Genomic DNA, 113,723 nt, shown 5'->3' with positions numbered 1-113,723 from the left:
ATGAGGTGGCGTCGACGAGCAGGAGGACGGTGCGAGCGGTGACGGCTTGGGCGGTGGTGCCGTCGACCTGGAGGCCGTCGCGCCAGACCTTGGCCTCCTCTGCGGATGACAGGTCGTCGGTGAACCCGCTGCGGTCGACCGTCAGCTCTGCCTGGTCCAGGCGACCGACGGCGGCAACGTGCTCAGCGATCGCGACAGTCAGCTGACGGTGGCCTGCGGCGGGTAGCGCGACGACCACCTCCGGGCGACTTGACCACGAGCCGCGCCAGCGGGACAGGGCCGCGACGGCACCGGCCTTCAGCGCTTCGAGTGCTTCGGCGGGCGGTTCGGCGTCGGTGAAGGTGGCGCGGACGACCTCGCGCCATTCGGGAGCGTCGGCATAGATCAGGCTCCGGCCCGGCTCGGCGCCCAGCTCCGCGGGGATGCGGCCCTTCGCACCGAACGCGCCACCTGGCCACATCTTCCGCGGCTCCAGGACGTGCACCTCGCCGCGCAGCAACCGCGTGATCGTCGCCACGGTCTCCGCCTCCGGCCGCTCCCCCAGCGGATCGGGCAACTCCCCCAGGCACACCGAACACCGCCCGCACGCCTCGGCCGACGGATCGTCCAGTGACTCCTGCAGAAGTTGCATCAGGCAACGATCACCACGCGTGTACGCACGCATGATGTCCGCCTCTCGCCGCCGGACGGCAACGATCCCGTCGTAGTGGGCGGCGTCGAACGTCCACTCCGCCCCGGTCCGCACCCAGCCCCGCTCGACCCGGTCGACGACCCCGTCCACCGCCAACTGCTTCAGCATCAGCTCAACGCGAGTACGACGCAGTCCCGTCTCGGCCTCGAGCGCCGGAACGGTCGCCGGCTGATCCGGCCCGTATCCGTCCAAGCCGCGCAGCAGACGCTGCACGTTCTCCGGGATCGGAATCGTCGCCGTCGCGAAGTAGTCCCACACACCGGCATCCGCATCGGACGGCAGCAACGCCACCACCGCATGATCGATCCCCCGCCCCGCACGACCGACCTGCTGGTAATACGAGACTGGCGACGGCGGCGACCCGACGTGCACGACGAACCCAAGATCGGGCTTGTCGTATCCCATCCCCAATGCCGACGTAGCGATCAGGGCCTTCAACTGATTGGCGCGCAGCGCGTCCTCGAGGCTCTCGCGCTCTCCCGCCTCCAACCCACCCGTGTACGCCGCAACCGGTACGTCGCGACCGTGGACCTCCTGAATCACCGCGGCCAGCCGCTGCGCGTCGGCGACCGTCAGCGTGTAGACGATGCCCGAGCCCGGCAGCTTCGGCAGATATTCGACCACCCACGCGAACCGATCCAGCGGCGACAACGCATCGACCACCGCCAGTTGCAGACTCGATCGCGCCAACGGACCCCGCAGTACGAGCGTCGACTCGCCCAGCTGATGCGCGACGTCCTCGGTCACCCGGGCGTTCGCCGTCGCGGTGGTCGCGAGGACCGGAGTCTTCGGGTTCAGCTGCTGCAGTACGTCGGAGACCCGCCGATAGTCCGGCCGGAAGTCGTGGCCCCAGTCGGACACCGCGTGTGCCTCGTCGATCACCAACAGCCCGATCTGCCCGGCCAGCCCGTCGAGCACGCGCCGCCCGAAGCCGGGGTTGGCCAGCCGCTCCGGTGAGACCAGCAGGACGTCGATCGCCCCGGAGCGCAGATCGTTCTCGATACTGGACCACTCGTCGATGTTGTTCGAGTTCAACGTGGCGGCGCGCAGACCGGCCCGGCTCGCGGCCGCGACCTGATCGCGCATCAACGACAGCAACGGCGATACGACCAGTGTCGGACCGGCGCCCTCGGCCCGTCTGATCGCGGTCGCCGCCCAGTACACCGCCGACTTGCCCCAACCGGTCGCCTGCACTACGAGCACTCGCGCGGCCGGCTCGCAGAGGGCCGCGACCGCGGTCTCCTGATCCGCCCGCAGCCGCGCGCTCTCCCCCGCGATCGCCTGGATCACACCGCCGGCGATCTTGGCGCGCTCGTCGGTCAGAGTCAGCGTCGCGTTGGTCTCAGCCATGCCAAGACCCTAGACGCCTCCACCTACACTCCGCTGGCTCCAACCGTCGACCTGTGGAAAACCCGCCTCCCTGGACCCGCCGGCCGCGGCGACGGCGACCGCGACGGGCCTGTGCCCCCCGCCCGCACGTGGGACGGATATCCCCACGATTGGAGGGTTCTCCCCTGGTGTACCAACAGAGAACCCGCAACCCGAGGGGATATCCGGCTGGCTCTTCTGCTTGATGTGTGGGTGATGTGACGGGCCTTGAACTGGTGCACGCGGTGGCGTGGTGAGTTGTGTGGGCCGTCGAGGAAGGCGTCGCTGCTCGGGACAGCGGCGTGCCGGGCTGTGCTGCTGCCCGCCAGCCGGTTGTGTGGTGGCTGGCCGGTTGCGGTAGGTCATCGGTGAGAGCACCGGGCAGACCGACACCCGGCCGCTCAAGGCCCAGGGGACAGGTTCGCCGGACCAGCCGTCACGTTGCTTGTCCGGCGTTCGGCAACTCGCCCCGAGTGGTCGGCGACCCCAGCTTGCGCATCTGGTGGGCCGACGTCCCATGTGGTGGGTTGGCGTACGGGATTCCGGGGCGCCAACCCACGGCGGAGTCCAGTGTTCGAAGCAACGGTTCATGCTGCTGCCGGGTTGGCGAGCAGTTCGGCCAGCGCTTGGGCTGGGGTTTTCAGGTTGAGTGTAGGGCGGGGGCGTTGGTTGAGGGTGGCGGCGATCCGGTCGAGGTCGGCGGCGGTGTGGATGGACAGCTCGCTGCCCTTGGTGAGCCAGAACCGCAGGAGCCGGTTGGTGTTTTCGTTGGTGCCGCGTTGCCAAGGGGAGTGGGGGTCGCAGAAGTAGACCGGCATGTCGAGGTCGAGCTGGATGCGCCGGTAGGCGGCTAGTTCGGTGCCGCGGTCCCAGGTCAGCGAGCGGCGCAGGTGGTCGGGCAGGGTCCGCATCTGGGCGATCATGGCCTCGGCGACGCTGTCGGCGTCGTGCTGTCCGGGCAGGTGCAACAAGATGGTGAACCGGGTGCTGCGCTCGACCAGGGTGCCGACCGCGGATGTGTTGGCGGCGCCGATGATCAGATCGCCTTCCCAGTGCCCGGGCACGGCACGGTCGGCGGCCTCGGCGGGGCGCTGGCTGATCCGGAACGCCTCCCGGTACGGGCCTGTGGACTGGCGCCGGCCGCCGCGGGGCTTGCGCGCCGAGCGGCGCAGGCTCAGCTGCCGGTGCAGGTCCTGGCGCAACTGGCCACGGGTCTGCACATACAACGCCTGGTAGATGGTTTCGTGCGACACACGAGCCATCTTCTCCTCGGCGCTGGCGCCGGGGTGATCGCGGCGCAGAACCGTCGCGATCAGGCCCGGGGACCAGCCGGCGTCCATCCAGTCGGTGATCCGGGCGCACAGCCCCGGATCGGCGGCCAGCTTGAACTCCTTGGGCCGTCGCCGCCGCTCATGCGCGCCACGGTGAGCCACCGGCGCCCAGTACAACCCGTCCGGGCCACGATTGCGGGCCACCTCCCGCCAGATCACCGACCTGTCCCGCCCGATCGCCTCCCCGATCCCGGCATACGACAACCCCTGCCGCAGCAACACCGCGATCACCGCCCGGTCCTCACTGCTCAACGCCCGCCGGCGCCGCGGCCGCTCACCGGCCGCCGCACCCGGGAACGAGGCCGGCGCACTGCCTACCAATCCACCAGCCCTACCCCGCCGCATCGATGGCTCCACAAGCCCCGATGCTCGCCACCACAACCTCCCCGCCTCCCACGACACGCCGGCCCCCACCGCAGCCGCCTGCAACGACTCCCCACCACACACCAGCGCGAAGAACCGCTCACGCACCTCATACGGATACGCCTTCGGCATCAAACAACACCTTCCAGTAGTCGTTGCTTCGACCACTGGAGTCCGCCCACCATCTCGGACGTCAACCCACCAAAGGGGACGCTCGGGACAGGTCCGCGCCGACACACAGCACCGGGCGGGGACCGGAACCGGTGGGGTGGGGCCGGAAGCACCGGGGGTTGGGACAAGGAATTGCGGCTCTTGTGTCGTTTCCGTGGGTGAGCGGTCCTTGCGGTGTCGGTGTCGGTGTCGGTGTCGGTGTCGGTCTGGCGGGATCGTTGCTGGTGCGGACCTGAGGCACTCACCAACCTCACCGTCGGGTCATCACCGGCGCAGGTCTGAGCGTGATCGGCCAGGGCGGTGTCTGCGTGGTGAGTGACACAGATCCGCGCCACGGACCCGGCCAACCTCCGTGCCGTGGCCGGGTCCGTGCCATCCAGTCCGTTACCCCGCGCCGTCCTCGGCCCGGGGTGGATCGGAGCTGTGGACGACCAACGCACTGACCAGACCGAGCAACTCGTCGGCACCACTTGGTCCGCCGAGCGCCGAGCTGCAACTCGACAGCACCACTCGGTGCGGCGCCCGTTCGAGCCGTTCGACGGCGAGGATCGTCTTTGTGCACCAGATCCGTACGCCGAGGCCGGCGCCGTACGGATCTGGTGCACAAAGTGGCCGATCCCGGACCCCCAGTCCGCGTCGGACCAGGTCGGCGGACCAGGGCGGCGGACCAGGTCGGCGGACCAGGGCGGCGGAGCGGGTCGGCGGAGCGGGTCGGCGGACCGGGTCGGCGGAGGCGCGTGGCGCCGGGCTGTCGTGCAGCCGGCGGGGGTGGTGGTCCGCTGGGATGGGGTTGGGCCAGCCGCTGACCAACTGCCGGGGCCTGGGACACGTACTGGCGGGTTGGGACACGTTATTGCCTGTCGCGGCCCGCGACGACCTGTCCCAGGTCACCAGACGTGAACCGAACCGCGCACAACAAGTCCGCCGGAACCGCCCGGCCCGGCCTCGCCACACCCTCCACCCCGGCCCAACCTCGCCACACCCTCCACCCCGGCCCAACCTCGCCACACCCTCCACCCCGGCCCAGCCTCGCCACACCCTCCACCCCGGCCCAACCTCGCCACACCCTCCACCCCGGCCCAGCCTCGCCACACCCTCCACCCCGGCCCGCCCCGGACTTCCCCCCTATCCCCGAACCAGCACACCCCGCTGACGATCACCCCACACATCCAGCTGGAGAGCCGGATCCCCCTCGAACGGGAGTAGCGGCAGGCGGGCGGTGCGGCTGGGCTCAGGCGCACTTGCCGGGATGGCACGGTTCGCCCTGGGCGGTCACCAGTCGCTGCGGACCCGGACCCTTCGCGGCCAAGGCGTCGTACGGATTGGCGAGGGCGCAGCGGTCGAGGGAGAGGCAGCCGCAGCCGACGCAGTCCTTGAAGTCGTCGCGCAACTGTTCCAGGTGCAGGATCCGGCGATCGAGCTCGGCCTGCCAGCACTCGGAGATGCGCTCCCAGTCGGCGCGCGTCGGCGTCCGGTTGTCCGGCAGCAAGGCCAGGATCGCGGCCACCTCCGCGAGCGGGATCCCGACCCGCTGCGCGATCCGGATCAACGCCACGCGGCGGAGGGTGTCCCGCCGGTACCTGCGCTGGTTGCCCGACGTACGACGGCTCACGATCAGGTTCTGGCGCTCGTAGAAGTGCAGAGCCGAGATCGCCACGCCACTGCGCTGCGACAACTGCCCGACCGTCAGCTCACCCGGCTCGATGTCCATCGTCCATCCCTCCAACCTCAACCTAGATCGAGGCTAGCGGACAGACGGTCTCAAGCGGTCACGAGGCGGCGCCCGATGCTGGCGGACATCAGCGCCGCGGCAGCGCACAATCCGCCGGCCAGATACCAGGCCAGGTTGTAGCTGCCCTGGGCATCCCGGATCCAGCCGGCACCCGTCGCGGCCAGCGCGGCACCGATCTGGTGCGATGCAAACACCCAGCCGAACACGATCGGCCCGTCCACTCCGAACCACTCCCGGCACAGCGCCACGGTCGGCGGAACAGTCGCGACCCAGTCCAGCCCGTAGAAGATGATGAACACCCAGACACTCGGCTGAGCGGTCGGACCGAGCAGCGAGGGCAGCACCAGCAGCGAAAGCCCACGCAGCGAGTAGTAGGCGATGAGCAGGTACCGCGGATCCCACCGGTCGGTCAGCCACCCGGACGCGATCGTCCCCCCGACATCGAACACACCCACCAGCGCCAGCAACGACGCCGCGGTCGTGGCCGGCATGCCATGGTCATGCGCAGCCGTCACGAAGTGCGTGCCGATCAGTCCGTTGGTGGACGCACCACAGATCGCGAAGCCACCGGCAAGCAACCAGAACGCAGGCCGACGCATGGCCGTCTGCAACGCCTTGAGCGCCCGTACCGCACTACTGCCGGTCGACTCGACCCGCAGGCCGGCGGTGCTGCCCTCGGGAGCGCCGTACGCGCGCAGTCCGACATCGCTCGGGTAGTCCCGCAAGAAGAACAGCACCAGCGGTACGACGGCCAGCGCGGAGCCGGCCGCAACCAGCGCCGGGACACGCCAGCCGTAATGGCCCGCCAGGCTCGCGATGAGCGGCAGGAAGATGAGCTGCCCGGTCGCACCGGCAGCCGTAAGGACCCCGGTGACCAGACCGCGACGGCGGACGAACCAACGACCGGAGATCGTCGCGACGAACACCATGGACATCGACCCTGTGCCGATGCCAACCAGCAGACCCCAGCAGAGCAGCAGCTGCCAGGAGGCGGTCATGAAGACGGTCAACCCGCTGCCAAGCGCGATCAGTACAAGCGCCCCACTGACCACCTGACGCAGGCCCAGCCGGTCCATCAGCGCGGCCGCGAACGGTGACATCAGGCCGTAGAGCAGCAGGTTGATGGACACCGCCGACGAGATCGTCGCATGCGACCACCCGAACTCGTCGTGCAGCGGATCCAGCAGCACCCCGGGCACCGACCGGAAGCCGGCCGCACCGATCAGCGTCACGAACCCCACGGCGGCGACTGCCCAGGCCAGATGGACCCGGGCAGCCTTCTTCGTCTCCAGAATCTGCGTCACCCGGCCAAGTCTGCCGGTTCGACCGCCGTCGAACTAGTGGCCAGAATGCCAGCATGTGTCAAGATGTGGCCATGACTCCAGTTCGCGGCAAGCGGCACCTCTCCGCGGTCGGCCCGCACCGGATCGCCGTCCTGGCTCTTGCGCCGGTCGTCGGGTTCGACCTGACGATCCCGCCGACGGTCTTCGGGGCGGCCACGCAGGCGGACGGCACCCCGCTGTACGACGTCCGCATCTGCGGTCTGGAGATCGCGCCGATCCGGGCGAGCGCCGGCTTCAGCCTGATCCCGGACTACGGCCCCGAGGCACTGGCCGACGCGGACACCGTGATCATCCCGGGCACGTACATCGCGCAGCCGCGCTATGAGGGCACCCTGCCCGACGACCTGGCCGACGCGCTGGCGACCATCCGGCCGGGCACCCGGATCGCATCGATCTGCACCGGCGCGTTCGTCCTCGGTGCGGCCGGACTGCTCGACGATCGGCCCGCGACCACGCACTGGCAGCGGGCCGAGCTGTTCCGCAGCGTCTACCCGCAGGTGCAGCTCGACGAGGACCGGCTGTTCATCGACGACGGCGACATCCTCACGTCCGCCGGCCTCGCGGCGGGCGTGGACCTCTGCCTCCATCTGATCCGCCGCGACTTCGGCAGTGAGGTGGCGAACCGGGCCGCGCGGCATTGCGTCGTACCGCCGTGGCGGGACGGTGGTCAGTCGCAGTTCATCGAGCGCGTCGTACCGGAGGAAGGCAGCGAAGGGACCGCGCCGACGCGCGCGTGGGCGCTCGAGCGGCTCGGCCGGGCGCTCAGCCTGCCGGCGATGGCCGCTCATGCGCAGATGAGCGTGCGCACCTTCAGCCGGCGCTTCAAGGCCGAGACCGGGCAGTCCCCGGGCACCTGGCTGCTGCAGCAACGCGTGCGCCACGCATGCCACCTGCTGGAGACGACCGACCTGACCGTGGATCGCGTCGCCGAGTCGGCCGGCCTCGGTACCGCGGCTTCCCTGCGTCATCACCTGCGTTCCGAGCTCGGGGTGTCTCCCCTCACCTACCGCAAGACCTTCCGCGCGGGCTGAGCCTCAGAGCACGACCAGCTCGTGCGGCTGGTTGTTCATCGACTCGACGCCGTCCTCGGTGACCACCACGATGTCCTCGATCCGCGCACCCCAGCGCCCCGGCTGGTAGATGCCCGGCTCGATGCTGAACGCCATCCCCGGCTCCAGCGGCAACCCGTTCCCACTGACAATGTATGGCTCTTCGTGCACGTCGAGCCCGATCCCATGTCCCGTCCTGTGGATAAACAGGTCGCCGAATCCGGCCGCCACGATGACCTCCCGCGCCGCAGCATCGACCGACTCCGCCGACACACCGGGCCGCACCGCGTCCACCGCCGCCTGCTGCGCCTGCTGCAGTACGGCGTACGTCGCGGCGACATCCGCGTCCCGGGGTTCGCCGACGGCGTACGTCCGGGTCGAGTCCGAGTTGTAGCCCTCGGCAACTGGTCCACCGATGTCGACGACCACCACGTCGCCTGCCTCGATCACCCGGTCGGACACGGCGTGGTGCGGGCTGGCGCTGTTCTGTCCGCTGCCGACGATGACGAAGTCGGCCAGGATGTGGCCTTCCTCGACGATCGCAGCCGCGATGTCGGCGCCGACCTCCGCCTCGGTCCGGCCTGGTCGCAGCCACTCGCCGACCCGCGCGTGCACCCGGTCGATCGCCGCCCCGGCCTTCCGCAGCGCTTCGATCTCGGCCGCGTCCTTGCGCATCCTCAGCTCACGCACGATCGGCCCGGCCAGCACTTGCTCGGCCTTGGGCATCGCATCCCGTAGCGCGAGCACATGCAACGCCGGAGTGAAATCGCTGACCGCGACCAGATCCGCGCCGCGCAGCCGATCCGCGGCAACGCCGTACGGGTCGTCGCCGTCCACCCAGGTGACGACCTCGACGCCCAGCTCGTCCAGCGGCGAGCCGGCGAATCCAGGCGCCTCCAGCTTCGGTACGACGAGCGCGACCGGGCCGTCGGCCGGGATCACCAGCGCGGTCAGCCGCTCGAACGAGCCACCGGCCTGACCGATCAGGTAGCGCAGATCGGACCCCGGCGCGATCAGCAGACCGGTGCCGGCGGCCGCTTCGCGGGCGCGTTCCAGGCGGGCGTGAAGGATGGAAGCTTCGGGTGCGGGACCTTGAGGTGTGCGACTCGACATGAGGCGACTCTAAGACTGTCGGTGGCGGTTGCTACAACTTGTCCGCTCGCATCGGGCTCGGCGAAAGGTAACCACGATGACACTGCACCACGTGTCGTACGGCGACGGCGTTCCAGTCCTGGCGCTGCACGGCTGGACCCCTGACCACCGCTTGATGACCGGATGCCTGGAGCCGATCTTCGCCGAACTGCCCGGATACCGGCGGCTCTACCCCGACCTGCCCGGCATGGGCCAGAGCCCGGCCGGCGACATCGACAGCTCCGACGGCATCCAGGCCGCCGTCCGGGCGTTCATCGACGAGCAGATCGGCACCGAGCCGTTCATCGTGATCGGCGAGTCGTACGGCGGCTACCTCGCGCGCGGCCTGGTCGCGGAGCGACCGGAGCAGATCCTCGGCCTCGGCCTGGTCTGCCCGGTTGGCAAGCTGGTCCACAGCGAGCGGACCGTGCCCGAACACGTCGTCCTGCGCACCGAGCCGGGCGTCGTCGAGTCCCTGACCGAGGGCGAGGACTTCACCGATCTCGCCGTGGTCCAGACGGCGGCCGCCCTGGCGGCGTACCGCTCCGACGTGGCGCCCGGCCTCGCCGTCGCCGACACCGACGCGCTCGACCGCATCCAGCGGAATTGGGCGTTGTCTATCGAACCGGAGAGCGGACCTGTCTACACCGGACCGACGCTGATCGTCTGCGGCAGACAAGACGCCGTGACCGGGTACGCCGATCAGTTCGCGCTGCTCCCGCACTACCCTCGCGCCACCTTCGCGGCTCTCGACGTCGCCGGGCACAACCTGCAACTCGAGCAGCCCGAGTTGTTCGGCGCGCTGATCCGCGAATGGCTGCAGCGCCTGCCATCCGCGGCTACCAGCGGGTAATGTCAGCCGCATGGTGACTGGGAAGCGTCCGATCGGGTGGTCGTTGCTTGTCGCGTTGACCAATGGGCGGGCAGGGATCGCCGACGATCGGCTGGCCGCGGCCGTTCGCGACCAGGTGGTCCTGGTGACCGGCGCGTCGTACGGGATCGGCGAGGCGACCGCGCGGCGGCTTGCCCGGGCCGGGGCGACCGTGCTGCTCGTGGCGCGGACGGCGGATCAGTTGGAGGTTGTGGCGGGCGAGATCCGGGCCTCCGGCGGTACGGCGTTCGTCTACCCGGCGAACCTGGCCGATCCGGTGGCGGTCGAGGAGCTGGCTCGCACGGTGCTGGCCGAGCACGGCCGCGTCGACGTACTGGTCAGCAATGCGGGCAAGTCGATCCGCCGGTCGGTCGCGGACTCGTACCAGCGCTTCCACGACATCGAGCGGACGAACGCGGTCAACTACCTCGGCCCGGCCAAGCTCGTGCTGGAGTTGCTCCCGTCGATGCGCGAGCGCGGCTCCGGGCACATCGTCAACGTCTCAACCGCGGGCGTGCGGACCCCACCGATGGCGCGGTGGTCGGCGTACCTGGCGTCGAAGAGTGCGTTCGATGTCTGGCTGCGCTGTGTCGCGCAGGAGATCCGCGGCGACGGCGTGACCACGTCGACCGTCTACATGGGCCTCGTGCACACCCGGATGAGCGAGCCGACCCCGTTGCTGAACAAGATGCCCGGGCTCACCCCGGAACAGGCCGCCGATCAGGTCTGTACGGCGGTCGCGGAGCGGCCGCACAACATCACTCCCCCGATGGTCCGCCCGACCGATGCCCTGGGCAACCTGTTGCGCGTCCCGACGGACCGGTTGCTCGAGCAGTACTTCCGTCGTACCGGAGGCGGGACCAAGCGGGGTAAGCCATGAGGACGCCCCGCCCGATCGCGCCGATGCGTCCGCCGGAGTGGCTGATCCAGGGAGCGGCAGAGGTCGGCGGGCTGTCGGTTGCGCTGATCAAGTCCGGCCTGTGGCGCTCGGCCCGGCCGTCGCAGCTGATCGGCATCGAGCGAGCGCTGCGCGCCTGGGGTCAGTCGATGGCCGCGCTCGGCGCCATCGCGGCGATCCGCTATCCCGAGCGCGCCGCGGTCATCGACGAGGCCGGCGAGATCACCTACGCCGAGCTCGACCGGCGCTGTGAGCGGATCGCGGCCGGGCTGCACGACCGGCACGGAATCGTTGCCGGTGGCAAGGTCGCAGTGCTGTGCCGGAACCACCGCGGGTTCCTCGAGGCGACGCTGGCCGCCTCCCGGATCGGCGCGGACGTGCTCTTCGTGAACACCGAGTTCGCTCCCCCGCAACTGCAGGCGGTGCTCGAGCGACACCGGCCGGATCTGCTCATCCACGACGCCGAGTTCACACCGCCCGCGGGCGTCCCGGCGGTCCGCTCGGATCTCGACGACCTGGCTGGGTCGACGGCCGCCGCCGTACCGTCGCCGGACTCCCCGGGTCACATCACGATCCTGACCTCGGGCACCACGGGTACGCCGAAGGCCGCGCCGCGGGTGCCGACCGCACTGGGGCTTGCCGGGCTGACCGGGAGCGCGCTCAATCGGTTCGGTCTCCGGTCGGGTGAGCCGATCGTCATCTGTCCGCCGCTGTTCCACGGTCTCGGCCTGCTCACGTCGATGCTCGCGCTGTTTCTTGGCTCGCCGCTTGTGCTGCGGCCGCGGTTCGACCCGGCTGCGGTACTTGCGGATGCCGACCGGACCCGGGCCGGCACGATCCTCGCCGTACCGGTGATGCTGCGGCGGATGCTCGAACTCGGGCCGACGGAGATTGCGACGTACGACCTGCGGGCGCTGCGGGTTGTGATCTCCGGGGCGTCCGCGCTGGGCGCGCCGCTGGCGGAGCGGTTCATCGAGCGGTTCGGACCGGTGTTGTGCGATGCGTACGGGTCGAGCGAGGTTGGGATCGCCACCATCGCGACGTCGGCCGACCTGATCGCGGCGCCCGGGACCGTCGGGCGGCCGTGTCTCGGCAGTTCGATCCGGATCCTCGACGACCAGGACCGGCCGGTGCCGACCGGCGAGACCGGGCGGATCTTCGCGGGCGGCGGACTGGTGTTCGGCGGGTACTCCGACGGCTCGAGCAAGACCGTGGTCGACGGGCGGATGAGCACCGGTGATCTCGGCCACCTCGACCAGGCCGGGCGGCTGTTCGTCGACGGCCGCGAGGACGACATGATCGTCTCCGGCGGCGAGAACGTGTACCCGGTCGAGGTCGAGCAATGCCTGGCCGCCCACCCCGCGGTCGCCGAGGCGGTCGTCACGGGGGTCCCCGACGACGAATTCGGTCAGCGCCTGGTCGCGTACGTCGTACTCCACGAGCCGGTCACCGAGGACGACCTCGTCGCCCACGTTCGCGCCAACCTGGCCCGCTTCAAGACCCCCCGCCAGATCGTCATCCTCGACGACTTCCCCCGCAACGCCACCGGCAAGGTCCTCCGCAACAAACTCAGCCCGCCGTGAACAGGCTGCGGAAGCGGGTCATGCGGTCCAGGGTGTCGTGTTCATCGCCGAAGGAGACGGCCACGGTCTCCGCTCCGGCGTCGGTGAGCTCGTAGGCCAGCTCGACGACCGGGCCTGGATCTCCGCCGGACCAGTCCAGCCGAGTACCAACCCGCACGGGCCGCGCTGCGTCAACCCGGGCCGGCTCCACTCCGCCGCGCGCTGCGAACTCTTCGCTCGGAGTCGCGGACTCCTCGCGGAGCACGCGAAGCCGGGTTACGGCGGTGGCGAAGGCTGTGGCGTCCAGGCCGAGGCCCTGCCATTCGTCGCCGTAGCGGGCGGCTCGGCGGAGGGCGGCTTTCGTCGTACCGCCGATCATGATCGGAAGGGAGGCGCGGAGCTTCGGCTCGAAGACACCGCCGCGGTCCCTGCCGGCGAACAGGTCGCGGATGATCGCGAGGGACTCGTCCGTGCGGCGGCCGCGGTCCTCGAACGTGGCTCCGACGCTGGCGAACTCGGTCGCGTCCCAGCCGGCGCCGATGCCGAGGACGAGGCGCTCCCCGGACAGCCGGTGAAGCGTCGCGGCCTGCTTGGCGACGACGTACGGGCTGCGCATCGGCAGCACGAGTACGGACGTGCCGAAGCGGATCCGGGTCGTGCGCGCGGCCAGGTAGCCGATGGTCACGAGTGGCTCGTAGACCCCGCCGTACGTCGAGCCGAACTCGCCCGGCGGCAGCAGATGATCCGGCAACCACGCCGTGCCGTAGCCGAGTTCCTCCGCGGCTACGGCGAGCTCGACCAACCGTTCGGGAGCCATGGCCGCCGACTCGTCCGGCAGGACCACCTGCAGCTCCACCATGCACACGACCCTAAGCCAGGCGCACCTGCACGACGATCGCGGGACCGCCCAGCGGGGGACCACCGGGTGACGCGAGTGCGCTTTCTCGCCCGGCCGGACTTGTGCCACTCATCAACGCACGTGTCCGACCGCTGCCGACCGGTGGCCGAGCGTGAGCTGCCCGGCGCTCGGTTGTTTGGATGCTCCTATAGATGTCAAGCGGTGGCCGGTTGCTGGTTTGGTGTGGGCTGTGTTTGGCGGAGGGTGTAGTAGATCTCGCGGGCGATGAGTCGTTTGAGGCAGCGGATGGTGTCTTTCTTGGAGAGGCCGTCGGCGGTGCGTTTCGCGAGGTAGGTGTGGGTGCGGGGGTCCCAGCGGAGTCGGTTGATGACGATCATGTAGAGGGCTTTGTTGGCTTGGCGGTCGCCGCCGCGGTTGAGGCGGTGGCGCTGTGTTTGCCCTGAGGACGCGGGGATGGGTGCGGCGCCGCAGAGCATCGCGAAGGCGCCTTCGGAGTGGATCCGTTCGGGGTTGTGGCCGGCGGTGACCAGGAGTTGGCCGGCGGTGTCGGGGCCGACTCCGGTGAGCTGGAGAAGGGCGGGGTTGATCGTTTCGATCAGGGTGGTGATGAGTGTGTCGAGTTCGGCGATCTCTTCTTGGGCGGTTGTGTAGCGGCGTGCCAGTGAACGCAGCGCCGTTTTGACGGCTTGTTCCGGGGTGCCGATCTGGGTGGAATCGGGCCTTAGGTTGTGGCAGGTGTGGATCAGGCGGGCGGTGGTGAGACCGCGCAGCTGGTCGCGCAGGGCGTGGGGTGCGGTCACGATCAAGGCTTTGATCTGGCGCATGCAGCCGGCACGTTGGTCGACGGCGCTGGTGCGGGCGACTCGCAGGTTCCGCAGCGCCTCGACCTGGCTGTCGCGGGATTTGGGGGTTCCGGTGCGTACTTTGCCCAGGGCGGCGCGGGCGGCGGCCTCGGCGTCGATCGGGTCGGATTTGCCGGCCCGGCGGCGGGTCTTGCGGTTCGGCCGATCGATCTCGACGACCGTGATGCCTTGTTCGCTCAGGTAGGTCGTGAGGCCGGCCCCGTAGGCGCCCGTGCCCTCCACTCCGGCCAGGACCAGCAGTCCGAACGACTGCAGCCAGGCCAGCAGCGCGGCATAGCCGGCCCGGGTGGTGGGAAACGTGGCATGGCCGAGCATCCGGCCGGTCTGATCGACCGCGGCCGCGGTGTGAGTATCCCGGTGGGTGTCGACACCACCGGTGATCTCGAGCTGAGGTTGGGCGCCTGCTCGTGGCATCGTGGTACTGCCGTCCTTCCACTGGCTAGGGATGAGGGCGGCACGCACCAGCCGAGGCGAGCGGACAAGACAGTGATGGGTGCCTGCTGGCACAGGCTCCTATGAAGTCACAGACCCTCGTCCGGTGAGTGCACGTGACCCCCGCAGCGGTCGACCGACATATCCAATTCAAGACCCGAAGTCAGTGAGTGGTCGAGTCAGGACGACCACTGCAGGGGACCACACCCATCATCCTCACTGTGAGTGGTACAGGTCCGGCGTGGAGGAGTGAGTGGCTTGGAGACTGATGGGAGAGTGAGGGCGTGAAGATCCTGGTCGGTTACGTGCCAACTCCCGAGGGCGAGGCCGCGTTGACGGCCGCGGCCGCTGAGGCGGAAATGCGGGGGGCGTCCGTCCTGCTGCTCAACACCAGTCGCGGTGACTCGTACGTCGACACCCGCTACGCGAACGCCGACGAGCTGGCCGCCGCCGAGGCCAGGCTGCGCGAGCTGGGCGTCGAGGTGGCGATCCAGCAGGCCGTCACCAGTGGCGACGTAGCCGGCGAACTCCTCAAAGCGGCCGCCGCCGAGGACGTCGGCCTGATCGTCCTCGGCCTCCGTCGCCGCAGCCCCGTCGGCAAACTCATCCTCGGCAGCACCGCCCAAAGAGTCCTCCTGGAGTCCCCCGTCCCTGTCCTCGCAGTCAAGTCCTCGTCCCGGCACGACGACTGACGCAAACCGCGGTAATCGGCTCCGACCAGTGGGTAGAGAGGGCGCTGTCGGTGTGCCCTCGGTCGGAAGGATGCACAGATGGCCTACCCCCAGGTGGGAGTCGGACTGCCGATCATCGGGCCGGAGGCGAGTCCGGCGGCGATCGCAGAGATCGCAGTGACGGTGGAGCAACTGGGCTTCGCCGCGGTGTCGGTGTTCGAGCGGTTGCTGTTGCCGGCGGCGCCGGATTGGGTGAACCACGCCGGCTTGCCGGAGTATCCGGCGTACGACGCGTTGGAGACGTTGACGTACGTCGCGGCGCGGACCGAGCGGGTGCGATTGCATACGGCGGTGCTGATGCCGTTGTTCCAGCAGCCGGTGGTGCTGGCGCGGCGGGTCGCGACGATCGACCACTTCTCGGGCGGCCGGATGGATCTCGGCATCGGGCTCGGCTGGCTGCCGGAGGAGTTCGTCGCCACCGGCGTCCCCGATCACGGGCGGGTGGCGGCGTACGAGGAGGCGGTCGCGGTACTGCGGGCGTGCTGGGGACCTGATCCGGTCGAGTTCGCCGGTCAGCACTTCACCGTCCCGCCGGCGAAGATCGGGCCCAAACCACTGGCACCGCTCACCCTGTACGGCGGTGGTGTCGCGCGGCCCGCGATCGAACGGGCCGCCCGGATCGGCGACGGGCTCACACTGGCCCACCGCGACTGGGAGTCCACCCGCGTGGCCATCGGCTGGTACCACGACGCCGGCGGCTCCGGCCCGATCATCCTCCGCGCCGGCCCGCTGAAACCGCACCCGATGCTCAACGGCCCACTGACCTTCACCCCGGCGGCGGTCCTCGACGACCTCCAGCTGGCGGCCGAGTCCGGCATCGGCCGCGTCGACTGGGATCTGAACATCGTCGAGACCCCGATCGCCGACCAGCTCGCGGCCTTCAAGGCGCTGGCAGGGCGCCTTTGGTAATCCGGGTGAGTGGCTGTGCCCGGCCGCCTAAACTGGACGGGTTATGCCTGATGCCCGGACCGAGTCGTCGAGTCCTTCCCCAGCCACCGGTCCCGTCCAGGACCCCGCCGTACGTCGTCGGCCTCGTCGCCGGCGTGGTTCGAAGGCGGGTGCGCCGAGAGCCGGGCAGCCCGAAGCCACCGACAACCCGACTGCTGAGGACGGGCTGTCGCTGGCTGAGGTGGTGGCTCGGCTCGATCGGCTGACCACCTACGACCGCGAGCAGCTCGGGCGGCGGCTCGAGCGGGTGCGGACGACCAAGGACGCGCGGAAGCGGGCCGAGGCGCTCCAGGGTGTGATCGGCGCGGTCGAGCAGGCCGAGCGGCGGGTCGAGGTACGGCGGACGGCCGTGCCGGAGATCACGTATCCGCCGGAGTTGCCGGTCAGTCAGCTGAAGGACGAGATCGCGGCGGCGATCCGGGATCACCAGGTCGTGGTGGTCGCGGGTGAGACCGGGTCCGGAAAGACGACACAGATTCCGAAGATCTGTCTCGAGCTCGGGCGCGGTGTGCAGGGCATGATCGGGCACACGCAGCCGCGGCGGCTCGCGGCGCGGACGGTGGCGGAGCGGATCGCGGAGGAGCTCGGCACCGAGCTGGGCGAGACGATCGGCTTCGCGGTCCGGTTCACCGACAAGGTCAGCGACCGTTCGCTGGTCAAGCTGATGACCGACGGCATCCTGCTCAACGAGCTGCAGCGCGATCGCGACCTGACCCGCTACGACACGCTCATCATCGACGAGGCGCATGAGCGCAGCCTGAACATCGACTTCATCCTCGGTTACCTCAAGCGGCTCCTCCCCCGCCGCCCCGACCTCAAGGTGATCATCACCTCGGCGACCATCGACCCCGAGCGGTTCGCCGAGCACTTCGCGGACAGCCAGGGCACGCCGGCGCCGATCGTCGAGGTTTCCGGCCGGACCTACCCGGTCGAGGTGCGCTACCGCCCGATCAACGACCCGGACGACCCGAGCACGATCGACCGTGACCAGACCCAGGCGATCCTGGACGCCGTCGACGAACTCTCCGTCGAGGCGTCCGGCGACGTACTGGTCTTCCTGAGCGGTGAGCGGGAGATCCGCGACACTGCGGACGCGCTGAACGACAAGTTCGCCCACCAGCGCGGCCGACCGGGCGCGGTCGAGGTCCTGCCGCTGTACGCGCGGCTCTCGAACGCCGAACAGCACCGCGTCTTCCAATCGCACTCGAACCGCAGGATCGTCCTCGCCACCAACGTGGCCGAGACCTCGCTGACCGTGCCCGGTATCAAGTACGTGATCGACCCGGGTACGGCGCGGATCTCGCGCTACAGCCACCGCACCAAGGTCCAGCACCTGCCGATCGAGCCCGTCTCACAGGCCAGCGCCAACCAGCGCAAGGGCCGCAGCGGCCGGACCAGCGACGGTATCTGCATCCGGTTGTACTCCGAGGAGGACTTCGAGAACCGGCCGGAGTTCACCGATCCGGAGATCCTGCGCACCAACCTCGCGTCCGTCATCCTGCAGATGACCTCGATCGGCCTCGGCGACATCGCGGCGTTCCCGTTCATCGACGAGCCGGACAAGCGCAGCATCACCGACGGCCTGCAACTGCTCACCGAGCTCGGCGCGATCGAGCCCGCGAAGGCGTCCGAGCGGCACCGCCGGCTCACCCCGATCGGCCGCCAGCTCGCCCAGATCCCGCTCGACCCACGGCTCGCCCGGATGATCGTCGAAGCCGACAAGAACGGCTGCGTCCGCGAGGTGATGGTGATCGCCGCCGCGCTCTCCATCCAGGATCCGCGCGAACGCCCGACCGAGGCCGAGGCGCAGGCCCAGCAGGCACACGCACGGTTCCGCGACCCGAACAGCGACTTCCTCGGATTCCTGAACCTCTGGATCTACCTGAAGAAGCAGCAGAAGGAGCTCTCCGGCAACCAGTTCCGCCGGATGTGCCGCAGCGAGTACCTCAACTACCTCCGCGTCCGCGAGTGGCAGGACATCTTCGCCCAGCTCCGTCAGGTCGCCGCACAGATCGGCGTGACGCTCAACAGCGGTGAACCCGCCGACCCGCAGAGTGTGCACGTCTCGCTGATGTCCGGGCTGCTGAGTCACCTCGGCATGAAGGACCCGGCCAACCTGCACCAGTACATCGGTGCCCGCGGCACCAAGTTCGCGATCTTCCCCGGCTCCGGCCTGTTCAAGAAGCCGCCGCAGTTCGTGATGGCCGCCGAGCTGGTCGAGACGTCGCGGCTGTGGGCGCGGGTGAACGCGAAGATCGAGCCGGAGTGGGCCGAGGACCTCGCCCAGCACCTGATCAAACGCACGTACTCCGAGCCGCACTGGGAACGAAAGGCCGGCGCCGTCATGGCCTACGAGAAGGTCACGCTGTACGGCGTACCGATCGTGGCCCGGCGCAAGGTCAACTACGGCAAGGTCGACCCGGAGGTCTCGCGCGAGCTGTTCATCCGGCACGCGCTCGTCGAGGGCGACTGGGACACCCACCACAAGTTCTTCCACGAGAACCGCAAGCTGATCGAGGAAGTCGAGGAGCTCGAGGAACGGACCCGGCGCCGCGACCTGCTCGTCGACGACGAGACGCTCTTCGCCTTCTACGACGAACGCATCGGCGCCGAGGTCGTCACCGGCACGCACTTCGACACCTGGTGGAAGAAGGCCCGCCAGCGTGACCCGGACCTGCTCGACTTCGAGCGGTCGCTGGTGGTCCGCGAGGGCGCCGAGGTGAAGGCGGAGGAGTTCCCGCTGCACTGGACGCAGAACGGGATGACCTTCGACCTCACCTACGCCTTCGAGCCCGGCACCGACGCGGACGGCGTGACCGTGCACATTCCGCTGCTGGTGCTGAACCAGGTCACCGCGGACGGGTTCGAGTGGAGCGTGCCCGGATTCCGCGAGGAGCTCGTCACCACCCTGATCAAGTCCTTGCCGAAGGCAATCAGGCGGAACATCGTGCCCGCGCCGGACCATGCCCGGCAGGTCCTCCCCCACCTCGACCCGTCCTCCGGTCCGCTCACCGACGCGCTTGCCCGCGAGCTGCGGGAGCTGCGCGGTGTGGTGATCGAGACGGCCGACTGGGACTGGTCGCGGGTGCCGGAGCACCTGCGGATGACGTTCCGGGTGGTGGACGACAAGGGCAAGATCGTCGCCGAGAGCAAGGATCTCGCCAAGCTCAAGGAACGCCTCAAGCCGAAGACCACGGCCGCCATCTCCAAGGTCGCCTCAAAGGCCGTCAGCGGGCTGGAGAAGTCCGGGCTGACCGACTGGACCTTCGGCGACCTGCCGCGGAGCTTCTCCGAACACCGCAACGGCCTGACCGTGGCCGGCTACCCCGCCTTGGTCGACGAAGGCAAGAGCGTCGCGATCCGGCTGCAGGAGACCGAACGCGACCAGGCTGCCGCGATGTGGAACGGCACCCGCCGGCTTCTGCTGCTGACGATGCCGTCCGTGATCGACGTCGTCCAGCGGAATCTGACCAACCAGCAGAAGATGACGCTGATGGCAGGACCACACCGCAACGTCGGTGAACTGCTCGACGACGCGATCGCGGCGGCTGTCGACCAGTTGATGGCCGACGCACATGGCCCGGCGTGGAATCTGACCGCCTTCTCCGTGCTGCGCGACGCCGTACGGTCGGAGCTCGCGGACACGGTTCTGACGATCCTGCGCCAGGTCGAGCAGGTACTGGCACATGCGCGGACTGTGGACAAGCAGATCTCCCGCGCATCGAGCCCGGCCCTTCTCGCGGCGCTGTCCGATGTCCGCGGCCAACTCGAAGCGCTCGTCCACCCTGGCTTCATCACCGAGACCGGGGCCAAGCGCCTTCCGGATCTGGTCCGCTACCTGCGCGGCATCGAGCAACGCCTGGACAAGATCGGCGCCAACGCCATGCGCGACCGCTCCGGCATGGCCATCGTGCAGAACCTCACCGACGAGTACCAGAAGCATCTCCGAGCCGTCCCCACCGGCAAGTATCCGAGTCCCGAGCTCCTCGAAGTCCGCTGGATGCTCGAGGAGCTCCGCATCAGCCTGTTCGCCCAGACCCTCGGTACGCCGTACCCGGTCTCCGAGAAGCGGATCAGGAAGGCGCTCGCGGAGAGCTAGGAATCGAGCAAGCGCCGGCCGTGGTCGTGGACGGCGGCGCGTAGCTCGGGCGGGTCGAGGATCTCGAAAGGCCAGTAGATACGGGCGACCTGGGCAACCAAGGGGCCCAGCTCGTTGGCGGCGAAGCGGACTTCGCATGTGGTCGCGTCGATCGGCTCGACTACGCCCTGGTTCGGCGGAATCATCCTGGCCACCGTGGCGGCGTCCGCGTGGACGCGGATCCGGGCGACGATGTCCCACGGCGCCACTCCGGTGCCTTCGGCAACGAGTGCGACCGGATCGGGCGGGTCGTCGAAGTGGTAGCGCGAGCCGGTGAGCACGGGGGCAGCAATACGGTCGACGCGGAAGGTGCGCCAGGCCCGCCGATCGCGGTCGCGGGCGACGAGATACCAGCGCCGGCCGGTGTGCACGATCTGCAGCGGCTCGACGGTGCGCTCGGACTCGGTGCCGTCGTGGGTGCGGTAGCGGAACCGGATCCCTTCGACATCGCGGCACCCGGCGGCCAGCGTGACCAGCACCTCGCCGTCGACGGTCGGCAGGTCACCCTGCGGCAACTGGGTCGTGTGCGCGCCGATCGCGGCGACCTGCGCGCGCAAACGGGTGGGCAGCACCTGATGCAGTTTGGCCAGCGCGGAGATCGCCGCCTCCTCCACCCCCGACACGGTCGTGGTCGTCGCGACGCGCAGGCCGACCGCGATCGCCACCGCTTCCTCGTCGTCGAGCAGAAGCGGCGGCAGTCGGCCGCCGGGACCGAGGCGGTAGCCACCACCGATCCCGGCCTCGGCGTCGACGGGGTAGCCGAGTGATCTCAGCCGGGCGACATCACGCCGTACGGTGCGAGGCGTGACGTCGAGCCTGGCCGCCAGGTCGGCGCCGTCCCACTGCGGGCGCGACTGGAGTAGCGACAGCAGGCGGAGCAACCGGGCCGCGGTATCCATGGTCCGACCATTCTGCCTCGACCTGCGGACCGATCCTGTCCGCAGGTCGTTCTACGGTGACCTCATGACCACCACGCTGAAGCAGAACCTCCTGGACCTGTCCGACTTCGCCTGGCAACGGCTGCGCGACCGGGCGAAGGGCCTGACCGACGAGGAGTACTTCTGGGAGCCCTTCGACGGCTGCTGGACAGTCCGGAAGACCGACACGGGCTTGGCCGCGGACGAGGCCTGGATCGCGCCGGAACCGGCGCCGTTCACCACCCTCGCGTGGCGGATCACCCATATCGTCGACATCTTGCAGGAGGAGCGCACCGCCACGTGGCTCGGACACGAACCGGCGGCCGACGACGGCGAACCGCCGGTGCCGGAATCGGCCGAGGCCGCGCTGGCAGCGCTCGACCATGCGCACGACGTCTGGCGCCGACGTCTTGCTGCGGTCAGCCAGGACGATCTCGACCGCCCTATGGGCGAGATCGCGGGTCCGTGGGCCGAGCACGACGGCACCGCGTTCGTCCTGCACATCCTGGACGAACTCATCCACCACGGCGCTGAGGTCGGGGCTGTCCGGGACTTCTACCGCGGGCTGCGGGCCGAGGACCCCTTCGCCGCCGCCCTGGCCGGCGAGGTAACGTCGGCGGAGCGCCCGGCGCTGCTCGCCGAGGCCGCCGCCGCGCAGCGCTGGGAGATCATCCCGAAGCTCGCCGACCTGGGGTTCGGCGTCAACGAACGGACGGCGGACGGCAGAACCGCAGCGCACCTGGCCGCGGGGACCGGATCGCTGGACACACTGCGGTTCCTGGTGGAGCACGGCGCGGATCTGTCCGCGACCGATCCCCGGTTCGGTGCCGACGTCCTCGGCTGGGCGAAGTGGTTCAAGCAGCCCGAGGCCGTCGAGTTCCTCAGCAAGCTCTGATCAGGGCACGAAGGCGCGCTGGGAACGGCGGCGGAAGTCGCGGGGTGACAGTTGGTGGGCCGTGCTGAAGCAGCGGCTGAAATAGGACTGGCTGGTGAAGCCGCAGCGGGTGGCGATCGTCGCGACCGTGGCATTAGTTGCTGCTAGCAACGAAGCGGCGTGCTCCAGGCGGAGGTCGGTGACGAAGGCCGTCGGAGTCACGCCGTACGCCGACCGCAGCGAGCGCGACAGGTGGGCCGGGCTGACGCCGGCCAGCTGCAGGAGCCGCGGCACACCGCCGCGGAGGTTCTCCTCGGCGCGCATCGCCGTACATGCCTTCGCCAGCCAGGTGGGTGCGCCCGGGCGGGCTGCGCTCTCGACGGGAGAGATCAACGGCAGCAGGTCGATCCAGAAGCGCATCAGGTCGTACGGGCCGGGCTCGTCCTGGAATCGTCCGAGGGCATGCTCGAAGACAGCGGTCGCGGCCGGGGCGTGGAACGTGACCGGACCGGGTGACGCCGCCCAACTGCCGGCCGGGTCGGTCCTGGTCAGGTCGAGGAAGCCCCGCCAGGCCGAGCTGGGGAAGGCGACGTTGACGAACTCGAGTCCGTCCGGCGCCGAGCCGCGGACCGCGTGCCGATCGTGCGGCCGGACCAGCACCACGTCGCCGGCGACCAGGTCGTCGACCCCGCGGGTCAGCAGATGCTCACCACGGCCCGACACCACGCCCATGAACTCGTGGAAGTCAGCGTGCGTGTGCAACTCGGTGTCGCGGGTCCGCGCCGGGATCCGCACCCGGGCCGCATGGTACGGCCGGCCGAACGCGTGCGACTCGAACCGCAGCGCCTGCTCCACATCAACACGCTACAAGTTCTCGTCAGCTCGTTGCTAGTACCGAGCCGTGCCCCACCCGGAGCATGAAGACATGTTTGAGACCGACGGCTACGTCATCTTCCGCGACGTCATCGACCAAGAACTGATCAAGGAAGTGAATGATCATGTCGAGTGGCTGCAGGTCCGGCATCCCGACGTACGGCCCGAGCAGCTCGGGCACGTGTACCTGCGCGACGATCCGTTCTGGGTCCGGCTGATCAGTGACGACCGGCTCTTGGACATCGCGGAGCAGTTCGTCGGACCGAACCTCGCGCTGTTCGCGTCGCACTACATCTCCAAGCCGCCGTACTCGGGGCAGCCGGTGCTGTGGCACCAGGACGCGGCGTTCTGGCCACTCGAGCCGATGCAGGTCGTGACGCTGTGGCTGGCCGTCGACCACTCGACGCCGGAGAACGGCTGCGTGCGCGTGATCCCCGGCAGCCACCGGTCGGGAGTCGCCGGGATGCTGGACAACACCGAGGTCGAGAGCGTCCTCGGCAAGGAGATCGCGGTCGAGGTCGACGAGTCAGCGGCGGTCGACATGGTGTTGGCGCCCGGTGATGTCGAGGTACACCACCCGAACATCGTGCACGGGAGCAAAGCGAACACCTCGCCGAACCGGCGCTGCGGACTGACGATCCGCTACATCCCGACGTCGACCCGGATCACCGATCCGGAGGTGCCCTACCCGAGCGCCTTCCACCTGCGCGGCGAGCCCGGCGTCAACAGCTACCAGCCACGGCCCGCGTACGTCGAGGGCCGCCACTTCCCGTTCACCGGAAGCAGTGCGTGGTCCTGACACACGAAAGCCCGCCCCGGCGAGTCCGGGGCGGGCAGATGTCGATGCCTACTCGAGGCAGATTCTGAACGGGTGACCCGCGAGGTCGGCGTAGATGCGCCAGCCGCGATCGTTCTCGGCGGGCGGCGGGTCCAGGGGGTCGAGCGGTTCAGCCCCGAGCGCGACCACGGTGGCGTGGCCGCTGGAGAGGTCCTCGACGATCAGGTCGAGGTGGAGATCCTGCGCGTCGGTGCCGGGCCAGGTGGCCGGCACGTACTCCTCCGAGCGCCGGAAGGCCAGCGTCGAGAACTCGAGCAACGACCCGGCGCCGGTCAGGCTCCGCCAGTCGTCGTCACCGTTCTCGTCGATGTCCAGCCCCAGCAGCGCCGAGTAGAACTGGGCGAGCTCGAGTGGGTCCGGGCAGTCCAGCACCACCGAGCCGAGCCGCCCGGCAGTACTGCCCGGCTGCTCTGCCACCTGCGTCATCTGTCCTCCAGCTTCTGTTTCATGACTGCCTGCCCGTGTCGGGGCAGGACCGGCCAGGGCCCATCTGGTCGGAAGGCCCGGCCGCCTACGATGACAGGTCGAGTGGACACTTCGCATCTTTCGACACGCCTTCTTGGCCAGTCAGCCGGTCGCGGACAGTCAACAGCCGCTGTTGTTACCGCTGAACACCCTCGACGGTGGTAGCCCGGCGGCGCTCGCTCAGCTTCCGGATCTTGGCCTGGGTGCCGCAGTCCTCCATCGAGCACCAGCGCCGCGAACCGTTCCGGCTGCGGTCGAGGAACAGGAAGCCACAGCCTCCCTCCTCGATCGGACAGGCCCGCAACTGGCGCAGCTCGACCGTCCGCAGCAACTCGACCGCCGCCGCCACCAATCGGTCCGGAATCATCAGCGCCGGCGACGTACCGACCTGAAGCTCGGCGACAGCGCCGCCGGGCACAAGCACCGACCGAGCCGCGGCTGCCGACCATCGCAGCGTCAAAAGCTCAAGCGCAGCAGCCATTTCAGCGGATTCGTCCCGCCGGGCCAGCACGGTATAGACAGCCTCGCGGATCTCGATCGTCGCATGGAGTGCCTGCTCGGCCGTCCCAGCAGCACTGTCCCACGCCGCCGCGACCGCAGTCGCCTCACTGGCGTCGGTCAACCCGATCCGCCGGCTCCAGGCCAACAGTGCAGCAGGCGCCCGAAGGTAGTCGAGCTCGTCGGCCGTACCACCGGGCACGCGGGGCGCGACCGTATTCACCAAGTCGAGGGCCGGATGGCCACCGACGATCCGGAGTACGTCGTTGCGGTTGTCTGCCATGCATGACATGCTACCACCATAACCACTTTTACTGGAATCGCAGGTGACGTCATGTTCATCACGTCCCGCAAAGCCCGTGCCGCGCTGGTCATGCTCGGTGTCGGCACGTTCTCCTACGTGACCATCGAAGTGCTCCCGATCGGACTGCTGACGGTGATCGCCGCCGATCTGGGCCGCTCACGCTCCGACGTCGGTCTCCTCGTCACCGGGTACGCCGCCGTCGTCGTCCTGACTTCGATCCCGCTGGCCCGGCTGACCCTGCGGCTCCCGCGCCGACTCGTCCTCGGCACCACACTCGGCCTGATGGCCGTCGGAGCCGCTATCACCGCGCTGGCACCGACGTACGAGGTTCTCCTCGTCGCACGGCTGCTCACAGCGCTCTCACACGCGCTCTTCTGGTCGATCATCTTCCCGATCGCGACCGGACTGTTCCCGCCGGCTGTCCGCGGCCGGGTCGTCGCGAAGCTCTCGATAGGCTCGGCGCTCGCTCCCGTGATCGGCATACCGCTTGGTACCTGGCTCGGTGAGCAGTTCGGGTGGCGGATCCCCTTCGCGCTCATGGCAGTGCTCGGGACCGCGACCTGTCTGAGCATCGCGATCCTGCTGCCCCGGGTCAACGCCCAGGAGTCCGCGTCGGGTCGCGGCAGCGCTCCCGACGCTCGCCGGTACGCCGTGCTCGTCGCCGCCACGGCTCTCGGTGTAGCCGGCTTCCTGACCTTCAACACCTACGTCGCGCCGTTCCTGCTGGATGTCAGCGGCTTCACCTCCGGTGCACTCGGTCCAGTCCTCCTGGCGAGCGGACTGGGCGGACTGACCGGGACTCTGCTCGTCGGCCGGGTCCTCGACCAGCATCCGTGGGCTGCGATCGTCCTGCCGCTCGCCCTGATCAGTACGGCGCTGGTCGGCCTCTACACGCTCGGACACTGGCAGGTGCCGGCAGTCCTGCTCGTCGCCACTGCCGGAATGGCCTTCAGCGCGCTGGCGGTCGCCGTACTGAGCAGGACTATGCAGGTGGCTCCCGGCAACACAGATCTCGCGTCGGCGGGTACCAGCACGGCGTTCAACATTGGGATCGCGGGAGGTGCGTTCATCGGTGGTGGGCTGCTCGACACCACCGGCGTGCGGAGTGTCGCACTTGTCGGCGCCCTGCTCGCGGTCGTAGCTCTGGTGATCATGACTGCCGACCAACCGGTGCTGGCTCGGCGCGGCGTGGTGATGGGAGAGTGCGAGCATGACGGTCCTGGGCGACAGGTTCGTGAAGAGGCGGCTTGACGCGCCGGCGGGGTACTTCGAGGTCGAGGCGGCCGGACTGCGCTGGCTCGCCGTGCCTGGTGGAGTACCGGTCGCGGAGCCGCTCGACGTCTCCCCCGACCACCTGACCACCGTCAAGCTCGACCTGCGGCCGCCGACCGGTGCAGCCGCTGACGAGTTCGGTCGGCGGTTGGCTGTCACACATGACGCCGGCGCCCACCACTACGGCGTACCCCCTGACGGTTGGCAAGCAGATGGCTACATCGGCACGATCGGACTGCCGCATGCACTCGAGCCGCTGAAGTCGTGGGGTGAGTTCTACGCGAACCTGCGGCTGCGGCCGTATCTGCGGACGGCTTACAACCAGGGCACGATCGACGGCCACCAACTGCACTTCTTCGAGCAGGTGTGCACACGTCTGGAGGCAGGTGCGTACGACGACCCGTCCGACGAGCCGAGCCGGATCCACGGCGACCTGTGGTCGGGCAACGTCGTCTGGGCGACCGACGGCGTCCACCTGATCGACCCGGCCGCCCACGGCGGTCACCGGGAGACGGACCTCGCCATGCTCGGCCTCTTCGGCCTACCGCAGCTCGAGCGTGTGCTCCGCGCGTACGACGAGGCACACCGACTCGCGGACGGCTGGCGCGACCGGGTCGGACTGCACCGCTTGCACCCGTTGCTGACGCACGTGGTGATGTTCGGTGGGAGTTATGTGCCGCAGGCGATCGCCATGGCGCACAAATATGGATGAGACTCTTCCTAACAACTCACGCACCCACCGGAGCCCACCCTGATTCCGCAACCTGTCACCCAGAGCCCCCTGCCCGACCACACCTTCACGCTCCAGTCCTCTGCCACTGTCGGCGTGGTCGGTGACTCTGAAGCCGCCAACCGAGTGGCCGAGCAGTTCACCACCCAGCTACGCGTCTCCACCGGCTTCCCACTGCCTGTCGAGCCAGGCACCGGCACCATCACTCTCTCCACCGACGGACCGAGCTCGCTCGGGGAGGAGGGCTACGAGCTCCGCGTGGACGGCACGGCTGTGACCGTCACCGCCGCCTCCGCGGAAGGCCTCTTCCGCGGAGTGACCACACTCCGTCAGTTGCTCCCCGCCAAGGCCGAGGCCGGCACCGAGCAGGCAGGTCCGTGGGAGATCGACGGTGTAGAGATCTCCGACGCACCGCGCTACCCGTATCGCGGCGTCATGGTCGACGTGTCCCGGCACTTCCGCTCCGTCGCGGAGATCAAGCGGTGCATCGACCTCGCGTCGCTCTACAAGCTCAACCGGCTCCACCTGCACCTGTCGGACGACCAGGGCTGGCGCGTGCAGGTGGACTCGTGGCCGGACCTGACCAAGCACGGGGCCAGCTCGGAGGTCGGTGGCGGGCCGGGCGGCCACTACACGAAGGCGGACTACGCCGAGATCGTGATGTACGCCGCCGACCGGTTCATGACCGTGGTGCCGGAGATCGACACTCCGGGACACACCAACGCCGCGCTGTCGTCGTACGCGGAGCTCAACGCTCACGGTGAGGCGACGCCGCTCTACACCGGCACGGAGGTCGGGTTCAGCTCGCTCACCGTGGACAAGGACCTCACCTACGAGTTCCTGGACGACGTGTTCCGGGAGGTGGCCGAGCAGACCCCGGGTGACGTGATCCACCTCGGTGGGGACGAGGCGCACTCGACGCCGCACTCGGACTACCTCACGTTCGTGCCGAAGGCGGCCGCGTTGGTCGTCAAGCACGGCAAGCGGGTGATGGGCTGGCACGAGATCGCCGACGCCTCGTTGCCCGCCGGCAGCATCGTGCAGTACTGGGGCACCGACGAAGAACGGGACCAGGAGTTGGCTCGCAAGGCGGTAACCCAGGGCGCCGAAGTGGTGATGTCGCCGGCCAACCGCGCGTACCTGGACATGAAGTACGACCAGGACACGCCGTACGGGCTCGACTGGGCCGGTCTGATCAGCGTGGAGACGTCCTACCGCTGGGACCCCGCGACACTCATCCCAGGCCTCGCTGAGAGCGCCGTGATCGGGGTCGAGGGGCCACTGTGGTCGGAGACCCTCGACGACATGGCCAAGGTCGAGTTCATGGCCTTCCCGCGGCTGCCGGGGATCGCCGAGCTCGGCTGGTCGCCGGCGTCCGCGCTGGACTGGACGACGTACAAGGACCGTCTGGCCGGTCAGGCGGCGCGGTGGGACGTGCTCGGCGTCAACTTCTACCGCGCGCCGGAGATCGACTGGGCTTAGTGCCGCAGGACCCGGTCGAGTAACCACGCGGTGGTCTCGTCCAGGTCCTGTTCGGCGACGGTGTGGTGCGTGGCGTCCGCATCCGGGGCGTCACGCACCTCCAGCCGGTAGACGTAGCGGTCCGGCTGTGGACGGCCGGAGCCGAGGTCAGCCGAGCCCAGCGCCTGCACTGCGGCCTCGAGCCGATCCGTGTCCGGCTCTGCGCTGGTGTCCAGCTCGCCGTGAGCCTTCAGACCGGCGAAGCCGCCGCTGCGAGTTACTTTGACGATCAACCAACGTCTCCCTCGGCTTGTGGTGGCTCACGATTGCGCGCGGCGCAACGAATGTCCAGAGCCGCGCGACACGCCGGGAAATTCGATCAGTACAACGCGCCCATCACCCGGCGTACCGATGGATTGTCCTTCGTTGCCATCCCGCGAACCCCGCTCGCGGGCGCGAACCAGCAGGTCGGCGCGGGGTTTCCGGTCGGAGCGGCCCTTGCGGACCTGGATCCGACCGGCCACACAGCGTGGCGGGCGGCGACAATCAGCGACACGTGTTCCTGGTCACCCCTTCCACGCGGCCGCAGATCGGCTACAGTTATCGCGTTGCACTTTTGGACTCCCACTGACTTTCGCTGTGCTGCATGGCCGGTTCTGTCTTCTGGGGCCTTTCGGCGACACGTGGCTCATGAGGTGTGGGTCGCGGTTTGTTACAAGCCATCAAGGAGATAGACACAAATGGCTGTCGGTACTGTCAAGTGGTTCAACGCTGACAAGGGCTTCGGCTTCATCACCCCGGATGACGGTGGCGCGGACGTGTTCGCGCACTACTCGGCCATCCAGACCTCGGGCTTCCGTTCCCTGGACGAGAACCAGCGCGTCGAGTTCGAGATCACCCAGGGCCAGAAGGGCCTGCAGGCGGAGAACATCCGTCCGATCTGATCCTGGATCACCCTTCTCGCAACTGCTGGAGGGGCCGCACACCACACCGGTGTGCGGCCCCTTCGCCGTTTCCGCGACCGGGTGACGAACAATGGGACCGTGACCGACAGCGAGCGGTACAGCCGACCGGACGAGGACGCCGGCGAACGGCTGGACCGGCAGTGGAACGAACTGCTCCAGGAGCTCCGTCTGGCGCAGACGGGCACGCAGATCCTGTTCGCGTTCCTGCTCAGCATCGCCTTCCAGAACAGGTTCCAGGATGCCGACGCCTTCACCCACGGCGTGTACGCCGTCACCCTGATCGCATCCGCGCTCGCGGTCGGCCTGTTCCTGGCACCGGTGTCGTTCCACCGGATCGTCTACCGGCACAAGATCCGCGACCGGATGCTGCCAGTGGCGAACCGGATGGCGATCGGCGGCCTCGTCTTCCTCGTCCTCGCGATGGCCGGCGGCGTCCTGCTCGCCCTCGACGTCGTCCTCCCCCGCGCGATCGCGATCCTGACCGTCGTGCTCGTCCTACTCTGGTTCGCCGTCTTCTGGTACGCCGTCCCCGCCTGGGTCCGCCGTACTAGCGCAAGCGGGGAATCAGGTCGGTGACGATCTTCTCCAGAGTGTCCTCGGAGCCGGCGTAGACGCCTTCGGGGCGGGGCCAGTGGGTGATGACGTCGGTGAAGCCGAGGGCGGCGGCGCGGCTCACGACGTCCTCAAAGGCAGCGGGGCTGGAGAGCGAGTAGCGGGCCGAGTCGAGGGCGAGGTAGCGGTCGAACGGGCGGCCTTCCAGTACGTCGTCCAGGCGATGGCTGAGGTCAGTGACCGCGGCGAACCAGGTCTCGAAGTCCGGCGACTTCGGCCCGGTCGTCACCCAGCCGGCGCCGAACTTCACCGCCAGCCGGAGTGAACGCGGCCCGTTGGCGGCCATGATGAACGGCACCCGCGGCTGCTGCACACACCCGGGCAACGTCCGGCCGTTGCGGGTCTCGAAGTACTCGCCCTGGAAGTCGACGCCGTCCGTGGTCAGCAGCTTGTCCAGCAGTACGACGAACTCCTCGAAGCGATCCACCTTCTGCCGCGGCGTCAGGTCCGGACCACCCTGGATGGTCGCGTCGAGGCTGCCGCCCGAGCCGACGCCACAGAGGAACCGTCCGTCGGACACGTCGTCGAGCGCGAGGATGTCGCGGGTCAGCGCCAGCGGATGACGGAAGTTCGGCGAGGTCACGAAGGTGCCGAGCTTGATCGTGGTCGTCACCAGCGCCGCCGCCGTCAGGGTCGGCGTCGTCCCGTACCAGGGCGAGTCCTGCAGGCCACTCCAGGTCAGGTGGTCGTACGTCCAGGCATGGTCGAAGCCGAGCTCCTCCGCCCGCCGCCACAACCGCGCGGCGTCCTTCCACCGGTACTCCGGCAGGATCGTGATCCCGAATCGCATGCCCGCACCCTAACGAATGGGCTTGCAGGCAGCCGGCTAGCGCGTCGGGGTCTGGAAGGTGGCCAGGGAACTGGTTCCGATGCTGCCGAGCCAGACCCTGCCGTCGCGCTCCCGCACGCCGGTGGGCATGTGGAAGTCGGGGTGCTTGGCCCGGAGGTCGTGCACCAGCGTGCCGGCGTCGTCGTACGCCTGGATCTCGATGATGTCGGCGGCCTTCGGCTTCAGGGCGTCGGGCAGGCTCCAGACGACTTTGCGCAGGGCCGGTTGTTTGGGGAGCAGGAAGTCGAGCACCGCGTTGCGCGGCGAGCCGACGGCCACCCAGATCAGGCCGTCCGAGCCGCGAGCGATGTTGTCCGGCAGCCCAGGGATCGCGGCCACCTGCACGGGCTCAGCGCCCTCCACCGTGAGATCGAGCTTGTACAGCGCGTACGTCGCTGTCTCGGCCCAGAAGAGGGTACGGCGATCGCCGCTGAGCGCAACGCCGTTCGGGAAGGCACGGCCGGTGGTCAGCCGCGTCACCTCGCCGTCCGGAGTCAGGCGGTAGACGCTGCCGGTTGTGGAGTGCTCGAGCAGATCCGCCATCCACTCGTCGACGCCGAACCGCGTGGACGAGTCGGTGAAGTAGATCGTGCCGTCCGGCGTCACATCCGCGTTGTTGCAGAAGCGCATCGGGCGGCCGTCGATCTCGGACAGCAGGGTCGTCACCCGGCCGTCCTTGTCGAGCGTCAGCAGACCGCGGTTCGCGTCGCAGATCAGCACCTTGCCGTCAGGCAGCCACTCCAGCCCGAGCGGCCTGCCGCCGGTGTCGGCGACGGTGGTGATCGTCTTGCCGTCCGCACTCACGCGCAGGATCCGCCCGTCCAGCAGACCGGTCAACACGCTGCCGTCATCGTCGATCAGCGCGTCTTCCGGGCCTGGCCCCGGCATCGCGATCACTTCCACGTCGACGGTCTTCGGGTGCCGCACCGGCGGCGCGGGCGGCGGTGTCCAGCGGACGGGCGCGATCGACGACTTCATGCCGCAGACCTTAGCGCGCTGCAACCGCTCACCTCCGGTGGGTCAGCCCACGGCGTGGTGGGTCAGCCCACGGCATGCAGTGGGCCAACCCACCGTCTGATGGGTCAGCCCACAAGAGGGGTGGGATAGCGACAGCCCGGGACGATTCACGATCCGTCCCGGGCTGTTGCGCCGTACGTCAGAAGATGACCTCGCCGCGGGCACGCCGGGCGCGGAGCTTCTCCAGGGCCTCCTCGAGGATCTCGGCCGCCTCCTGCTCGGAGCGCCGTTCCTTCACGTAGGCCAGGTGCGTCTTGTAGGGCTCGATCTTCGGCGGCGGAGGCGGGTTGTTCACATCGGTGCTGGTCGGCAGACCGCACCGCGGACAGTCCCACGCCTCCGGGATGGCCGCCTCGACCGCGAACACCGTCGCGGTCTCGTGCCCGTTGGCACAGAAGAACACGATGCGCTGCCGGGGCGCGGTCTCACCACGCTCCTCCTCGCCCATCGGCCCGGCACCGACCCGGCTGCCACGAATAGCACTGCCACCACCAGCCACGGGAACCCGCCCCTCAGCCGAGCTTGTAGAGCAGGCCGAGCGCGACGATGGCGGCGAACCAGACCAGACCGATGCCGATCGTGATCCGGTCCAGGTTCCGCTCGGCGACCGACGAGCCGCCCAGGCTGGACGACACACCGCCACCGAACAGGTCTGACAGACCGCCACCGCGGCCTTTGTGCAGCAGCACCAGCAGGGTGAGCATCAGGCTGCAGATGATGACGACGATCGAGAAAGCGAGAATCACGAGGAGTAGCCTAACTGAAGGTCCAGATAACGGCAGATACCGGCGAACTCGTCGGCCTGGAGGCTCGCGCCTCCGACCAGACAGCCGTCGACATCCGGTTGGGCCATGATGCCACTTGCGCTGGCCATCTTCACCGATCCACCGTAAAGAATGCGTACCGAGTCGGCCACCGAGGGTGAGATCGTCTCCTCCAGCCGCCCGCGGATCGCCGCGCAGACCTCCTGTGCGTCTTCCGGAGTGGCCACCTCGCCGGTGCCGATCGCCCACACCGGCTCGTACGCGAACACGAGCTTCCGTACGTCGTCCTGCTTCAGCCCGGCCAGCGCGCCGTCCACCTGGGCCAGTGTGTACTCGACCTGCTCGCCGGCCTTACGGACCTCCAGGCCCTCGCCGACACAGACGATCGGGATCAGCCCGGCCTCGAGCGCCTTGGCCGTCTTGGCGTTGACCAGCGCGTCGTCCTCGTTGTGGTACTGCCGGCGCTCGGAGTGACCGGTCAGCACGTAGGTGCAGCCGAGCTTGCTCAGCATCGCCGCCGAGATCTCGCCGGTATAGGCGCCCGCGTCGTGCGTCGACACGTCCTGGGCGCCGTACTTGATCTTCATCCGGTCACCGTCGACCAGCGTCTGCACGCTGCGGATGTCGGTGAACGGCGGCAGCACCGCGACCTCGACCCGGTCGTAGTCGTGCTTCTTGTCCTGCAGCGTCCACGACAGCTTCTGCAGCAGGTGCACGGCCTCGACGTGGTTGAGGTTCATCTTCCAGTTGCCCGCCATCAACGGCGTACGGGCAGCTGTGCTGTCGGCCATGTGTCTCAGTCCTCTTCCAGTACGGCGAGACCAGGGAGCTCCTTGCCCTCCAGGTATTCGAGCGACGCCCCACCACCGGTGGAGATGTGCCCGAACGCGTCGTCCGCGAAGCCTAGCTGGCGCACCGCCGCGGCCGAGTCACCGCCACCGACGACGCTCAGCCCGTCCACCTCGGTCAACGCCTGCGCGACGGCCTTGGTTCCGCCGGCGAACGCGGCCATCTCGAAGACACCCATCGGCCCGTTCCAGAACACCGTCTTCGCGCCGGCGATCTCGGCGGCGAACGCCTTGCCGGACTCCGGGCCGATGTCCAGACCGAGCTGGTCGGCCGGGATCGCGTCCGCGGCGACCACGGTGGCCGGCGAGTCCGCCTTGAACTCGGGCGCGACCACGATGTCGGTCGGCAGCACGATCTCGACACCCTTCGACTTCGCGGTCTCCAGGTAGCCCTTGACCGCGTCCAGCTGGTCGTCCTCGAGCAGGCTCTTGCCGACCTCGTGGCCCTGCGCCTTCAGGAAGGTGAAGACCATGCCGCCGCCGATCAGCAGCTTGTCGGCCTTGGCCAGCAGGTTGTCGATCACCGCGAGCTTGTCCGACACCTTCGCGCCGCCGAGCACGACGACGTACGGGCGGGCCGGGTCCTCGGTCAGCTTCTTCAGTACGCCGACCTCGGCCAGCACCAGGCCACCGGCGGCGTGCGGCAGCTTGCGGGCGACGTCGTACACGCTGGCCTGCTTGCGGTGCACGACACCGAAGCCGTCGCTGACGAACACGTCCGCGAGCGCCGCCAGTTCGTCGGCCAGAGCACCCCGCTCGGCCTCGTCCTTGCTCTCCTCGCGCGGGTCGTACCGCACGTTCTCGAGCAGCAGGACCTCACCCTCGTCCAGGTTCTGTACGGCGGTCTGCGCGCTGTCACCGGTGACGTCGGTGGCGAAGTGCACGGTGATGCCCTCGGGCTGCAGCAGCTCGCCGAGCCGCTTGGCCACCGGGGCCAGGGTGAACTCCGGGTTGGGCTTGCCCTTGGGGCGGCCCAGGTGCGCGGTGACGATCACCTTCGCGCTCGCCCTGGCCAGCCTGATCAGCGTCGGCAGCGACGCGCGGATGCGGCCGTCGTCGCCGATCGTCTCGCCCTTGATCGGCACGTTCAGGTCGGAGCGGACCAGCACTCGCAGCCCGCCCAGGTCGCCGAGGTCTTCGATGGTCTTCACGGTTCAGCTTTCCTCAGGCTCGGGCACGAGCCTGCGTCCGGGTGAGCACCAGGCTGTCCGGACGCAGGCTGTGGATGTGAAGGGTCAGAGCGAAGCGCCGACGTGGTTGACCAGGTCGACGAGGCGGTTCGAGTAGCCCCACTCGTTGTCGTACCAGCCGACGACCTTGACCTGGTTGCCGATCACCTTGGTCAGGCCCGCGTCGAAGATGCAGGACGCCGGGTCGGTGACGATGTCGGTGGAGACGATCTCGTCCTCGGTGTACGTCAGGTAGCCCTTCAGCGTGCCCTCGGCGGCGGCCGCCTTGTACGCGTCCTTGACCTCGTCGACGCTGACCTCGCGGCCGACGGTGACGGTCAGGTCGGTGGCCGAGCCGGTCGGGACCGGGACCCGCAGCGCGTAGCCGTCCAGCTTGCCCTTGAGCTCCGGCAGCACCAGGCCGATCGCCTTCGCGGCGCCGGTCGAGGTCGGCACGATGTTCAGCGCGGCGGCGCGGGCGCGGCGCAGGTCCTTGTGCGGACCGTCCTGCAGGTTCTGGTCCTGGGTGTACGCGTGGATCGTGGTCATCAGACCCCGCTCGATCGTGAACGCGTCGTGCAGGACCTTGGCCAGCGGGGCGATGCAGTTCGTGGTGCAGGACGCGTTCGAGATCACGGTGTGCTTCTCGGCGTCGTACAGCTCGTGGTTCACGCCCATCACCACGGTCAGGTCCTCGTTCTTCGCCGGGGCGGAGATGATGACCTTCTTGGCGCCGTTGTCGGCGTGTGTCTTGGCCTTGGTGGCATCGGTGAAGAAGCCGGTCGACTCGATCACCACGTCGGCGCCGACGTCGGACCACTTCAGGTTCGCGGGGTCGCGCTCGGCGAACGCCTTGAAGCTCTTGCCCGCAACGGTGATGTCGTCGTCGGTGGCGGAGACCTCGCCCGGGAAGCGGCCCAGGATCGAGTCGTACTTCAGCAGGTGAGCGAGGGTCTGATTGTCGGTCAAGTCATTGACGGCGACGACCTCGATGTCGGCACCGGACGCCTGCGCGGCGCGGAAGAAGTTACGGCCGATCCGGCCGAAGCCGTTGATACCTACGCGTACGGTCACGGGACTGCGTCTCCTCAGAACTAGCTTTCGAGCACTGCCGCTACAGCCCGAACATTAGCCCAACAGCCCAGTGAGCCAACTGGTAGTGTCCACAGCAGACCACCAACGCCTCGTCCACGGTTCAGACCAGACCACCGGCTGGTACGCGCTCCTCCTGCGTGAAGTCGGTCGCTGTCCGCGTTCCGGACTCTGCGGCAACGAGTAACGCGCCTTCCGGACATGCTCACCGCGAGACGGGCGCATGGGTGGAGCCATGGCGATTTGAGGGGTTGACCACCGAGATGGTGGGTTGCCCCCTCGAATTCTGAGTGGGCAACCCACCATCTGGATGGTTGACCCCTAGTGCGGTGCCCGCATCGTGGACGGTGTCGTCCGCGTCTCGCAGGCAGTGCGGAGCGTCCTCGGAGACGGCCGTACGGCGGGCTGATCCCGACGGACCGCGGTCGGCGTCCTTGGTTTGTCAGCGTCCGAAGGCCTGAGCCGCCCGGGTGTTCACGGTGGCGCCGCGGCGTTCCTTGGCGCCGTCGGTCTGAACACCCGCCGTGTCCGCCACGGCATCGGTCGCCGGGGGCCGACCGTCGTTCAGGAGTCGGCCGGCGAACGCCGCGTCGCCGGGCGCACCAACGCCGAGTGCACCCTTCACCGCGTCCAGCCGGCTGGGCGGGGCCTGGACCTCGTTGTCCGGCCAGCCGATCGCCGCCGGCCCGTCGGCGACCATCTTGTTCTGGTTCTGCTGCTCCTGGAGCTTGCGGAGCTCCTCCTGGCGCTGCATCTCCTTGATCGCGTTCTCGGTGCGGACGCGCTCAAGCTCGGCCAGCGCCCTGGCTTCTTCTTCCTGGGTACCCATCTGTCCTCATCTGTTCATCGGATGGAACCCCCGTAGGGCAATCCAACCAACGCGACAAGTTCGGCGTGGGCTGCCGCAGATAACGATCCGGTCAGGCCGGGTCGAGCATCTCCGGGGTCAGGTTCGCCTCGGTGTTCGGGATGCCGAGGTCGGCGGCGCGCTTGTCGGCCATCGCCAGCAGGCGGCGGATCCGGCCGGCCACCGCGTCCTTGGTGAGGGCCGGGTCGTGCAGCTGACCGAGCTCCTCGAGGCTGGCCTGCTTGTGCTCCAGCCGCAGCTTGCCGGCCACCTGCAGGTGATCGGGTACGTCGTCGCCGAGGATCTCCAGCGCGCGTTCGACCCGGGCGCCCGCCGCGACCGCCGCGCGGGCGGAGCGGCGCAGGTTCGCGTCGTCGAAGTTGGCCAGCCGGTTCGCGGTCGCGCGGACCTCGCGCCGCATCCGCCGCTCCTCCCACGCGAGCACCGACTCGTGCGCGCCGAGCCGGGTCAGCAGGGCGCCGATCGCGTCGCCGTCGCGGATCACGACGCGGTCGACGTTGCGCACCTCGCGGGCTTTGGAGCCGATGCCGAGCCGGCGGGCCGCACCGACCAGCGCGAGCGCCGCTTCCGGACCGGGGCAGGTCACTTCGAGCGAGGACGACCGGCCGGGCTCGGTCAGCGAGCCGTGCGCCAGGAAGGCTCCGCGCCACGCCGCTACCGCGTCACAGGACGCGCCGGAGACGACCGCGGGCGGGAGACCCCGCACGGGCCGGCCGCGGTTGTCCACGAGGCCGGTCTGCCGCGCCAGCGCGTCGCCGTCGCGCACGACGCGGACGACGTACTTGGTCTGCTTCCGGATTCCGGAGGGGGAGATCACGACCACGTCCGACGGGTGCCCGAAGATCTCGGCGATGTCCTTGCGCAGCCGCCGGGCCGCGGCACCGCTGTCCAGCTCCGCCTCCACGACGATCCGGCCGGACACCAGATGCAGCCCGCCCGCGAATCGCAGCACGGACGACACCTCGGCCTTGCGGCAACAGGGTTTTGTGACCTGAATACTGGTCAACTCGGACTTCACCTGTGCTGTCATCGCCATGAAGGCATCCTCCCACCGCTGTCAAAGACCCTCGGGAGTCGTACCAGGACCAACGGGCCGATCGGGGACCTGTTACGGGGGCTGCAACCTTTCCTGTGGTTGGTCGCGTTCCTTCCGCGAGAGTACGAGGAGGGGCATGAAAGCACGGGACGAAGCCGAGTTCACCGAGTTCGCGGCGATCACGATCCGGCGGCTGCGGCGTACGGCGTACCTGATGTGCGGAGATTGGCACCGGGCCGAGGACGCGGCGCAGGACGCTCTGGTGAAGGTCTACCGGCACTGGAACCGCATCAACCGCACCGACAGCCTGATCGGCTACGCGCATCGCTGCGTCGTCACCGCGGTCCTCGACCAGTCCAGGAAGCCGTGGCGCCGCGAGCGTCTCGACGACACCGGCGAGGACCTCAGACCGCTACCGGACGCAGTCGGATCGGTCGATGACCGCCTGCTCGTCATCGAGGCATTGCACCACCTGTCGCCCAGCCAGCGCGCGTGCGTCGTGCTGCGGCACTACGCCGACCTCAGCCTCGAACAGACCGCCGACATCCTCGGCATCAGTGTCGGCGGCGTGAAGAGCCAGACCTCCCGCGGCCTCGGCCGCCTGCGCGAAGTACTACTCGACCAGACCGAAAGGAGCGCTTCGTGAGCACCGACCTCGAACGCCTGCTGGCTGCCGCGGCCGACGACTCGGACCAGCCGCTGCACACCGACGTCGGGGACGTTCTCGTCCGTGCCCGGCGTTCGGTCCGCAAGAGCCGGATCGCCGCCGCGTCCACAGCGATCGTCACCACCGCCGCGATCCTCGGCGGCGTCGCCGCCTGGTCCGCGACGCGTTCCGAGAGCGCGGGTCCGGCGGGCACGCCGAAGAACCAGACCATCACGATCGACGCGAAGACCGGCCGGATCGTCGACAACGAGACCGGCAAGACGGTCACGCCGGCACCTCCGGTGAGCCCGTTGTCCGATGCCGAGGTCCTACGCCGTTGCAAGCCGTACGACCCCGCGTACCGGCACCAGGCCCAGACGCACAAGACGATGGACAAGGCCGGTCCGGTCGACGCCCGGTGGAAGATCGTGGTGAAGAGTGGCGACCAGTCCGTGCTGAACGCGCTGTTCCTCTCACCGGACCAGTCGGTCGTCTCGACATGCATCATGAACAGTCCGGAGAAGCCCGCGAGCGTGGGGCGCACCATGACGGCAGACGTCTCGTCCAGGAGTCGGACCCAGCAGCCGCTGACCGTGCACGACGGCCTCCTGCTTCCGGTCACCGGTGTCACCCGGGTGCTGGTGGACCTTGCCGGCGAAAGCAGTCCGCGTGAGGCCCTGGTCGGCACTGACGGATTCGTCACCTTCGGCCACCCCGGCAAGAACGACAAGCTGATCACGCTGACCCGGATCCGGGGCTACGACGCCGGCGGCACGAGGGTGTACGACCAGATCGTCAAGCCGATCACTCCCCCGGCGCAGCCGGCCGTCGATCCGAAGGTGACCGTCAAGACCGCCGACCCGATCACACCCCAGGTCGTGCTCACGAAGGATCCGCAAACCGGGAAGGCCCTCGCTCCCGCACCGCCGGTCAGTCCGCTCAGTGATGACCAGATCCGCGATCGCTGCCGCCTCTGGGAGCAGGAGATCGCCACCAACCCCGCCTACGCTGGGCAGGGGCCGCAGGATCCGCGCGCGAAGGCAGCCGGTCCGATCACGAAGTCGTGGGACGTGGCGCTGAAGACCGGCACCGGCGACAAGTTCACCGCCGTGCTCATCTCCGCGGACCAGCGGGTCGCCGTGTGGTGCCATATGACGACTCCCACCACGAAGGGCGGCGAGTCCGACTACACCCGGCACGCGGTGGACGCGGACGGCAAGGTCGCGGACAACCTCGGGTTCGCGATGGTGCCCGCGGGCGTTGCGCAGATGATCATCGATCTGCCGGCCGGACCGACCCGGGTGTTGATGGCCAACGGCTTCTACACCTGGGGACTGACCGGCGGAAACTCCGACGTCAAGACAGTCCAGGTCCGCGGGTACGACGCCCAGGGCAAGCAGGTGTACGACGCGAAGAAGCCGGTCGACGCCGGCTGAGTCAGCTGAAGATCTCCCGGTAGACCTTGGCCAGCTTGTCCGGGGCGTGGTGGAGGTGACGGTCATCGTCGGCGATGTCGGCGATGACCACCTCCGCTCCGAGGGATTCCGCCGTACGGCGCAACGACGCGGGATCCGGGACATGGTCGGTATCGGCCAGCACGACGTCGATGCGGAGGTCGGGAGCATGCGCGGCCAGCACCTCGAGGTGGGTCTCGGGTGAGAAGCCGTCGGTCTCGCCCTTCTGCTCGCCCAGGTTGAGCGTCACCAGGCGACGCGCGCTGGTCTGCTCGAGAGCCCGGGACAACGCCGGGACCAGCAGGTTCGGGATCACCGACGTGAACCAGGACCCCGGTCCGACCACGACCCAGTCGGCCTCCGCGATCGCCACCAGCGCCTCGGGGCAGGCCGGCGGGTCGGCCGGGTCGAGCGCGACGTCGACGACCTGCCCCTCGGTCGTCGCCACCTCGGCCTGGCCGCGGATCTCGGTGATCGCCTCCGGATGATCCGGGTCCAGTCCGAGCACCCGCGCGGTGATGTCCAGCGGTACGGCGGACATCGGCAGTACGCGCCCTTGTGCGCCGAGCAATCGCGCCACCCAGTCGAGTCCGTCGACGGCCTCGCCGAGGAGCTCCCACAACGCAACGATCAGCAGGTTGCCGACCGCGTGATCGTGCAGCTCACCGTTGCTGCGGAACCGGTGCTGCAGCACGTCCGCCCAGGTCCGGCCCCACTCGTCGTCGCGGCACAGCGCGGCCAGCGCCATCCGCAGATCCCCGGGTGGCAGGACACCGAGCTCACGCCGCAGCCGACCGGACGAGCCGCCGTTGTCGGCGACCGTCACGACCGCGGTCAGCTGGTCGGTGACGTGACGAAGTGCGGACAGGGAGGCGGCCAAGCCATGTCCCCCACCCAGTGCGACGACCCGGGGAGCTCGCGTCACTCCCGCCCCAGATCCCGGTGTACGACCAACGTCGGTGACCCTCTCTCACGCAGCCGCCGGGCGATCTCCTCGGCCATCGCGACGCTGCGGTGCTTTCCCCCGGTGCAGCCGATCGCGACGGTGACGAAGCGCTTGCCCTCGTTCAGGTAGCCGGTCCGCAGGGTGTCCAGCACGTCGACGTAGTTCTGCAGGAACTGCTGGGCCAGCGGATGGCCGAGCACGAAGTCTGACACAGGCTTGTCCTGCCCGGTCATCGGGCGCAGGTCGGGCTGCCAGTACGGGTTCGGGATGAAGCGCATGTCGGCGACCACGTCGGCGTCCACCGGGATGCCGTACTTGAACCCGAACGACACCACGGTCGCCCGGAGCTCGGCGTTCTCCTCGTCGCCGAAGGCGTTCACGATCTTCGCGGCGAGCTGGTGGATGTTCAGGTTCGAGGTGTCGATGACCAGGTCGGCGCCGGCCCGGATGTCGCCGAGCAGCGCGCGCTCGCGCTGGATCCCGTCCAGCAACCGGCCCTCGCCCTGCAGCGGGTGCGGCCGGCGGACGCTCTCCTGCCGGCGCACGATCACGTCGTCGGAGGCCTCCAGGAACAGCGTCAGCGGCCGGTACCCCTTCAGCCGCAGGTCGTGGATGGCCGAGCTCAGCTCCTCGAAGAACAACCCGGTCCGGACGTCGACGACGACCGCGAGCCGTGGCGCCGCGCCGGTACCGATGACCTGCTCGACGAGGGTGGTCAGGAACATCGGCGGCAGGTTGTCGACGACGAACCAGCCCAGGTCTTCCAGTACGTCGGCGACCGAACTCCGTCCCGCGCCGGACATCCCGGACACAATGATCAGGTTGCCGCCTGTGTCGTCCATCAGCTCTCAGTTCTCCCTGGGTCCCCGTCGGGCGCCCCGGCCGGCGCCGGGACGTCGTCGCCCAGTATCTCGCCCGTGGCGGTGTTCACCGACGGCGCCCGGCCGGTTTCGGCCGTCGTTGCGGCAGCGTTCACCGCCAGTACGACGGACTCCGCCGTCCGGCGGCCGAATCCGGGCAGCTCGGCCACCTCGTCGATCGTCGCCTGCCGCAACTTCTTCAGCGAGCCGAAATGCCGCAGGAGCGTCTTCCGGCGGACCTCGCCGAGCCCCGGGACCTCGTCCAGGACGCTCTCGACCATCGACTTCGAGCGCCGGTTGCGGTGGTGGGTGATCGCGAACCGGTGGGCCTCGTCACGCAGGCGCTGGAGCAGGTACAGCCCCTCGGACGTGCGGGAGAAGATGACCGGGTCCTCCTCGTCCGGGACCCAGACCTCCTCCAGCCGCTTGGCCAGGCCGACGACCGGGATGTCGCCCAGGCCGAGCTCGTCCATCGCCTGGCGCGCGGCCGCGACCTGCGGCGGACCGCCGTCGACGACGACCAGTCCGGGAGCATAGGAGAACTTGCGGGCGCGTCCGGTCTCCGGATCGATCAGCGCCGCCGACGGGTCCTCGTCCTCCTGCAGCGTGGCCCGCTCGTCGAGCAGCCGCTTGAACCTTCGCGTCAGCACTTCCGCGATCGAGGCGACGTCGTTCTGCCCGTCGACGCCCTTGATCACGAACCGCCGGTACTCGCTCTTGCGGGGCAGACCGTCCTCGAAGACGACCATCGACGCGACCACCTCGGTGCCCTGCAGGTTCGAGACGTCGTAGCACTCCAGCCGCAGCGGCGCCTCGGGCAGGTCGAGCGCGGCCTGGATCTCCTCCAGCGCCTGGTTGCGAGTGGTCAGATCACTGGCCCGCTTGGTCTTGTGCATGGTCAGCGTCTGCAGCGCGTTCCGCTCGACCGTCTCCATCAGCGCCTTCTTGTCACCGCGCTGCGGGACCCTGATCTCCACCTTCGCGCCGCGGATCCCCTCGAGCCACTCGGTCAGCGCGTCCGCGTCTTCCGGCTTGGTCGGGACCAGGATCTCCCGCGGGATCGCGTCGCCCGAGTCACCGGCGTACGTCTGCTGGATGAACCGGGAGACCAGGTCGCCGGTGGTCGCCGTACCGTCGGCCTTGTCGGCGATGAAGCCGCGCTCACCGCGGATCCGGCCGCCGCGGACGTAGAAGATCTGCACCGCGACCTCGAGCGGGTCCTCGCTCAGCGCGATCACGTCGGTGTCGGTCCCGTCGCCGAGGACGACCGCGTTCTTGGCCAGGGCCTTCTCCAGCGCGGCCAGGTCGTCGCGGATCTTCGCCGCCCGCTCGTACTCGAGCTCGGCCGCGGCCGCCTTCATCTCCTTCTCCAGCCGGCGCACGTACGTCGCGGTCTGGCCGGACAGGAACGCGGCGAAGTCGTCGACGATCTTGCGGTGCTCCTCCTGGCTCACCTGACCGGTGCAGGGGGCGGCGCACTTGCCGATGTAGCCGAGCAGGCAGGGCCGGCCGATCTGGCGATGCCGGTTGAACACGCCCTTGCTGCACGAGCGCATCGGGAAGACCCGCAGCAGCAGGTCGACGGTCTCCCGGATCGCCCAGGCGTGACTGTACGGACCGAAGTACTTCACGCCCTTCTTCTTCTGGCCCCGGCCGACCATCACTCGCGGGTAGTCCTCGTTGAGGGTGATGGCGAGCCACGGGTACGACTTGTCGTCGCGGTACTTCACGTTGAAGCGCGGGTCGTACTCCTTGATCCAGGAGTACTCCAGCTGCAGCGACTCGACCTCGCTGGCGACGACGGTCCACTCGACCTTCGCGGCTGTCGTCACCATCGCCTGGGTGCGCGGATGCAGGTTGACCAGATCCTGGAAATACGACGACAACCGGGCGCGCAGGTTCTTCGCCTTGCCGACGTAGATCACCCGCCCGGCGGCATCGCTGAAGCGGTAGACACCAGGCGAGTCGGGGATCGACCCTGGAGCGGGACGGTACGAGGACGGATCAGCCACTCAACCACCCTAGTTCGGGTCGCCGACAAATCCGGAATCCCGCCAAAGTCTCAACTGCAACTTCAATGACACACTTGAAGGCATGACAGTTGAAGAGATGGATCGGGTGATCCGCGCGTACGACGGCATCCGGGTGCTCGAGGCACAGGGCGATCTGTTCTACCTGTTCGACCCGGCCGCGGACCTGCCGCCGGAACGGCAGCAGCCGTTCGCCACCATCGTCACCGGCGACCACTACGAGAAGGTGTCCCGGCTCGACGACCCCGGCGCCTGGCGCCTCAACATCGGCCTGACCAAGGCGACGTACACCTCGTTGTTCGGTGCGGTGCCGACCGAGCGCGACGCCGACTGGGTGCTCGACTCCGGCCACGACTACACCGCCCGCGACACCCTGATGCCGCACCCCTTCTACGCCTCGCAGCACTGGGTCTGCATCGTCTCGCCATCCGACGCCACTCCCCTGCTGCCGCTGCTGCAGGAGGCCTACGACTTCGCCATCCGCAAGCACGCCAACTTCCAGGCACGCCGCAGTAACCCCCTATTGGGCAAGTGAACGTTGCGGTCGTGTTGCGGGTTGTCCCATAAGGCTGGTTTGACCCCCGGTTGGGATGAGCGCGAGTTCTAGCGTGTGACCCAGGGTAGACGTGCAGGACCTTTGCGTGAGGCAACCGGGCCTTGCGCTGACTCGAGGGAGTTCCGCCCATGTCCCCCAGAATTCGCAGACCGCGTGCCGTGTTCGGAGCGGTCGCCGCATCCGCGCTCGCCGTGACCGGGATCGTCGCCACCGCGGCCGGCAGTGACGCGTCGCAGACGACGACCGCGGTCACCATCCGCGGCGCCGGCACCCCGGACGCCATCCCGGGCAGCTACATCGTCGTCCTGGCCGGCCAGCGTTCGCAGGCCGAGACCCGGGCCACCAACGCCAGTCTCGCGACCAGCTACGACGTCAAGGTGCGCGACCAGTACGACGCCTCGATCAAGGGCTTCTCCGCGAGCATGAGTGCGGACCAGGCGAAGAAGCTGGCCGGCGACAAGCGGGTGGCCTACGTCCAGCAGAACCAGAAGATCACCGTCGCGCAGGACGACCCGCCGTGGGGCCTGGACCGGGCCGACCAACGTGACCTGCCACTGGACAAGAAGTACGAGGCGTCCACCACCGCGGACAACGTGAACGTCTACGTGATCGACACCGGCATCTACGCCGCGCACAAGGACTTCGGCGACCGCGCCTCGGTCGGCACCGACACCGTCGGCGACGGCCAGAACGGCGTCGACTGCATGGGGCACGGCAGCCACGTGGCCGGCACCATCGCCGGAACGACGTACGGCCTGGCCAAGGGCGCGCATGTGTACGGCGTCCGGGTGCTCGACTGCTCGGGCTCCGGCTCGACCGAGTCCGTGGTGGCCGGCATCGAGTGGGTCACCAAGAACGCGAAGAAGCCCGCCGTGGCGAACATGAGCCTGGGCGGCGGCGCCGACGACGCGCTGGACGCGGCGGTGAAGGCCTCGGTCGGCTCCGGCGTCACCTACGCCGTTGCCGCTGGCAACGAAAGCGCGGACGCCTGCCAGGGCTCGCCGGCCCGGGAGCCCTCGGCGATCACCGTCGGCGCGACCGACGACCAGGACAAGAAGGCGACGTTCTCCAACTTCGGCAAGTGTGTCGACCTGTTCGCGCCGGGCGTCGACATCACGTCGGTCGGCATCACCGACCCCGAGGCGACCGCCAAGATGAGCGGTACGTCGATGGCCACGCCGCACGTGGCCGGTGGGGTCGCGCTCTACCTGGCCGACCACCCGGACGCCACGCCGGCCGATGTCGCAACGGCCCTGGTCGGTGCCTCAACGCCGGACAAGGTAGGTCACCCCGGCACCGGCTCCCCCAACCAACTCCTCTACGTCGGCAAGCTCGACCCAGCCACCCACAGCTGACAAACCGCTAACGTCCGAAGAAGTGAGGGCTATCGGCCTCACTTCTTCGGACGTTACGGTTGTCAGGCGGACTGGACGATGTTGCTGCCCTGAACCGCGACGTTTACCGCGGGGAGGGGCGACTGCGCGGGGCCGCTGACCGGGCTGCCGTCGGTGATGTTGAAGTGGCTGTTGTGGAACGGGCAGACGATCTGCCCGCCCTGCACCGACCCGACCGGGTTGCCCTGGTGGGTACAGATCGCGGAGAAGCCCTTGAACTGACCCGCGGTCGGCTGTGTCACCACGACCTTGGCGTCGGAGAACACCTTGCCGCCACCGACCGGTACGTCGGACACCGGGCCGAGGACCGTGCCGCCGCTGGTGCTCGCCGGCGCGCTCGAGGACGGCGCCGTACTGGTCGGTGCACTGGTCGGAGCCGAGCTCGTGCCGGTCGCGGGTGCGGAACTGGAGCCGCTGCTCCCGCTCGCGTTGTCGCTGCCGCCGCAGGCCGCAAGGATCGGTGCGCTGGCACCCGCGAGGGCGGCGATTGCCGCGCAGCGGAGCACCGACCTCCGGTCGCGCAGGTTGTCCCCCGCCGGGGTCTGCTGCGGGGTGGTTGGTGCCATCGTGTCATCGCTCATGAATCTGGACCTCCAGGAGCCTGCCGGTCGAAGTGGTTGAACGCTTTGCTTCTGTGTAGCCGACCCTGCCAAACCGGGCCGATACCGGGTCAAACGACTGGATCATCGGATCGGTTCAACCAGCGCCGGATTCAACCGGCGTTTGAGAGTTGCTGTGAATCAGCTGGTAGTGCGGGCGCCTGATCCGGACTGCCACTAAGGTGTGGCCCGCTGACCAGCCCGCGGACGCCGGGGGGCTTCGTACTTCTGGAACGGATGCGCGAGACACTTCAGTGGTGGCGGAGGTCAAGACATGACGGACACGAGCGAAAGTTTCGCTGTCGTCGAGGTGATCGCGGATCTCGCGCCGATGTGGTTGCCGGGCTGTGTGGTGGACACCGAGGAGCGGACGGTCGAAGTCGGCTGGGGACGCGGCGCGCTGCAGATGTCCGCGGTCGTCGGCGTCGGCGAGATCGTCGACCGTTGTCTGCACCTCCCACAGCAACGCTGGCCGGAACAGATCGAGGCCTGGCTGCTGGCCGTCGTCGCCGAAGGTGAGCTGGCCACGGAGGAACACCGGTACGGCGACGTCGCGGAGCGGCAACGTGCTCTGCTCGTGCAGCGCGGATGGTCTGCGCGAACGGCCGGACCGGTCGCGGACGCCCTGATCCCGTTCGGCGAACACTTCGAGGTCGTGGTGTTCGTCCGGACCGGCAAGGAACTCCGGCGACTGACCGTCGTACGGCGATCGATGCTCGGGCTGGGTGATCCCGGCGTGCCGTCGCCGGTGCGGTTGAGTCTGGCGGAGGTCGCGGACCTGGAGCCGGTCGAGCACGACGGGTTCGCCGTCCTCAGCCGGGACGGCGATCCGCTGGTGTCGATGGCGATCGTCGACCGGGAGACCTTGTTGCCGCAGGCATCTCTGGGCGCGGGGGTGCTGGTCGGGGTGCCGCGGTTGAGCACAGTTGCCTACTGCCCGGCCGATGCGGGCCAGGATCGGGCCGACGCGTTGGCGCGGTTCGTCACCGAGACGTACCGCGACGCACCGGACCAGTGCTGCCCGGATCTCTTTTGGTTACAGGGCGATCGGATAGTTCAGGTGCCGGTCACGCTGGCCACGCCACCGACCGTCGTACTGCCCTCTGTGTTGACGCCGCATCCGCGCCGTACGTGGTTGCGACAACTGTTCGGACAGCTCTTCGGCCGGTGATACTCGCGGGCTGATCAGCTGGCGACGCGTTTCCGGGCCGGTGCCTTCTTCGCCGGGGCCTTCTTGGCAACGGCTTTCTTGGCGACCGTCTTCTTCGCCGCGGTCTTCTTGACCGGCGCCTTCTTCGCGGCGGCGGCCTGCTGCTTCGCGCTCGGCTTGGCGGCGCGACCCTCGAGAATCTCCGCCAGGAACTCACCCGTGTACGACGCAGGGTTCGCCGCGACCTCTTCCGGCGTACCTTCCGCGACCAGCGTGCCACCGCGGCGACCGCCGTCCGGCCCGAGGTCGATGATCCAGTCGGCGGTCTTGATCACGTCGAGGTTGTGCTCGATCACCAGCACCGAGTTGCCCTTGTCCACCAGGCCGCCGAGCACGCCGAGCAGCTTGCGGATGTCCTCGAAGTGCAGACCGGTCGTCGGCTCGTCGAGCACGTAGACCGTCCGCCCGGTCGACCGCCGCTGCAGCTCGGACGCCAGCTTCACGCGCTGCGCCTCACCACCGGACAGCGTCGGCGCGGGCTGCCCGAGACGGACGTACCCGAGGCCGACCTCGACCAGCGTGGTCAGATGCCGCGAGATCGCCGGGATCGCCGCGAAGAACTCCGACGCCTCCTCGATCGGCATGTCCAGCACATCCGCGACGGTCTTGCCCTTGTAGTGCACCTCGAGCGTCTCGCGGTTGTACCGGGCGCCGTGGCACACCTCGCACGGCACGTACACATCCGGGAGGAAGTTCATCTCGATCTTCAGCGTGCCGTCACCCGAACAGGCCTCGCACCGGCCGCCCTTGACGTTGAAGGAGAACCGGCCCTGCTGGTACCCGCGGACCTTGGCCTCGGGCGTGTCCGCGAACAGCTTGCGGACGTGGTCCCAGACACCGGTGTACGTCGCCGGGTTGGACCGCGGCGTCCGGCCGATCGGCGACTGGTCGACGTGGATGACCTTGTCGACCAGCTCCATCCCGGAGATCTTCGTGTGCCGGCCCGGCACCGCCCGAGCACCGTAGATCTGCCGCGCCAGCGAGGTGTAGAGAATGTCGTTGACCAGCGTCGACTTGCCAGACCCCGACACCCCGGTCACCGCGACGAACACCCCGAGCGGAATCGTCACGTCGATGTCCTGGAGGTTGTTCTGCCGGGCGCCGTACACGGTCAGCTCGCGGCCCTCGGTCAGCGGTCGCCGGACCGGCGGGATCGGGATCTCGCGGCGGCCGGAGATGTACTGGCCGGTGATCGAGTCCGGGTGGTTGCGCAGGTCCTCGACCGTGCCGGAGACGACGACCTGGCCGCCGTGCTCACCGGCACCCGGGCCGATGTCGACCACCCAGTCGGCGTGGTCGATGGTGTCCTCGTCGTGCTCGACGACGATCAGCGTGTTGCCCAGCTCCTTCAGCCGGACCAGCGTCTCGATCAACCGCCGGTTGTCCCGCTGGTGCAGGCCGATCGACGGCTCGTCGAGGACGTACAGAACGCCGACCAGCCCCGAGCCGATCTGGGTCGCCAGCCGGATCCGCTGCGCCTCGCCACCGGACAGCGAACCCGCCGGCCGGCTCAGCGCCAGATAGTCCAGGCCGACGTCGAGCAGGAACCGCAGCCGCTCGCCGATCTCCTTGACCACCCGCTCGGCGATCTGCTTCTCCCGCGGCGACAGCTCCATCTGCGCGAGGAAGCCGTGCACCTCGTCGATCGACATCGCGCTGATCTCCGCGATGTTCTTACCGCCGAGCGTGACCGCGAGCGAGATCGGCTTCAGCCGGGCGCCGTTGCAGGCCAGACACGGCACCTCGCGCATGTACTCCTCGAAGCGCTCCCGGCCGGTGTCGCTCGACGCCTCCGCATGCCGTCGCTCGACGTACGGGATCACACCCTCGAAGGTGGTGTAGTACGAGCGCTCGCGGCCGTAGCGGTTCTGGTACGAGACGTGGACCTGCTTGTCGTGGCCGGTCAGCAGCGACTTCTTCGCCTTCGCCGGCAGCTCGCCGAACGGCGTGCTCGTCTTGATCTTCAGGTCCCTCGCCAGCGCCGCCAGCAGACGCTCGAAGTACTGCGAGACGTTCTGCCCGGACCACGGCTGGATCGCGCCCTCGTCGAGTGACTTGGACGGGTCCGGGATCAGCAGCTCCGGGTCGACCTCCATCCGGGTGCCGAGACCGGTGCACACCGGGCAGGCGCCGTACGGCGAGTTGAACGAGAACGACCGTGGCTCGAGCTCGTCGATGGCGAGGGGGTGGTCGTTCGGGCAGGCGAGCTTCTCGGAGAACCGGCGCTCGCGGTGCGGGTCGTCCTCCGGCAGGTCGACGAAGTCCAGCACGAGCAGACCACTGGCCAGACCGAGCGCGGTCTCGACCGAGTCGGTCAGCCGCTGCTTGGCCGAGCTCTTCACCGCGAGCCGGTCGACGACCACATCGATGTCGTGCTTCTTCTGCTTGTCGAGCTTCGGCGGGTCGGTGAGCTGGATCGTCTCACCGTCCACCCGGGCCCGGGACAACCCCTGACCGCTCAGCTGGCGGAACAGGTCGAGGTACTCCCCCTTGCGGCCGCGGACGACCGGGGCCAGCACCTGGAAGCGAGTGCCCTCCTCGAGCTCCAGCACCCGGTCGACGATCTGCTGCGGGGTCTGGCGCGCGATCGGCTCGCCGCACTCCGGGCAGTGCGGGCGGCCGGCCCGGGCGAACAGCAGGCGGAGGTAGTCGTACACCTCGGTGATCGTGCCGACGGTGGAGCGCGGGTTCCGCGAGGTGGACTTCTGGTCGATCGAGACGGCCGGGGACAGACCCTCGATGAAGTCGACGTCGGGCTTGTCCATCTGACCGAGGAACTGCCGCGCGTACGCCGACAGTGACTCGACGTACCGGCGCTGGCCCTCGGCGAAGATCGTGTCGAAGGCCAGGCTGGACTTGCCGGACCCGGACAGCCCGGTGAAGACGATCATGGCGTCCCGGGGCAGGTCGACCGAGACGTCCTTCAGGTTGTGCTCACGCGCTCCACGCACGATCAGACGGTCAGACACAAGCTCACTCTCAGCCGTTCTCGAGGGTATCCAGGGCATGCCCGGTCATGCTAACGAGGCCCACCGACAAAAACTTCCGGCGGCGGATCGAGGTACCCGGAGGACGCCCGACCGCACCGGCCGCTTCGAAAGTATATTCGATCGCGGGCGGTAGTTCATGCAAGTCGGCCCCGAGATGACCGGACGGTCGCCGGAGTGCAAGGATCGGGGCTGTCACGACTTCCAGGGAGGGCGCATGCCGGAGTACCACGGGAACGTCAAGGTCGGCGGACCGGCTCAGACACACGAGCTGGCCCGGTTGATGATCACCAAGGTCGCGGTCGGCCCGATGGACAACAACGCCTATCTCCTGCGCTGCCGGCAGACCGACGAGCAGGTGCTGATCGACGCCGCCAACGACGCGGACACGCTGCTCAAGCTGATCGGCGACGGTGGGCTCGCCCGCGTCGTCACCACTCACCGCCACCAGGACCACTGGGAGGCGCTCGCCGAGGTCGTCGCCCGGACCAGCGCCACCACGGTCGCCGGCCGGTACGACGCCGAGGGCATCCCGGTCCCCACCGACCAACTCGTCGACGAGGGCGACCACATCGCCGTCGGCCAGTGCAGCCTGCGCGTCATCCATCTGGTCGGCCACACACCGGGCTCGATCGCCCTCGTGTACGACGACCCGGACGGCGCACCTCACCTCTTCACCGGTGACTCACTGTTCCCGGGCGGCGTCGGCAACACCCAGGGTGACGCAGAGCGCTTCACGTCCCTGATCAACGACGTCGAGACCAAACTCTTCGCCGACCTCCCCGACGAGACCTGGGTGTACCCCGGTCACGGCTCCGACACCACCCTCGGCACCGAACGCCCCCACCTGAAGGAATGGCGCGAACGCGGCTGGTGAGTCGTTAGATCCGCGAGCGGGCTGCTTCGATCTGGGCGCTGATCATCACGGCTCCCACCGAAGCGGCCAGGGCAGCCGCCTCATCAGCCAGTGCCTGCGCGTCGTCGGAGCGCCCTTGTGCGGCGGCCAGGTAGATGAGACCGACCAAGTTGGCCGCCACACCTGCCGTGAAGCCGAGGGTACGGCGGAGAGCGGTGGACTCCTCGAGCAAGGCGCGGGCCCGGTCGAGGTCGCCGGCCGTGTGGGCCGCTATACCCAAGTGGCGGAGGGCGTAGGACAGGGTCAGCTGGTCCCCGGTCTTCCTGGCCAACTCGCTCGCGGCAGTCAAGGGTGGGAGGGCGGACGCGTTGTCGTCGCGGACGACCTGGTGGAAGCAGCCGATCCAGAACTGGGCTTCGGCCTCGCCGCGCTCGTCGCCCAGGGCGCGGTAGAGGTCGGCCGCTCGCTCGAAGGCCGGCAACTCCTCGGGGACCTCGATCCGTGTGTCCAGGTAGCGGCCGTGCATGACCCGGCCACGACCGATCAACAACGCGGCCTCGACCGCGTCGAGCTCACGATCGGCCTGCGACAGGGCGTCGTATGCCCCGTTGAAGATCGCCCGCTCGTACAAGTCCTTCGCCCACGCCAAATGTTCGTCCACCCGCCAGAGCCTAGGCTGCCGTCGTGAGCAACTTCGCCGAATACGAGCCGGACGCCGGCCGTCAGGTCCCGGACACTCCGATCGAGATCCGCCCGATGGGCGCCGACGACCTCGACGCCTGCGCCGAACTGATCGTCTCGCGCACCGGCGGACCTGTCGCCGAGCGCCGAAGCCGTCTGCTGTCCGACCTTCAGGATCCGACGCGCTACTCCGTCGTCGCGTGCGTCGAGACTGAGGTGGTCGGCTACGCCGCCGTGATCCACCACGAGGTCTCCCCCGACGACCCGCCAACCACGGCCCCCACCGGCTACTACCTTGTCGGCCTGATCGTGTCCCCGGACTGGCGCCGCCACGGCATCGGGGAACTCCTCACCACCGCTCGCATTCGCTGGACGGCCGAGCGCGCCAACGCCGTCTACTACTTCGCGAACCTCGCGAACAGCCCGATCCTCGACCTGCACCAGAGCTTCGGCTTCACCGAAGTCACCCGCGACTTCACCTTCCCCCGCGCCCCTCTCAAACCCGGCAGCGGCGTCCTCCTCCGGGCCGAACTGAGCTAGCGGTCGGTCAGTTCGGTGGGATGGGCTATGACATCCACGAGGGCGTTGTTGCGGATGGCGGTGATTTCGGTGCGGCGGGAGATGGCGTCGGCGAACAGGAGTCGTTGGAGGGACTGAGCGTCGCGGAGCGGGGCGCCGTCGACAGCCAGGACCAGGTCGCCGGGGCGAAGGCCGGCGTCGGCGGCGGGGCTGTTCGCGATCACCTCTACGACGCGGAGAGCCGTGCGCTGGTCGAAGCGTTCGGCCAGGGCGGGCCGCAGCGGCGCGGGGGTCGTGACGAGACCGAGGTACGCGCGGCGGACGCGACCGTCATGCAGGAGCGAGTAGATGATCCGGCGCGTGGTCTGGTTCATCGGGACGGCCAGCCCGAGGCCGATGCCGGCCACCGCCGTGTTGATGCCGACGACCCGGCCGTTGCCGTCGGCAAGTGCTCCGCCGGAGTTGCCCGGGTTCAGCGCCGCGTCGGTCTGGATCACGTCCTCGATGATCCGCTGCGCCGACCCGCTCCGCACCGGCAGCGACCGGCCGAGCGCACTCACCACGCCCGCGGTCACACTCCCGGCCAGCCCCAACGGGTTGCCCACGGCAACCACCAGGTTCCCCACCTTGAGGTGATCCGCGTCGCCGTACTCCGGCGGATCCGGGATCTCCCGGTCGGCTCGCAGTACGGCGAGATCGGACAGCCGGTCGACCCCGACCACTCGGGCCTGCGCCGTCGTACCGTCCGCGAACTCGGCGTTCGCCTGCTCGCCCTCGCCGACGACATGCGCGTTGGTCAGCAGGTGGCCATCGCCGGTCAGCACGACCGCCGATCCCGACGAGTCGCCGCGCCGGCTGTGGATCCGCAGGCTTGCCACCCGCGGGATGAGGTGTTCCGCCACGCCCGAGACCACTCGGGAGTAGGCATCCAGTACGTCGTCGCCGGCAATCTCATCAGCCATGGTTCTGCCTCCCGAATTACATCATTACACCGCAAGCAAGCCGCGGCCATCGCGTGAACCAAGCCACAATCCTGACCGATCGGTTGAAAACTGGCCGATCGGTCAGGATGATGGCTGACATGGCAGTCACCACCCCCGCCCGGGAGCGGACCCGGCACGAGATCGTGCGGCAGGCGATGGACCTGTTCCAGGCCAAGGGCTACAACGCGACGTCACTGCAGGACATCGCGAGCGCGGCCGGCTGCTCGAAGGCGACGGTGCTCTACCACTTCAGCGGCAAGCCCGCCGTCCTGGCCGCGGTCCTCGAGCCGGCCGCCGCCGACCTGGCCGAGCTCCTCGCCGCGGCCGGCGCGCTGCCGCAGACGGAGGCGCAGGAGTTCGCGATCCAGCGCTTCATCGACCTCGCCGTGGTGCACCGCGGCGTCATCGACGTCATCCAGGACGTCATCCCGGTGATGGTGGAGATGCCCGAGATCGCCGGACTGGTCGCCGACGGCATGAAGATGACCGACTACCTGGCCGGCTCGGACGACCCGCTCGAGCACGACCTGGCCAAGTTCGCCGTCAACGGCCTGCTCGGCGAGTGCCGGCGTCCCGGCGAACGCACCGACGACGAACTCCGGAGACTCTGCGACATCGCCCTCCGTCGACTGCTCGGACGCAGCTGAACCCATCCCGACCGCCGGCGGACGGTCTCCCCTGCTCGCACGTACCGACTTGAAACGGACGCACTCCCGATGGCCAATCTGCTGTACCGGCTCGGCCGGTTCTCCTACCAGCGCCGGCGCCTCGTCGCCGCCGTCTGGGCGTTGTTCCTCGTCCTGCTCGGTGTCGGCGCGTTGACGCTGGGCGGCAAGACTGCGAACACCTTCTCCATCCCGGGCACCGAGTCGCAGCGCGCGCTCGACGCCCTGAAGCAGGAACTGCCCGCGGCGAGCGGTGCCTCGGCCGCGGTCGTGGTGAAGGCACCCGACGGCAAGACGCTCGCGGATCCGGCGGTGAAGGCGGCCGTCGGCGCGACCGTCGGCAAGGTCGCGAAGGTGCCGGAGGTGATCGTCGCGATCGATCCGTTCACCAGCAAGGCGATCAGCCCCGACGGCACGACCGGCCTGATCAGCGTCCAGTTCGACAAGCCTGCCGACGAGCTCTCCAAGGACAGCACCACGGCGTACGACGGACTCAGCGGACTGAGCACCGGGGATCTTCAGGTGGTCCCGGGCGGCCAGGTGGCCGGCGGCGTACCCGAGATCGGAGCCACCGAGGTGATCGGGGTCGCGGTGGCGGCCGTCGTACTCGTTGTCACGTTCGGTTCGCTGGTTGCGGCCGGGATGACGTTGCTGACCGCGCTGCTCGGCGTGCTGGCGGGGATGGCAGGGCTGTTCCTGGTCACCGCGTTCGTTGATGTGTCGTCGACCGCGCCGATCCTTGCGTTGATGCTGGGACTCGCTGTGGGTATCGACTATGCGTTGTTCATCAGCTCGCGGCATCGGACACAGCTTGCTCAGGGCATGGATCCGGAGGAGTCGGTCGGGCGGGCGACAGCGACCGCGGGGTCGGCGGTGTTGTTCGCCGGCGCGACGGTGGTGATCGCGCTGGCCGGGTTGAGTGTGGTCGGCGTACCGTTCCTGACCGCGATGGGGCTGGCGGCCGCGGCGACCGTGCTCACCGCGGTGCTGGTCGCGCTCACGCTGCTGCCGGCCATGCTCGGGTTCGTCGGGAACCGGGTGCTCCCCCGCAAGATCCGCAAGGCGCCGACGGCCGCTCCGGTCAAGGAAGGTTTCGGCTTCCGTTGGGGCCGGCTCGTGACCAGGTTCCGCGTCCCGATCGTTGCCGTCGGCATCCTCGGGCTCGGGTTGCTGGCGATCCCGGTCAAGGACATGCAGCTCGCGCTGCCGGACGGTGCCTCGGCCGCGGCCGGCACGAACCAGCGGGTCGCCTACGACCTGACCGCGGCCGCCTTCGGGCCGGGCGCGAACGGTCCACTCGTCGTCGTTGTGAAGAGCAACGACCCGGCGACGTCCGATGCGCTGGTCAAGCAGGTACTCGCGAAGTCGCGAGAGCTGAAGGATGTCGTGGCGGCCCAGGCCGGGCCGGCCAGTGCGGACGGATCGACACGGTTGTTGCAGGTGATCCCCAAGAGCGGCCCGGCGAGTCAGGACACCGCAGAGCTGGTGAAGAACCTGCGGTCGGCGGTGCAGCCGTTGGTCGCCGGTGACGCGAGCATCTCGGTGACGGGCAATACCGCGGTCGGGGTCGACGTGTCGAACAAGCTGTCCAACGCGTTGCCGATCTACCTGCTGGTTGTCATCGGGCTGTCGTTCCTGCTGTTGTTGCTGGCGTTCCGGTCGGTGCTCGTGCCGCTCAAGGCGACACTGGGCTTTGTGCTCACGGTCGGGGCGACCTTCGGCATCACGGTCGCGGTGTTCCAGCTCGGATGGGGTGCGGACCTGCTCGGCGTGGACTCCCCCGGGCCGCTGGTCAGCTTCCTGCCGATCATCATGCTGGGCGTGCTGTTCGGGCTGGCGATGGACTACGAGGTGTTCATCGTCTCCCGGGTCCGCGAGGAGTTCGTGCACGGCAAACACGCGACCGAGGCAACCATCGAGGGTCTCGGCCACGGCGCCCGCGTGGTCACTGCGGCCGCCCTGATCATGGCGTCGGTCTTCGCCGGCTTCATCATGGTCCACGACCCGATCATCAAGGCGATCGGCTTCGGCCTCACCATCGGCGTCCTCATCGACGCCTTCGTAGTCCGCATGACCCTCGTGCCCGCGGTGCTGTCTCTCCTAGGCGACCGCGCCTGGTGGTTCCCACGCTGGCTCGACCGCATCACCCCCAAGGTCGACATCGAAGGCGAATCCCTCCACATCGACGAGCCCAAACAACTCGCCGACATCCACTGAACTGTGGTGAGGCGCACCCGCGCGTGGCCGGTGCTCCTCAGCGCAACAGTCCCGACGCATCACCCACCCGGTACGGCGCGTAGGTCTCTGCATAGATGCGGATTCGTCCTGCCAGCACCGAACTGGGGATCACATACATGCTGCCGTCGCCCAGCACGATGAAGAACAGATCGATATCGTCCGGGTCGTACGGCATCTTGCCTGCCGACTTTGTCCAGTGCGTACGGCCGCCGTCCGATCTCGACACCCCAGCGCCCCTTGGCATCGGGGCGAGCGCTGCTCTTGACCTGCACGCGCTGCACGCCCTTCCTCGTAGTCACCAGCAGGTCATACACCTCGGGCTCGATCGGCAACGCCACCGAGCAGCCCCGCAAGGTGAACCATGCCATCGCCATCGCAGGCGCCGCAGTTCGCAGCAGCTCAGGACGCACAGGCTGATCGAACACCTCACCTGACAGTGACCGCGGCTCGGACGGCCTCAGATTGGTGCAGTCCAGGCCGAGCCGAACCGCATGCCCCTTGATCCGAACCCGGGTCTCGATGCCGTCGCTGACGCCCAGCCCGGCGAATACATCCGCCCAGCAGGTGGCGTCGCGCATCACTGCACGCAGCTCTCGGTCAGACCACCGACGTTGGCCCGTGAAGTGGGCGGTGTCCAATTCAAGCCGGTCCGCGTGTCGTTTGAGCACACGGATTGTGCCTGCGGACGTGCCGTTCAATCCCAGTGCGCGAGCGACCGCGCGCCACGAGTGGTTCTCCTCTACTGCCTGACGCAGCTGCAGATCGTCCCAGGTACGCCTGTCCCCCGATGTCTTCATGGAAGAAACCTAAAGAGGGGCACCGACAGAATCGGTGCCCCTCTTGGGTCGGGCTGACAGGATTTGAACCTGCGGTCTTCTGGCCCCCAGCCAGACGCGTTACCAAACTACGCCACAGCCCGATGCCCGCCTCCGAAGAGCCGAGCGGGGTAAACCTTACCGCATCTTGTGGAGTGGTCTTAACCGGGTTCCAGGTCGGCGGGTCAGCGCTTCTTGTTCTTTTGGCGGGCTCGGATCTGGACGTGGACGGGGCTGCCGACGAAGCCGAAGTCCTCGCGGAGGCGGCGTTCGATGAAGCGCTGGTACGACGCCTCGATCTGGCCGGAGGTGAAGATCGCGAACGTCGGCGGCATCGTCGTCGCCTGGGTGCCGAACAGGATCTTCGGCTGTTTGCCGGACCGGACCGGGTGCGGGTGCGCCGCGACCAGGCGGCCGAGGAACGCGTTCAGCTGGCCGGTCGGGACGCGGGTCTGCCAGCCGTCGAGCGCCGCCTCGATGGCCGGGACCAGCTTCTCCATGTGCCGGCCGGTGAGGGCGCTGATGTTCACCCGTGGCGCCCAGCGGAACTGCACCAGGTCGCGGTCGATCTCGCGCTCCAGGTAGTACCGCCGGTCCTCGTCGACCAGGTCCCATTTGTTGTAGGCGATCACGAGCGCCTTGCCGGCCTCCTCGACCGCGCTCATGATCCGCAGATCCTGCTCGGCCATCGGCTCGGACGCGTCGATCACGACCACGACGACCTCGGCCCGCTCGATCGCCGCGTTGGTCCGCAGCGAGGCGTAGTACTCGTGCCCCTGGGCGCTCTTCACCTTGCGGCGGATGCCGGCGGTGTCGATGAACCGCCACTCCTTGCCGGCCAGCGTGATCAGTTCGTCCACCGGGTCGACCGTCGTACCGGCGACGTCGCTGACGACGACGCGGTCCTCCTTGGCGACCTTGTTCAGCAGGGAGGACTTGCCGACGTTCGGCTTGCCGACGATCGCGACCCGGCGCGGGCCGCCGGTCTCGGGGTCGCGCTCCGGCGGCGCCTCGGGCAGGGCGGCCAGTACGGCGTCGAGCATGTCACCGGTGCCGCGGCCGTGCATCGCCGAGACCGGGAACGGCTCACCGATGCCGAGGCTCCACAGGTTCATCGCCTCGGCCTCGACCCGCTGGTCGTCGACCTTGTTCGCCGCGAGCACGACCGGCTTCCCGGACTTCCGCAGTACCCGTACGACGGCCTCGTCCGCATCCGTGATCCCGACCGTCGCGTCGACCACGAACAGCACCGCGTCGGCCGCGTTGATCGCGACCTCGGCCTGCGCCGCGACCAGGGCCGCCATCCCGACCGCGTCCGGGTCCCAGCCGCCGGTGTCGACGACCGTGAAGCCGCGGCCGGCCCAGTTGGCGTCGTACGAGACACGGTCCCGGGTCACGCCCGGGGTGTCCTCGACGACGGCCTCGCGGCGGCCGATGATGCGGTTGACCAGCGTGGACTTGCCCACGTTCGGCCGGCCGACGATCGCGAGCACGGGCAGCGGCCCGGTGTCCTCACGGTCGTGCGTAGGCTCGGCGAAGTCGTAGCCGGTGGGCAGGTCAGTCATCAGGGTCCTTCTTGTCTGGCGCGCCCGGGAGGGGGTGGCCGGTGGCTTCGACGGCCGCCCTCACATGGGCTCGCAGCACGTCGCCGATCTGGTCGGCAACCGCGCGTACGTCGGAATGCCTCCTGGGAAAGGGTACGCGCTCCACCGTGAACGGCTCGCCATAGACCACATCGACCCGGCTCCCGGCCGGTGGGAAACCCTCCACGTCGCCGCGCGGCAGCCTGGTCCCGAGCAGGGCCACCGGCAGGATCGGCGCACCCGTCACCATGGCCAGATACGCCACGCCGGTCCGGATCCGGCTGAAGTCGCCCGGACCGCGGGTGCCCTCGGGGTAGATGTTCAGCACCCGGCCGTCGCGGAGCACCTTGATCGACTGCCGGACCGCGAGGACGTCGTACGCCGATCGGTCGACCGGGATCTGCCCGATCCGCCGGAGAATCCTCCCCTGGAGCCCGCCGAACACCTCGATCTTGCCGAGCTGGTGCAGCATCCGGGGCGCGATCGCCCCGAGCAGCGGCCCGTCGAGCAGGCTCAGATGGTTCGGAGTCATCAGCACCGGACCGGTTCGCGGGAACCGGTCCTCGTGGTGAATGGTCAGCTTGTACTTGCGCCGGAAGTACGGCTTGGCGACCGTGCGCATCGGCAGCGCGAGCCGGTACGGCAGCCGAGGCAGATCGTCGGTGCGTGGCAACTCCAGGTGCCCGGTCAGCTCCGCGGTCATGCGGCGATGCGCTCTGTCATGACTTCGGCCCTCTCGGGGCGGCCTCGGCCTCCTTCGCGAGACGGCTGATCACGTCGATGACCTCCTCCAGGGACAGATGCGTCGAATCGATGGTGACCGCGCCGTCGGACGCGACCAGGAACTCCGACACGGTCGCGTCGTCGGCGTCCCGGCGGACGATCTGGTCGCGGAGCTGCTCGGCGGTCACCGCCCCGGCCGCCAGCTCGGCGCCGCGGCGCGCCATCCGGGCGTCCTGGTCGGCGGTGAGCAGCACCTTGAGCTCGGAGTCGGTCGCGACCACGGTGGCGATGTCGCGGCCCTCGACCACGATCCCGCCGGTCGGCTGGGCGTCGTCGATGATCTCCCGCTGGCGCCGGATCAGCTCCTTGCGGACGTCCAGGTTGGTGGCGATCTTGGAGACCGTCTCGCTGATCCGCGGCTCCCGGATCGCGGTCGTCACGTCGGTCCCGTCGGCGATCACGAACTGGTTCGCCGGGTCGATGCTGACCTCGAGGCGCAGCTCCCGGGACCGCTGCGCGACCGCCGCGGTGTCGTCCAGATCGAGTCCGTGCTCCAGCGCCGACCAGGTCACCGCCCGGTACGTCGCTCCGGTGTCCAGGTAGCGCAGCCCCAGCCGGCTGGCGACGCCTCGCGCGGTGCTCGACTTACCGGAGCCGCTCGGGCCGTCCACAGCGATGATCATGCCCCGAAGATTACCTGTGGCGGGGGACATTCCACCGATCAGGACCGGCTACCGGTGGACGACCCAGCCACGCTCGGTCAGTACGTCGACCAACTGGTCGACCGAACCGGGTTTGACCGCCAGCTCGACCTCACCGACCGGACGGCCCGGACTGTGGTCGATCCGCAGGTCCTCGACGTTCGCGCCGGACTCGGCCGCGTCCGCGAACAACCGGGCCAGCTGCCCCGGCCGGTCGGGGATGGTCACCAAAACGGTCACCAGGTCGATGTGCGGCGCACCGTGCTTGCCCGGCACCCGGACCGCACCCGAGACGCCGAGCCCGAGGATCGAGGTCAGCTCCTCGGCAGCCTCTTCCTTGCCCAAGGCAACGAGTAGGCGATCCAGCTCGCCACGGATCTGCTCCAGCAGGCCGGTCAGGGCGGTCGAGTTCGCGGACACGATCTGGGTCCACAGCTTGGGGTCGCCGGCCGCGATCCGGGTCACGTCCCGGACGCCCTGGCCGGACAGCTGCAGGTGCGAGGTCGGCGCGTCGGCGAGCGTGCCCGCGGCGAGCGCAGACATCAGGTGCGGTAGGTGTGACACCCGGGCGACGCCGAGATCGTGGTCCTCGACAGACAGCTCGACGGTCCGGGCTCCGGCCGCCTCGGCCAGCCGCCGTACCAGCTCGATCGCCTCGGGCGAGCTGGTGTCGTGCGGAGTGATCGCCCAGGTCGCGCCGTCGAAAAGGTCCGCGCGGGCGGCGAGTGGCCCGTTCCGCTCGGAGCCGGCCATCGGGTGGCTGCCGACGTACCGGCTGAGGTCACCGGTGAGCTTGCCCGCGTCGGCGAGGGGCTTCGACTTCACGCTGGCGGCATCGGTGACGACCGCGTCGGTCTGCTCCAGCTGCTCGGCGATCACCGCGCCGACGTGATCCGGCGGTACGGCGACCACCACGAGCTGCGGCTCGATCTGGACCAGCCGCGAACCCGCGCCGATCCGCTCCGCCATCAGCGCGTTGTCCGGATCGGCGTCGACGAGCTCCACCACGACACCCAACCGCGCCAGCGCCAGGCCGATCGACGTACCGATGAGTCCGGTGCCGACGATCCGAACCGGACCGCGCAGCTCGGTCATGGGGCCTCCCGCCCTGGACTGAGGAGCGTAGGGAGCGAAGCGACTGAAGCGACGAGGGAAGGGCGGGAGTCACAGCCCCATGCCCCCGCCGGCGCCGGAGGCCCGGCCAAAAGCACGGTCACTGGGCGCCCGTCAGGTCTGGACGGAGAGCTACCGCGCCGTGCAGGTAGACGTGCTGGATCTTCTCCCGGGAACGCGGGGTCTCGGTGTGCACCATCAGCCGGACCACGCGCGGCAGGGCGTGCGGGACGGCGATCTCCTGCATGCACATCAGCGGTACGTCGGTCAGCCCGATCTGGCGCCCGGCCACGGCGGGAAACTCCGAGTGCAGGTCAGGCGTGACGGTGAACAGGATGCTGATCAGATCCTCGTTCTCCAGATCGTTCGCCTCCAGGACCGCCCGCACCAGCTCCGCGGACCGCTCGAGCAGATGCTCGCGCTCGTCCACGTCGAGCTGGGTGGCACCCCGGATCGCCCGTACCGCCACGTCTTCGCCTCCTTGGTCGTCTGTCTCCAACCCTAGAGCAGAGTGGTCAGAGGGTGGACAGCCGTCTCGGATAGTGCCGCCTCGAGCAGCCTCCGGGCCACCGGAAGCAGCCCGGCCTCCCGGACCGGTGCGAGCGGATCGGTCAGTTGCCGACGACGCCGGAACGATCCCGGCGGTTGGCCGTACGCGAGGGAGAAGCGGCGGGAGAAGTGGTACGGATTGCTGTAGCCGCAGTCGGACGCGATCTCGGCGATCGTCGCGTTGGTGCGCAGGAGCGCGGTCGCGGCCCGGGCCAGCCGGATCAGATCCAGGGCGTACGCCGGTCCGCAGGCGTACCGCTCCCGGAAGAGCCGGTGCAGGTGCCCTGCCGACAGGTTCGCCGCAGCGGCCAACTCCGGGACGGAGATGATTCGCGGGCCGCTCCTCGCCCACACGGTCGCAACATGGTCGACCAGGCGGCGGACAGCATCCGGCATCTCCTCGCGCGACTGACCGGCCGGAGCGCTGAGGAAGACCTCCAGCATCGTCGCCACCAGCCGGTCACTGTGTCCCCGGACCGACGATGACGGTACGCCGGCAAGGTCCAGCAGGTAGGTGCACAGCCCGTCCAGCAGGCTCGGATCGGACTGGGATCGCACCGACGGCCAACTCGACGCATCGCCGAGTCCGCCGAAGTCCTCGATCTGGAAGTGCACGTACGCATGTCGCGAAGGGCGATCGCAGTCCCAGATATAAGCATCCCGGTTCCCGCGCCGAGCCAAGGCCACGATGCCCGGGCGAAGGTCCTCCTCCACGGTCGCCTGCCGGACGCCGGCATCGTCGTACACCTCGGTCCGCCACCGCGCCGAACCGCTCAGGATCCACAGCAGTTCGTAGTTCGGCAGCGTGCGTGGGCCATAGGTTGCCCCGGGCGGATAGTCCGCGACCTGGACCACGGAGTTCACGCTGATCACCGGGGGTCGCGAGGTCACGAACAGATAGTAATGCGCACGCCCGCGACATTGGCCGGGCCTGGTGTGCTCTGAGACCGTGAAGCCGGTCATCGCCCCCGAAGGCCGGATGGAGCATCAGATGCAGTCTGTTACCGCCGTACACAGCTTCGCCGAGGTCACCGACGAGTTGGTCGAGTCGTTCCGGCGGGACGGCTTCGTCGTCCTCGATCAGGCCGTGTCGCCCGACCAGGTCACCGCGCTCCATGCCGCGGCCGAGGCTCTGTGCCGCGGTGACCTGGGCGTCATCGACGGAGGTCCAGCCGCCGAGCCGACAGCGGATGTCCTGCGCAAGTACCTGTGCATCCACCAACCACACAAGGTGTCCGACGTGGCACTCGCGGCGTTACGGGCGCCACGGGTGGTCGCGGCGCTGACCGCGGTGATCGGGCCGAACGTCAAGGCCATGCAATCGATGCTGTTCATCAAGCCCGAGGGGAAGCCGGGCCAGGCATGGCACCAGGACGAGTTCTTCATTCCGACCAGGGACCGCTCACTGACCGCGGTGTGGATCGCGCTCGACGATGCCACCGTGGAGAACGGCTGCCTGTGGGTTCTGCCGGGCTCCCACCGCCGCGGTGTCATCTACCCCGACCGGGAGCAGGACGATCTCCGCTTCGACTGCACAGTGGAGGCGTTCGACTTCCCGTACACCGACGACGATGCCGTCCCGGTCGAGGTGCCCGCGGGTTCAGCGGTGATCTTCAACGGTTATCTGCTGCACCGATCACTGCCGAACACCGGCCGGCACGGACTCCGCCGGGCGCTCGCCAACCACTACATGAGCGCGGAGTCGCTGCTCCCCTGGCAGTCCGTGCCACCTGGAGTCCACGTCGGCAAGCACGACTACCGCGACATCGTGATGGTGGCCGGGACCGATCCGTACGCCTACAAGGGCATCGACGATCTCGCTCGCCCGCACTCCCGGCGGGACAAGGACGGCGGGTGCGACCGCTGACTCAGCCCGCCTGAGCCTCGGCGGCGTCGACGGCCTGCTCCAGCAGGAGGGCGATCGTCATCGGTCCGACGCCGCCCGGGACCGGCGTGATCAGGCGGGCGACCTGGGCCGCCTCCTCGAAGTGCACGTCGCCGATGTTGCCCTCGTTGTACCCGGCGTCGACCACGACCGCTCCCGGCTTCAGCCAGTCGCCGCGGACGAAGTCGGGTTTGCCGACCGCCGCCACCACGATGTCCGCCGTCCGGACGATCTCCGGCAGGCCGACGGTCCGCGAGTGCGTGTAGGTGACGGTCGCGTTCGATGCCAGCAGCAACATCCCGACCGGCTTGCCGAGAATCGGGCTGCGGCCGATCACGACCGCGTGCGCCCCGGCGATCGGTACGTCGTACGCCTCCAGCAGGCGCATGATCCCGCCGGGTGTCGCGGACCGGAACCCGGGATCGCCGAACGCCATCGCGGCGAACGACCGCATCGTCACGCCGTCGACATCCTTGGCCGGGTCGATCGCCTCGAACGCGGCCCGCTCGTCGATCTGCGCCGGCACCGGATGCTGCAGCAGGATCCCGTGCACCGCCGGGTCGCTGGAGAGCTTGTGAATCTCGGTGACCAGTTCGTCGGTGGTCGTGTCCGCGGGCAGTACGACGCTCCGCGACGCGATGCCGGCCTTCTTCGACCGGTTCTGCTTCATCCGCACGTACGTCGCCGACGCGGGGTCATCGCCCACCAGCACCGTCGCCAGACACGGCTGCACGCCGGTCTTCTCCCGCAGGGCCTTCGCCCTGGCGGCCGCCTGAGCCACGATCTCCGCGGCGAGGTCGGTCCCGGTCATCAGTTCGGCGGTGGTCATGCGCGCGCTCCTTCGGGCGTCGACAACAGGTCAGATGCCCAGGCGCGCGGCGCAGCCGGATCTCCGGCAGGCCGTTTCCCGGTGGTTACCCACCTCAACGCCAGTCGCGGCCCACCGGTCAGGATACCCGGGCGGTCACCTCGGCGATGAACGTGTCGGCGACACCGTCGCCGATGCGGGGGTAGGTCTGGGAGTGCGGGAGGCGGATGTCACGGATCTCCTCGGCCTGGGTGACCAGGTGGTTGATCTGGGCCTGGCTGGTGGCGACGTCCGAGCTGTTGCCCTCGGCTCCTGCTTCGAGGACGCGGAGGGCCTCGCGGAGCGCCTGACCCCAGTAGAAGCTCGCGTCGAGCCAGGCATCGGTCTCGTCGGCGAAGGACGGGTCGGACACACCGGCGCGGATCTGCGCCGGAGCGTTCTCGATCGCCTCGAAGTACGGCTCGAGCTCCGCGATCGCGCCGGCCAGGTCGCCGCCCTCCCAGGTCGCCCAGAATTCGGCGATCTTCGCGGCCAGCACCGGCGCGTTCGCCAGGTGCAGCTTCCCGTCGTAGGTCGTCAGGTCGGCGAAGACCTCGAGCGCCGCGATCGTCTCCGGGTCGCCGGAGGCCCGCTCGGCGATCGCGCGACGCCACGACGCCTGCTGGTCGTACGTCGCCGGGTTCCAGCCGAACTCCGCGAACGAGTAGAGCGCGAGCTTGCTGGCCCCGGCCTGGTTCATCGGGTTCGAGATCACGCCGACGACCTGGTCGGCCAGGCCAGGCTCGCGGTTGCTGTAGTCCGCGAGCAGGATCCGGCCGTGCGCGTAGTCGTTGACCGGATAGTTGTCCCAGATCAGGATGTCGTGCCCGAACACCGCCTTCGCTTCGGCCGCTTGTGCGCTCGTGATCGAGTGCGGGACGACACCGATCCCGGTCCAGTGCACGACGACCGCGCTATCCAGCTGTTCCCGGAGCGCCTGCTTGTACGGCGACTCGGTCACGTCGTAGTACTCGGTCGGCACCATCTGCAGCGGGGCGAGATCCGGCTTGGTCGCCACCCACTCGCGCTGGATCCGGTTCAGCAGGTCGCTCTGCGCCCGCCCGGCCCCGCCACCACCGGCGCCGTACTTCTCCTCGTCCTCGGCGCAGTGCCACTTCTCGTACTCGATGTCGTCCAGCGGCACGTTGAACGCCCGCGCGCCGAGCTCGTAGAGCGCCTCGAACTTGGCGATCAGCGCCTGGAATTCGGTGTCGTCGGTGTAGCGGATCGACAGGCCGGGCGAGAGCGCGAAGGTGAAGTCGACCTTGTTCCGCAGCGAGCGCTCGATCAGCTCGCCGAGCTCGGCCAGCTTGTCGGCCGGGTACGGGTCGCGCCACTGCTCGCGGTGGTACAGGTCGTCCTTCGGGGCGTACTGGTACGTGTTCATCCGGTGCGCGCCGAGGTAGTCCAGGTGGTCGAGCCGGTCCGCGTGCGACCACGGCGTACCGTAGAAGCCTTCGATCGAGCCGCGGTACCGCATCGTCGGCCAGTCGCGGATCTCCACGCCGTCCAGGTGGTTGCCCTGGACAAGTTGTGCGAAGGTCTGCGCGGCATAGAAAGTACCGCGCCCGTCGACGCCCTCGAGCACGACCTGATTGCCCCCGACGGCAACGACGTACCCCTCGGCCGGCAGCCCTTCAGCGGGTTGCACGTCGAGGCCGCCTCCGCCCAACCGGATCGTGACGGCCGCTTCTCCGTCGATGATCGTCTGTACGCCGGCGCGCGTCAGGGTCTCTCGGACGACGCGCTCGGCGTCAGGGTCAGTGGTCGGACCGTGCACCAGCCCGATCGTGTCGCCGAGGTCGATGCCGTCGTCGCGGCGGGTGGTCTGCTGCGGTTCTGGAGTCACGATCCCAAGCTTTCAGAGAAGTCCGGCGTGGTCGAGAGCGAGGTACGCGGCATCGATTCCCGTCATCGCGCCAGGGGTGCGGAGCTCGGTGCGGAACGCGTCCACTGTCAGCTCGACCGGGACACAGTCCTCCGTCTCGTCCAGCGCCTGCTTCCCGTCGGGACGGCAGCCGCGCGCGATCGCGACGTACTTGCGATAGATCGAGGACGCGGACGACCACTGCCAGCCGACCAGGTCGAGCGACTCACAGGTGTACCCGGTCTCTTCCTCGAGCTCCCGCGCGCCGGCCAGCGCCGGGTCCTCCCCCGGCTCGACCAGCCCGCCGGGAAGGTTCGTGACGATTCGATCCGGTCCGGCCCGGAACATCCGGACGGTCACGATCCGGCCCTCAGAGGTCAGCGGCAGGACAGTGATGCCGGCCGTGATGCCCTCCGCGGACTTCGGGCCGAACACGTCCCACTCCACCTCGCGCCCGTCCGGCAGCCGGTAGCGCCGAAGGTTCACGGTCAGGAACCGGTGGAATCCCGGCTCCTCGCCGAGCAACTCCCACGGCTGCGGATCGCCGGGACGAGACAGGTCAGCCGCCGCGGAGTCCGCGGCGGCTGAACCTTCAGCTGACTCGCTCACAGCGGCCGGTTGTCGTCCGGCTCCTCAGGTGGCGCGATAGGTACGTCGTCGGCCGAGGATGCCGGCGTGGCGTCCTCAGCGGGCTTCGCCTCGACGGGCTCAGTGGGAGTCTCGTCCGGGCTGGACTCGGACAGGATGCGCGCCAGCGTCTCCTCGGAGATCCGCTTGAACTTGCGCACCTGGGTCCGGGTCCGGTCCAGGACGGCGACCTCGATCTGATCCGGGGTCAACTGGCGGACCTCGGTGCCGTCGTGGCCGAGCGCATCCACGGCCAGCCGGAGCGCGCCGGCCAGCGAGATGCCCTCCTTGAAGTGCTCGCCGACGTAGTCCGCGACCTGCTCGGCCGGTCCACCCATCACGGCGTACCCGCGGACGTCCGCGATCGAGCCGTCGTAGGTGAGCCGGTAGATCTGGTCCTCGGCCGTGCTGGTGCCGACCTCGGCGACCAGGATCTCCACCTCGAGCGGCTTCTCACCGCCGGAGGAGAAGATCGCGCCGAGGGTCTGCGCGTACGCGTTGGCCAGCGCCCGGCCGGTGACGTCGCGCCGGTCGTAGGAGTACCCGCGCATGTCGGCCAGCCGGACGCCGGCGATCCGCAGGTTCTCGAACTCGTTGTACCGGCCGACGGCGGCGAACGCCATCCGGTCGTAGATCTCGGCCACCTTGTGCAGCGCGGGCGAGCGGTTCTCCGCGACGAACAGGATGCCGTCGGCGTACTGCAGGGCGATCGCGCTGCGGCCCTTGGCGATGCCCTTGCGGGCGAAGTCGGCCCGGTCCCGCATCAGCTGTTCGGGCGAGACGTAGAACGGAACGCTCATCGAAGGTGTCGTCCTCTATCAGTCGATCGGGATCAAGGTCAGGTCAGGGATGCCGAAGCCGGGCCGTCGGGACGATTGTGGCGCTCGGCCCAGGCCGCGTCGACGATCGCGGCGACCTCGTCCTCCGGCATCCGCCGGTAGCCGTCCGCGGTGACCACACCGACCACCGGGAAGATCCGCCGCAGCATGTCCGGACCGCCGGTCGCCGAGTCGTCGTCGGCGGCGTCGATCAGGGACTGGATCACGGCCGTGACGCAGTCGGTCACCGAGCTGTCCTCGCGGTAGAGCTTCTTCAGCGCGCCGCGGGCGAACACCGAGCCCGAGCCGACGCTGTGGAAGTGGTGCTCCTCGTAGCGCCCGCCGGTCGGGTCGTAGGAGAAGATCCGGCCGCCCTTGATGTCCGGGTCGTAGCCCGCGAACAGCGGCACCACGGTCAGGCCCTGCAGCGCCATCGAGAGGTTGCCCCGGATCAGCGCGCTCAGCCGGTTGGCCTTGCCGTCCAGGCTGAGGGTCGCGCCCTCGAGCTTCTCGTAGTGCTCCAGCTCCACCTGGAACAGCCGGACCATCTCGATCCCGAAGCCGGCGGTGCCCGCGAACGCGACCGCGGAGTACTCGTCGGCGGGGAACACCTTCTCGATGTCACGCTGGGCGATGATGTTGCCCATCGTGGCCCGCCGGTCGCCGGCCATCACCACGCCGCCGGGGAAGGTGGCCGCGACGATCGTCGTACCATGCGGGACGTCGGCGGAAAAGTCGGCCGATCCCAGGCTGCGCCGTCCCGGCAACAGGTCGGGCGCGTGCCCGGCCAGGAAGTCCATGAACGACGAGCCACCTGGGATCAGGAAGGCTTCCGGCAACCGGCCGGAGGCATCAAAAGTCATCGAGCGGTTCACTCCCCACCCTTTTGCACGAATCCGCGGACGAACTCCTCGGCGTTCTCCTCGAGGACCTCGTCGATCTCGTCCAGGATCGAGTCGACGTCGTCGTCGAGCCGCTCCTTGCGCTCCTGGGCGTCCTCCGACGCCTCGACCTGCTCGACCTCTTCCTCGGTCGACGAACGCTTCGGCTGCTTGTGCTGCTGACCGCCGTCCTTCGCCATGGCCACACACCTCCTAGAACCGCTGGAAAGGCCGCCCAACCGACCCTTCTACAGCGACCCTACCCGGCAGCACCCCCAGTGATGGTGCGAACCAGGTCACTCGCGGTGTCGCATTGGTCGAGAAGTGCCCCGACATGCGCTTTCGTGCCCCGCAGCGGGTCCAGCGTCGGGATCCGCTGCAGCGACTCCTTGCCGGGCAGATCGAAGATCACCGAGTCCCAGGAGGCGGCCGCCACCTGCGGCGCGTACTGCTGCATGCAGCGGCCGCGGAAGTACGCCCGGGTATCGGTCGGCGGGTGCGAGACCGCCATCCGGATCTCCTCGTCGGACACCAGCCGCTGCATCCGGCCGGCCTTCACCAACTTGTAGTAAAGACCCTTGTCCGGGCGCAGGTCTGCGTACTGCAGGTCGACGAGATGGAGCTTCGAGTCGTCCCAGTCCAGGCCGTCGCGGTCGCGGTACGACTGGAGCAGTTTGTACTTCGCCACCCAGTCGAGCTGGTCGGCCAGCTTCATCGGGTCGGTGGCGAGCTGGTCGAGCACCTGCTCCCAGCGGTGCAGCACGTCCTTGGTCTGCCGGTCCGCGTCGTCGCCGTACTTGTCCTCGACGTACTTGCGGGCCTGCTCGAGGTACTCCGTCTGCAACTGGACCGCGGTCAGCTTGCGGCCGTCCTTGAGCGTCAACAGGTGTGTGCAGGTCGGGTCGTGGCTGACCTCGTGCAGCGTGCTGACCGGGCGGTCGACGCCGAGGTCGTCGGTCAGCCAGCCGTCCTCGATCATCGACAGCACGAGCGACGTCGTCCCGACCTTCAGGTACGTCGAGATCTCGGACAGGTTCGCGTCGCCGATGATCACGTGCAGGCGGCGGTAGCGGTCGGGATTCGCGTGCGGCTCGTCGCGGGTGTTGATGATCGGCCGCTTCAGCGTCGTCTCCAGCCCGACCTCGACCTCGAAGTAGTCGGCGCGCTGGCTGATCTGGAAACCGTGGGCGGCGCCGTCCTGGCCGATGCCGACACGGCCGGCGCCGGTGACCACCTGACGGCTCACGAAGAACGGCGTCAGGTGCCGCACGATCGACGCGAACGGCGTGGACCGGCGCATCAGGTAGTTCTCGTGCGAGCCGTACGACGCGCCCTTGTTGTCGGTGTTGTTCTTGTACAGGTTCAGCGGCGGGGCGCCGGGGATCTGGCGCGCCTGCCGGGCGCCTTCCATGATCACCAGCTCGCCGGCCTTGTCCCACACCACGACGTCGCGCGGGTTGGTGCACTCGGGGGCGGAGTACTCCGGGTGGGCGTGGTCGACGTACAGCCGGGCGCCGTTGGTGAGGATCACGTTCGCCAGGCCGGTCTCCTCGTCGGTGAGCTGGCTGGAATCAGCCACCTCCCGGCTGAGGTCGAAGCCGCGCGCGTCCCGCAGCGGGTGCTCCTCGTCGAAGTCCCACCGGGTCTTCCGCGCGAGCGGCTGCGTCTGGGCGTAACCGTTCACCACCTGGCTCGAGGTCAGCATCGGGTTGGCCCCGGGCTGGCCGGGCACCGAGATGCCGAACTCGGTCTCGGTTCCCATGATCCGCCGAACACTCATGCGAACGAGCCTACGCGGTGCGGCCGACTAAAGGTGTTGCCGTGTCCACAGGGTTACGTGTGAAACTGCGCCCGTGGACGAAATGGTGGCGATCCTGGACGAAGACAACCGTGTCGCCGGATCGGCGCCCCGCTCGGTCATGCGCCGGGACAACCTGCGCCACGCGGCCACCGGCGTACTCGTCCGGAATCCGGCCGGCGACATCTACGTGCACCGTCGTACGCCGACCAAGGACGTCTACCCGGGCCGGTACGACTTCGCCGCCGGAGGCGTCGTCGCGGCCGGCGAGGACCCGTACGACGCCGTGGTCCGAGAGCTGGCCGAGGAGCTCGGGATCACCGGTGCCGAGCTGGTGCGGTTGCCGGAGGGCGACTATGCCGACGAGCACACCCGCTACCGCGCGTACCTGTACAGCTGCGTCTGGGACGGCCCGGTGAAGCACCAGCCGGAGGAGGTCGACTGGGGCGCGTGGATGTCCCCGGCCGACCTCGTCGCCAAGCTGGACGACCCCACCTGGTCCTTCATGCCCGACACCGCCGCCCTGCTCGGCCCGCTGGTCAGGAGTCTGGTGTGACGATCACGCACGGCTGGGACAGCCACGCCTGGATCGAGGGCCCGTGGTTCGCGGACTCAGCGACATCTTGGCCGCGCTCTGATGCAACCATCGGGTTGGTGTCCGGTCATTACCCGGTGTGAAGATCATCCTGACTGACGATACGGAGCCGGTCATGGCTACGGGATCCGATCCGGAGCTTTGGGAGCGGTTGCGCACCGGCGACCACTTCGCGCTGGGCGAGCTCTTCGACCGCTACGCGGACGACGTGCACGCCTTCGCGTTCCGGCGGACCGCTTCCTGGAGTACTGCCGAGGACGTGGTCCAGGCGACGTTCCTGAGCACCTGGCGGCGATTCCAGCGCAACCCACCAGGCCCGCTGACCGGGCCCAGCGCCCGCGGCTGGCTGCTGATGGTAGCCAGCAACGAGTGCCGGACCCTCTTCCGTACAGCGAGCCGGCTGCGCAAATTGCTGGATCGTCTGCCCGACCCGGCGCCCGAGGGCGATCACGCCCCCGAGGTCGCTCGCCGGCTGGACGACGAGCGCCGCATGTCGGCGATCCGTCGCGCCGTGGCCCAACTTCCCCGGCACGAACGGGAGACCCTCGAGCTCGTTGTCTGGTCCGGTCTCACGATGGCCGAGGCCGCGGACGCGCTCGGCGTACCGGTCGGAACGGTCAAGGCCCGGCTCCACCGCACCCGTCGCCGTTTCCCGGATCTGCTGACGCGGGTCGCGCTCACCGAGGAGCTCTCATGAACATCCGTCTCGACCCGCCACCCGTCCCTCCGTTGACCTCGTCCCAGCGGTCCCAGCTGCGCAACCGGGTCATGGACAAGTCCAGGCCCACGCGCGACCACTCAACCCGGCGTTGGATCGCCCCGATGGTGGCCGTCGGATCCGTGGCAGCCGTGGTCGCCGGCACGCTCGTCATCACCAACAAGCCTTCCAGCGATCCCGGAGTCGCCGGCACACCGGCCCAAACCCCGACCCAGGCGCAGGCGCCCGCCAGGATCGGCGTCGATCTCGGAGCGGTGCCGCGGGCCGACGTGTCCAAACTCCTCGGCGACTGCACGTTCCCGCGGGCGGACGAGGGCGGCGTCGTCAAGATCCTCTGGAGCCGCCACGTACGGGGCATCACCACGGACAGCACCACATCGGTGGCGGTGGCCCTGAACTCAACGGGCAGTCATCCCGCATCCGCCATGCTGGGGTACAGGTTCTGCATGACACGCGTGCCGCCGTCCGCCAAGCTCGGCGCCGTCGGCAGCGTCGGTATCGTCGCCGATCAGGCCTGGACCGCCCGCCCGACGGCCGAGCGAGGCCTGGTGGCGCTCGGCGGGTCGGACACCGACTTCACGAACGACCTCGGCACCCTGCAGGCGTGGACGATCTACCGGGCCCGGCCGGATATCGCCAGAGTCGAAGCCCGGTACGTGTTGAACGGCAAAGCCGGTGAGTGGACCAAGGGGGTCGTCGACGGCGGCTTCGCCTACACGGAGGTCCAGGCGCACGGGAAGTTCACGGTGGGCCAGCGCCTCAAGGCGGAGGTCCGCGCGTTCGACGCCGCCGGCAAACCGGTACCGGTCAAGGGGTAGCCGGGCCGGGCTCGGGTCAGCGCCGGCGGTAGTCCGGCCTGCCCGCGATCCGCGAGATCGAGCGAGCCAGGTTGATCCCGACCAGACCACCCCAGCAGACGATCACCGCGATCGTGCCCTCCTGAGTGGCCGCGATCGCGGTGATCGGAATACCCATGACCACGGACACGATGGCGAGCGCGAGACCGCCCGGATCGTTCTCCCGGCTCTCCTTGACCGGCTTGGCCGGCGCGGCGACGGGGACCTGGGCGGCGCGTGCATCCAGCTTCTCCAGGAAGCTGTCGATCAGCTCCGCCTCGTACTCCGGTCCCAGCTCCTGCCGCGCGGCCACCGCCGCACGCAGGTCCTTCCGCACCTCATCCGTCGCCATACCAGCAAGCTAAACCCGCCCCCACCTCCCCGTAATCAGGGGAAACCCCGGTCGCACCCTTCAGCTGGGCGCGGACATCCGGTGGGCGATCGCGGCGGCCTCGATCCGGTTGGCCGCGCCGAGTTTCTGCAGGATGTGCGACACGTGGACGCCGACCGTCCGAACGCTGATCACCAGCGCCACCGCGATCTCACGGTCGGTGCAGCCGCGGGACAGCAGGGTCAACACCTCGGCCTCGCGTCCTGTCAGCCCGAGAACCTCGTCAAGACCTTCGGTGGGCTCAGTCCCGGCCGACGGGTTTGCCAGCCGCAGGCGGGCCAGTTCGGCGAGCAATTCGAGCTCGCGCCGCAACGGCTGCGCACCGATCCGGACCGCGATCTCGTACGCCGAACGGGCAGGAATGCTCGCCTCGGCCCGGGACGCTCCGGCCGTGACCAAGGCCTCCGCCTGGCGCCACCGGCAGTAGGCGGTGAGCGGTACACGGTCGAGGTCTGCCCAGCGGCCCGCGACGTCGGCCCACAGCTCAGGACCGACGACGCCCCGGGCGCGCTGGTACTCAGCGTCGGCCAGCCCGAACCAGGCGCTGCCGACCGGCGTCACCGATGCGGCGTCCTCGGCAGCACGGCGGGCGACCGCGATCAGTTGATCAGCGTGGTCGAGCACGCTCCGCTCCGCGGCGGCATCGCGTCGGGTCCTGGCGACCGCGGCAAGCTCTGCCTGTGCCCGCAAACCCTTTGCACAGAACCAAACCCGAAGCTGCGCGGCCCCGACGGAGCCGATCCGTTCCAAGGCCCCGTTCGTGTGATCCGCGGCGTCGGCCCAACGCCGCTCCCACAGCGCGAGTTCGGCCAGGTAAACGTCGTAGATGCCGAGCCCTCGATCCGGACGCAGGGTCTCGAGCGCGGCGTCGAGGTGCTCCCGGGCCGCGACGAAGTCGCCGCGGCCGACCTCGAGATCGGCTCGAAGCATCAGCAGCATGTACGGGAAGCTCGCCATGGTCGATCGCAACGCGGCCGTGCTCAGTGCATCGGCCTCGTCCCACTCGCCCAGCGCGAGCAGCGCCTCGATCACATTCGAGACCAGTACGGCGCTGTCGATGCCGTACCGGTGGACCGCCTCCAGACCCTGGCGGCCGACCTGGACGGACTCCCGTAGCCGACCGAGCATCGTCAGGGAATCGGTCAGATTGGTGTACACCCGATCCAGCCCGATCCGGTCACCGATCTCCTCGGCCAGCCGCAGCGCCTCGCCAAGGTCGGACAGACCCTCCTCCGTCCTGCCCAGATAGACGTGGCTGGCGCCGCGCACAGTCAGCGCCCGCACCAGTGCCTCGCCGGCCCCGGCGTCACGCGCGAGCACCAACGCCTCCTCGGCCAGCCGTGCGGATGCCGCGTGGCGCCAGGCCACCATCAGGCCGCCGGCGAGCGAGGCGAGTACGTACGCCCGATCCGGCAGCGGCTCGGCCGGTGCGAGCTCGACGGCCCGCTCGAGCGCCGCGAGCCCGGACAGGTCGCTGCCGACCCCGTGGAGGTATTCACCCAGCCGTACCTGCAGCAGCGCCGCCCGGCGCCGATCGCGGAGTCCGGCCAGGTCGATCGCGCGCCGCGTGAGCTCGACCGCCCGCGGCGCCTCGCCGGTCTCGCCGGCGAGCTCTGCTGCCCACGTACAGACGCCGGCCAGATCGGACCCGGCGAGCTCGGCCGCGTTCGCCACCGCCGGCCACAGCGAGATCGCCCTTTCCAGATGGGTGCGCGCCTCGGCGAGACCGGCGACGGCCACCGCCTCGCGAGCGGCGGCGACCGACGCCGCCAGCGCCTCCGCCGCGCGCCCCGCGGCCGCCCAGTGCGGTGCCAGCTCAGCCGGCGCGGCCGCGTCAGTGCGCGACAACTCCTCAGCGAGGCGTTCGTGGATCTCCTCGCGCTCGCCCGGCAGCAGAGTCGCGTAGACCGCCTCCGCCAAGAGTGCATGCCGGAATCGAAAGCTGCTCGCCGTCGGCTCGGCGACCAGCACGCCGTACTCGACCGCCTGCCGCAGCGCTGCGCGAACGTCCTGCTCGGGCATCAGCGCGACCGCTCGCAGCAGCGCGTATCCGACCTCCCGGCCGGCGGCCGAGGCGATCCGGACGACCGCCCGGGCCTGCTGATCGAGCCGGTCGACCCGTTGCAGCAAGAGCTCACGCAGGCCTCGGGGCAGACCGCCGTCGCCGGCCGCGGCGATCAGTTCCTGCGCGAAGAACGGATTGCCCTCGGACCGGACCACGATCGCATCAGCGTTGGCGGTGGCCCGTGGCGGAACGTCGTACGCCGCGACGAGTGCGGCCAGCTCGTCACGGTCGAGCGGTCCGAGATCCACGAGCACTGCCGATCCCGAACGGCGTACTCCGTTGGCGAGCCGGAGCATGCGCTCACTCGACGACGGCTCGTCCGCCCGGTACGTCGCCACCAGCAGCACCGGCCGGTCGTCGAAGTACTGCGCGAGGTACACCACGAGATCGAGCGTGGACGTGTCCGCCCAGTGCAGGTCTTCGAGCACGAGCAGCACCGGTGCAAACTCCGCCCGGCCCGTGAGCAGACCCAGGATGTTCTCGAAGACGCGGAACTGCTGGCCGTCGGCCTGAGGGAGGTCACCGACCGGACGCAGCGCCTGCGCGAACGGCTGGTACGGCAGCTCGGTGCCGACCAGATCGATCGAGCGCCCGAGCAGGACTTCGAAGCCGGCGTCCCGGGCGCGTGCGGACAGCTCGGCGGTCAACCGGGTCTTGCCTATGCCGGCGTCACCCGCGATCAGGACGGTCCCGCCACGGCCAGTCCGGGCGGCGTCCAGTACGCCCTCGAGCGCCTCGAGTTCACGGGCGCGGCCGACGAACACATCGCTCGCGCGAGCCTTCATCTGGTCAGTATCACGCCGCATCGGCTACGTAGGCGGCGGACCAGGGATACGTAGCCCGTTCCGGATGCCGTTCTTGCCGCCGCACGGTCACGATCGAGTCGACCGAACGAGCCGAGGAGGGGCCATGACAGCAGTCATCGAGCAGCCGACAATCCATACCGTGCCGGGCGGTGGCGGTCTGCGCCTGCACGTGCGCGAATGGGGCCGGACGGACGGGCCGCCGATCGTGTTCATCCACGGTCTGTCGCAGAGCCATCTGTGCTGGCGCAAGCAGTACGAGAGTGCGCTGGCCGGCGAGTTCCGGCTCGTCGCGTACGACCTGCGCGGGCACGGCATGTCAGAGGCACCGCTGGAGCAGGAGCAGTACACCGACGCCCGCCTATGGGCCGACGACCTGGCCGCGGTCATCGAGCGGCTGCAGCTCGACCGGCCGGTCCTGGTCGGTTGGTCGTACGGCGCGTTCGTCATCTGCGACTATGTGCGAGCGTACGGCGAGGACCGGATCGGCGGGATCGACTTCGTCGGCGGCGCGGTCCGGCTCGGTCCGGCGGCGTACGGCACCCTGATCGGCCCCGGCTTCCTGGACAACTTCCCCGACCTGATCGCCGAGGACCTGCCGGCCAACATCCGCGGTGCGCGCGGTCTGATCCAGGCCTTCCCGGCCAGCCCGTTCACGGCCGACGACACAGAGCTGCTGCTCGCGGCGAGCATGACAGTCCCGGCCCGGATCCGGGCCAACCTGGCGGCCCGCGAGATCGACGAGGACGACGTACTGCGGACGCTCACGGTGCCGCTCGTGGTCACCCACGGCCGCGCCGACACGGTGGTGCTCCCGGCGATGGCCGAACACGTGCTGGCGACCTGCCCGACCGCTGAGGCCGCCTGGTACGACGGAGTCGGCCACACCGTGCACCTGGAGCAACCCGAGCACTTCAACCGCGAACTGGCCGCGCTCAGCCGTCGGGTCGCCGGGTAGTCCTGGAATGCCGAACGGCCGCCGGTCAGCTCAGGGGCTGATCGGCGGCCGTTCGCGGTGTTCTTACAGGTACTGACCGGTGTTGGTGGCGGTGTCGATGGAACGGCCGGGCTCGGTGCCCTGCTTGCCGGAGATGAGGGTACGGATGTAGACGATCCGTTCGCCCTTCTTGCCGGAGATGCGGGCCCAGTCGTCCGGGTTGGTGGTGTTCGGGAGGTCTTCGTTCTCCTTGAACTCGTCCACGCACGCCTGCAGCAGGTGCTGCACCCGCAGGCCCTTCTGGTTCTCGTCCAGGTAGGCCTTGATCGCCATCTTCTTGGCCCGGTCGACGATGTTCTGGATCATCGCGCCCGAGTTGAAGTCCTTGAAGTACAGGACCTCCTTGTCACCGTTGGCGTAGGTGACCTCGAGGAACCGGTTCTCGTCGGCCTCGGTGTACATCCGCTCGACGGTGCGCTGGATCATCCCGTTCACGCACTCCGCCTTGTCGCCGCCGAACTCGCTCAGGTCGTCGGCGTGCAGCGGCAGGGTGGTGGTCAGGTACTTCGAGAAGATGTCCCGGGCCGCCTCGGCGTCGGGGCGCTCGATCTTGATCTTCACGTCCAGCCGGCCCGGCCGCAGGATCGCCGGGTCGATCATGTCCTCGCGGTTGGAGGCACCGATGACCAGGACGTTCTCCAGGCCCTCGACACCGTCGATCTCGCTCAGCAACTGCGGGACGATGGTGTTCTCGACATCGGAGGAGACCCCGCTTCCGCGGGTGCGGAACAGCGAGTCCATCTCGTCGAAGAACACGATCACCGGCATACCCTCGGAGGCCTTCTCCCGGGCCCGCTGGAAGACCAGCCGGATGTGCCGCTCGGTCTCACCGACGTACTTGTTCAGCAGCTCGGGGCCCTTGATGTTCAGGAAGAAGGACTTCTGCCCGTCCACCCCGGTCCGCTCGGCGACCTTCTTGGCCAGCGAGTTCGCCACCGCCTTCGCGATCAGCGTCTTGCCACAGCCCGGCGGGCCGTACAGCAGGACGCCCTTCGGCGGCTTCAGCTCGTGCTCCAGGAACAGGTCCTTGTGCAGGTACGGCAGCTCGACCGCGTCCCGGATCTGCTCGATCTGACCGCTCAGACCGCCGATCTGGGTGTAGTCGATATCGGGGACCTCTTCGAGGATCAGCTCCTCGACCTCGGACTTCGGGATCTTCTCGTAGACGTAGCCGGAGCGGGGCTCCAGCAACAGCGAGTCACCGGCCCGCAGGGCCTGGTCCATCAGCGGTGAGGCGAGCCGGACGACGCGTTCCTCGTCTGCCTGCGCGATCACCAGCGCCCGCTCGCCGTCGGCCAGCAGCTCCTTCAGCATCACCACGTCGCCGACGACCTCGAAGTCACAGGCCTCGACCACGTTGAGTGCTTCGTTCAGCATCAGCTCCTGGCCGAGCTTGAGCGCGTCCAGGTCGACCGACGGGCTGGCCGCGACCCGGAGCTTGCGGCCACCGGTGAACACGTCCAGCGTGTCGTCTTCGTTGCGTCCGAGGAAGGTGCCGAATCCGGACGGCGGTTGGGCCAGCCGGTCGACTTCCTCCTTCAGGGCGATGATCTTCTCTCGCGCCTCCCGCAGCGTGTCGGCCAGCCGCTCGTTCTGAGCGGTGACACTCGCCAAGGAGGCCTGGGTTTCGGACAGTCTGCTTTCGAGCGACCGGCTGTCCGCCGGGTGCTCGAGCAGCCGACGTCGCAACGCCGCGACCTCGGCTTCCAGGTACCGGACCTGGTTACGCAGCTCTGCCGCGGTAGGACTCTCGTCTCCAGCCACGATCATCACCTCACCATGTGGGGCTCGACCCTATGGACCTTACCCAGAAAACCTCGCCGGGCAAGCTGTATCCCATCACGTGTCGGTTGCGGATGAATCAGTTGCCTTCGGCATGTCGTCGGATGTCTCGGCACGGCGCGGCCCCACGTAGTCGTCGCCGTATGCGCCTGGTGCGGGCCGGCGCTTCTTGCGGGGTGCCTGCACCCCGTGCGCCATCCGCCTAGCGGTGACCAGAAAAGCTGTGTGACCTTGCATTCGGTGTCCCGGGCGGACCGCGAGACCCTCTACATGCCAGTCTCGCACGAGCGACTCCCAGGCGCGCGGCTCCGTGAACTCACCGTGTGCCCTCAGCGTCTCCACAAACCGGCTCAGCTGCGTCGTGGTGGCCACATAGGCACACAGCACGCCACCGGGTGAAAGCGCCTCAGCGGCGGCGTCAACGCACTCCCAGGGCGCCAGCATGTCCAGGACGATGCGGTCCACGTCCTGCTCGTTCAGCTTCTCGACCAGGTCGCCGACCTCGAGCCGCCAGGCCGGGTGCTCGCCGCCGAAGAAACCGGTCACGTTCTTCCGGGCGACCTCGGCGAAGTCCTCCCGCCGCTCGAACGAGACGACCTGCCCGTGGATCCCGACCGCCCGCAGCAGCGCCGTGGTCAGCGCGCCGGAGCCGGCCCCGGCCTCGACCACCTTCGCGCCCGGGAAGATGTCGGCCATCGTCACGATCTGCGCGGTGTCCTTCGGATAGATCACCGCCGCGCCCCGGGGCATCGACACCGAGTAGTCGGCCATCAACGGCCGCAACGCCAGGTACTCGACGCCGCCCTTGGACCTGATCACCACCGCGTCCGGCCCGTCGATCAGGTCGTCGTGCGCGATCCCGCCCTTGGTGGTGTGGAAGATCTTCCCGCGCTCCAGGAACACCGAGTGCCGCCGGTTCTTGGAGTCCTGCAGGGTGATCCACTCCCCCGCCTGCAAGGGGCCGTGATGGACCCCGGAGAACGCCTGGTCGGGAAAGTCGCGCAAGTCAGCCATAAGGCGCTCACCTTAACTTTGAGTCACCCCGATCCCCGAATCCCACCACCACCCACGCCGCCCCTCGCCACAACCCTCCGCCTCGGTGGATATCCACTGACTTGGAGGGTTGCCCACTCAGATTCTCAGGGGGCAACCCTCCACCTCGGTGGTTATCCCCTGAGCTAGAGGGTTCGCCGAGCGGACGGGGTGGGCGCGGCGAGGTGGAGTGGAGGCGGCGGGGTAGGCCGGGGTCGGGTGGGGAATTCAGCGGCCGCGGAACGCGCGTTCGATGTCGGCGGTCGCGAGTACGCCGTACACGGCGCCGGTGGCGTCCAGGACCAGGTACTCCGAGGCGGGGTGCTCGCGGACAGTGGCGAGGATCTCCTCGCCGGTGTCGTTGATGCCGATGATGTGGCCCGCGCCGATGCGCGTCGCGACCTCGCTCACGGTGGTCCACGGGCGCTGGTTCGGTGCCACGGCGGTCACCGCGGACTCGGACACCAGCGCGTGCGGCTTGCCGTCGCCGTCGATGACCACGACCGCTCCGGCCTGCGACGCCCCGGCCAACCGGACCGCTTCGGAGATCGGCGTACCGGAGTGGACCGCGATCGCGCGGCGGGCCAGCGTGCGGACCTGCAGGGCGGGCAGCTTGCGCCGGAGCCGGGCCTGCATCAGCGACGCTGTGGACCCCATCCACAGGAACCATCCGACCAGGGCCGCGATGATGAAGTCGATGAACGACGGCTGCCGGTTCCAGATCTCCTCGATCAGGACGGGGGCCGACAGCACCAGCAACGCGAGCACCCGGCCGGCCCACGCGGCCACGACGGTGCCGGTGTGCATGTTGCCGGTCAACTTCCAGACCGCCGCCCGCAGCACCCAGCCGCCGTCCAGCGGCAGCCCGGGGAGCAGGTTGGTGACGCCGACGATCAGGTTCGCGATGCCGAGCTCCCAGAGCGCGACGTACCCGACGCCCTCGTCGAAAGCGCGGGAGCCGAGGTAGGCGAGCCCGCCGACGATCAGCGAGGCGACCGGGCCGACCACCGAGACGGCGAATTCCTCGAATGGTGACTTCCGCTCGCCCTCGATATGTGTGCCGGCCGCGAAGAAGCCGAGGTTGATCTCGGACACCGGGATGCCGAACCGCATCGCCATCAAGGCGTGCGCCAGCTCGTGCACCAGGATCGACAGTGTGAACGCGACCACGAACGCGAACGCGGCCAGATAGCGCCAGCCGCCCAGATCCGGGAACTGCTGCCCGATGATGGCGGCGAACCCGATCGCCAGCAGCATCGCCACCGGCAGCCAGGTGAACCGCATGGTCAGCCGGATGCCGCGGACACGACCGATCACCCAGGTTCCCGGTGGTGGGCCGGCCGGCTGGGCGGGGTTCTGGGGATCGCGCGGTTCTGGCATCGACCCAACGCTACTTGTCCGGCGGTAACACCACGCTACATACCCACCTCACACGCCGACGCCGAGCGTGGCGACGTACCCCTCGGTCGCGTTTCCGGTGACCGTCGCGAGCTGATGTGCGCCGCCGTCGTCGCCGAACACGTTGTCGTTCTCCAGGGATGTCCGGGCCAGGTTCTGGGCGCTGCCGTCGTAGCCGTCGGTGGCGTAGACCGTGTCGCACGCGTCCTTGGGCAGGGCGAGTTGGGAGGTCCTGGTGATCTTCCCGGCCGCGGTCGTGTCGTTCAGGCTCGAGTAGACCTCGAAGTGGATGTGCGGCCAGCGGCCCATGTACGCCGCCGGGAAGATCGTGGTGAAGGTGACCTTGCCGGTGGAGTCCGCGGCCTGGACGCCGCGGAGATAGTTCTCGTCGGTGGCGCCGTCGGAGTAGAGCGAGTAGCGGCCCTGGGCGTCGCAGTGCCAGAGGTAGACGGCCGCGCCGTTCAGCGGGGTGTCCTTGTCCGCGTCGAGGATGGTGAGCTCGACAGTCAGGGGTACGCCGCTCGCCACACCGGATGCGGATCCGAAGGACTTGGTGATGTCGCTGCGGACGATGCCGGACTCGGTCAGCACGTCCGGTCCGTTGGAGCCGTCAGCCGGGTACGGCCCACCGGTCTCTTGCGGGATCTCGTCGATGTCCGTCGCACCGGAGGTGGTGGAGGCGGTCGGCGAGCTCGAGGTGGTGGACGCCGTCGGCGAGGTCGAGGCAGTGGTCGGATCGGCTGTGACCGAGCCGGTGTCGTCCGCCGAGCAGCCGGCCACCGCGGCAAGGCCGGCCCCGGCGAAGAGGCCGAGGAAGCGTCGGCGATGCAGCGTGCCCAGGTCGTACTCCAGGCCCAGGTCGTGTTCACGGGGTGGCTTCGGTGGCGGCGTCATGGGACCAGCCTGGCAACTGGAGCCGATGGTCGGCCGAAAGTCCGCTGGGAGTTCGCTGTGAACAGGTTTTCCACAGACCCGGGCGGTGTGCACGCGAAGTGTCCATGGACTCGCCTAGGGTCTTGGGTATGAGCGTTGCAGGTGAGGTCGATGTGCATGGGCATCCCCGTGGGGCGTTGTCGCCGTCCCGGGCCGCGGACTTCATGAGCTGCCCGCTGAAGTATCGCTTCCGCGTCATCGACCGGCTGCCCGAGAAGCCGTCGTCCGCCGCGGTCCGGGGCACCGTCGTGCACGGTGTGCTGGAGCGTTTGTTCGACCTGCCGCGCGGTCAGCGGACGCTGGAGCACGCGGCCGAGATGCTCGAGCCGCAGTGGCAGCACGTCCTGGAGATGGAGCCGGAGGTCGCGGAGCTGTTCGCCGAGGACGCGAGCGGCGAGGAGCTGGCCAAGTGGCTGGCCGAGGCGCACCAGCTGCTCGGGAAGTACTTCACCCTCGAGGACCCGAACGCTCTCGAGCCGGCCGAGCGGGAGCTGTACGTCGAGACCGCGCTGGAGTCGGGCCTGGTCCTGCGCGGGTACGTCGACCGCCTGGACGTCGCCCCGACCGGTGAGATCCGCGTGGTCGACTACAAGACCGGCCGGTCGCCGTCGGAGTTCTTCGAGGCCAAGGCCCTGTTCCAGATGAAGTTCTACGCGCTGGTGCTGTGGCGGCTGCGCGGCGTGGTGCCCGCGATGCTCCAGCTCGTCTACCTCGGCAACGGCGAGATCGTCCGCTACGTCCCCGACGAGGCCGACCTCCGCGCCTGCGAACGCAAGATCTCGGCCCTGTGGACGGCGATCACCCGGGCCCTCGAGTCCGGTGACTGGCGCCCGAGCCCCGGCCCGCTCTGCGACTGGTGCGACCACAAGGCCCTCTGCCCCGCCTGGGGCGGCACACCCCCTCCCCTCCCGACCCGCTCGGTGGAGGAGGTGGCGGCCGAATCCGCCGGGGTGGATCTGGTCGGCGTCGACGGCTGAGGCCAGCCACCCGCCCCTGGAGGAACCCTGGGTGGATAGCGTTCGTCGCATGAGTGTGCTTGACACGGCTGCGGTGCGTGCTGTCGGAGTGTGGAAGCGGTACGGCGGCGGCCAGACGCAGGTCGACGCGCTCGCGGACGTGAGTGCCGACTTCGGGAAGGGCCGGTTCACCGCGATCATGGGCCCCTCCGGGTCCGGGAAGTCGACCCTGCTGCACTGCCTCGCCGGCCTGGACAAGCCGACCGACGGACAGATCTTCCTCGGCGACGTCGACCTCACCCGGATGCCCGAAAAGCAGCTCACCCACCTGCGCCGGGACCGGATCGGATTCGTGTTCCAGGCGTTCAACCTGGTCCCGACCCTGACCGCGCTCGAGAACATCACGCTCCCCGTCGACCTGGCCGGCCGCAAGCCGGACCAGGACTGGCTCACCACCGTGATCGACACCATCGGCCTGACCGACCGCCTCGGGCACAAACCGTCCGAGCTGTCCGGCGGCCAGCAGCAGAGGGTGGCGTGTGCTCGGGCGCTCGTCTCCCGGCCGGACGTGGTGTTCGCCGACGAGCCGACCGGGAACCTCGATTCGCGCTCGTCGGCCGACGTACTCGGCTTCCTGCATCGCTCCGTCCGTGACTTCGGTCAGACCGTCGTCATGGTCACCCACGACCCGACCGCGGCCTCCTACGCCGACCGCGTGCTGTTCCTGGCCGACGGCAGGCTCGAGTCCGAGCTGCTCGACCCGACCGCCGAAACCGTGCTCGACACGATGAAGAAGCTCGACCCCGCGGTGGCCGGCTGATGCTCAAGCTCGGCCTGCGCTCGGTCCTCGCGCACCGGCTCCGCTTCGTGCTGTGCACGGTCGCGGTCCTGCTCGGCGTCGCGTTCGCCGGCGGTGCGATGGTCTTCACCGACACCCTCTCCGCCGCTCTGAAGAAGAACTTCACCACCAGTACGGCGGACATCACCGTCACGCCCGTCACGCCGATCGAGGCCGGGACCGGCCGGCCCGCGACCTTCCTCTCCACACTGGTCGAGCGCGTCGCCGCCGTACCCGGTGTCGCGAGTGCGAACCCGCAGCTCCTGGTCAGCGACGTACAGATCCTCGGCCCGGACGGGAAGCCGATGGAGACGTACGGCCTGCCCAGCTTCGGCTCCGCGTGGCCGCGGGACTCCCGGACCGCACAGTTCAAACTCCTCGAAGGCGACCTGCCCTGGGGCGTGGGCCAACTCGGCCTCGACCGGTCGACCGCGACCCGCCTGGGCTACGACCTGGGCGACCAGGTCCGGATCGTCACCCCGACCAGGGCCGTGACCGCCAAGCTCACCGCGATCACCACGCCCGGTCTGGCCGGGATCTCGGCCGGCGCACCGCTCGTCACCTTCGATGCCGTCACCGCGCAGCTGTTCCTGCTCGGCAAGCCGGGCTGGACGTCGATCAGCGTGGCCGTCCAATCCGTCGCCGATCCCGGCACCGTGCGCAACGCGATCGCGCAGACCACCGGCGACTCGGTCAAGGTCCGCACCGCCGCCCAGGTCACCGTCGATGGCCAGAACGACCTGGACAACACGTTCGGCGGCCTCAGCACCGTGCTGATGCTGTTCGCCGGCCTCGCACTGTTCGTGGGGACGTTCCTGATCGTCAACACGTTCGCGATGGTGGTCGCGCAGCGATCCCGCGAGCTGGCGATGCTCCGGGCGATCGGCGCGTCCCGCGGCCAGGTCACCGGTACGGTCCTGGCCGAGGCGCTCGTCATCGGCGTGATCGGTTCGACCCTCGGTCTGCTCGTCGGCATCGGCGTGGCGGCAGGCATCCGGTTCTTCTACCAGCACCTCGACATCCAGATCCCGACCGCGCCGATGCAGGTCAGTGCCGCCACCGTGATCACGTGCTACCTGATCGGCATCGGTGTCACGATCGCGTCGGCGTACCCGGCGGCGCGCCGGGCAGGCAAGCTCCCGCCGGTCGCCGCGATGCGTGACGACGTGGCGCTGCCGGAGCGCTCGCTGCTGGTGCGCGTCCTCATCGGCGCGTTCATGCTGCTGATGGCCGTGACGCTGTACCTGATCGGGCTGAGCGCCGGTGCTCTCCCCGGCGCCGTCCTGATCGGGTTCGGGGCCGCGATCACCGTGCTCGGCGTCGTCATGGTGAGCCCGCTGATCAGCAGGTACGTCGTTCGCGCCCTGATGTGGCCGTTCGGGCGCAAGGCCCCGGTGACCCTGGGGCGCCGCAACGCCGAGCGGAACCCACGGCGGACCTCGGCCACGGCGTCCGCCCTGATGATCTCGGTCGCGCTGATCAGCGGCCTGCTGGTGATCGCCGCGTCGGCGAAGGCGTCGATCGACAAGAACATCGCCGACGAGCTCGGTACGGCGGAGCTCCTCATCACCTCCGACGGCCCGGCCAGCTTCAGCCCGCAGGTCGCCGACCGGGTCTCGAAGGTCTCCGGCGTCCAGTCGGTGCATCAGCTCCGGCAGCAGGCCGGACAGGTCGGTGACTCCGCGGTGCAGGTCAGCGGTGTCAGCGACGGCACCCTCGACGGGTCGATCACCACGAAGTTCGACGCGGGCTCGGCGGCCGGACTGCACGACGGCCAGGCTGTCCTCCCCCGGAATCTGGCGAAGACCCTCGGCCTGAGCGTCGGCAAGAGGTTCGACCTCACCACGACCACGGGCAAGCACCGCCTCACCGTCGCCGGCATCCTGGCCCCGAACCGTCAACTGAACGCGATCGTCCTGTCGCTCCCGGCGTACGAATCCGTCGGCGGCACCGCGAGCGACTCCGTCCTGTACGTCGAAGTTGCCCAGGGCACCCAAGTGGCGCCGGTCGCCGCCCTGATCCTCGGGCAGCTGAAGGACTACCCGTCGATCCAGGTCCGCGATCAGCAGGCGTACGCGGCCGGGGCGCGCGGACCGGTCAACAGCGCGCTCGCCGCGGTCGGCATGCTGCTCGCGCTCGCGATCCTGATCGCGATCCTCGGCATCATCAACACGCTCGCACTCGGCGTGGTCGAGCGGACCCGCGAGATCGGCCTGCTCCGCGCGATCGGCATGGACCGCCCGCAGCTGCGCCGGATGCTCCGGGTCGAGTCGATCGCGATCTCGTTGCTCGGCGCCCTGCTGGGGCTGGCGATCGGAGTGCTGTTCGCGGCGTCCATCCAGTCCGCGATGGTCGACAACGGCCTGAACGTCCGCGACATCCCGGTGCTCCAGCTGGTGGTCGCCGCGCTGGCGGCCGCGGTCGTCGGCGTACTCGCTGCGGTCTGGCCGTCACGGCGTGCAGCGCGTCTGGACGTCCTGCAGGCGATCGCCACGGAGTAGAGGCGACCTACAGCCATACCACTGCCATCGCAGGTAGCCTGCGATTGTGCCGGGCACAGTGCAGTCGATCGAGCGGGCTGCGGCCGTGCTGCGACTGCTCGCCGCCGCGCCCAACGGGCTCGGAGTGGCCGACCTCGGCAACGCGCTCGGGCTGGCGAAGACAACCGTGCACGGCATTCTGCGCACCCTGCACCAGGTCGGCTTCGTCGAACAGGACCACACCGGCGCGCACTACCACCTGAGCGACGCCTTCGGCCGGCTCGGCGAGAGCTACCTGGATCCGAACGAGCTCCGCAGCCGTGCGATCAACTGGGCCGACTCGCTGGCCTCCCGCAGCGGCGAGGTGGTCCGCGTCGGCCGCCTGGTCGAAGGCAAGGTCGTGGTCGTCCATCACGTCTTCCGGCCGGACGACAGCGACCAGGACCTCGACGTCGGTACGACGCTCCCGCCGCATGCGACCGCCCTCGGCAAGGCGGTGCTGGCGTTCGACACCAGCGGCGCCGCCCGGCCGCACAAGCTGGAGGCGTACACGACCCGGACGATCATCGACCGGGCCCGGCTCGCCGACGAACTGGCCGCGGTCCGGGCCAAGGGCTGGGCCAGCGAGTTCGAGGAATACACCGTCGAGCTGGCCGGCATCGCCGCTCCGATCCGGGGCCTCGGCGGCCTGGTGGTCGGCGCGGTCGGGCTGGCGGGGCGGGTCGAGCGGATCTGCGACAGCCGTCTGCGGCACCGCGCCGACCTGGTCAGCATGGTTCGTGCCACCGCGGAGGCCATCGGTCGTGACCTCCGGGAGGACACTTGACGGGTGGGCCGAGTCGGTCGCGGAGAACCGGCCGGCGGGTGATCGGGGGTTGGGCAGATGGCTGAGCAATACGTGGCCGCGGTGGATCAGGGGACGAACTCGACGCGGTGCATCCTCTTCGATCGGCGCGGGCGGCTGGTGTCGGTGGCGCAACGGGAGCACCACCAGCTCTTCCCCCGCCCGGGCTGGGTCGAGCACGACGCCGGCGAGATCTGGAACAACGTCACCCGCGTGGTGCCCGCCGCGATCCGGCAGATCGGCGCCTCGCCGGCCCAAATTGTTGCCATCGGCATCGCCAACCAGCGGGAGACCAGCCTGCTCTGGGACCGGATCACCGGCCGGCCGATCGGCCACGCGGTGACCTGGCAGGACACCCGGACGGACCGGCTCGTCACCGAACTGGCCGGCACCGAAGGCCCGGACCGGTTCGCGGATCTGTGTGGTCTCCCGTTGACGACGTACTTCTCCGCGCCGCGGATCAAGTGGATGCTCGACCACACACCCGGTCTACGGCAACGCGCCGAGCGCGGCGAGATCCTCTTCGGCACGATGGAAAGCTGGCTGATCTGGAACTTCACCGGCGGCGCTGCCGGTGGACTGCATGCCACCGACGTGACGAACGCGAGCCGTACGATGCTGATGAACATCGAGACGCTCGAATGGGACGACCGGCTGCTGCAGGCGTTCGATGTACCGCGCGCGATCCTGCCGGAGATCCGCCCGTCGTCCGGGGTCTTCGCGACCGCGACCGAGGTGTTGCCCGGAGTCCGGATCGGCGCGGCCCTCGGTGATCAGCAGGCCGCACTGTTCGGGCAGACCTGCTTCAGTGCCGGTGAGGCGAAGTGCACCTACGGCACCGGCTCGTTCCTGCTGCTGCACACCGGGCAGGAGATCGTCCGGTCCAAGCACGGCATGCTGACCACGGTCGCGTACCAGATCGGTGACCACCCGGCGTCGTACGCGCTGGAAGGGTCGATGGCGGTGACCGGCTCACTGGTGCAGTGGTTCCGGGACGGGCTCGGGATGATCCACACCGCGGCCGAGATCGAGACGCTGGCCCGGACGGTCGAGGACAACGGCGGGGCGTACATCGTGCCGGCGTTCTCCGGCCTGTTCGCGCCACACTGGCGGAGCGAGGCGCGCGGGGTGATCGCCGGACTGACCGGCTACATCACCAAGGGCCATCTCGCCCGCGCGGTGCTGGAGGCGACCGCGTTCCAGACCCTCGAGGTGGTCGACGCGATGAACGCCGACTCCGGGATCGCGCTCACCGCGCTGAAGGTCGACGGTGGGATGACGGCCAACAACCTGCTCATGCAGTTCCAGGCCGATCTGCTCGACGTACGCGTGGTGCGCCCGATGGTGACCGAGACCGTCTCGCTCGGCGCGGCGTACGCGGCCGGCCTGGCGGTCGGCTACTGGCCCGACCTCGAGGGGCTCCGCAGCAACTGGCACCGCGCCGGCCAGTGGCTGCCGCACATGGACCCCGCCCGCCGGGAGACCGAGTACACGAACTGGAAGTCCGCCGTCCAGCGCACCTTCAACTGGATCCGCCCGGAGGACCAGAGCCTGTAGTCAGGCCGGCGACACGATGTCGGGCGCCTCGAGGCGGACCTTGTCGGCGGACTCGTCGTCGGGCTGCTCCTGGGAGTCGCGCTCGGACTGGACCCGGCGGAGGTAGACCGAGACCTCGCGCTCGATCGCCGCCTCGTCCCAGCCGAGGGTCGGGGCGATCAGGCGGGCCGCGGCCTCGGCCGCGCCGACCCCACGGTCCCAGGCCTCGATCGAGATCCGGGTCCGGCGGGCCAGGATGTCGTCGAGATGGCGCGCGCCTTCGGCCTTGGCGCCGTACACGATCTCGGCCTTCAGGTAGTCCTGCGTGCCGGGCAGCTGCTCACCGAGCGTCGGGTCCTCCTCGACCAGCGCGAGGACCTCGTCGATCATCGCGCCGTACCGGTTCAGCAGGTGCTCGATCCGGGCCACGTGCAGGCCGGAGCGCTGCGCGATCAAGTGCCGCTGGTTCCACAGCGCGTGGTAGCCGTCGGCGCCGACCAGTGGGGTGGTCTTGGTGACCGACTTGGGCACCCGGCCGTCCAAGGCCGCCGCGGCGGCGTCGATCGCGTCCTTGGCCATCACCCGGTATGTCGTGTACTTGCCGCCGGCAACGACCACCAGACCCGGTGCCGTATGTGCGACGACGTGTTCGCGGGACAGCTTCGACGTGCTCTCCGACTCACCGGCGAGGAGCGGCCGCAACCCGGCGTACACACCCTCGACGTCCTCGCGAGTCAACGGCGTGGTGAGGACCGCGTTGACGTGCTCGAGCAGGTACTCGATGTCCTTGCTGGTCGCGGCCGGGTGGGCCTTGTCCAGGTGCCAGTCGGTGTCGGTGGTGCCGATCAGCCAGTGCCGGCCCCAGGGGATGATGAACAGCACGGACTTCTCGGTCCGCAGGATCATCCCGGTGCTGGACTGGATCCGGTCCTTCGGGACGACGAGGTGGATACCCTTCGAAGCGCGCACGTGATACTGACCGCGCTCCCCCACCATCGCCTGGGTGTCGTCGGTCCAGACGCCGGTCGCGTTCACGACCTGCTTGGCCCGGACCTCGAACTCGCGGCCGCTCTCCAGGTCCTTGGCCTGCACCCCGGTGACGCGCTCACCTTGTCGCAGGAAACCGGTGACCTTGACCCGGTTGGCCACGTGAGCGCCGTACGACGCAGCCGTCCGGGCCAGCTCCATCGTGTGCCGGGCGTCGTCGACCTGGGCGTCGTAGTACTGCAATGCGCCGATCAGGGCGGACTTCCGCAGGCTCGGGACCAGCCGCATCGCGCCGCGGCGGGTCAGGTGCCGGTGGAGCGGCAGTCCGGCGCCGAAACCAGAGCTGACGGCCATGCCGTCGTACAGGGCCACGCCGGCGCCGGCGTAGAACCGCTCCCACCACCTGTGCTGGAGCGGGTAGAGGAACGGCACCGGCTTGACCAGATGCGGTGCCAGGCGTTGCAGGAGCAGACCACGCTCCTGCAACGCCTCGTGTACCAGCCGGAAGTCGAGCATCTCCAGGTAGCGCAGGCCACCGTGGACGAGCTTGCTGGACCGGCTGGAGGTGCCGCTCGCGAAGTCGCGCGCCTCCAGCAGTCCAGTGGTCAGGCCACGGGTCGCGGCGTCCAGCGCTGACCCGGTGCCGACCACCCCGCCACCGATCACCAGGACGTCCAGTTCCCGTCCGTCGGCCATCGCGTCGATCGCTTCGGCCCTCGCTTGCGGTGACAGAGCCACTACGCCCACTGTGCTGTTCCTTCCGATTCCGTTACCTACTGCGGATACCGCCTGATCAGCCGACGTCGACCCAGTCAAGCGTGCGCTGGACCGCCTTCTGCCAGCCGGCGTACCCCTTGGCCCGCTGTTCGTCGTTCCACTGCGGCTCCCACCGCTTGTCCTCGTTCCAGTTCTGGACGAGCTCTTCCTTGTTCTTCCAGAAGCCGACCGCCAGGCCGGCCGCGTACGCCGCCCCGAGTGCCGTGGTCTCCGCCACGACCGGCTTGCTCACCGCCACGCCGAGGATGTCGGCCTGCATCTGCATGCAGAGCTCGTTGGCGGTGATGCCACCGTCCACCTTGAGCACGTCCAGCTTGACGCCGGAGTCCTTCTCCATCGCGTCCGAGACGTCCTTGCTCTGGTAGCAGATCGCTTCCAGTGTTGCTCGGGCCAGGTGGGCGTTGGTGTTGAACCGGGACAGTCCGACGATCGCACCGCGGGCGTCGGAGCGCCAGTACGGCGCGAACAGGCCGGAGAACGCGGGCACGAAGTACACGCCGCCGTTGTCCGCGACCTGCCGGGCCAGCGTCTCGGTCTCCGCCGCGCCGGAGATGATGCCGAGCTGGTCCCGCAGCCACTGGACGGCCGACCCGGTCACCGCGATCGAGCCCTCCAGCGCGTAGACCGGCGCCTCGTCACCGAACTTGTAGCACATCGTGGTGAGCAGGCCCGCCTTCGACCGGACCAGCTCGGTGCCGGTGTTCAGCAGCATGAAGTTGCCGGTGCCGTAGGTGTTCTTCGCCTCGCCCGGGTTGAAGCAGACCTGACCGACGGTCGCCGCCTGCTGGTCGCCGAGGTCGCCGGTCAGTGGCACCACCCCGCCCACTGGCCCGTTCGCGAGGGTCTCGCCGTACTTGTTCGGATCCGACGACGGCCGGATCTCCGGCAGCATCTGCCGCGGGATGTTGAAGAACGAGATCAGCTCGTCGTCCCAGTCGAGCGTCTCCAGGTTCATCAGCATCGTGCGGCTGGCGTTCGTCACATCGGTGACGTGGACGCCGCCTTCGGTACCGCCGGTGAGATTCCACAGCACCCAGCTGTCGGTGTTGCCGAAGATCGCGTCGCCCGCCTCGGCGGCCGCGCGGACACCGTCGACGTTCTCCAGGATCCACTGCACCTTGCCGGCCGAGAAGTACGTCGCCGGCGGCAGGCCGGCCTTCTGCCGGATCACGTCACCCTTGCCCTCGCGGTCCAGCGCGGAGGCGATCCTGTCGGTCCGGGTGTCCTGCCAGACGATCGCGTTGTAGTAGGGCCGCCCGGTCTTGCGGTTCCAGACCACCGCGGTCTCGCGCTGGTTGGTGATGCCGACCGCCGCCAGGTCGCTGGCCTGCAGCCCCTGCGCGTTCATCGCGGTCCGGATGACCGAGCTGGTCCGCTCCCAGATCTCCACCGGGTTGTGCTCGACCCAGCCGGCCTGCGGCAGGATCTGGTCGTGCTCCAGCTGGTGGATACCCACCACGTTGCCGGAGTGGTCGAAGATCATGAAACGGGTGCTCGTGGTGCCCTGATCGACGGCACCGACGAAGTCAGCCATGGAAAGTCCTCTCCTCACACTGCTCTGTGGCGCGATGCGTCATGCTGCGGTCTCCTCGTCAGGTACCCGGCCCGGCTCCTCGTCGACGTCGCCGACCGGCAGGTTCCGGCCGACCAGCAGGTCGTAGAGGAGTGCGCCGATGAGCCCGCCGATGATCGGTCCCACGATCGGGACCCAGAAATAGAGGTCTCCGAACTGGTCCTTGAAGGCTCCTCCGTAGCCGGTCAGGTAGGAGGCCAGTCGCGGCCCGAAGTCACGCGCCGGGTTGATCGCGTAACCCGCCAGCGTGCCCCAGGCCATTCCGATGCCGACGACCAGCAGGCCGATGATGAACGGGCCCAGGTTCGCCGCGGGGGCGTTGTTGCGCAGGTCGACGATGGCCAGGATGACCATCAAGAGGATCGCGGTGCCGATGATCTGGTCGAGGAAACCACCCCACACGCCGACGCCGAGATCCGTCCGGCCGTTGCCCGGCAGGGTCGAGAACACGCCCTGACTCTTGATGGTCAGGCCAGGGTCGAACTTCTCCAGAACGGCGTTGTAGTTCCAGCGGACCACCAGAGCCGCCACGAACGCGCCGAGGAACTGCGCACCGATGTACGGCAGCACCTTCCGCCAGGCGAACCCGCGGAACGCCGCCAGGGCGATCGTGACCGCGGGATTGATGTGGGCGCCGCTGATCCGGGCTGACACGTACACGCCCATGGTCACGCCGATACCCCAGGCCCACGCGATCGAGTCGTGATTCCCGATACCGCCTGCCACCACTTGGGCCACCACGCCCACACCGAACAGGATCAGGATGAACGTTCCGGCGAACTCCGAGGAACATTCAGCCAGAAGGGTTCGTGCTTTGACCGCTTCGGTCGTAGCCATACCGAGCCTCCCTTCCACGCCGTGACGACCACGGCTGTCCGGAATCTAGGAGCGATCGCGAGGCGGCACAACGCCCGTCGTTCGACATTGTCGAACGCCGCGCCCCCGACCCCCGACTGCGACACACGGTGACCTCACAGGAGCACGCAGGTACCTCCCGGCCCGGCGACAACGGCTCGCAAACCCGCCCCGCCGGCCGCCACCGGCAAGCTGACATCGCAGGCGTCCAGTACGGCGCTCACCTCGTCCGCGCGTGGGTGCGTGGCTTCGAACTCGACCAGCTCGGCAGTCGGTAGCCCGGAGGCGGCGGGATGCCGGCTCGTGCCCCAATCGATCAGGAACGGCACGATGCCGTCGTACGGCGCCGGGTACACCGTCGCGAGCCGCCAGCTCAGCACCTCACCGTCGGGCGTCGTCCGCGACATCGGCAGGATCGGCCCGAGATCCGCCCCGGCCGCCCGCGCCGCGACAGCGGCAGACTCGATGTCGTCAGGCCGCACAGCCCAGGTCACCAGCCGCTCTCCGACCAGCTCGTCGATCCCGAACGGCGCCGCCCGGCTCGCCGGGCGCTCCAGGTCTGGTCCGATGATCTCGAGGTACGCCGTAGGTCCCAGACCAACCAGATAGTTCCGAGTGCCACGTCCGTCATGACGCCCGCCCTCAGCCGGCTGAACCCCAGTCGCCCCGGCGAACCAGGCGATGGTCCCGGCCAGATCGCGAGTAGCAAACACCAGATGATCAAGTGGATGCCCCATGCTTGAACGGTAACCGTCTCCAGCCGCAGATCTGACTTCATGCCAACCGGCTCGGCTTGGTCGGCGTCTGTGGTTTGGGGCTGCTCGGCTTCTGGAGGGGTTGGATGAACGTGTCGCTGCTCGGGGGCTGGTTGCCGGCGATGCTGGATGTCGTGGCCGTTGCCGCCCTCGTGGTCGCGGTCGGGTGGCGGGATCGGCAGTGGCGCGTACGGGCGGTGCCGATGATCGTCGGTGGGGCGACGTTCGGAACGCTGATCGCCGCGTATCCGGCGGCACGATTGCTCGGCGTCACCGACCCGCTGCCGTTCCACGTCTGGCTCTGGTTCGGGGCCGCGCTGGCGGCGTTGATCGTGCTGGCGGCCGGGTGGCGGAGCGCACGCTGGTGGCGACGCGGGACGGCGGTCGTGGCGATCGCGCTCACGACGCTGGTCTTCGCGAACCAGATCAACCAGTTCGTCGGCTACTACCCGACCATCTCCGCGGCGGTGAACGACTGGACCCACACTCCGCTGCCCGGTCAGGAATCGATGTCCGGGCTGGCACACGACGCCGGTACGGCGAAACTCCCGCCGGCCGGTCGATTGGTCGCGGTGAACATCCCACCGGCGTACAGCGGCTTCCGGCATCGGCAGGAGCTGGTCTACCTGCCGCCGATCTGGTTCCGTGGCCGTCACCGCCCGACGCTGCCGGTGGTGGAGCTGATCGGCGGCGAGCGCGGTGGTCCGGGTGACTGGGTCCGGCTCGGCAACGCCGTACAGACGTCGGACGACTACGCCCGCCGCCACCACGGGTACGCGCCGATCCTCGTCTTCGCCGATTCGATCGCGAGGTTCAGCAACGACACCGAGTGCGTGAACGGCCCGCGGGGCAACTCCGCCGACCATCTCTACCAGGACATCCCGCAGTTCATCGAGCACACCTTCGACGCGTCCCGGAATCCGGCGCAGTGGGCCGTCGCCGGATTCTCGATGGGCGGCACCTGCGCCCTCGACCTGGTCGTCGAGCACCCGTCGACCTTCACCCACTTCGTCGACATCTCCGGCGACCTGGCCCCGAACAGCGGCGACCCGGCCCAGACTCTCGCCGATCTGTACGGCGGGAACGTCGCCGCCGAGCAGGCGAACGAACCGCTCCTGGTCATGCCTGCCCACGGCCGGTACCGCGGCGTGAGCGGCCTGTTCCTCACCAGCACCGCCGAGCCCCGGCACCAGCACGAGGCTGAGGAGCTCTCCCAGGCCGCGGCCAAGGTGGACATCTGGTCCCAGGTCGAGGTCTTTCCCGGCAGCCACGTCTGGCAGTTCGCCGGTCCCGCGTTCGCGACCGCCTACCCTTGGCTGGTCAACCAGCTCGCCGCCGTCCCGGCGCACCGTGAAGCGAGGTCCTCGAAACCGGCGTGATGCCCAGACTGCGACGGTTCATCACCGCGCTGCTTCTCATCGCACTCGTCGCCATCCTGGCCGGCGGCGGCGTGGTGAGCGCCGCACCACGGCCACCGGTCCCACCGGTTCCTCCGGTCGCTCAGCTCCACGTCGTCGCGCTCGGCGACTCGGTCACCTCAGGCACGGCCTGCAGCTGCGCGGCCTTCCCCAGCATGTATGACGATCTTCTGCACACCCGGACCGGCGACACCGTCACCGTCGACAACCTCGGCGCGGGCGGCCTCGACAGCACCGGTCTGCTCCGGCGGCTCGACCAGCCCAACTCCCCCACGGAGCAAGCGATCTCCGTCGCCGACATCGTGCTGCTCACCATCGGCGCGAACGACTTCGGCGACCACCACGACGACGTCACCGCCGGCCGCTGCACCGACACCGACTGCGTCGCCGACGAGCGCGAACAACTCACCGTCAACCTGCACCGGATCCTCGGCCGCATCCACACCCTGCGCGGCGGGCAGCCGACCACCATCCTGGCGACCGGCTACTGGAACGTCTTCGAGGACGGCGAGGTCGCCCGCCGTACCTTCCCTGCCACGGGTCGCGCGGCCACCGACCAACTCACCCTCCAGGTCAACGCCGCGATCGCCGGCGCCGCCCAGAAGGACGACGCCACATACGTCGACATCTACACGCCCTTCGAGAGCGACGCCGCCGACGTCACGACCCTGCTGGCCCCCGACGGCGACCACCCCAACGCCGCGGGCCACGCCCTGATCGCCCGGCTACTCCTCGAGGCGACGCCCAGCCACTGACCTCAGCTGTCGTGTGTGTCCGGGCTCGGGGCCGGAGCCACAGGCTTGTCGGAGGGCTGGTTCTCCGGGAAGTGGCAGGCGGTTTGGTGGCCGGGAGCCAGCTGCAGCAGCGGGGGCTCGGTGGTCTTGCAGATGTCCTGGGCCTTCCAGCAGCGGGTGTGGAAGCGGCAGGCCGGCGGTGGGTTGATCGGGCTGGGGACGTCACCCTGGAGGCGGATGCGGTCCTGCTTGGCCTTGCGCTTGGTGTCGGGGACCGGGACGGCCGACATCAGCGCCACTGTGTAGGGGTGCATCGGACTCTCGTACAGGTCGACCCGGTCGGCGAGCTCGACGATCTTGCCGAGGTACATGACCGCGACCCGGTCCGACACGTGCCGTACGACGGACAGGTCGTGAGCGATCATCACGTACGTCAGTTCGAACTCTTCCTGCAGGTCCTCCAGCAGGTTCACCACCTGGGCCTGGATCGACACGTCCAGCGCGGACACCGGCTCGTCGGCGACGATCAGCTTCGGACGAAGGGCCAGCGTCCGCGCGATGCCGATGCGCTGGCGCTGACCGCCGGAGAACTCGTGTGGATAGCGGTTGTAGTGCTCTGGGCTCAGGCCGACCAGCTCGAGCAGCTCCTGCACCGCACGCTTCACGCCGTGCTCGGTCTTCACGTGCTGCAGCTTGAACGGCGCGCCGACGATCTTGCCGACCGTGTGCCGCGGGTTCAGCGAGCCGTACGGGTCCTGGAAGATCATCTGTACGTCGCGACGCAGCGGACGCATCTTGCCGTCGCCGATATGGCTGATGTCCCTCCCCTCGAGGACGATCTTCCCCGAGGTCGGCTCCAGCAGCCGGGTGAGCAGCCGTCCGGTCGTGGTCTTGCCACAACCGGACTCCCCCACCAGCGAGAGTGTCTCGCCGCGGGTCACGGTGAAGGTCAGTCCGTCGACCGCCTGAACGGCGCCGACCTGGCGCTGCAGCAGGCCCTTGCGGATCGGGAAGTGCTTCACCAAGCCGGTGACCGACAGCAGCTCCTCGCCGAGCTTCGGCGCGACTACGCCCGGGACGGCGGTGGGGTCGGTGTTCGCAGTTGTCACAGTCGTCGTCCCGTTCAGAGCTTCGGCTTGATGTCGGTCTCCCACGCTGTCTTGCGGTTCTGCGGGGAGAGGTGGCAGGCGACCAGGTGGCCGTCACCGATGTCCAGCAGCTCCGGCCGTTCGGTCTCGCTGGCGCCGCCGTTCAGGTGCGCGTAGTTACAGCGCGGGTTGAAGGCGCAGCCGTTCGGCACGTTGATCAGGCTCGGCGGCGTGCCCTTGATCGGGATCAGTCGCTCGCTGCGCTCCCGGTCGATGCGGGGCATCGAGCCGAGCAGACCCCAGGTGTAAGGGTGCTGCGGCCGGTCGAAGATGTCCTCCGCGGTGCTGTACTCGACCGCCCGGCCGGCGTACATCACCTGGATGTCGTCGGCCAGCTCGGCGACCACACCGAGGTCGTGGGTGATGATGATGACCGCGGAGTTGAACTCGCGCTGCAGGTCCCGGATCAGGTCCAGGATCTGCGCCTGCACGGTCACGTCCAGGGCGGTGGTCGGCTCGTCCGCGATCAGCAAGTCGGGGTCGCAGGACAGCGCCATCGCGATCATCGCGCGCTGCCGCATGCCGCCGGAGAACTGGTGCGGGTACGCGTCCACCCGCCGGTCCGGCTGCGGGATGCCGACCCGGTCGAGCATCTCGATCGCGTGCTTGCGCGCGACCTGCTTGCTCACCTGGTTGTGCACCTTGTACGCCTCGATGATCTGGTGCCCGACGGTGTAGAACGGATGCATCGCGGAGAGCGGGTCCTGAAAGATCATCGCCATCCGCTTGCCGCGGAGCTGCCGAACCTCCTCGGGCGTCGACGAGACCAGGTCCTGGCCGTCGAGGAAGATCTCGCCGCTGATCTTGGCCGCACCCGGCGGGTTCAAGCCCATGATCGACAGGCTGGTCACACTCTTGCCCGAGCCGGACTCGCCCACAATGCCGAGCGTCTTCCCCCGCTCGAGCGCGAACGACAGCCCGTCGACGGACTTCACGATGCCGTCGTCGGTCGGGAAGTGCACCTTCAGGTCGCGGACGTCGAGGAACGCCTCGCCCCGCGGGATGCGCTGCACAGTGTCTTGCTGGGGTTCGGTCACGAGATCCGCACTCTCGGGTCGACGACGGCGTACAGGACATCGACGACGAGGTTCGCCAGCACGATGAAGAACGCGGCGACCAGCGTCACCCCGAGCACCTTGGGCAGGTCGTTCGACTGCAGCGCGAGCACGGCGTACTGGCCGATCCCGGGCAGCGAGAACGTCGTTTCGGTCAGGATCGCGCCGCCCAGCAACAGGCCCAGATCCAGGCCGAAGATGGTCAGGATCGGCGTCAGCGCGGACCGCAGGCCGTGCTGGACGATCACGTTCCGTTCGCGCAGCCCCTTGGCCCGCGCGGTGCGGACGTAGTCTTCGTTCATCGTCTCGAGCATGCCGGCCCGGGTGAGTCGCGCGTACGCCGCGGCGTACAGGAACGCGAGCGTGGTCCACGGAAGGATCAGGTCGTACGCCCATTCGAGCGGGTTCGAGGCGTCCATCGGGTTCGTGCCGCCCTGCGCGGTCCACCCGAGGCCGTAGCTGAAGATCGACAGCGCCAGCAGGCCGGTGAAGAAGATCGGCAGCGAGACCCCGGCCAGCGCCACGGTCATGAGTGATCGGTCCAGCACCGACCCACGTCTGAGCGCGGAGACGACGCCGACGCCGACGCCGCTGACGAGCCAGATGACGGCCGCGCCGACCGCCAGCGACAGGGTGACCGGCATTCGGGCGACCAGATCCGGCCAGACCGGGGTCTGGTTCAGGAACGAGTAGCCGAAGCAGGGTGCCGGGCAGTGCTCGACAGCCGGGCCGTAGTTGTAGTCCTGCCCGACGAACAGACCCTTCATGAAGCGGCCGTACTGCACGTACAGCGGGTCGGTGAAGCCGAGCCTCACCGCGGTCTGGTGGATCTGCTCGGCACCGGCACTCTTGCCGACATAGCGCGAGGCCAGGTCGTCGGAGGTAGCACCACCGAGCTTCGGGACCAGGAAGAAGATCGAGAACGTCACGGCCGTGACGATGAAGAGCAGGACTATCGCTCCGATCACCCGGCGGACCAGATATGCGAACACGGTACTTGGCTTGGTGGCCGGTGATCATCACGATCACCGGCCACCGTCAGCCTTCACCTACCTCTGCTGGCGAATGTTGGTCAGGGCAACCGACGACTACTTCAGGCCGATCCCGGCGTAGTCGTACATGTTCTGACTGTCGCTCACGTACACGTTGGCCAGGGTGTCCGGGCGGTACAGCAGGCCCTTGGCCCAGATGCCCGGCAGGACGGCGGCCTGCTCCATGACCTTCTTGTCGACGTCGACCCAGATCTTCTCGCGCTCGGCCTTGTCGGTGGTCTTCAGGGCCTGGTCGATCAGCTGGTCGACCTCGGGGATCCGGATGCCCAGGTTGGTGTTACCACCGGCGGCCCGGATGACCCGGCTGTCGACGATCTGGCTCAGGAAGCCGAAACCGTCCGGCCAGTCAGCACCCCAGCTGTAGACGATCAGGCCGAGGTTGTTGGCCTTCGCGTAGTCCGGCTTGCCGGCGTACAGCTTGGTGTAGTCGCCGGTCGGGTAGCCCTTCGGCGTCAGCTTGATGCCGACCTTGGCCAGCGACTGCTGCAACGACTCCGCGACCGCCTTCTCCTTCGGGCGGTCGGCCCGGTAGGCGATGTTGGTGCTGAAGCCGGTCGGCATGCCACACGCCTGCAGCGACGCCTTCGCCTTGTCCGGGTTGCCGTTCTTGTCCTGCTCGAAGCCGTAGTCGTCGAACTTCTGCGAGCCGGTGACCAGCGGCGGCATCAGGTTCGTCGCGATGTCACCACCGACCGGACCGCCGTACGCACGCTGGTAACCCTCGTGGTCGGCCGCGTACAGGATCGCCTTGCGGCAGTCGACGTTGTCCAGCGGCTTGACCTCGCTGTTGAACACGGTGAAGTTCAGCCGCGGTGCGGGGACGTTGTCCGCGTGCGACTTCAGCTGCGGGTTCGCCAGGATCTTGGCCTGGGTCTCCGCCTGCACACCGGTGCCCGCGATGTCGACATCGAGGTCACCGGCCTGCAGCCGGTTGTCGATGTCCGCGCCATTCACGTTGTACGTGACGGTGATCTTGTCCGGCAACGCCTTCCGGCCCGAGTTCGGGTCGGTCGCCGGGTCGTACTGGTCGTTGCGGACCAGGGTCAGGCCCTTGTTCGGGTCGTTGCTCTCGAACTTGTACGGGCCGGTCGAGATCGGGTGCAGCTTGTACTTCGCGCCGGTGTCCTTGGCCTGCGGCACCGGAGCGGTGGCCGGCAGCTGCGCGAAGTAGTCGAAGCCGGCGAACGGCTTGTTCAGGTGGAAGACGATGGTGTTGGCGTCCGGCGTCTCGATCGCCTTGGCGATCCCGGCCATCGACGGGTCCTTGTAGACGCTGTAGTCCTTCGGCACGTCCAGCAGGAAGTCGTTGAAGTACGTCGGCCCGTTCGGCAGCGTGGTCTTGTCCAGGGAGCGGGCGACGGCGTACTTGACGTCCTTGGACGTCACCTCCGTGCCGTCCTCGAACTTGACGCCCTTGCGGATCTTGTAGGTCCAGGTCTTGGCGTCGTCACTCGGCACACCGGCTGCCTCGGCCAGGTCCGGAACGACCTCCGCACCCTTGGCGCCCGGAGCCGACTTGAAGACCATCAGCGGGCGGACGTAGTTGCGGACCAGGTTCCAGGACAGGCCGTAGTAGGTGTCACCCGGGTCCTGGGAGTCCCAGTTCTGGGTGATCGCCATCCGCAGCGTGCCACCCTTCTTGTCGCTCGGGTTGTAGATCCCGGTGACGGCCGCGTTGTACTGCGGCGTCGTCGAGTTACCACCACTGCCGGACCCGCTGGAGCTCTTGTTGTTGTTGCCCCCGCAAGCCACCAGGCTCAACGCGACGGCCGCACTGACGGCGGTTACCGTCGTGATGCGATTCCATCTCATCTGTTGTTGCACCCCTTTTTTCGTGAGAGCCAGGCTCCCTGGTTGGAGAGAAGTCCTATCGCGTCCGCGGGTCGAGGGCATCGCGCAAGCCGTCGCCGAACAGATTGAAGGCCAGCACCGTGATGAAGATGGCCAGGCCGGGCGGGACCATGTAGAGCGGGTCGACCTGGTACCAGTTCGCGGCGATCGACAACATGTCGCCCCAGCTGGCAGTCGGCGGCCGGACGCCGACGCCGAGGTACGACAGGGCCGCCTCGAACAGCACGTTGGTCGGGATCAGCAGCGTCGCGTAGACGAGGATCGGTGCGATCAGGTTCGGCAGCAGCTCGGTGAACAGGATGTACGGACGCCGGGCGCCGAGACTCCGGGCCGCGTCGACGAACTCCCGCTCCCGCAGCGACAGCGTCTGGCCGCGGATGATCCGGCCGATATAAGGCCAGCTGAAGAAGCCGATGATGAACACGATCAGCGCCACCCGCAGGGAGTCACCGCGCAGTCCGAGCAGTGAGTCCGGCAGCGCACCGACCAGCGCCAGCGCGAAGAGCACCAGCGGGAAGGCCAGGAAGATGTCCATCAGCCGGCTGATCAGCGTGTCCACCACGCCGCCGAAGTAGCCGGCCACGACGCCTGCCACGGTGCCGATCACGACCGACAGCAACGTGGCCAGGAACGCGATCAGCAGCGAGATCCGGGCGCCGTACACGATCCGGGCGAAGATGTCGCGGCCGTTGACCGGCTCGACCCCGAACGGGTGGTCCCAGCTGATCCCGTTCAGCTTGCCGATCGGCGTCTGCAGCGACGGGTCGACCAGGTCCTGGTGGAAGTCGTTCGGCGTCACGCCGACGAGCTTGCAGAGCAGCGGCGCGAAGATCGCGACCAGGATCAGGAACACCACGAAGGCACCGCCGGCCATGGCGACCTTGTCACGCTTCAGCCGCATCCACGAGATCTGCCAGAGCGACCGGCCTTCGATCCTGCCGGCACCCGCTGCGACTGCCTCAGGCTGCGCTGCCTCTGATCCGGGCTCGACATCGAGTGGCACTGTCACGCGAAGGTACCCCTGCCTCGGTCGGTTGAACCAGAACGAAATCCGGTATGGCTGCGGCCTTAACCTGCCGCCATTACAGCCCGGAGTCAAACGCGGAAAGTGCTGCGTTGCCCGATCGTGATCGTCAGGAAATCGTCCCGTATCGTGGACGTTCGGCAGTAAACCACGCTGACGCACCCACGGTCGCCGAGGCCTCGCGAACCGTTACTGCCATGGCATCTTTGTGTCATTTCCGCAGGACGGAGAGATAGAGGTACGACAGCGGGTCCATCGCCGCCGGAACGTTCTCCAGATCCTTGCCCGCGACCACGGTCAGCCGGCCCTGCCAGCTCGGGATCACCGGGGCCTCCTGGGCGAGCACGCTCTGTAACTGCCCGACCAGATCGTCGCGCTCGAGGCCGTTCTGCTCGGTGGTCTCCTGCTGCAGCAGCTTCGACGCCGCGGCCGAGCGGTAGCCGTTCTGGAACGCTCCGTCGGTGGCGACGAACTGGGCGAGGTAGTCGTCGGCATCCGGGTACTGCGGGATCCAGCCCGCGTGGAACAGGTCGTACGCCCCGGCCCGGGTCAGCTGCTGGTACTGCGGCCACTCCGCGCTCCGCAAGGTGACCCGGAACAGCCCCGACGCCTCGAGCTGCCGCTTGAGCTCGATCACCTCGGCCTTCGCGCCCACGCCGTACTCCGTCGGCGTCCAGCCGACCGTCAGCGGCACCGGCACGGTGATGCCCGCGTCCTTCAGGATCGCCGTGGCGGCCGCCTTGCTCGGCTGCTTGTACTCCGTCCTGAACGCGTCGACCTGCCCACCGAACCCGGGCGGCACAACGGAGTACAGCGGCGTGACGTGGTCGCCGTACGCCTTCTTTGCGATCGCCGGACGGTCGATCAGCTGCGCGATCGCACGCCGTACGGCCGGCTGGCGCGCGATCAGGGACTTCATGTGGAAGGCGAAGAACCGCGTGTCCGCGTAGTCGCTGTCGATCACCTGAACCTGATCCGACTTGCGCAGCTTGTCCAGCAGGCTCGGGCCGAAGCCGTGGAGGGCCAGGTCGGCCTTGCCGGTGGTGATCGCCTGGTAGAGCGCGGTGGAGTCCTTCAGCAGGCTGATCTCGACCCCGTCGTTCTGCGCGCCGCGGGGACCGTGGTACCCGGCGAACTTCGCCAGCGTGATCTCCTCGCCGGGCTTGTACGCCGTCACCTGGTACGGGCCGCTGCCGATCGCCTTGGTGTCGAGCAGCTTGTTCGCCGGGTAGGACTCCTCGTCCACGACCGACGCGGCGGTCGTGGTCAGCAGGTACGGCAGCCGGGCGTCCGGGCTCTTCAGGTTGAACACCGCGGTCAGGTCGTCCGGCGTGCTCACCGACTTCACCGAGGTGAACAGGCCGGCCGCGCCACCCGGCGTCTTCAGCCGGAGCATCCGGTCGAAGCTGAACTTCACGTCCGAGGACGTCAGCTCGTGCCCGTTCGGGAAGGTCAGGTGCTCCTTCAGGCTGCACGTGTACGTCGTCGGCGAGTCGTACTGGCAGTCCGCGGCATCCGGCACCGGAGTCGGCTTACCCGGCATGATCGTCAGCAGGGTCTGGTACAGATTCGCCTGCACCGTCCGCGAGCCCACGTCGTACGGACCGGCCGGGTCGAGCGACGTGATCGCGTCCGTGGTCGCGAGCCGGAGCACCATCAGCTTCGGCGTCGCCTCACCCTGGTGCGGCGCGTTGTCGTCCGGCGCACCGCACGCGGCCAGGGACACGCCCAGCGCGCCCACCGCCGCGGCCGCCGACACCCGGCGCACCCACTCGATCACGATCTCACCCTTCCCCAGCCCGTTTCCCAACAACAACGCCCCCGAGGGCACCAAGTGACGGTAACTCGTCAATGGAGCAGAGCGCGCAGGGACTCCGGGGTGAGGGGCTCGAGGGAGCCGACGACGAGCCGGCGTGGCGCCTCCGGGATCGACACCCATTGCGGTACGGCGACGACGTACGCGCCGGCCGCGGTCCCCGCCTGGGTGCCGGTGACCGAGTCCTCGATCACCACGCAGTGCGCCGGGTCCACGCCGAGCTTCGCCGCGGCGGTCAGGTACGGCTCCGGGTGTGGCTTGCCGAGGGTTACCTCGTCGCCGGCAACGATCACGTCGAACGGCTCCGGTGGCAGGTGGCCGATCACCGCGTCGATCATCGTCCGGTACGACGCCGAGACGAGCGCGCACGGGATTTCTTCCTTGCGCAGCGCCTGCAGGAGCTCGACCGCACCCGGCTGGAAGGTCACCTCCCTGCGGAGCGACTCGATCACCTCGGAGAACATCCGGTCGGCCAGCTCGTCGGCGGTGATCACCCCCGCGGGGATCCGCGACATCCACACCTGCACGGCGTCCCGCAGGTCACTGCCGATCAGCCCGACACAGTCCTCGACCGTCCAGGTCGCGCCCAGCTCGGCCAGAAGGCGCAGCTGGACCTCCGCCCAGACCTTCTCGGAGTCGACCAACGTCCCGTCCATGTCCCACAGCACCGCTTGCAGGGGTGGCAACTCCAGCTCCTCCGTCAGTCTCCGGCGATCACGTCGCTCCTAGTTTCCCGTGTCGCCCCAGGTCAGGACATGCCGGGGCCGTCCGACACGTTCCGCTGGGCGTGAAACCCGGCACGCCGGACCGGCCGAGCACGTAGGCTGGCAGTCCGGTTTCCGGCGACCCCGCCGGATGGCTACAGAGACGACAGGGGGCCTGCGAGTGGTTGACCTCGCGAACCTGAGGGACCCGGTCGTGATCGCCGCGTTCGAGGGCTGGAACGACGCGGCCGAGGCGGCCACCGGAGCGGTCGACCACCTCATCGACGAGTGGGACGCGGAGCTGGTCACCGCGATCGACCCCGAGGACTACTACGACTTCCAGGTGAACCGGCCCCAGGTCGGCTTCGACGAGGACGGCGCACGACGGCTGTCGTGGCCGACCACGCGCCTCTACCTGGCCCGGCCCGAGGACACCGACCGGGACGTGCTGCTGATCCGCGGCATCGAGCCGAACATGCGCTGGCGGGGCTTCTGCCAGGAGCTGCTCGAGGTCGTCGACGAGTCCAACGCGCAGCTTGTCGTCGTCCTCGGCGCCCTGCTCGCCGACTCGCCGCACACCCGCCCGATCCCGGTGTCGGCCAGCTCGTCGGACCCGGAGCTGACCGCGTCCTGGAGCCTGGAGGCGTCGACGTACGAGGGCCCGACCGGCATCACCGGCGTCTTCGCCGACCTCTGCAGCACCCTCGGCGTACCGTCGGTCTCGATCTGGTCGGCGATCCCCCACTACATCGCCGGCACCCCGTGCCCGAAGGCGTCCCTCGCCCTGCTCGGCAAGGTCGAGGCGCTGCTGGACCTGCAGATCCCCGAAGGCGACCTCCCGGAGCTGGCCCGCGCGTGGCAGCGCGGCGCCGACGAGCTCAGCGAGGAGGACCCGGAGGTGGCCGAGTACGTCCAGTCCCTCGAGGAGCAACGCGACACCACCGACCTCCCCGAGGCCACCGGCGAAGCAATAGCCGCCGAATTCGAGCGCTACCTACGCCGCCGCAACAAAAACCACCCCAGCGACTAGGGCTGGGTGTCACACCCACGCGTGCTACAGCTCCTACGTCGCGCCGGCTACACGCGTTCCCACCCGCCCGAGGTTTCTTTGCAGTGCTGCCGCCCCGCGCCCTGCGTGCTCCCAACGGCGGGATCGTTGCGACCTCGGACAGGTACCAGGGACCGCGGACAGGGCACAACCTGTCCGACGACCCCAGTTGGTGTCCCAGGTCCCGCAGATCCGCACCGATCCCACCGTCAACCCCACGAACCCACCCGGCTCCCGCTCCGCCCTGCCCCGCAGTGCGGTCGGTTCGGAGCGGTCGGAGGCTGATGGGGCGCAACTGGAGGCTGGGCCGTGCAAGGTCGACAGGAGGTGTCGGCCCCAAGCCCGGCCGGGCGAGCCGATCTCAGGCGTGAATGCCTCGCCCGAGCAGCACCCCTGCACCGGCACTTCCTGTCGACCCTGCACATCCCAACCGACCCACACTCGCATCACCCACACATCCAGTAGAAGAGCCGAAATATCTGTCCCGGCCCGTCACGTCGCGCGTCGGGTGACCCCAGTACCCGGAACTAGAGTTCGCGGGCGGCGGTGGTGATGACGTCGTCGAGGACGGCGCGGGACGTGGCGAGGTCGGCGATCATGCGGTCGATGCGGTCGCGTTCGGCGGTCAGCGAGGTGACGAGCTCCGGGGTGGCGCGCTCGTTGGGGCCGCCGTCCGGGTCGCGCATGCATGGGAGCAGTTCGGCGATTTTCTTGCTGTGCAGGCCGGCCGCGAACAGCTCCTGGATCAGGATCACCCGGTCGATCGCGCGTTCGGCGTACTCGCGCTGCCCACCAGGGGTCCGCTCGGACACCAGGAGTCCGTGCTGCTCGTAGTACCGCAGCGACCGCTCGCTCACGCCCGTCCGCCGGGCCAGCTCCCCGATCCGCATCGCCGATCCTCCCGCTGGACTTGAAGTTGACACTGATGTCAGATTTTACCCTCCCCGTATGACGCTCTTCGACTACAGCCCCATCACCGAACGCCCGCGGCTCACGTGGCCCGACGGCAAGCGAGTCGCCTTTTATGTCGGCCTCAACCTCGAGCACTTCGTCCCCGACCAACCGTCGACGAGCATCTGGCCCCTCGACGTCAAGCCCGACCCGCTCAACCACGGCTGGCGTGACTACGGCGCCCGGGTCGGCATCTGGCGCACCATCGACATCCTCGACCGGCATGGCATCCGCGCCAGCGCGCTGGTGAACTCGATGGTTGCCGAGCACAACCCACAGATCATCAAGGCCGGCGTGGAACGCGACTGGGCCTGGCTCGCCCACGGCCAGACCAACTCGACCCTGCACACCGGCTACGAACCGGATGAGGAACGCAGGATCCTCACCGACATCACCGACACCATCGAGACGGCCGCCGGTCAACACCCCAAGGGCTGGATGGGTCCGGCCCTGACCGAGACCCACAACACTCCCCAGTTGCTGTCCGAGCTCGGCTACAGCTACGTGCTCGATTGGACCAACGACGACCAGCCCTACCGGCTGAACGTCCCCGGCATGCTCAGCGTCCCGTACACGCTCGAGCTCAACGACCTCGGCCTGTTCCTGCGTGGCCTCACCGGTCCCGACTTCCTCCAGATGGTCAAGGACCAGTACGACGTCCTCCGGGCGGAGTCCGAGCACAGCGGCCGGGTGATGGCGCTGGCCCTGCACCCGTTCGTGATCGGGCAGCCGTTCCGGGCGAAGTACCTGGACCTCGCGCTGGAGTACATCGCCGCGCAGCCCGACGTCTGGCTGACCACGAGCGACGACATCGCCGATCACTACCTGACGACGTAACCTCACCCGGAGTAGCCGATTTGGTCGGTATGCCGGTACGCACGGGACGGGTGTGATGGTTTGGCCAGAGGTCGCGGCGAGACTGGGGAGGGTTTTACCCCCATATCAGTACATTTCCCTCCCCAGTCCACCTCCGCCCCACGGCATCGGACGGAACACCACCCTGGGACCGGACACCTCCCGGCCGACGGCTGCGCGGCATCCGATTGGCCTCGACGAATCACCCGAACCCAGGCCCGACGCCGATCAAGACCCACCAGCCGGTGACCGGCTAGAGCTTCACTCCGAGGAGAGCGTCGACGGCCTGGGCAACCAGGCTGGGCGCCTCCGGGTCGTCGCCGTTGGCGGACGCCCAGGTGTCGACCGCCGACAGCGCGGCGACCGTGTCCAGGTCGTTGGTGAGCGCCGCGCGTACGGCGTCGACCGCGGCGGCACCGTCCGGACCCGAACCCCGGCCGATCGCGCCACGCCAGACGTCCAGTCGCGCCTGCGCGTCGAGCAGATCGGACGGCATCCAGAACCAGTCCGTGCGGTAGTGGTGCGCGAGCAACGCCAGCCGGATCGCCATCGGGTCGGCACCGGCCAGGCGTTCCTTCGACACCAGCACGAGATTGCCCTTGGACTTGGACATCTTCTCGCCGTCCAGGCCGACCATCGCCTGATGCACGTAGGCCCGCGCGAACGGGTACTTCCCGGTCGCCACCTGCGCGCCGCTCGCCGACATCTCGTGGTGCGGGAAGATCAGGTCCGACCCACCGCCTTGGACGTCGAACGTCATCCCCAGATGCTCGAGCGCGATCGCCGAGCACTCGACGTGCCAGCCCGGTCGGCCGCGGCCGACCGCCGAGTCCCAGGCCGGCTCGTCTGGGCGCTCGTGCCGCCACAGCAGGCTGTCCAGCGGGTCCCGCTTGCCTTCGCGATCGGGGTCCCCACCGCGTTCGGCGAACAGTTCCCGCATCGTCTCGCGGTCGTACCCGGAGACACTGCCGAACGCCGGGTCCGCCTTCACCGCGAAGTACAGGTCGCCGTCGACCGAGTAGACCGCGCCGGCCCGCTGCAGGTCCTCGATCGCGTTCGCCACCAGGTCGATCGACTCCACGACACCGACGTAGTGCTGCGGCGGGATCACCCGCAACGCGGTCATGTCGTCGCGGAAGAGCTGGATCTCCTGGTACGCCAGGTCGGTCCAGTCGACACCGGTCTCGGCCGCACGCTCGAGCAGCGGATCGTCGACGTCGGTGATGTTCTGCGTGTAGTGGACGTCGTACCCGGCGTCTCGCCAGAGCCGGTTGACCAGGTCGAACGTCAGGTACGTCGCCGCATGGCCCATGTGGGTGGCGTCGTACGGTGTGATGCCGCACACGTACATCCGGGCCGTCGCGCTGTCGAGCGGCGGCACCTCGACCAGCCCGCCCGAGGCGGTGTCGTAAAGGCGCAGCCGCCGGGCCGGGCCCGGCACGACCGGGATGTCTGGTTTCGTCCACGCCTGCATGTGTCGGAGCTTATGCCAGTCCGGTTTTCAACGACGCGACACGTTCCATTCCACGGTCGAAATCAGATCAGAACGCGGGCCAGGGAATGGCGGGCCAATCGTCGCTCGGCAACGGGTAGGCACCCGTCTTGAGCAGGGTCGCACAGCGCTCGCGGGTGGCGGTCAGCTCGACCGCGGTGATCAGCTCGCACAGCTGCTGACCGAGTCCACCGGCCAGCTGATCGGCCAACCGGCGTACGTCGTCCAGCAGGTCGGCCGGGATCGGGTCGCCGGCCCAGCCCCACAGGACCGTCCGCAGCTTGTCGTCGGCGTTGAACGTGACGCCGTGGTCGACGCCGTACACCCGGCCGTCGCCCGGGTTCAGCACGTGGCCGCCCTTGCGGTCGGCATTGTTGACCACGGCATCGAATACCGCCATCCGCCGCAACGCCTCGTTGTCCGCGTGCACCAGCGTCACCGGGTTGTGCCGCCCGTCGAGCGCGTCGAGTACGCCGAGCCATCCGGCCGGCACCCGCCCCTGCGGGACGATGTCGACCAGCTCGGTCTCCCCCGGACCGAGCTCGGCCTCGTCGATCCACAGCTGCACCATGCCCTCGCCGAGCGGCCCCTCGCGCAGCAGCGTCGGCGGCACGACCGACCACCCGAGCGCCTCGGACACGACGTACGCCGCGAACTCGCGCTGAGCCAGCGTGCCGTCGGGGAAGTCCCACAGAGGCCGCTCCCCCTGCACGGGCTTGTAGACCACGGTCGCGGTCTCGCCGTCGAGGCTCACCGATCCCTGGAAGGTGCCGTTCGACGCGGCCACGAGCCGGCCGTGCAGGGACAGCTCCCCCTGGGCGAGCAGGTCCGGATCGCTCATTCCGGCAGGTGCCTGCGGTAGCCGTTGGCACGTGGACAGATATGCCCCTCGGGGTCGATCGGCCGGCCGCAGAACGGGCAGCTCGGGCGACCGGACGCGACCAGGGCGACCGCTCGCCGGGCGAACGCGCGGGCCTGCTCCTCGGTGATCCGGACGACGAACACCTCCGCGTCCTCGGACTCCATCGCGGCCGTGATCGGGTCGGTCTCCTCCAGGTCGGCCTGCTCGCCGGTGACGACCGCGAACACCTCGATCACCACCCGCTCGGCGTCGGCCTCCCAGGCCAGCGTCATGGTGCCGGCCCGGAACTCCTCCTCGATCGGCTGCTCCAGCGGGTCCGTGTCGTCGATCGAGGTCGGCGTGGCCGGGTCCCGGTCGAACCGCCGGGCCACCTCGTCCAGCATCACGTCGAGCCGCTCCGCGAGCGCCATCACCTGTTCCTTCTCACAGGCCACCGAGGTCAGCCGGACGCCGGCCCGCGCCTGCAGGAAGAACGTCCTCGCACCGGGTTCCCCCACGGTGCCGGCGACGAACCGATCCGGGTCGTCGTAGGAATGCACAACTCGCGCCATGTCTAGACCCTATTACCGTCCGCCGACCACCGCGTCCGAGGACTGCTTCCTGGTACGTCCCTTGGCCGGGGGTTTGGGGATCAGGGACTTCAGTTCGCTGCCGGAATCGTTCAGCCGGACCAGGAACGGGCGGGTCGGGGTGTAGGTGATGATCGTGGTCGACGCGGTGTCCACCACGATCCGCTGGAAGGTGTCCAGGTGCTGACCCAGCGCGTCCGCGACGATCGCCTTGATCACGTCGCCGTGCGACACCGCCACCCAGATCGCACCGTCGCCGTGGCTCTTGGCCAGCGCCGCGTCATGCGCCCGTACGGCGTCGACGGCACGCTGCTGCATGGCCCGCATCGACTCGCCGTTCGGGAACGTCACCGCGGACGGGTGCTGCTGGACGACCGCCCACAACGGATCCTTCGCCAGGGTGGCGATCTTCTGCCCGGTCCAGTCGCCGTACCCACACTCGGTCAGCCGCCGATCCGTTGCCGGACGCAACCCTTCGTGGTGTTTCGCGATCGCCGCCGCGGTCTGCTTGCAGCGCTCGAGCGGTGAGGTGACGATCGCCGCCAGCGGCAGCTCGGCCAGCCGTTGCGCGACCGCCTCCGCCTGCTTGACGCCGGTCTCGTCCAACTTCACACCCGGCGTGCGGCCGGCCAGTGTGCCGGATGTGTTTGCGGCGCTGCGGCCGTGCCGGACCAGGATCACCGTGGGCATGACCTGCACGCTATCCGGTCCGGTCAAGCGACGGTGCCATGATGGTGGCGTGATCGTGGACTGCGGCGTGTACGCCGAGGGCGAACGGCAGGACCTGCCCAGGGACCCCGAGACCGTTGCCCAGGCCATCGACGACAACGGCGAGTGCTTCGGCTGGGTCGGCCTGCACGATCCGTCGGACGCCGAGATGCGTCGCGTCCAGGGCCTGTTCGACCTTCACGAGCTCGCCGTCGAGGACGCGCTGAAGGCCCACCAGCGGCCGAAGATCGAGCGCTTCGGCGAGGCGATCGTCGTCGTCCTGCGCACCCTCTGGTACGTCGACGAGGGCGACGCCGTGGAGACCGGCCAGCTCAGCGTCTTCATCGGTCCGCGGTACGTCGTGACCGTCCGGCACGGCGAGGGCGGTGAGCTGGCCACGGCCCGGCATCAGCTGGAGGAGCGGGCCTCCCTGCTCGGCCACGGTCCGGCCGCCGTCCTGTGGGCGATCTGCGACTCGGTCGTGGAAGACTACGAGAAGGTCGCGGAGTCGGTCGAGCTCGACGTCGACGAGATCGAGAGCTCCGTGTTCTCCCCCGAGCGCACCAGCGACGCCGAGCGGATCTACAAGCTCAAGCGCGAGGTGCTCGAGATGCGCCGGGCCGTCCAGCCGCTGCGCGATCCGATGGAACAGTTCGCCCACGGCATGCCCGGGATCAACCCGAAGGCCGCGCCGTACTTCCGCGACGTCGTCGACCACCTCAACCGCGTCTCCGACCAGACCGAATCCATCGACACGCTGCTCAGTTCGGCCCTGCATGCCCACCTGGCCAGGGTTTCGGTACAGCAGAACGACGATATGCGCCGGATCTCGGCCTGGGTCGCCATCGCCGCGGTGCCGACCATGGTGGCCGGCATCTACGGGATGAACTTCGACAACATGCCCGAGCTCCGCTGGCACTTCGGGTACTACGCGATCCTCCTGCTGCTGGCCGTCACCTGCACCACCATGTACCGCTTCTTCCGCAAGGTCGGCTGGCTTTAAGCCGGGATCCGGGGACCGGTCCGGCCCCCGTCCCCGGATCCCTTCTCCGCCCCAGCCCACTGCGCAACTTCGAGGGACATCCCGCGCTCCGGTCGATCCCGCGGGTGTTGCCGCGCCGTCGACCGGATCGCCAGGCCATCACAACCAGCCGCGGACGAAGGCCTCCCACGGACCATCGCAGCATCTCGGCGATTGTGATGGCCTGGAAGTCCACCCACCCCCCGCCCCGGCGGGGGGTGGCGGGTTTGGCGATGCCGGGCCGCTGACCGGACCTGCACCACTCACAGCACGATGCCAGAGAGACCCCGCTCGGCCGCGAGCACTCGGCGGCTGACGGACCGGGTTAGTGAGTGCGCCACGTCCACCCAGGCCGCAACCCGCGGGCCGGCGTGGGCCGGACCGGTCAGCAGCCGCGGATCCGAGCTAAGTCGCCGTGATCGTGCTGGTGGCCAGCAGGATGACGAGGACGATGCCGAGCAGGAGGCGGTAGAAGGCGAACACCTCGATCGTGTGGTTGACGAGGAACCGCAGCAGCCAGGCGATCGACACGTAGGCGACGATGAAGCTGACCACGGTTCCGACCAGCAGCGGGACGGCGCCGACGTCGCCGTTCAGGGCGTCCTTCAGCTCGTACGCACCGGCCCCGACCAGGGCCGGAATGCCGAGCAGAAAGGAGACCCTGGCCGCGGCCACCCGTTCCAGGCCGCGGAACAGGCCGGCCGAGATCGTCGCGCCCGACCGCGAGATGCCCGGGATCAGCGCCAGGCACTGGACCAGGCCCATCACGAGCGCGTCGACGAAGGTGAGCTTCTCCAGCGGCCGGCTCTTGGTGCCGAGGCGCTCGGCGGCAACCATCACGAACGACCAGGCGATCAAAGCCGCGGCCACCCACCACAGGCTGCGCAGCGGACCGGAGATGATGTCTCGCGCGAGGAACCCGACGATGACGATCGGCACCGAGCCGACGATCACGTACCAGCCCATCCGGTGGTCGAACTCACCACGGTGCTCGGGTTTGACCAGGCCGCGCACCCAGGCGACGGCGATCCGCCGGATGTCCTTCCAGAAGAACAGGACGACCGCCGCGATCGCGCCGACCTGGATCACCGCGGTGAAGCCGGTGATCGCCGGGTCGTCGATCTGCAGGCCGAGCATCTTCGACACGATGGTCAGGTGGCCGGTGCTGGACACCGGCAGGAATTCGGTCAGGCCCTCGACGATGCCGAGGATGATGGCGTCCCAGATCGTCATCAGTGACCGACTCCGGCGAGGTCGAGCGCCTCGGCGACCGTGCGCAGGTCGGCGATCCGCTGGTCGACGGTGGACGCGAACGGCGTGATCGCGACGGTCGTCGCGCCGGCCTCGGCGTACGCGGTGAGCTTGTCGGCCATCCGCTCCTTGCCGCCGAGCAGCGAGATCGAGTCGATGAATCCTTCCGGTACGGCGGCCATCGCCTCGCGGTGCTTCTTGTCCAGGTAGAGGTCCTGGATCTCCTTGGCCTCGTCGGCGTAGCCCATCCGGACCGCGAGCGCGTTGTA

The 113,723-nt window shown here is 68.9% G+C and carries 105 protein-coding genes, 1 tRNA gene and 1 riboswitch (2 of these 107 only partly in view); of the genes, 38 read left to right on the top strand and 68 right to left on the bottom strand.

The annotated features are described in order from the left end of the window. From OG555_RS34765 to OG555_RS34745, 5 genes are all read right to left on the bottom strand, one after another. Positions 1–2,041 carry the 5' portion of a RecQ family ATP-dependent DNA helicase gene (locus OG555_RS34765; protein ID WP_329476961.1) on the bottom strand. 89 nt of this gene lie to the left of the window's left edge, so the window shows 2,041 of its 2,130 coding nt (coding positions 1–2,041); its start codon is at positions 2,039–2,041; its stop codon lies beyond the left edge, outside the window. Positions 2,042–2,646: 605 nt separating this feature from the next. Then, positions 2,647–3,885 (bottom strand): IS30 family transposase, encoded by a 1,239-nt coding sequence (locus OG555_RS34760; protein ID WP_329474681.1) that lies wholly within the window; start codon positions 3,883–3,885, stop codon positions 2,647–2,649. A gap of 423 nt (positions 3,886–4,308) precedes the next feature. Next, positions 4,309–4,734, bottom strand: a complete 426-nt coding sequence (locus OG555_RS34755) for a hypothetical protein (protein WP_329476959.1) — start codon at positions 4,732–4,734, stop codon at positions 4,309–4,311. Between the two features lie 421 nt (positions 4,735–5,155). After that, positions 5,156–5,635, bottom strand: a complete 480-nt coding sequence (soxR, locus tag OG555_RS34750; RefSeq protein WP_329476957.1) for a redox-sensitive transcriptional activator SoxR — start codon at positions 5,633–5,635, stop codon at positions 5,156–5,158. Between the two features lie 50 nt (positions 5,636–5,685). Beyond that, positions 5,686–6,960, bottom strand: coding sequence for an MFS transporter (locus tag OG555_RS34745; RefSeq protein ID WP_329476955.1), 1,275 nt, complete (start codon positions 6,958–6,960; stop codon positions 5,686–5,688). A gap of 71 nt (positions 6,961–7,031) precedes the next feature. Between OG555_RS34745 and OG555_RS34740 the strand changes: the two genes are divergently transcribed. Beyond that, positions 7,032–8,030 carry a GlxA family transcriptional regulator gene (locus OG555_RS34740; RefSeq protein WP_329476953.1) on the top strand — a complete coding sequence of 333 codons (999 nt, stop codon included), beginning with the start codon at positions 7,032–7,034 and terminating at the stop codon, positions 8,028–8,030. Between the two features lie 3 nt (positions 8,031–8,033). Here OG555_RS34740 and OG555_RS34735 read toward each other — a convergent pair whose 3' ends face one another. Beyond that, positions 8,034–9,161 carry a M24 family metallopeptidase gene (locus tag OG555_RS34735; protein ID WP_329476951.1) on the bottom strand — a complete coding sequence of 376 codons (1,128 nt, stop codon included), beginning with the start codon at positions 9,159–9,161 and terminating at the stop codon, positions 8,034–8,036. Positions 9,162–9,237: 76 nt separating this feature from the next. Between OG555_RS34735 and OG555_RS34730 the strand changes: the two genes are divergently transcribed. The 3 genes from OG555_RS34730 to OG555_RS34720 are packed head-to-tail and all read left to right on the top strand — an operon-like array spanning position 9,238 to position 12,531. Then, positions 9,238–10,032 carry an alpha/beta fold hydrolase gene (locus OG555_RS34730; RefSeq protein ID WP_329476949.1) on the top strand — a complete coding sequence of 265 codons (795 nt, stop codon included), beginning with the start codon at positions 9,238–9,240 and terminating at the stop codon, positions 10,030–10,032. A 10-nt stretch (positions 10,033–10,042) separates the two neighbouring features. After that, positions 10,043–10,930 carry an SDR family NAD(P)-dependent oxidoreductase gene (locus OG555_RS34725; RefSeq protein WP_329476947.1) on the top strand — a complete coding sequence of 296 codons (888 nt, stop codon included), beginning with the start codon at positions 10,043–10,045 and terminating at the stop codon, positions 10,928–10,930. Then, a complete protein-coding gene (locus tag OG555_RS34720; protein ID WP_329476945.1) occupies positions 10,927–12,531 on the top strand; it encodes an AMP-binding protein in 1,605 nt (534 codons plus the stop codon). Before OG555_RS34725 ends, OG555_RS34720 begins: the two co-directional genes overlap by 4 nt. Here OG555_RS34720 and OG555_RS34715 read toward each other — a convergent pair. Both OG555_RS34715 and OG555_RS34710 read right to left on the bottom strand, forming a co-directional pair. Continuing rightward, positions 12,518–13,369, bottom strand: a complete 852-nt coding sequence (locus OG555_RS34715; protein WP_329476943.1) for an LLM class flavin-dependent oxidoreductase — start codon at positions 13,367–13,369, stop codon at positions 12,518–12,520. The two genes, OG555_RS34720 and OG555_RS34715, sit on opposite strands and share 14 nt — an antisense overlap. 194 nt (positions 13,370–13,563) lie before the next feature. Beyond that, positions 13,564–14,646: an IS110 family transposase gene (locus OG555_RS34710; protein WP_329476941.1), complete on the bottom strand. Its 1,083-nt coding sequence runs from the start codon at positions 14,644–14,646 to the stop codon at positions 13,564–13,566. Between the two features lie 302 nt (positions 14,647–14,948). Between OG555_RS34710 and OG555_RS34705 the strand changes: the two genes are divergently transcribed. From OG555_RS34705 to hrpA, 3 genes are all read left to right on the top strand, one after another. Beyond that, positions 14,949–15,356: a universal stress protein gene (locus tag OG555_RS34705; RefSeq protein ID WP_329476939.1), complete on the top strand. Its 408-nt coding sequence runs from the start codon at positions 14,949–14,951 to the stop codon at positions 15,354–15,356. A gap of 78 nt (positions 15,357–15,434) precedes the next feature. Continuing rightward, complete coding sequence (locus tag OG555_RS34700; RefSeq protein WP_329476937.1) at positions 15,435–16,304, top strand: TIGR03619 family F420-dependent LLM class oxidoreductase; 870 nt, start codon at positions 15,435–15,437, stop codon at positions 16,302–16,304. A 43-nt stretch (positions 16,305–16,347) separates the two neighbouring features. Further along, positions 16,348–20,442, top strand: a complete 4,095-nt coding sequence (gene hrpA, locus OG555_RS34695) for an ATP-dependent RNA helicase HrpA (protein ID WP_329476935.1) — start codon at positions 16,348–16,350, stop codon at positions 20,440–20,442. Here the strand turns inward: hrpA and OG555_RS34690 are convergent. Beyond that, a complete protein-coding gene (locus OG555_RS34690; RefSeq protein ID WP_329476933.1) occupies positions 20,439–21,380 on the bottom strand; it encodes a helix-turn-helix transcriptional regulator in 942 nt (313 codons plus the stop codon). The two genes, hrpA and OG555_RS34690, sit on opposite strands and share 4 nt — an antisense overlap. A 64-nt stretch (positions 21,381–21,444) precedes the next feature. Between OG555_RS34690 and OG555_RS34685 the strand changes: the two genes are divergently transcribed. Next, positions 21,445–22,293: a DinB family protein gene (locus tag OG555_RS34685; protein WP_329476931.1), complete on the top strand. Its 849-nt coding sequence runs from the start codon at positions 21,445–21,447 to the stop codon at positions 22,291–22,293. Here the strand turns inward: OG555_RS34685 and OG555_RS34680 are convergent, their stop codons facing one another. After that, on the bottom strand, positions 22,294–23,127 hold the full coding sequence (locus OG555_RS34680; RefSeq protein WP_329476929.1) for a helix-turn-helix transcriptional regulator: 834 nt from the start codon (positions 23,125–23,127) through the stop codon (positions 22,294–22,296). 70 nt (positions 23,128–23,197) lie between these two features. On the opposite strand from OG555_RS34680, the gene OG555_RS34675 reads away from it, so the two are divergent. Continuing rightward, positions 23,198–23,944, top strand: a complete 747-nt coding sequence (locus OG555_RS34675) for a phytanoyl-CoA dioxygenase family protein (protein ID WP_329476927.1) — start codon at positions 23,198–23,200, stop codon at positions 23,942–23,944. A gap of 48 nt (positions 23,945–23,992) precedes the next feature. Here the strand turns inward: OG555_RS34675 and OG555_RS34670 are convergent, their stop codons facing one another. Both OG555_RS34670 and OG555_RS34665 read right to left on the bottom strand, forming a co-directional pair. Next, complete coding sequence (locus OG555_RS34670; RefSeq protein ID WP_329476925.1) at positions 23,993–24,409, bottom strand: VOC family protein; 417 nt, start codon at positions 24,407–24,409, stop codon at positions 23,993–23,995. Positions 24,410–24,584: 175 nt separating this feature from the next. Next, positions 24,585–25,229, bottom strand: coding sequence for a CGNR zinc finger domain-containing protein (locus OG555_RS34665; RefSeq protein WP_329476923.1), 645 nt, complete (start codon positions 25,227–25,229; stop codon positions 24,585–24,587). 51 nt (positions 25,230–25,280) lie between these two features. Here OG555_RS34665 and OG555_RS34660 point away from each other — a divergent pair, with 51 nt between their 5' ends. Genes OG555_RS34660 through OG555_RS34650 form a run of 3 tightly spaced genes read left to right on the top strand, consistent with a single transcriptional unit; the run spans position 25,281 to position 28,734 of the window. Then, positions 25,281–26,501: an MFS transporter gene (locus OG555_RS34660; protein ID WP_329476922.1), complete on the top strand. Its 1,221-nt coding sequence runs from the start codon at positions 25,281–25,283 to the stop codon at positions 26,499–26,501. After that, positions 26,461–27,234, top strand: a complete 774-nt coding sequence (locus tag OG555_RS34655; protein ID WP_329476920.1) for a fructosamine kinase family protein — start codon at positions 26,461–26,463, stop codon at positions 27,232–27,234. The genes OG555_RS34660 and OG555_RS34655 overlap by 41 nt, the downstream gene beginning before the upstream one ends. A gap of 39 nt (positions 27,235–27,273) precedes the next feature. Beyond that, positions 27,274–28,734, top strand: a complete 1,461-nt coding sequence (locus OG555_RS34650) for a beta-N-acetylhexosaminidase (RefSeq protein ID WP_329484913.1) — start codon at positions 27,274–27,276, stop codon at positions 28,732–28,734. Here the strand turns inward: OG555_RS34650 and OG555_RS34645 are convergent. After that, entirely contained in the window at positions 28,731–29,006 is a 276-nt protein-coding gene (locus tag OG555_RS34645) for a protealysin inhibitor emfourin (protein ID WP_329476918.1), read from the bottom strand. The genes OG555_RS34650 and OG555_RS34645 overlap by 4 nt on opposite strands. Before the next feature lie 447 nt (positions 29,007–29,453). On the opposite strand from OG555_RS34645, the gene OG555_RS34640 reads away from it, so the two are divergent. Continuing rightward, on the top strand, positions 29,454–29,657 hold the full coding sequence (locus OG555_RS34640; RefSeq protein WP_012921273.1) for a cold-shock protein: 204 nt from the start codon (positions 29,454–29,456) through the stop codon (positions 29,655–29,657). 99 nt (positions 29,658–29,756) lie between these two features. Continuing rightward, positions 29,757–30,254 carry a DUF6328 family protein gene (locus OG555_RS34635; protein WP_329476916.1) on the top strand — a complete coding sequence of 166 codons (498 nt, stop codon included), beginning with the start codon at positions 29,757–29,759 and terminating at the stop codon, positions 30,252–30,254. Here the strand turns inward: OG555_RS34635 and OG555_RS34630 are convergent. The 9 genes from OG555_RS34630 to whiA form a co-directional block, all read right to left on the bottom strand. Next, a complete protein-coding gene (locus tag OG555_RS34630; RefSeq protein ID WP_329476914.1) occupies positions 30,226–31,080 on the bottom strand; it encodes an LLM class flavin-dependent oxidoreductase in 855 nt (284 codons plus the stop codon). The genes OG555_RS34635 and OG555_RS34630 overlap by 29 nt on opposite strands. Before the next feature lie 36 nt (positions 31,081–31,116). Beyond that, positions 31,117–32,097 carry an SMP-30/gluconolactonase/LRE family protein gene (locus OG555_RS34625; protein ID WP_329476912.1) on the bottom strand — a complete coding sequence of 327 codons (981 nt, stop codon included), beginning with the start codon at positions 32,095–32,097 and terminating at the stop codon, positions 31,117–31,119. A 178-nt stretch (positions 32,098–32,275) separates the two neighbouring features. Beyond that, on the bottom strand, positions 32,276–32,584 hold the full coding sequence (locus OG555_RS34620) for an RNA polymerase-binding protein RbpA (protein WP_328520672.1): 309 nt from the start codon (positions 32,582–32,584) through the stop codon (positions 32,276–32,278). Between the two features lie 64 nt (positions 32,585–32,648). After that, a complete protein-coding gene (secG, locus tag OG555_RS34615) occupies positions 32,649–32,882 on the bottom strand; it encodes a preprotein translocase subunit SecG (RefSeq protein WP_328520671.1) in 234 nt (77 codons plus the stop codon). Continuing rightward, positions 32,879–33,691 (bottom strand): triose-phosphate isomerase, encoded by an 813-nt coding sequence (gene tpiA / locus OG555_RS34610; protein WP_329476910.1) that lies wholly within the window; start codon positions 33,689–33,691, stop codon positions 32,879–32,881. Before tpiA ends, secG begins: the two co-directional genes overlap by 4 nt. A 5-nt stretch (positions 33,692–33,696) precedes the next feature. Then, positions 33,697–34,899 (bottom strand): phosphoglycerate kinase, encoded by a 1,203-nt coding sequence (locus OG555_RS34605; RefSeq protein WP_329476908.1) that lies wholly within the window; start codon positions 34,897–34,899, stop codon positions 33,697–33,699. An 84-nt stretch (positions 34,900–34,983) separates the two neighbouring features. After that, positions 34,984–35,991, bottom strand: a complete 1,008-nt coding sequence (gap, locus tag OG555_RS34600) for a type I glyceraldehyde-3-phosphate dehydrogenase (protein ID WP_328520668.1) — start codon at positions 35,989–35,991, stop codon at positions 34,984–34,986. 460 nt (positions 35,992–36,451) lie between these two features. Beyond that, positions 36,452–36,838: a hypothetical protein gene (locus tag OG555_RS34595; protein ID WP_329476906.1), complete on the bottom strand. Its 387-nt coding sequence runs from the start codon at positions 36,836–36,838 to the stop codon at positions 36,452–36,454. A 91-nt stretch (positions 36,839–36,929) separates the two neighbouring features. Further along, on the bottom strand, positions 36,930–37,913 hold the full coding sequence (gene whiA / locus OG555_RS34590; protein WP_329476904.1) for a DNA-binding protein WhiA: 984 nt from the start codon (positions 37,911–37,913) through the stop codon (positions 36,930–36,932). 136 nt (positions 37,914–38,049) lie between these two features. On the opposite strand from whiA, the gene OG555_RS34585 reads away from it, so the two are divergent. Beyond that, on the top strand, positions 38,050–38,559 hold the full coding sequence (locus tag OG555_RS34585) for a SigE family RNA polymerase sigma factor (protein WP_329476902.1): 510 nt from the start codon (positions 38,050–38,052) through the stop codon (positions 38,557–38,559). Further along, the gene (locus OG555_RS34580) at positions 38,556–39,995 is read left to right on the top strand and encodes a hypothetical protein (protein WP_329476900.1); all 1,440 of its coding nucleotides are present in this window, start codon (positions 38,556–38,558) and stop codon (positions 39,993–39,995) included. The genes OG555_RS34585 and OG555_RS34580 overlap by 4 nt, the downstream gene beginning before the upstream one ends. Position 39,996: 1 nt before the next feature. Here the strand turns inward: OG555_RS34580 and OG555_RS34575 are convergent, their stop codons facing one another. The 3 genes from OG555_RS34575 to uvrC are packed head-to-tail and all read right to left on the bottom strand — an operon-like array spanning position 39,997 to position 43,831. Next, positions 39,997–40,938, bottom strand: a complete 942-nt coding sequence (locus OG555_RS34575) for a gluconeogenesis factor YvcK family protein (RefSeq protein ID WP_442914456.1) — start codon at positions 40,936–40,938, stop codon at positions 39,997–39,999. Next, positions 40,935–41,801, bottom strand: coding sequence for an RNase adapter RapZ (rapZ, locus tag OG555_RS34570; protein WP_328520663.1), 867 nt, complete (start codon positions 41,799–41,801; stop codon positions 40,935–40,937). The genes OG555_RS34575 and rapZ overlap by 4 nt, the downstream gene beginning before the upstream one ends. Continuing rightward, the gene (gene uvrC, locus OG555_RS34565) at positions 41,801–43,831 is read right to left on the bottom strand and encodes an excinuclease ABC subunit UvrC (RefSeq protein WP_329476896.1); all 2,031 of its coding nucleotides are present in this window, start codon (positions 43,829–43,831) and stop codon (positions 41,801–41,803) included. Before uvrC ends, rapZ begins: the two co-directional genes overlap by 1 nt. An 82-nt stretch (positions 43,832–43,913) precedes the next feature. Between uvrC and OG555_RS34560 the strand changes: the two genes are divergently transcribed. Together OG555_RS34560 and OG555_RS34555 are read left to right on the top strand one after the other, a co-directional pair. Continuing rightward, positions 43,914–44,384: a DUF6194 family protein gene (locus OG555_RS34560; RefSeq protein ID WP_329476894.1), complete on the top strand. Its 471-nt coding sequence runs from the start codon at positions 43,914–43,916 to the stop codon at positions 44,382–44,384. A gap of 149 nt (positions 44,385–44,533) precedes the next feature. Then, positions 44,534–45,760 (top strand): S8 family peptidase, encoded by a 1,227-nt coding sequence (locus OG555_RS34555; RefSeq protein WP_329476892.1) that lies wholly within the window; start codon positions 44,534–44,536, stop codon positions 45,758–45,760. Positions 45,761–45,822: 62 nt separating this feature from the next. Here the strand turns inward: OG555_RS34555 and OG555_RS34550 are convergent, their stop codons facing one another. Continuing rightward, positions 45,823–46,380: a Rieske (2Fe-2S) protein gene (locus OG555_RS34550; protein WP_329476890.1), complete on the bottom strand. Its 558-nt coding sequence runs from the start codon at positions 46,378–46,380 to the stop codon at positions 45,823–45,825. Between the two features lie 292 nt (positions 46,381–46,672). On the opposite strand from OG555_RS34550, the gene OG555_RS34545 reads away from it, so the two are divergent. Beyond that, positions 46,673–47,569 carry a hypothetical protein gene (locus tag OG555_RS34545; protein WP_329476888.1) on the top strand — a complete coding sequence of 299 codons (897 nt, stop codon included), beginning with the start codon at positions 46,673–46,675 and terminating at the stop codon, positions 47,567–47,569. Positions 47,570–47,583: 14 nt separating this feature from the next. Here the strand turns inward: OG555_RS34545 and uvrA are convergent, their stop codons facing one another. Further along, positions 47,584–50,577 (bottom strand): excinuclease ABC subunit UvrA, encoded by a 2,994-nt coding sequence (gene uvrA, locus OG555_RS34540; protein WP_329476886.1) that lies wholly within the window; start codon positions 50,575–50,577, stop codon positions 47,584–47,586. Positions 50,578–50,812: 235 nt separating this feature from the next. Between uvrA and OG555_RS34535 the strand changes: the two genes are divergently transcribed. Then, positions 50,813–51,472 (top strand): MBL fold metallo-hydrolase, encoded by a 660-nt coding sequence (locus tag OG555_RS34535; RefSeq protein WP_329476884.1) that lies wholly within the window; start codon positions 50,813–50,815, stop codon positions 51,470–51,472. Positions 51,473–51,476: 4 nt separating this feature from the next. Here OG555_RS34535 and OG555_RS34530 read toward each other — a convergent pair whose 3' ends face one another. Continuing rightward, entirely contained in the window at positions 51,477–52,112 is a 636-nt protein-coding gene (locus tag OG555_RS34530) for a tetratricopeptide repeat protein (RefSeq protein ID WP_329476882.1), read from the bottom strand. A gap of 23 nt (positions 52,113–52,135) precedes the next feature. On the opposite strand from OG555_RS34530, the gene OG555_RS34525 reads away from it, so the two are divergent. After that, a complete protein-coding gene (locus OG555_RS34525; protein WP_329476880.1) occupies positions 52,136–52,672 on the top strand; it encodes a GNAT family N-acetyltransferase in 537 nt (178 codons plus the stop codon). Here the strand turns inward: OG555_RS34525 and OG555_RS34520 are convergent. Continuing rightward, positions 52,669–53,613 (bottom strand): S1C family serine protease, encoded by a 945-nt coding sequence (locus OG555_RS34520; protein WP_328520653.1) that lies wholly within the window; start codon positions 53,611–53,613, stop codon positions 52,669–52,671. The genes OG555_RS34525 and OG555_RS34520 overlap by 4 nt on opposite strands. 119 nt (positions 53,614–53,732) lie before the next feature. Between OG555_RS34520 and OG555_RS34515 the strand changes: the two genes are divergently transcribed. Further along, the gene (locus tag OG555_RS34515) at positions 53,733–54,281 is read left to right on the top strand and encodes a helix-turn-helix domain-containing protein (protein ID WP_329476878.1); all 549 of its coding nucleotides are present in this window, start codon (positions 53,733–53,735) and stop codon (positions 54,279–54,281) included. A gap of 69 nt (positions 54,282–54,350) precedes the next feature. Further along, positions 54,351–56,516 (top strand): MMPL family transporter, encoded by a 2,166-nt coding sequence (locus OG555_RS34510; protein WP_329476876.1) that lies wholly within the window; start codon positions 54,351–54,353, stop codon positions 56,514–56,516. Between the two features lie 37 nt (positions 56,517–56,553). On the opposite strand, the gene OG555_RS34505 is transcribed toward OG555_RS34510, so the two are convergent. The 8 genes from OG555_RS34505 to OG555_RS34470 form a co-directional block, all read right to left on the bottom strand. Next, positions 56,554–56,763 carry a hypothetical protein gene (locus tag OG555_RS34505; RefSeq protein ID WP_329476874.1) on the bottom strand — a complete coding sequence of 70 codons (210 nt, stop codon included), beginning with the start codon at positions 56,761–56,763 and terminating at the stop codon, positions 56,554–56,556. Positions 56,764–57,382: 619 nt separating this feature from the next. Further along, positions 57,383–57,456, bottom strand: a tRNA-Pro gene (locus OG555_RS34500). 81 nt (positions 57,457–57,537) lie between these two features. Then, the gene (gene der, locus OG555_RS34495) at positions 57,538–58,917 is read right to left on the bottom strand and encodes a ribosome biogenesis GTPase Der (RefSeq protein WP_328520649.1); all 1,380 of its coding nucleotides are present in this window, start codon (positions 58,915–58,917) and stop codon (positions 57,538–57,540) included. Then, entirely contained in the window at positions 58,910–59,638 is a 729-nt protein-coding gene (locus tag OG555_RS34490; RefSeq protein WP_329476872.1) for a lysophospholipid acyltransferase family protein, read from the bottom strand. Before OG555_RS34490 ends, der begins: the two co-directional genes overlap by 8 nt. Before the next feature lie 16 nt (positions 59,639–59,654). Further along, entirely contained in the window at positions 59,655–60,341 is a 687-nt protein-coding gene (gene cmk / locus OG555_RS34485; protein ID WP_329476870.1) for a (d)CMP kinase, read from the bottom strand. A 48-nt stretch (positions 60,342–60,389) separates the two neighbouring features. Next, positions 60,390–61,454: a prephenate dehydrogenase gene (locus OG555_RS34480; RefSeq protein WP_329476868.1), complete on the bottom strand. Its 1,065-nt coding sequence runs from the start codon at positions 61,452–61,454 to the stop codon at positions 60,390–60,392. 118 nt (positions 61,455–61,572) lie between these two features. Beyond that, positions 61,573–61,941: a chorismate mutase gene (aroH, locus tag OG555_RS34475; RefSeq protein WP_328520645.1), complete on the bottom strand. Its 369-nt coding sequence runs from the start codon at positions 61,939–61,941 to the stop codon at positions 61,573–61,575. 32 nt (positions 61,942–61,973) lie between these two features. After that, on the bottom strand, positions 61,974–62,912 hold the full coding sequence (locus OG555_RS34470; RefSeq protein WP_329476866.1) for a helix-turn-helix domain-containing protein: 939 nt from the start codon (positions 62,910–62,912) through the stop codon (positions 61,974–61,976). Between the two features lie 100 nt (positions 62,913–63,012). On the opposite strand from OG555_RS34470, the gene OG555_RS34465 reads away from it, so the two are divergent. Then, the gene (locus OG555_RS34465) at positions 63,013–63,888 is read left to right on the top strand and encodes a phytanoyl-CoA dioxygenase family protein (protein WP_329476864.1); all 876 of its coding nucleotides are present in this window, start codon (positions 63,013–63,015) and stop codon (positions 63,886–63,888) included. Between the two features lies 1 nt (position 63,889). Here the strand turns inward: OG555_RS34465 and OG555_RS34460 are convergent, their stop codons facing one another. The 7 genes from OG555_RS34460 to dop form a co-directional block, all read right to left on the bottom strand. Beyond that, positions 63,890–64,735 (bottom strand): bifunctional 5,10-methylenetetrahydrofolate dehydrogenase/5,10-methenyltetrahydrofolate cyclohydrolase, encoded by an 846-nt coding sequence (locus tag OG555_RS34460; RefSeq protein ID WP_329476862.1) that lies wholly within the window; start codon positions 64,733–64,735, stop codon positions 63,890–63,892. 29 nt (positions 64,736–64,764) lie between these two features. Then, positions 64,765–64,853, bottom strand: a riboswitch (ZMP/ZTP riboswitch). Continuing rightward, on the bottom strand, positions 64,854–66,602 hold the full coding sequence (locus tag OG555_RS34455) for a beta-N-acetylglucosaminidase domain-containing protein (protein WP_329476860.1): 1,749 nt from the start codon (positions 66,600–66,602) through the stop codon (positions 64,854–64,856). 12 nt (positions 66,603–66,614) lie between these two features. Next, positions 66,615–67,229 (bottom strand): NUDIX hydrolase, encoded by a 615-nt coding sequence (locus OG555_RS34450; RefSeq protein ID WP_329476858.1) that lies wholly within the window; start codon positions 67,227–67,229, stop codon positions 66,615–66,617. Beyond that, entirely contained in the window at positions 67,226–68,047 is an 822-nt protein-coding gene (gene prcA, locus OG555_RS34445) for a proteasome subunit alpha (RefSeq protein ID WP_329476856.1), read from the bottom strand. Before prcA ends, OG555_RS34450 begins: the two co-directional genes overlap by 4 nt. A gap of 38 nt (positions 68,048–68,085) precedes the next feature. Then, the gene (prcB, locus tag OG555_RS34440; RefSeq protein WP_329476854.1) at positions 68,086–68,928 is read right to left on the bottom strand and encodes a proteasome subunit beta; all 843 of its coding nucleotides are present in this window, start codon (positions 68,926–68,928) and stop codon (positions 68,086–68,088) included. Between the two features lie 8 nt (positions 68,929–68,936). After that, complete coding sequence (locus OG555_RS34435; RefSeq protein WP_328520636.1) at positions 68,937–69,146, bottom strand: ubiquitin-like protein Pup; 210 nt, start codon at positions 69,144–69,146, stop codon at positions 68,937–68,939. A 59-nt stretch (positions 69,147–69,205) separates the two neighbouring features. Continuing rightward, entirely contained in the window at positions 69,206–70,726 is a 1,521-nt protein-coding gene (gene dop, locus OG555_RS34430) for a depupylase/deamidase Dop (RefSeq protein WP_329476852.1), read from the bottom strand. A gap of 82 nt (positions 70,727–70,808) precedes the next feature. On the opposite strand from dop, the gene OG555_RS34425 reads away from it, so the two are divergent. The 3 genes from OG555_RS34425 (at position 70,809) to OG555_RS34415 (ending at position 72,875) form a co-directional block, all read left to right on the top strand. Then, positions 70,809–71,300 carry an NUDIX hydrolase gene (locus OG555_RS34425; protein WP_329484912.1) on the top strand — a complete coding sequence of 164 codons (492 nt, stop codon included), beginning with the start codon at positions 70,809–70,811 and terminating at the stop codon, positions 71,298–71,300. A gap of 154 nt (positions 71,301–71,454) precedes the next feature. Then, entirely contained in the window at positions 71,455–72,036 is a 582-nt protein-coding gene (locus tag OG555_RS34420) for an RNA polymerase sigma factor (protein ID WP_329476850.1), read from the top strand. Further along, entirely contained in the window at positions 72,033–72,875 is an 843-nt protein-coding gene (locus tag OG555_RS34415) for a hypothetical protein (RefSeq protein WP_329476848.1), read from the top strand. The genes OG555_RS34420 and OG555_RS34415 overlap by 4 nt, the downstream gene beginning before the upstream one ends. Positions 72,876–72,891: 16 nt before the next feature. Here OG555_RS34415 and OG555_RS34410 read toward each other — a convergent pair whose 3' ends face one another. Together OG555_RS34410 and OG555_RS34405 are read right to left on the bottom strand one after the other, a co-directional pair. Further along, positions 72,892–73,245, bottom strand: a complete 354-nt coding sequence (locus tag OG555_RS34410) for a hypothetical protein (RefSeq protein WP_329476846.1) — start codon at positions 73,243–73,245, stop codon at positions 72,892–72,894. A gap of 60 nt (positions 73,246–73,305) precedes the next feature. After that, positions 73,306–76,134: an ATP-binding protein gene (locus tag OG555_RS34405; RefSeq protein ID WP_329476844.1), complete on the bottom strand. Its 2,829-nt coding sequence runs from the start codon at positions 76,132–76,134 to the stop codon at positions 73,306–73,308. A 124-nt stretch (positions 76,135–76,258) separates the two neighbouring features. On the opposite strand from OG555_RS34405, the gene OG555_RS34400 reads away from it, so the two are divergent. Next, complete coding sequence (locus OG555_RS34400; RefSeq protein ID WP_329476842.1) at positions 76,259–77,110, top strand: alpha/beta fold hydrolase; 852 nt, start codon at positions 76,259–76,261, stop codon at positions 77,108–77,110. A 63-nt stretch (positions 77,111–77,173) separates the two neighbouring features. On the opposite strand, the gene arc is transcribed toward OG555_RS34400, so the two are convergent. The 4 genes from arc to OG555_RS34380 form a co-directional block, all read right to left on the bottom strand. Beyond that, positions 77,174–78,919 (bottom strand): proteasome ATPase, encoded by a 1,746-nt coding sequence (gene arc, locus OG555_RS34395; RefSeq protein WP_329476840.1) that lies wholly within the window; start codon positions 78,917–78,919, stop codon positions 77,174–77,176. Between the two features lie 69 nt (positions 78,920–78,988). Next, a complete protein-coding gene (locus OG555_RS34390; protein WP_329476838.1) occupies positions 78,989–79,945 on the bottom strand; it encodes a tRNA (adenine-N1)-methyltransferase in 957 nt (318 codons plus the stop codon). Positions 79,946–80,191: 246 nt separating this feature from the next. Continuing rightward, positions 80,192–81,343 (bottom strand): site-2 protease family protein, encoded by a 1,152-nt coding sequence (locus OG555_RS34385; RefSeq protein ID WP_329476836.1) that lies wholly within the window; start codon positions 81,341–81,343, stop codon positions 80,192–80,194. A 48-nt stretch (positions 81,344–81,391) separates the two neighbouring features. After that, a complete protein-coding gene (locus OG555_RS34380) occupies positions 81,392–82,255 on the bottom strand; it encodes an intradiol ring-cleavage dioxygenase (RefSeq protein ID WP_329476834.1) in 864 nt (287 codons plus the stop codon). 128 nt (positions 82,256–82,383) lie between these two features. On the opposite strand from OG555_RS34380, the gene OG555_RS34375 reads away from it, so the two are divergent. The 5 genes from OG555_RS34375 to glpK (OG555_RS34355) are packed head-to-tail and all read left to right on the top strand — an operon-like array spanning position 82,384 to position 88,969. Then, complete coding sequence (locus OG555_RS34375) at positions 82,384–83,271, top strand: RecB family exonuclease (RefSeq protein ID WP_329476831.1); 888 nt, start codon at positions 82,384–82,386, stop codon at positions 83,269–83,271. A 49-nt stretch (positions 83,272–83,320) separates the two neighbouring features. After that, the gene (locus OG555_RS34370; RefSeq protein ID WP_329476829.1) at positions 83,321–84,070 is read left to right on the top strand and encodes an ABC transporter ATP-binding protein; all 750 of its coding nucleotides are present in this window, start codon (positions 83,321–83,323) and stop codon (positions 84,068–84,070) included. Next, positions 84,070–86,589, top strand: coding sequence for an ABC transporter permease (locus OG555_RS34365; RefSeq protein ID WP_329476827.1), 2,520 nt, complete (start codon positions 84,070–84,072; stop codon positions 86,587–86,589). The genes OG555_RS34370 and OG555_RS34365 overlap by 1 nt, the downstream gene beginning before the upstream one ends. A 46-nt stretch (positions 86,590–86,635) precedes the next feature. After that, positions 86,636–87,394: an IclR family transcriptional regulator gene (locus OG555_RS34360; RefSeq protein ID WP_329476825.1), complete on the top strand. Its 759-nt coding sequence runs from the start codon at positions 86,636–86,638 to the stop codon at positions 87,392–87,394. Positions 87,395–87,451: 57 nt separating this feature from the next. Then, positions 87,452–88,969, top strand: coding sequence for a glycerol kinase GlpK (gene glpK / locus OG555_RS34355; RefSeq protein ID WP_329476823.1), 1,518 nt, complete (start codon positions 87,452–87,454; stop codon positions 88,967–88,969). On the opposite strand, the gene OG555_RS34350 is transcribed toward glpK (OG555_RS34355), so the two are convergent. The 4 genes from OG555_RS34350 to OG555_RS34335 all read right to left on the bottom strand — a co-directional run bounded on the left by OG555_RS34350 (position 88,970) and on the right by OG555_RS34335 (position 93,877). After that, positions 88,970–90,682 carry a glycerol-3-phosphate dehydrogenase/oxidase gene (locus OG555_RS34350; protein WP_329476821.1) on the bottom strand — a complete coding sequence of 571 codons (1,713 nt, stop codon included), beginning with the start codon at positions 90,680–90,682 and terminating at the stop codon, positions 88,970–88,972. Positions 90,683–90,728: 46 nt separating this feature from the next. Beyond that, complete coding sequence (gene glpK / locus OG555_RS34345; RefSeq protein ID WP_329476819.1) at positions 90,729–92,246, bottom strand: glycerol kinase GlpK; 1,518 nt, start codon at positions 92,244–92,246, stop codon at positions 90,729–90,731. A gap of 39 nt (positions 92,247–92,285) precedes the next feature. Beyond that, complete coding sequence (locus tag OG555_RS34340; protein WP_329476816.1) at positions 92,286–93,122, bottom strand: MIP/aquaporin family protein; 837 nt, start codon at positions 93,120–93,122, stop codon at positions 92,286–92,288. Positions 93,123–93,256: 134 nt separating this feature from the next. Further along, complete coding sequence (locus tag OG555_RS34335) at positions 93,257–93,877, bottom strand: VOC family protein (protein WP_329476814.1); 621 nt, start codon at positions 93,875–93,877, stop codon at positions 93,257–93,259. 104 nt (positions 93,878–93,981) lie between these two features. Between OG555_RS34335 and OG555_RS34330 the strand changes: the two genes are divergently transcribed. Continuing rightward, positions 93,982–95,274: an alpha/beta hydrolase gene (locus tag OG555_RS34330; RefSeq protein WP_329476812.1), complete on the top strand. Its 1,293-nt coding sequence runs from the start codon at positions 93,982–93,984 to the stop codon at positions 95,272–95,274. Beyond that, on the top strand, positions 95,274–96,068 hold the full coding sequence (locus OG555_RS34325; protein WP_329476810.1) for an SGNH/GDSL hydrolase family protein: 795 nt from the start codon (positions 95,274–95,276) through the stop codon (positions 96,066–96,068). Before OG555_RS34330 ends, OG555_RS34325 begins: the two co-directional genes overlap by 1 nt. 2 nt (positions 96,069–96,070) lie before the next feature. On the opposite strand, the gene OG555_RS34320 is transcribed toward OG555_RS34325, so the two are convergent. From OG555_RS34320 to OG555_RS34290, 7 genes are all read right to left on the bottom strand, one after another. Further along, positions 96,071–97,156, bottom strand: a complete 1,086-nt coding sequence (locus OG555_RS34320; protein ID WP_329476808.1) for an ABC transporter ATP-binding protein — start codon at positions 97,154–97,156, stop codon at positions 96,071–96,073. A 14-nt stretch (positions 97,157–97,170) separates the two neighbouring features. Continuing rightward, positions 97,171–98,232, bottom strand: a complete 1,062-nt coding sequence (locus OG555_RS34315) for an ABC transporter ATP-binding protein (RefSeq protein WP_329476806.1) — start codon at positions 98,230–98,232, stop codon at positions 97,171–97,173. Then, positions 98,229–99,242 carry an ABC transporter permease gene (locus OG555_RS34310; protein WP_329476804.1) on the bottom strand — a complete coding sequence of 338 codons (1,014 nt, stop codon included), beginning with the start codon at positions 99,240–99,242 and terminating at the stop codon, positions 98,229–98,231. The genes OG555_RS34315 and OG555_RS34310 overlap by 4 nt, the downstream gene beginning before the upstream one ends. A gap of 96 nt (positions 99,243–99,338) precedes the next feature. After that, positions 99,339–101,114 carry an ABC transporter substrate-binding protein gene (locus tag OG555_RS34305; protein WP_329476802.1) on the bottom strand — a complete coding sequence of 592 codons (1,776 nt, stop codon included), beginning with the start codon at positions 101,112–101,114 and terminating at the stop codon, positions 99,339–99,341. Between the two features lie 55 nt (positions 101,115–101,169). Then, positions 101,170–102,162 carry an ABC transporter permease gene (locus OG555_RS34300; RefSeq protein WP_329476800.1) on the bottom strand — a complete coding sequence of 331 codons (993 nt, stop codon included), beginning with the start codon at positions 102,160–102,162 and terminating at the stop codon, positions 101,170–101,172. Positions 102,163–102,388: 226 nt separating this feature from the next. After that, on the bottom strand, positions 102,389–103,957 hold the full coding sequence (locus OG555_RS34295) for an ABC transporter substrate-binding protein (RefSeq protein WP_329476798.1): 1,569 nt from the start codon (positions 103,955–103,957) through the stop codon (positions 102,389–102,391). 68 nt (positions 103,958–104,025) lie between these two features. Continuing rightward, positions 104,026–104,679: an HAD family hydrolase gene (locus OG555_RS34290; protein WP_329476796.1), complete on the bottom strand. Its 654-nt coding sequence runs from the start codon at positions 104,677–104,679 to the stop codon at positions 104,026–104,028. Positions 104,680–104,878: 199 nt separating this feature from the next. Here OG555_RS34290 and OG555_RS34285 point away from each other — a divergent pair, with 199 nt between their 5' ends. Continuing rightward, on the top strand, positions 104,879–105,727 hold the full coding sequence (locus OG555_RS34285) for a PAC2 family protein (protein WP_329476794.1): 849 nt from the start codon (positions 104,879–104,881) through the stop codon (positions 105,725–105,727). 545 nt (positions 105,728–106,272) lie between these two features. Here the strand turns inward: OG555_RS34285 and OG555_RS34280 are convergent. Continuing rightward, complete coding sequence (locus OG555_RS34280; protein ID WP_329476792.1) at positions 106,273–106,635, bottom strand: MerR family transcriptional regulator; 363 nt, start codon at positions 106,633–106,635, stop codon at positions 106,273–106,275. 58 nt (positions 106,636–106,693) lie between these two features. On the opposite strand from OG555_RS34280, the gene OG555_RS34275 reads away from it, so the two are divergent. Then, positions 106,694–107,533 (top strand): polysaccharide deacetylase family protein, encoded by an 840-nt coding sequence (locus OG555_RS34275; protein WP_329476790.1) that lies wholly within the window; start codon positions 106,694–106,696, stop codon positions 107,531–107,533. A gap of 271 nt (positions 107,534–107,804) precedes the next feature. On the opposite strand, the gene mshC is transcribed toward OG555_RS34275, so the two are convergent. From mshC to OG555_RS34255, 4 genes are all read right to left on the bottom strand, one after another. After that, positions 107,805–109,025 (bottom strand): cysteine--1-D-myo-inosityl 2-amino-2-deoxy-alpha-D-glucopyranoside ligase, encoded by a 1,221-nt coding sequence (mshC, locus tag OG555_RS34270; protein WP_329476788.1) that lies wholly within the window; start codon positions 109,023–109,025, stop codon positions 107,805–107,807. A gap of 67 nt (positions 109,026–109,092) precedes the next feature. After that, the gene (locus OG555_RS34265) at positions 109,093–109,884 is read right to left on the bottom strand and encodes an SCO1664 family protein (protein ID WP_329476786.1); all 792 of its coding nucleotides are present in this window, start codon (positions 109,882–109,884) and stop codon (positions 109,093–109,095) included. After that, entirely contained in the window at positions 109,881–110,456 is a 576-nt protein-coding gene (locus tag OG555_RS34260; protein ID WP_329476784.1) for a DUF3090 family protein, read from the bottom strand. Before OG555_RS34260 ends, OG555_RS34265 begins: the two co-directional genes overlap by 4 nt. Positions 110,457–110,468: 12 nt before the next feature. After that, positions 110,469–111,164 (bottom strand): histidine phosphatase family protein, encoded by a 696-nt coding sequence (locus OG555_RS34255; protein ID WP_329476782.1) that lies wholly within the window; start codon positions 111,162–111,164, stop codon positions 110,469–110,471. A gap of 49 nt (positions 111,165–111,213) precedes the next feature. On the opposite strand from OG555_RS34255, the gene OG555_RS34250 reads away from it, so the two are divergent. Next, complete coding sequence (locus tag OG555_RS34250) at positions 111,214–112,185, top strand: magnesium and cobalt transport protein CorA (RefSeq protein ID WP_329476781.1); 972 nt, start codon at positions 111,214–111,216, stop codon at positions 112,183–112,185. 423 nt (positions 112,186–112,608) lie between these two features. On the opposite strand, the gene OG555_RS34245 is transcribed toward OG555_RS34250, so the two are convergent. Both OG555_RS34245 and OG555_RS34240 read right to left on the bottom strand, forming a co-directional pair. Further along, entirely contained in the window at positions 112,609–113,436 is an 828-nt protein-coding gene (locus OG555_RS34245) for an undecaprenyl-diphosphate phosphatase (protein WP_329476779.1), read from the bottom strand. Next, on the bottom strand, positions 113,436–113,723 hold the final stretch of the coding sequence (locus tag OG555_RS34240; RefSeq protein WP_329476777.1) for an LLM class F420-dependent oxidoreductase. It continues 765 nt past the right edge of the window; only the last 288 of its 1,053 coding nucleotides appear in the window; its start codon lies beyond the right edge, outside the window — the gene reads right to left on this strand; the stop codon is at positions 113,436–113,438. Before OG555_RS34240 ends, OG555_RS34245 begins: the two co-directional genes overlap by 1 nt.

This window comes from Kribbella sp. NBC_01484 (assembly GCF_036227145.1).
Taxonomy (GTDB): Bacteria; Actinomycetota; Actinomycetes; order Propionibacteriales; family Kribbellaceae; genus Kribbella.
Note: the sequence above shows the minus strand (reverse complement) of the source record. Positions and strands in the feature narration are given on the sequence as shown.

Excerpts from the sequence above, each read along its gene's own strand:
- hrpA (WP_329476935.1), top strand. The coding sequence starts at position 16,348 with ATGCCTGATGCCCGGACCGAGTCGTCGAGTCCTTCCCCAGCCACCGGT.
- OG555_RS34710 (WP_329476941.1), bottom strand. The coding sequence starts at position 14,646 with ATGCCACGAGCAGGCGCCCAACCTCAGCTCGAGATCACCGGTGGTGTC.
- OG555_RS34435 (WP_328520636.1), bottom strand. The coding sequence starts at position 69,146 with ATGGCGAAGGACGGCGGTCAGCAGCACAAGCAGCCGAAGCGTTCGTCG.
- OG555_RS34665 (WP_329476923.1), bottom strand. The coding sequence starts at position 25,229 with ATGGCAGACAACCGCAACGACGTACTCCGGATCGTCGGTGGCCATCCG.
- OG555_RS34370 (WP_329476829.1), top strand. The coding sequence starts at position 83,321 with ATGAGTGTGCTTGACACGGCTGCGGTGCGTGCTGTCGGAGTGTGGAAG.
- OG555_RS34730 (WP_329476949.1), top strand. The coding sequence starts at position 9,238 with ATGACACTGCACCACGTGTCGTACGGCGACGGCGTTCCAGTCCTGGCG.
- OG555_RS34685 (WP_329476931.1), top strand. The coding sequence starts at position 21,445 with ATGACCACCACGCTGAAGCAGAACCTCCTGGACCTGTCCGACTTCGCC.
- OG555_RS34555 (WP_329476892.1), top strand. The coding sequence starts at position 44,534 with ATGTCCCCCAGAATTCGCAGACCGCGTGCCGTGTTCGGAGCGGTCGCC.
- whiA (WP_329476904.1), bottom strand. The coding sequence starts at position 37,913 with ATGGCGATGACAGCACAGGTGAAGTCCGAGTTGACCAGTATTCAGGTC.
- OG555_RS34410 (WP_329476846.1), bottom strand. The coding sequence starts at position 73,245 with ATGGCGACGGATGAGGTGCGGAAGGACCTGCGTGCGGCGGTGGCCGCG.
- OG555_RS34425 (WP_329484912.1), top strand. The coding sequence starts at position 70,809 with ATGGTGGCGATCCTGGACGAAGACAACCGTGTCGCCGGATCGGCGCCC.
- OG555_RS34740 (WP_329476953.1), top strand. The coding sequence starts at position 7,032 with ATGACTCCAGTTCGCGGCAAGCGGCACCTCTCCGCGGTCGGCCCGCAC.
- OG555_RS34260 (WP_329476784.1), bottom strand. The coding sequence starts at position 110,456 with ATGGCGCGAGTTGTGCATTCCTACGACGACCCGGATCGGTTCGTCGCC.
- OG555_RS34490 (WP_329476872.1), bottom strand. The coding sequence starts at position 59,638 with ATGACCGCGGAGCTGACCGGGCACCTGGAGTTGCCACGCACCGACGAT.
- OG555_RS34675 (WP_329476927.1), top strand. The coding sequence starts at position 23,198 with ATGTTTGAGACCGACGGCTACGTCATCTTCCGCGACGTCATCGACCAA.
- OG555_RS34760 (WP_329474681.1), bottom strand. The coding sequence starts at position 3,885 with ATGCCGAAGGCGTATCCGTATGAGGTGCGTGAGCGGTTCTTCGCGCTG.
- OG555_RS34660 (WP_329476922.1), top strand. The coding sequence starts at position 25,281 with ATGTTCATCACGTCCCGCAAAGCCCGTGCCGCGCTGGTCATGCTCGGT.
- cmk (WP_329476870.1), bottom strand. The coding sequence starts at position 60,341 with ATGATCATCGCTGTGGACGGCCCGAGCGGCTCCGGTAAGTCGAGCACC.
- OG555_RS34700 (WP_329476937.1), top strand. The coding sequence starts at position 15,435 with ATGGCCTACCCCCAGGTGGGAGTCGGACTGCCGATCATCGGGCCGGAG.
- OG555_RS34510 (WP_329476876.1), top strand. The coding sequence starts at position 54,351 with ATGGCCAATCTGCTGTACCGGCTCGGCCGGTTCTCCTACCAGCGCCGG.
- OG555_RS34550 (WP_329476890.1), bottom strand. The coding sequence starts at position 46,380 with ATGAGCGATGACACGATGGCACCAACCACCCCGCAGCAGACCCCGGCG.
- OG555_RS34305 (WP_329476802.1), bottom strand. The coding sequence starts at position 101,114 with ATGAGATGGAATCGCATCACGACGGTAACCGCCGTCAGTGCGGCCGTC.
- OG555_RS34415 (WP_329476848.1), top strand. The coding sequence starts at position 72,033 with ATGAACATCCGTCTCGACCCGCCACCCGTCCCTCCGTTGACCTCGTCC.
- OG555_RS34620 (WP_328520672.1), bottom strand. The coding sequence starts at position 32,584 with ATGGGCGAGGAGGAGCGTGGTGAGACCGCGCCCCGGCAGCGCATCGTG.
- OG555_RS34735 (WP_329476951.1), bottom strand. The coding sequence starts at position 9,161 with ATGTCGAGTCGCACACCTCAAGGTCCCGCACCCGAAGCTTCCATCCTT.
- OG555_RS34725 (WP_329476947.1), top strand. The coding sequence starts at position 10,043 with ATGGTGACTGGGAAGCGTCCGATCGGGTGGTCGTTGCTTGTCGCGTTG.
- OG555_RS34720 (WP_329476945.1), top strand. The coding sequence starts at position 10,927 with ATGAGGACGCCCCGCCCGATCGCGCCGATGCGTCCGCCGGAGTGGCTG.
- OG555_RS34385 (WP_329476836.1), bottom strand. The coding sequence starts at position 81,343 with ATGCCAGAACCGCGCGATCCCCAGAACCCCGCCCAGCCGGCCGGCCCA.
- OG555_RS34375 (WP_329476831.1), top strand. The coding sequence starts at position 82,384 with ATGAGCGTTGCAGGTGAGGTCGATGTGCATGGGCATCCCCGTGGGGCG.
- OG555_RS34390 (WP_329476838.1), bottom strand. The coding sequence starts at position 79,945 with ATGGCTGACTTGCGCGACTTTCCCGACCAGGCGTTCTCCGGGGTCCAT.
- OG555_RS34380 (WP_329476834.1), bottom strand. The coding sequence starts at position 82,255 with ATGACGCCGCCACCGAAGCCACCCCGTGAACACGACCTGGGCCTGGAG.
- OG555_RS34515 (WP_329476878.1), top strand. The coding sequence starts at position 53,733 with ATGGCAGTCACCACCCCCGCCCGGGAGCGGACCCGGCACGAGATCGTG.
- OG555_RS34560 (WP_329476894.1), top strand. The coding sequence starts at position 43,914 with ATGACAGTTGAAGAGATGGATCGGGTGATCCGCGCGTACGACGGCATC.
- OG555_RS34625 (WP_329476912.1), bottom strand. The coding sequence starts at position 32,097 with ATGAAGTCGTCGATCGCGCCCGTCCGCTGGACACCGCCGCCCGCGCCG.
- arc (WP_329476840.1), bottom strand. The coding sequence starts at position 78,919 with ATGATCGTGGCTGGAGACGAGAGTCCTACCGCGGCAGAGCTGCGTAAC.
- soxR (WP_329476957.1), bottom strand. The coding sequence starts at position 5,635 with ATGGACATCGAGCCGGGTGAGCTGACGGTCGGGCAGTTGTCGCAGCGC.
- OG555_RS34405 (WP_329476844.1), bottom strand. The coding sequence starts at position 76,134 with ATGAAGGCTCGCGCGAGCGATGTGTTCGTCGGCCGCGCCCGTGAACTC.
- glpK (WP_329476819.1), bottom strand. The coding sequence starts at position 92,246 with ATGGCTGACTTCGTCGGTGCCGTCGATCAGGGCACCACGAGCACCCGT.
- OG555_RS34460 (WP_329476862.1), bottom strand. The coding sequence starts at position 64,735 with ATGACCACCGCCGAACTGATGACCGGGACCGACCTCGCCGCGGAGATC.
- OG555_RS34640 (WP_012921273.1), top strand. The coding sequence starts at position 29,454 with ATGGCTGTCGGTACTGTCAAGTGGTTCAACGCTGACAAGGGCTTCGGC.
- OG555_RS34420 (WP_329476850.1), top strand. The coding sequence starts at position 71,455 with ATGGCTACGGGATCCGATCCGGAGCTTTGGGAGCGGTTGCGCACCGGC.
- OG555_RS34400 (WP_329476842.1), top strand. The coding sequence starts at position 76,259 with ATGACAGCAGTCATCGAGCAGCCGACAATCCATACCGTGCCGGGCGGT.
- OG555_RS34275 (WP_329476790.1), top strand. The coding sequence starts at position 106,694 with ATGACGCTCTTCGACTACAGCCCCATCACCGAACGCCCGCGGCTCACG.
- rapZ (WP_328520663.1), bottom strand. The coding sequence starts at position 41,801 with ATGGACGACACAGGCGGCAACCTGATCATTGTGTCCGGGATGTCCGGC.
- OG555_RS34630 (WP_329476914.1), bottom strand. The coding sequence starts at position 31,080 with ATGCGATTCGGGATCACGATCCTGCCGGAGTACCGGTGGAAGGACGCC.
- OG555_RS34480 (WP_329476868.1), bottom strand. The coding sequence starts at position 61,454 with ATGACCGAGCTGCGCGGTCCGGTTCGGATCGTCGGCACCGGACTCATC.
- OG555_RS34280 (WP_329476792.1), bottom strand. The coding sequence starts at position 106,635 with ATGCGGATCGGGGAGCTGGCCCGGCGGACGGGCGTGAGCGAGCGGTCG.
- OG555_RS34535 (WP_329476884.1), top strand. The coding sequence starts at position 50,813 with ATGCCGGAGTACCACGGGAACGTCAAGGTCGGCGGACCGGCTCAGACA.
- dop (WP_329476852.1), bottom strand. The coding sequence starts at position 70,726 with ATGAGTGTTCGGCGGATCATGGGAACCGAGACCGAGTTCGGCATCTCG.
- OG555_RS34545 (WP_329476888.1), top strand. The coding sequence starts at position 46,673 with ATGACGGACACGAGCGAAAGTTTCGCTGTCGTCGAGGTGATCGCGGAT.
- OG555_RS34340 (WP_329476816.1), bottom strand. The coding sequence starts at position 93,122 with ATGGCTACGACCGAAGCGGTCAAAGCACGAACCCTTCTGGCTGAATGT.
- OG555_RS34365 (WP_329476827.1), top strand. The coding sequence starts at position 84,070 with ATGCTCAAGCTCGGCCTGCGCTCGGTCCTCGCGCACCGGCTCCGCTTC.
- OG555_RS34265 (WP_329476786.1), bottom strand. The coding sequence starts at position 109,884 with ATGAGCGATCCGGACCTGCTCGCCCAGGGGGAGCTGTCCCTGCACGGC.
- der (WP_328520649.1), bottom strand. The coding sequence starts at position 58,917 with ATGACTGACCTGCCCACCGGCTACGACTTCGCCGAGCCTACGCACGAC.
- OG555_RS34585 (WP_329476902.1), top strand. The coding sequence starts at position 38,050 with ATGAAAGCACGGGACGAAGCCGAGTTCACCGAGTTCGCGGCGATCACG.
- tpiA (WP_329476910.1), bottom strand. The coding sequence starts at position 33,691 with ATGGCCGACAGCACAGCTGCCCGTACGCCGTTGATGGCGGGCAACTGG.
- glpK (WP_329476823.1), top strand. The coding sequence starts at position 87,452 with ATGGCTGAGCAATACGTGGCCGCGGTGGATCAGGGGACGAACTCGACG.
- OG555_RS34465 (WP_329476864.1), top strand. The coding sequence starts at position 63,013 with ATGCAGTCTGTTACCGCCGTACACAGCTTCGCCGAGGTCACCGACGAG.
- OG555_RS34715 (WP_329476943.1), bottom strand. The coding sequence starts at position 13,369 with ATGGTGGAGCTGCAGGTGGTCCTGCCGGACGAGTCGGCGGCCATGGCT.
- OG555_RS34255 (WP_329476782.1), bottom strand. The coding sequence starts at position 111,164 with ATGCCCACGGTGATCCTGGTCCGGCACGGCCGCAGCGCCGCAAACACA.
- OG555_RS34690 (WP_329476933.1), bottom strand. The coding sequence starts at position 21,380 with ATGGATACCGCGGCCCGGTTGCTCCGCCTGCTGTCGCTACTCCAGTCG.
- OG555_RS34330 (WP_329476812.1), top strand. The coding sequence starts at position 93,982 with ATGAACGTGTCGCTGCTCGGGGGCTGGTTGCCGGCGATGCTGGATGTC.
- OG555_RS34655 (WP_329476920.1), top strand. The coding sequence starts at position 26,461 with ATGACGGTCCTGGGCGACAGGTTCGTGAAGAGGCGGCTTGACGCGCCG.
- OG555_RS34325 (WP_329476810.1), top strand. The coding sequence starts at position 95,274 with ATGCCCAGACTGCGACGGTTCATCACCGCGCTGCTTCTCATCGCACTC.
- prcA (WP_329476856.1), bottom strand. The coding sequence starts at position 68,047 with ATGAGCGTTCCGTTCTACGTCTCGCCCGAACAGCTGATGCGGGACCGG.
- OG555_RS34245 (WP_329476779.1), bottom strand. The coding sequence starts at position 113,436 with ATGACGATCTGGGACGCCATCATCCTCGGCATCGTCGAGGGCCTGACC.
- prcB (WP_329476854.1), bottom strand. The coding sequence starts at position 68,928 with ATGACTTTTGATGCCTCCGGCCGGTTGCCGGAAGCCTTCCTGATCCCA.
- mshC (WP_329476788.1), bottom strand. The coding sequence starts at position 109,025 with ATGCAGGCGTGGACGAAACCAGACATCCCGGTCGTGCCGGGCCCGGCC.
- OG555_RS34520 (WP_328520653.1), bottom strand. The coding sequence starts at position 53,613 with ATGGCTGATGAGATTGCCGGCGACGACGTACTGGATGCCTACTCCCGA.
- OG555_RS34595 (WP_329476906.1), bottom strand. The coding sequence starts at position 36,838 with ATGGGTACCCAGGAAGAAGAAGCCAGGGCGCTGGCCGAGCTTGAGCGC.
- OG555_RS34335 (WP_329476814.1), bottom strand. The coding sequence starts at position 93,877 with ATGGGGCATCCACTTGATCATCTGGTGTTTGCTACTCGCGATCTGGCC.
- OG555_RS34670 (WP_329476925.1), bottom strand. The coding sequence starts at position 24,409 with ATGACGCAGGTGGCAGAGCAGCCGGGCAGTACTGCCGGGCGGCTCGGC.